This window comes from Micromonospora sp. RL09-050-HVF-A (assembly GCF_019374995.1).
GTDB classification, from domain to species: Bacteria; Actinomycetota; Actinomycetes; order Mycobacteriales; family Micromonosporaceae; genus Micromonospora; species Micromonospora antibiotica.
Map to the genome: position 1 here is coordinate 6516554 of NZ_JAGKQP010000002.1, position 115343 is coordinate 6631896.

The window sequence follows — 115343 nt, forward strand, 5'->3', positions numbered from 1 at the left end:
GTGACCCTTGACGGTCCCGGGAGGGGGGTCTGGGGTCCGACTTAACCGGTTCAGGCTGGTGGTGTCACATCCTGTGGTGGGGATGACTGCCCCCTGTGGCGGCCCATGGTCGGTGTGGGTCGCCACAGGCCCGGCGGGAAACGCGTCAGCAACTTAACCGGTTGCCTTCCCGGCTCCATCGGCATACGCTGATCCGCACGCGGCCAGGGAGTTCCGGCGGCGGCTGTCGGGCTGCAGCCGAGCGCCACCCACCAGCATCGCCACCCCGCCAGGGCAACGGGGTCGACCCTTCCTGAGGAAACCCATGAAGAAGCGACTTTCCGTCGCCGGTGTCGCCCTGCTCACCGTCCTCGCCGCCGTGTTCGCCTTCGGTCAGCCGGCCCAGGCCGCAGCCGGTTTCACGGTCTCCGGTGGCAAGCTCTACGACGCGAACGGCAACGAGTTCATCATGCGTGGTGTCAACCACGCCCACACCTGGTACCCGCAGCAGACCACCTCCTTCGCCAACATCAAGGCGCTCGGTGCGAACACCGTGCGGGTGGTCCTGGCCAGCGGTGACCGCTGGACCAAGAACACCGCCGCCGACGTCAGCAACGTCATCTCGCTCTGCAAGGCCAACAAGCTGATCTGCGTGCTGGAGGTGCACGACACCACCGGCTACGGCGAGCAGGCCGGGGCGATCACCCTGGACCGGGCGGTCGACTACTGGCTGAGCATCGCCAGCGCCCTGCAGGGCCAGGAGCGGTACGTCATCGTCAACATCGGCAACGAGCCGTACGGCAACCAGGGCTACGCCACCTGGGCCACCGACAACGCCAACGCGATCAAGCGGCTGCGGGCCGGCGGCATCACCCACACGATCATGGTGGACGCCCCGAACTGGGGTCAGGACTGGTCGTTCACCATGCGCGACAACGCGGCCGGGGTGTTCGCCGCCGACCCGCAGAAGAACACCGTCTTCTCGATCCACATGTACGGCGTCTTCGACACCGCCGCCGAGATCAGCGACTACCTGGGCCGGTTCCGCACCGCCAAGCTGCCCATCGTGGTCGGCGAGTTCGGTTTCGACCACTCCGACGGCAACCCCGACGAGGACACCATCCTGTCGTACACCCAGGCCAACGGGATCGGTTACCTCGGCTGGTCGTGGAGCGGCAACGGCGGTGGCGTGGAGTACCTCGACATGACCACCAACTTCAACCCGGCCGCCCTGACCACCTGGGGGCAGCGGATCTTCAACGGCGTCAACGGCATCAAGTCGACCGCGAAGGAGGCGTCGGTCTACTCCGGCACCACCCCGACGACGCCGCCCACCACGCCGCCGACCACCCCGCCCACGACCCCGCCGACCAGCCCGCCGCCCACCACCCCGCCGGTCACGACCCCGCCGGCGACCGGTGGCTGCACCGCGACGTACACGATCATCGGTTCGTGGCAGGGCGGGTTCCAGGGTGAGGTCAAGGTGACCGCCGGCAGCGCGGCCATCAACGGCTGGACGACGAAGTGGACCTACGCCAACGGCCAGACCGTCAGCCAGGCCTGGAACGCGACGCTGAGCAGCAGCGGCAGCACGGTGACCGCGCGCAACGTCGACTACAACGGCCGGCTCGGTGCCGGGGCCAGCGCGGCCTTCGGTTTCATCGGCAGTTGGACCGGCAGCAACCCGGCCCCCACGGTGACCTGCACCGCGAGCTGACCGCCTCCGCAGCACCGGTGGCCGGGTCCCCTGGGGCCCGGCCACCACCGTCCTCGCCGGGGTGGCGCCCTGCCTCCGGCGGCCGGTCAGTCGACCGCGTCGACCTCCAGCAGCAGGGCCTGTTCCGGGTGCAGGGCCGGCAGGTGCAGACCCACCGTCGCCAGCACCGCGCCGCCCAGCGTCACGCCGGGCAGCCAGCGGGGTTCGGTGATCTGCATCGCCGCCGGCTGCGGCACCCCATCGGCGGGCCGGACGGCGTAGCGGCGGGTCGGGTCGAGGCCGGGCAGGCGGACCGGGCCGGGGGTCTGCGTGCCGGAGGTGGCCACCCGGGACACCGCGTACACGGCGCGGGAGCGGTCGTGGGCGACCACGCCGTGCGCCTGTACGGCCGGGTCCGGATGATCGAACCGCACCACCCGCCCGGTGTGCAGCAGCGGCCGGAGCCGCTTGTGCAGGGCCACCCAGGCGGTCAGCTCGGCCCGCTCCTCGGCGTCGATCGCGACGATGTCCCATTCGATGCCGTGGTGGCCGAAGAGCGCGGTGACCGCCCGGAAGCCCAGGGTGTGCACCCGGCCGGTGGTGTGCGAACGCCCCGGGCCGATGTGTGTGCCGACCAGTTCCGGGGGCAGCAGCAGGCCGGTCCAGCGTTGGATGGACAGCCGTTCCAGGGCGTCGTTGGTGTCGCTGGCCCAGACCCGGTCGGTGCGCCGCAGGATCTCCAGGTCGACCCGGGCCCCGCCGGACGAGCAGCTCTCGATCTCCAGGTGCGGGTGCCGGGCGCGTAGCTCGTCGAAGAGCCGGTAGGCCGCCAGGGTCTGCGCGTGCACCCCGGGCCGGCCGGCGTGCCCGGCCTCGGTGAGGTCCCGGTTGTGGTCCCACTTGAGGTAACTGATCCCCGGGTTCCCGGTGAGCAGCGCGTCGAGCCGACCGAGCAGGTGCGCGTACGCCGCCGGGTTGGCCAGGTCCAGCACCTGCTGGTGCCGCCACGGCAGGGGTAGCCGGCCGGGGGCGGCGAGCACCCAGTCGGGGTGGGCGCGGTACAGCTCCGAGTCGGGGTTGACCATCTCCGGTTCGACCCAGAGCCCGAACTGCATGCCGTGCCCGCGAACATGCTCGATGAGCGGCCCCAGGCCGGCGGGCCAGACGTCGGCGTCGACCTGCCAGTCGCCCAGGCCGGCCCGGTCGTGCCGGCGGCCGGTGAACCAGCCGTCGTCGAGGACGAACCGCTCGACCCCCACCTCGGCGGCCCGGTCGGCGAGGGTCCGCAACCGGTCCAGGTCGTGGTCGAAGTAGACCGCCTCCCAGACGTTGAGGGTGACCGGGCGCGGCGTGCGGGGGTGGCCGGGTCGGGCCCGCAGGTGGGTGTGCAGCAGGTCGCTGAGCCCGTCCAGCCCGGCGGGGGAGTGCACCGCGTAGAGCAGCGGGGTGGCGTACTCGTCGCCGGGGCCGAGGACGATCTCGCCGGGGGCGAGCAGCTCCCCGCCGCCCAGGGTGGACTCCCCGGTCGGGCGGCGTTCGGCGACGGTCACGTGGTCGCCGCTCCACGCGGTGTGCACCGCCCACACCTCGCCGTGGCCGAAGCCGAACCCGGCGGTGCCGGCGACCAGCAGCAGGGTGGCGTCGTGCCCGGTGCGGCCGTGCCGCCCCTCGCGGACCCACGCGCCCTGCGACCATGTGTGCCGTTGCGGTGCGCGTTCGCGGCACCAGCGCCCGGTGAGGTCGAGCAGTTCGGTGGCGACCGGCGGCACGGGCAGCACCGGCGTCAGCTCGCGTACCTCGTAGGGTTGGTCGGCGTCGTTGCGCAGCCGGTGCCGCACGGTCAGCACCCCGACCGGGTCGAGGGTGATCTCGACGGTCAGGGTCAACCCGACGCCCGGGTCCGTCGCCCGCACGCTCACCCGCGCCGCCCCACCCGGGTCGTCGACGTCGAGGCTGTCGAGCCGGAATGCGGTGGACCAGTCGTGGCCGGCGCGGTGGCCGGCGAGGCCGGGCCGGCCGCTCCAGCCGGCGCTCGCCTCGGGCAGCAGGGACAGCACGGTCGGCGCGTCGAAGCTGCTCGGCACCACCGGCGGCACGGTGGCGTCGACCAGGGCCGGCAGGTCGTCGGCGGGCACCGGACCGAGGTCGGCCCCCAGTGCACGATCCGGGGCAGTCCCGGGCCGCGCGCGTCGAGCACCAGGCTGGTGCGGCCCCGGCGCAGGTGAAGCACGGTGGGAAGGGTCATGGCGCTCATCTCCGGATCCGGGCACGTCGGCGGTACGGGCACGTCGGCGGCGTCGTCACTGTCGTTGCGGCGGCCAGGGGGACATCATTCGCGTGAGAGCGATATGCCTGGCGGTCATATTTATGCCTGACAGGCATATCGCTCTCATGTAAATCCATGTCCCCCCGCGCAGTCGGATACCCCAGCGCCGGGCCAGTGCCGGTGGGGGCGGGACGGTCGGGTCAGCCTTTGGACGCGCCCAGGGTCAGGCCCTTGACGAACTGCTTCTGCAACAGGAAGAAGATCACCAGGGTGGGGATGGCGACCAGCACCGAGCCGGCCGACACCAGGTTGTTGTCGGTGAAGAACTCGCCGCGCAGGTTGTTCAGCGAGCTGGTGACCGGGAACTTGTCGCCGGTGCGCATCAGCACGGTGGCCCAGAAGAACTCGTTGTAGATCCAGGTCACCTCCAGGGTGGCCAGCGCCGCCAGCGCCGGCCGGCACAGCGGCATGGTCACCTGCCAGTACTGCCGCCAGATGCTCGCCCCGTCCACCATGGCCGCCTCGTAGAGGTCGCGGGGCAGCGCCTTCATGTAGTTGCTCAGCACGAAGACGCAGAAGCCGCACTGGAAGGCCACGTTGACCAGGATCAGCCCCCAGTAGCTGTCGTAGAGCAGCTCGGAGTCGCTCATGAACTCCGGCAGCGGCACCTCGGTGAAGATCCGGAACAGCGGGATCAGCAACGCCTGCTGGGGCAGCAGGTTGGCGGCGGTGAACAGACCGAGCAGGACGATGTTGAGTTTCCAGCTGAACCGGGCGATCACGAACGCCACGCACGAGGCGAGGAACAGGGTCAGCAGCACCGCCGGGACGGTGATGTAGACCGAGTTGAGGAAGTGCTTGCCGAACTCGGCGGTCCGCCAGGCGGTGACGTAGTTGTCGAGCGTCCAGCCGCCGAACGAGACGTACCCGTTGGCGGCGGTGTACTCGTAGGAGCGCAGTGAGGTCAGCACCGCCCAGAGGATCGGGAAGAGCCAACCGACGGCGACCGCGCCGAGGAACAGGTGCAGCGCCACCCGGGCGGGGCGCAGCGGCCGACGGCGCGGGGCGGCCTCGGACGCCGGCTCCGAGGTCGGCGGACGGGTCGTGGTCGACGCGCTCATCGCCGGTTCTCCCTCATGACGACGGCCAGGTAGACGGTGATGAAGACCAGCGAGACGGCCAGCATGATCGTCGCCAGGGCGGAGCCGAAGCCGATCCGGCTGGCCTCGCCGACGACGTTCTGGGTGACCAGGGCGGAGATCAGCTCCAGGCCGTTGCGCCCCTTGTTGATCACCCAGACCAGGTCGAACGCGCGCAGCGACTCGATCACCGTCACCACCAGCACGATGATGTTGATGGGCCGCAGCACCGGGAAGATCACCCGGAAGAAGGTGCTGGTCTCCGATGCCCCGTCGACCGAGGCGGCCTCCCGCAGTGACGGGTCGACGCCCTTGAGTCCGGCCAGGTAGAGCAGCATGATGTAGCCGACGTGCCGCCAGCCGGCCGCGACCAGCACCGCCCAGATGTTGACGTTCGGGTCGCCGTACCAGTCGGTCTGGCTGCCCAGGACGGCGTTGAGCAGACCCTGGTCCCGGGAGTAGATGAGCTGCCAGACGAAACCGATCAGCGCCAGCGACAGCACCACCGGCAGGTAGAGCGCGGTCTGGTAGAACCGGCTGCCGCGGATCTCCTTGTCGAGGAGCACGGCGAGGAACATCCCGAACGGGGTGGCGACCACGAACAGTGCGGCCAGCCAGAGCAGGTTGTTCTGCATCGCCGGCACGAACGGCGGGTAGATGTTGACCACGTCGGAGTAGTTCCGGCCACCGACCCAGTCGATCTCGCTCAGCGGGCCGATGCCGTCCCAGTCGGTGCCGGAGAGCGCCACGGTGGCCAGCGCGGGAAACCAGACCAGGGCGACCACCAGCAGCAGCGGTACGAGCACCATCAGCGTGATCACCACGCGGTCGGTGCGGGACAGGAGCCGTAGCCGCCGACCACGACCACCCCGGGTGGGGGTGGCCGGGGTCGGTGCCGGTACGGCGTGATCCGCTTGGATCAGGGGCAGGTCGGACACGACGGTCCTCCCCCTCTCGCCGTCAGCTGGTGAAGATCGACTTTTTCTGGTTCTCGATGCTGTTGACCAGCCCGTCGATGTCCTTGGGGTTCTTGATGAACTGCTGGAGCGCCGGGATGATCACCGTGGAGGCGAAGTCCGGCCGGGTGTCGCGGTCGAGGAACTGGGCGATCTCGGTGGCCGAGCCGACCAGCTCGGCGGCCTTCTTCTGCAGGGCGGTGTAGCCGCTGGTGTCCGCGCCGCTGTTGGCGACGAGGGTGGTCGGGTCGTTCTTCACCGTGATGTCGGCGGCCTCCTTGGAGCCGACGAACTCCAGCAGTTTCTTGGCGTTGGCCTCGGACTTCGGCTTGCGGGCCAGCATGTAGCCGTCGATCGGCGCGTCCAGCGCCTTGGCCCCGATGGCCGGGTCGATCTCGGGGAAGGTGAAGAAGTCGATGTCGTCCTGCTCGTCGTTGCCGAACTGCTGGGCGACGAAGAGACCGAGCAGGTACATGCCGCTCTTCTTCTGCTGCAACGACTGGGCGGCCTCCTGCCAGGTGCGGCCCAGGCTGTCCGGCTGGTGCAGCGGCAGCAGCCCGGCCCAGGTGTCGAAGACCTTCTTGACCTTGTCGGAGGTCCACGCCTCCTTGCCGGCCATCAGGTCGATGTGGAACTGGTAGCCGTTGATGCGCAGGTTGAGGATGTCGAAGGTGCCCATCGCCGGCCAGCCGTCCTTGTCGGCGAAGGCGATCGGGGTGAGCCCGTCCCGCTTCATCTGCGCGCTGAGGGCGGTGAGCTGGTCGAGTGTGGTCGGCACCTGGTAGCCGTGCTGCTTCCAGACCGACTTGCGGTAGAACATCGCCCACGGGTAGTACGACGACGGCACGAAGTACTGCTTGCCGTCGTCCCCGGTGGACGCCTTCTTGAACGCGTCGGAGTAGCCGGAGAGCTTGCCCCACAGGTCGCTGATGTCGCCGGCCAGGCCCTTCGCGGCGAAGAAGCGCATCCGGTAGCCGGCGAACCACATGAACACGTCGTCCGGCTTGCCCTGGAGGTAGTTGTTGATGTTCTCCTGGTAGGTGTTGTGGTCGACGGTGTTGATGCTGGCCGTGATGCCGGACGAGGTCTTGAACCCGTCCATCACCTTGGCGATGACCCCCTTGGGCTGCGGGTCGGACTGGTTGGAGCCGAGCGACACCTCCTTGCTGTCGCTGCCCGACCCGGAGTCGGAGCCACAGCCGGCGAGCAGCCCGGTGCCGAGCAGCGCGCCCGCGCCGACCCCGGTGAGCAGGGAGCGTCGTCCGATGCCGGCGACGGAGGACGGTACGAGCCGGGAGAGGTACTCGGCTTCGGTGCGGGGACGGGACATGGTGCCTCCTGCGGATGAAGAGGTGCGCTGCGCCCGAGGGCCGTCAGTGGTGGGGGAGGGAGTGGGGAATGCCAACATAGATCCACCGAGAATGAACATTGGCCAACACAAACTCCCGGTGGCGCTTGAAGCTACCCGTCCGTGCGGCCCTGTCAAGAGGGCAGCTCCGGATCGGTATCGGAGCGTTGGCAGGTGGCCTGGGAGGTAAACGTTGGAAAATCCGCTCGTGTTGGAAAGTGTTGACTTGATCGACCGCTAGGGGCACGCTCTGCTCTCATGCGGCAACACGGCAGCTGGCAGGGCGACGGGATCTACTTCGGCGCCGACTACAACCCCGAGCAGTGGCCCGAGCAGGTCTGGGCCGACGACGTCGCGCTCATGCGCCGGGCCGGCGTCAACCTCGTCTCGGTCGGAATCTTCTCCTGGGCCCTGCTCGAACCGTCCCCCGGCCGGTACGAGTTCGACTGGCTCGACCGCGCCCTCGACGTCCTGCACGCCGGCGGCATCCACGTCGACCTGGCCACCGCCACCGCCAGTCCGCCCCCGTGGCTGGCGCACCGGCACCCCGAGACGCTGCCGCGTACCGCCGACGGCACCGTGCTGTGGCCCGGCGGCCGGCAGGGCTACTGCCCCAGCTCGCCGATCTTCCGCCAGCGTTCGCTGGCCCTAGTCGAGGCGGTCGCCGACCGGTACGCCGAGCACCCCGCCGTCGTCATGTGGCACGTCTCCAACGAGCTGGGCTGCCACAACGTGCACTGCTATTGCGACGTCAGCGCCGATGCGTTCCGGGAGTGGCTGCGGGAGCGCTACGGCGACCTCGACCGGCTCAACGACGCCTGGGGCACCACCTTCTGGAGCCAGCGCTACCACGACTGGGCCGAGATCAACCCGCCGCGCGCCGCGCTCACCTTCGCCAACCCCACCCAGCAGCTCGACTTCCTGCGCTTCTCCTCCGACGCCCAGCGCGCCCAGCTGCGCGCCGAACGGGAGGTGCTCAAGCGGCGGGTCCGCCAGCCGGTCACCACCAACTTCATGATCGGCATGGGCATCAAACACATGGACTACCACTCCTGGGCGTCCGACGTGGACCTGGTCGCCAACGACCACTACCTGACCGTCACCGACCCGTACGCCCACCTGGGCCTGGCGTTCGCCGCCGACCACACCCGGGGCGTGGCCGGCGGTGACCCGTGGCTGCTCATGGAACACTCCACCAGCGCGGTCAACTGGCAACCCCGCAACGTCGCCAAGACCCCCGGCCAGCTGCGCCGCAACAGCCTCACCCACGTGGCGCGCGGCGCCGACGGGGTGCTGTTCTTCCAGTGGCGGGCCTCCCGGGCCGGCGCGGAGAAGTTCCACTCCGCCCTGGTCCCGCACGCCGGCCCGGACACCAAGGTCTTCGACGAGGTCTGCCGGCTCGGCGCCGACCTCAGGGCCCTGGCCGAGGTACGCGGCAGCCGGGTCGACGCCGAGGTGGCGATCCTGTTCGACTGGGAGGCGTGGTGGGGTGTCGAGCTGGACTCCCACCCCAGCGTCGACGTCACCTACGCCGACCGGATGCGGGCGCTCTACGACGCGCTGTGGCGGGCCGGCGTCACCGCCGACGTGGTGCACCCGTCGACCGACCTGTCCGGCTACCGGCTGGTCCTCGTCCCCACCCTCTACCTGGTGCGCGACGCCGACGCCGAGGCGCTGAGCCGGTACGTCGCCGGGGGCGGCACGGCGCTGGTGACGTACTTCAGTGGGATCGTCGACGAGCACGACCACATCCGGCTCGGCGGCTACCCGGGGGCGTTCCGGGAGCTGCTCGGGGTGCGTACCGAGGAGTTCTTCCCGCTGTTGGCCGGCGACCGGGTCGTCCTCGACGACGGGTCCACCGCCGACGTGTGGACCGAGTGGCTGCACCCGGCCGGCGCCGAGGTGATGGCGTCCTACGAGGACGGTCCGCTGCCGGGTGTGCCCGCGCTGACCCGGCACCGGGTCGGCGACGGCACCGCCTGGTACCTGGCCACCCGGCTCGACGAGGCGGCCACCGACGCCCTGGTGGGCCGGCTGCTCACCGAAGCCGGGGTACGCCCACCGGTCGTCGCCCCGACGGGCGTCGAGGTGGTCCGCCGCCGGGCCGACGACCGGTCCTGGCTGTTCGTGGTCAACCACACCGACGCCGAGGTGACCCTCGACGCGACCGGCACCGACCTGCTCACCGGTCAGCCCTGCGGCGGGACGCTGCGGGTGCCCGCCGGGGAGGTGGCCGTGGTCCGGGAGGAGCAGGCGGTGACGGAGGCGGTCCCAGCGGTTGAACCGCCCCCGGCCGCAGCGGCCTGACCTGCGTACCGTTCCCTCGTCCGCGCGGTTGGGAGGTTCGATGCTCGCTCAGCAACGGCAGAACGCCATCCTGGAGCTGATCCGGCAGCGCGGCGGGGTGCGGGTCAGCCACCTGGTCGCCCGGTTCGGCGTCTCCGACATGACGATCCGCCGCGACCTGGAGGTGTTGGCCGAGCGGGGGCTGGTCGACAAGGTGCACGGCGGGGCGACCCTGGCCGGCCCCGGGTCGGCCGAGGAACCCGGCTTCGCCGCGAAGTCGATCCGCCAGCAGGACGAGAAACGGGCCATCGCCGGCCGGGCCGCCCGGATGGTCGAGCCCGGCATGGCCGTCGCGCTGTCCGCCGGCACCACCACCGCCGCGTTGGCCACCCTGCTCGGCGACGTGCCCGGGCTGACCGTGGTGACCAACTCGATCCCGGTCGCCGATGCGCTCTACCAGAATCCGCGCGTCGACCAGACGGTCGTGTTGACCGGCGGCATGCGTACCCCGTCGGACGCGCTGACCGGGCCGGTGGCCGAGGCGGCGATCCGTACCCTGAATGTGGATCTGCTCTTTCTCGGCGTGCACGGGATGAGCCCGCGCACCGGGTTCACCACCCCCAACCTGCTGGAGGCGGCGGTCAACAAGCGGTTGATCGGGGCGGCCCGGCACCTGGTGGTGCTGGCCGACCACACCAAGTGGGAGACGATCGGCATCGCCACCATCGCCCCGCTGGCCGAGGCCGATCTGTTGATCACCGACGCCGGGCTGCCGGCGGACGGCCGCCAGCAGATCGGCGAACAGGTCGGTGAGCTGGTCGTCGTCGAGGTCGACTGACCGCCGTCGCGTCCCCGCCGACCTCGGTCACCGTTCGGGGTCGCACGGCCCGTCGTGGTCGGCCCGCGCCCGGCAGCGCCGCCGGCCAGCCATGATCCGGTCACAGAACACCCACCGTCGTACGTGCTGGGCGTCCTCGGCGGAGACGGTGGCCCCGGCCACCTCGACCCCCGGCACCAAGGCCAACGACCGCGCCAGCGTGTATGCGAAACGCAACGCCTGCTCCTCGGTCGTGACCCTCACGGGCAGGTGCACCACGTAGCGGTGACCGTCGTCCCGGCGGGTCGTCGGCCCGTGGCTCAGCACGGGGGACGGTTGGCCTGGGCGCTGCGGCGGTCCCGCAGCAGCCGCTTGAGCCTCGTGTTCTCCCCGGTCAGCCGGGTCACCTCCTGATGCAGGCTGGCCAGCTCCAGGGCGAGCCGGATCAGGAACCGGCGCACCTCCCGGGGATCGAGGCCCCGCCGGCCGAAGCCGGCGGTGGGGAACTGGTGGTCGCGGACCAAGACCGGATGCAGCCGGGCCGGCAGGGTGCCGTCGTCGCGGATCATTCGTCGCCTCCTGACGGGTACGGGGTCGCGGGAACCCACGCTGCCGTGATAGGTATTCAGCAAGTCGGTCGGAGCCGGAATTCGGCTTCATGTTGAGACCCGACGAGATCCGGTATGCGGCTGCCACCCGCGAGGCCGTCTCTCGTCACCTTCTCGGCTGTTGGCACAGCCGCGGTTACTGCGCTTGCACCGGGCGTCCCCGGGGGCCGGTGATCACCCTCACCCGAAGGCCACATTTCCAGTGGGCTGGAACTGGAGCAATGGTTCCTTCGCGGGCCTCGTCAACTTTTTCGAGAGGTGGATCATGCCGCACAAGCCGTTCATACGGACCCTGCGCGCGCAGTGGCTCGGCCAACAACTCCGCGCCCTCCGGGAAGAACGCGGAATGACCTTGAAACTCGTCTCGGAGCACCTGCAACGCGACATGTCGGCGCTCGGGCGCTACGAGCGGGCGGACTGGCCGATCCGCAAGGGTGACGTCGTCGCACTGCTCGACCTCTACGGTTTCCACCATGCCGCCGAGCGGGCCCGCCTGCTGGCGCTGGCCGAGGACGTGTGGCGCACCGACCGGTGGGACGAGGACTACGGCGACGTCGTCGACTCGTCCTTCATCGAGTACCCGTGGCTGGAGGGCCGGGCCGACAAGGTGTGCTGCTTTCACATGACCCTCGTGCCGGGGCTGCTCCAGACCCGGGCCTACGCCGAGGCGGTGATCCGGAACGCGGCCGAGCCGGAGGCGTCCGAGTCGATGATCAACCGCTGGGTCGAGCTGCGGCTCTCCCGCCAGGAAGTGCTCTCCAAGGAACGCCCGATCACGATTCATACCGTCATCGACGAATCCGTCATGCGTCGCCGGGTCGGTGGTGCCCAGGTTCTTCGGGACCAGCTCGCACACCTGGTGAAACTCCAGGCCCTACCGCAGGTTCGTATCCAGATCATGCCGTCGTCGGTCGCTCTCCACCAGGGACTCGACGGCACGTTCTGGATCTTCCATCTTCCTGAACCGTACCCTGCGGTTGCTTACGTCGAATCACTCGGCGGCCGGCTCTACATGGAGTCGCCGAAGGCCGAGCGCTTTCTTCGTGCGTACGATCGATTGTCGAAGTCCGCACTCGGCAAGGACGAGTCCACCGCCCTGATGGGGGCCATTGCAGAGGAGTTGGCATGAACGAGGCTTTGCCTGCGGTTGCCTGGCACATCAGCACCAAGAGCGACAGCAACGGCGGGAGTTGTGTGGAGGCGGGGCCGTTGCTTGACGGCTCGGGTCGGGTGGCCGTGCGACACAGCAAGGCGCGTGACGCGGCGACGATCGTCTACACGGCTGACGAGTGGGCGGCCTTCGTCGGTGGAGTCAAGGACGGCGAGTTCGATTTCGCCAACGCCTCCCACTGAACATCGGTTCCGGGAGGATCTTGGTGATTTCGGCCCTCCAGGGGGCCATCTGCCGCCAAGATCCTCCGCGGCCGCGGCATCGCGGTGCGCCTGTCCGTAGTGAGGTTCGCCAGCACCGCGTAGCACATGTGCTACGTTGGTCGTATGCATGAGGTGGGGCTTCGGGAGATGCGGCAGAACGCCAGCGACCTGGTGCGTCGTGCGCAGGCGGGTGAACGTTTGACGATCACCGTCGCCGGCCGTCCGGCAGCCGTGCTCGGCCCGGTCAGCCCCCGGACCTGGCGGGAGTGGGACGACCTCGCCGGCGTGTTCGACCAACCTACGGACCCCGCCTGGGCAGACGATCGGGATCTCCTGGACGGTGTCGTCACCGACCCATGGGCCGAGCGGTGAGTCGGGGCATCCTCGACACCAGCGTCCTCATCGCCAACGACGTAACGCCGATCCCGGGTGAGCTGGCCATCAGCGTTGCCAGCCTTGCCGAACTCCAGTTCGGTGTCCTGGTCGCCAAGACCGCCGAGGCGAGGGCACTCCGGTTGGCGCGGTTGAGCGCCATCCAGCGCCGATTTGATCCACTGCCCATCGACGACGTGATCGCCGACAGCTACGCACGACTGGCTGCCCGCGTCGTCGAGACCGGCCGTCAGCCGCGCGCCAGAGTGATGGATCTGCTCATCGCCGCGACCGCACACGCCCACGACGCCGCCGTCTACACCCGCAACGCCAGCGATCTCGCAGGACTCGAAGACCTGATCACGATCCGCACAATTTGACGTGACCCGTTCCGGGAACTCGTCGTCCTGGGATCTGCCATTCCCGACACCCGCCGGCCATGTCATTGGGGCCGGCCACCACCCGAGCTGCCTGGTCCCGCACCTCGGAGGGCGTCGAAAACCGCCCCTACGGATCGCGCTCCCCTCGCTACGATGACGCCCTCGGCGTCGACAGAGACGCCGCCACGGGGGAGGGTACAAGTCCATATGAGACGCCTCAGAGCGGCCATACCGCTGACGGTTCTTGCGGTTGTGGCAGCCATGGTGACCACCGGTTCTCCAGCCTCGGCCGCCGACTCGTTCGATGTGACGCTGAAGAGCTGGGCCTATCTTGACTCGCAGAACCCGGACGCGAAGGTCGTCGATGCGACGGTGGCGCCGCCGGTCGGAACCTCCCGCGACGAGGCCGACCGTACGCACATCTACCGCTCCTACTTCACCTACGACCTGACCACGCTGAAGGGCACGGTCGTCCACAGCTCATACCTGTGGACGAACGAGAAGTCGGTCGTCGACTGCTCCGCCCCGGCAACCATCGAGGTGTGGCGGACCCGCCCGGTCAAGAGCAACACCACCTGGCTGCGTCCGCCGGCCGAGATCGAGAAGCTGTTGACCGCCAAGCGGGGTGCCGGCGCCGCCTATTGCCCCAGCTACCTGGGCCTCGACATGGTTGCCACGCTCAACGCGGCGCTCAGCCGAGGTGAAAAGAGCATCACCCTGGAGTACCGGGTCGCCGCCGATCAGGAAGGCGTCGGGTGGACCGGTCGTACCTTCGACAAGCCGGTGCTCAGTGCGACGGCGAACCACCCGCCCACGGTCACGAACCTCAAACTGAAGTACCCGGACCGGCCGTGCGGCACGCTGGCCAAGCCGTCGCCGGCGGCGCGGAACACGGTCTTCTCAGCCACCCCCAGTGATGCGGACGAGGGCGACCACCCGACCGTGCTGTACGCGCTCTGGCCGGTCGACCACCCCGACCAGCGTCGCGAATTCCACGACTACTACGGCACCGACCTGAGCCAGTACGCCGACGGTACGGTCCTCGCCTGGCAGGCACAGGCCAGCGACTACTACGACCAGGGCCCATGGAGCAGGATCTGCTACCTGGTCATGGACGTGACCGCACCGGCCGATCCGCCGAAGGTGTCGTCGCGGACCTATCCCGAGGGTGACTCCCCGGGCGGTGGCACCGGCATCGAGGGAACGTTCCGTTTCGACGGGGCTGGCGACCGTGACGTGGTCGCGTTCACCTGGCGTGACTCCATGGGGTATTCCGGCCAGATTCCGGCCCGGCACCCGGGCGGCAGGGCGACCCTGAAGTACACCCCGAAGCTGCGGATCGTCACCGACCTCTATGTCGCGTCCGTGGACGCGGCGGGTAACCGGGGGCCCGAGAAGACCTACCGGTTCCGGGTCGCCGAGACGGCACCCCGCGTCGATGTCGTCGTGCAGGGTGTCGGCCTGCCGAGCACGATCACGTTCATCGCGTCGAAGCCCGAGACCACCGCGTTCGGGTACCAGCTCAAGGACAGCGCGGAGGTCCGCCTCCCGGCGGTCGATGGCAAGGCCACCGGCCCTGTCACGTTCACCGCCACCGGCCTGATCGAGGTGGCTGTCCGGAGCTACGCCAACAACAAGCTGATCGGGCAGGAAACCCTGCAGGTCTGGGTCACCGATGCTCCCGGCATCGAGTCGGCGGAGTTCAACCTGGACACCGACCAGGTCGCGGGCAAGGTGGGCTCGTTCCGGTTCACCCCGCACAGCAACGATGTCGTCGCCTACGAGTACAACCTCGACGACGAGTGGAAGACCATTCCGGCAGCCGACGACGACACCGCCGTACTGCCGTGGACGGCGACGCCGGGCTGGCACTCGATGGTCGTCAGGTCGGTGCGGGCGGACGGTTCCACGTCGATGGAAGCGGACCACCAGTTCAACATCATCGACACCCGCCCGACCGCCTACGCCAACGAGCTGAGCAGCTGGCCGCGCCGGGACGGCGTCGGCGTGCCGCTGAGCGTCGAGTTGCAGAGCCAACTGCCGAACCTGACCGGATTCGTCTACCGGTTCGACGGCGGCAGCGAGCAGACCGTGCTCACCGAGGGCAATCCGTACGCTCTCATCACGGTCACGCCGACGCACGCCGGCGACAACACCGTGGTCGTTCAGGCGCTGCTGTCGGACGGTACGCGCTCGCCCGCCACCACCTACACGTTCGGCATCTGGTCCGGCCCCGTGGTCACGCAGACGCCGGAGGGCGACGGCACCGTCGGTCGGACCGTGACGTTCACTTTCCATCCGGGGCTGCCGGACGTCGGCTCCTACCGCTACTCGTTGAACGGCGCCGACGAGGCGACCGTCGCGGCCGGTCCCGACGGCACCGCGACGGTCACGTACACGCCGGGCTCGTGGGGCTACAACGACGTGCGGGTCACGAGCATCGGCGCGGACGGCACCGAATCGGACCTGCGGATCGCGCCGTTCAGCGTTCGGGACAACAAGGTCGCTGTCTACAGCACCTACGACTGGTCCCGGGCGGGGATCGGCTGGACCGGATACTTCTACTTCAGCACCCAACTGTTCGGCGAGGTGACCGAGTACCACTATCGGGTCAACGACGGCCCGGAGCAGATCCTGCCGGCGAGCGCCGACGGTACGGCGACGCGCGTCGCGGTGCCGTTCGAACGCAACGGTACGAACACGCTGCACGTGCGGAGCCTGACGGCGGGCGGTGAACTCTCGCCCGTGACGGATTACGACTTCACGGTCGGCAATGCGCCCTACGTCGTGAGCGCCCAGTATCCGGACGGCGTCTGGTCTGGCGGTGCCGGTGTCCCCGGCACCTTCGAGTTCAGCGGCGGCACTGCGGGAATCGTGTCCTTCTCCTGGCAGGTCGACGACGGCCCCTCGACCGACGTGCCGGCTGACAGCCAAGGGAGGGCGTCGATCACCTACACGCCGACGCAGAACTTCGAGACGTACACCCTGTCGGTGACCGGCCACAAGGCGGACGGCACGGACACCGACACCACCCGCTACTCCATCCACGTCTCCAACGGCACCTGACGACCGCGATGCGGCACGGCCGGCCCTCCGACAGCAGAGGGTCGGCCGTTGGCCGGACGGGCTTCGTCGGCGGCGTCAAGGACGGCGAGCGCCGAACTTTGCGAGCGCCGGGGCCTGACCGGCCATCCGGCATTCAACCCGGCGACGGGAAGGCCGACTACCTCGTCGTCTACCGCGAAGGCGTAGTCCGCGCCTGGCTCAACCGCAGCGGCAACCTCTGATCCACAGGTAGCGTGGGCTGCCCACTGCCTCAACGGTGGTGGGCAGCTCCGCTGTCGAGACAACCACATCGCCGACGCGGACCTACCCGAGCAGTGCGGCTGCCGTGGCCAGGGTGGCCAGCGACAGTGTCGTGGTCAGCACCACCGCCCGGTTGGCCACCGCCTCACCGACGCCGTACTCCTGGGCGAAAATGAACGTGTTCTGCGCCGTCGGCAGGCCCGCGCACACCACCACGGCCAGCACCTGCGGCGCGGACAGGTGCAGGGCCAGCCCGGCCGCGTACGCGATGACCGGTTGCGCGACGAGCTTCAGCGCGGTGATCACGGCCAGGGCGGCGGGCTCGGCCGGCTCTGCCGGTGAGGGCGCGGTGCGGTGCAGCGACGCGCCGAGCGCGACCAGGGCGGCGGGAACCGCGGCGCCCGACAGCAGGGTGAGCGACGCGCCGGCCGCCGACGGCAGGTGCAGGTCGGCGGCCGAGCACGCGACACCGAGCAGCGACGCCAGGATCACCGGGTTGCGTACCGGCAGGGAGGCGATCCGGCGGACCCGTACCCGCCCGGCCGGGTCGCGGCGCCGGTCCAGGGCGATCAGGATCACGGGTGCCACCACGAGCACCTGCAGCAGCACGACCTGCGCCAGGAACGACACGTCGCCGAGGACCTGCGTGGCGATCGGGATGCCGAGGTTCGCCGAGTTCACGTAGCCGGCGGCCATGCCCCAGACGGGCCGTTCGCCGGGCTCGCGACCGAACAGCCGGCCCGCGCCGACCCACCCGAACCCGACGACCGCGGCCGTGCTCACCCCGAAGGCGAGCAGCGGGCGGCCGGCGAGCCCGGAGAACGGCATCCGGGACAGGGCCAGGAACAGGGCGGCCGGCATCGCCAGATGGAACACGAAGCGGCCGAGCACCGACGCTCCCGCCGCGCCCAGCAGGCCCCCACGACAGGCCGCGTAGCCGATCACGGTGAGGACCCAGATCGGTACGAACGCCGACACCAGGCTCATCCGGGCGTTACCGGCGGGTGGCGTCGCGTCGGCCCGGGGACTGGCGGGGGTCGGTCATTCCGGCGGGGTCTGGTGGAGGGCTCGGCTCTCCTCGATGTGGGGGACGTGTTCGATGGCCCAGCCGGCGAGGGCCAGCGCGGGTGGGATGAGGCTCTTGCCGGTGGGGGTCAGCGCGTACTCCACCCGGGGCGGGACCTCCGCGTACGCCGTGCGGGACACCAGGCCGTCCCGGATGGTCCGGCCGCCGTCGCCCCGGATCATGCAGGTGTGTTCGTACTGCGACATGACCACCCCCTGTGCCTTACGCGCACCCGTGTGCCTTTTGTAAGCCCTCCATCCACGTCTTCAACGGCACCTGACGCCGGTACGAGGACAGATCTCGCAGGCGTAGGCGGCCTGGCGATCATCCACCGGACAGGCCAGGGTGGCCGGTGAACGACCGGCCATCCTGGCGTCCCCCACCGTCATCTGGTCGCCGGGCGAGCGGGCCGACCCGACGGCCGAGCGCCACCGCCACCCCGACGGACACGGCGAGGGCGGCGAGGACGTAGGCGTTGCCGACGACGTGCTCCACCGGGGTCCATTCGTACTCGCGGCGCCAACCCCACGGTGGCCACAGGAACGGGCGGGCCACGAAGACCGCGATCCACGCGAGGCCCGCCCATCGGTTGTGCTGCCACAGCGCCAGCCCGACCGGAACGGCCCACACCCAGTGGTGGGACCATGAGATCGGCGAAGCGAGCAACATGGCCAACGCTCCCAGGCCGGTGCCCAGCACCCGATCGCCGCGTCGCCAACACACGGCGCCGATGACCACGACCGCGGCAGCGAGCGGCCCGGCGACCGCAAGCCACAGCAGGTTCGGCGGCGGAGCGTCGAGTAGCCGGGTGAGCACGCCGAACACCGACTGGTTGTGGGCAAGTTGCGGGGGACCCACCCGGCCCGCCGAGAAGAGATTCTCGGTCCAGTACGCCCTTGCCGAGCCCGGGATGACCGCGACCCCGATCGCCACGGTACCGGCGAAAGCCAGGAGCGCCCGCCCTGCCGTCGTGCGGCGACCGACCATCACCAACAGCACGACGAACACGAGCGGGGTCAGCTTCACCCCGGCTGCGATGCCCACGAGGACGCCGGACCAGCGTCGTTCCGGATGGACCAGATCGATGAGCACCGCCAGCATCAGTAGCAGGTTGATCTGGCCGAACGTGAGGTTCTGCCACACCGGCTCCAGAGCGAGCGCACCCACGGTCGGCAGCGCGACATGCCACCCTGCCACGGGGCGGCCGAGCGCGCGGCCCACCAGCGCGACGGCCCCGGCCAACGCGGCCACCGAGGCCGCAGTCCACAACGCCGTAGCGAGCCAGAACGGCAGCGGACCCAGCGGCACCATCGCCAGGGCCGCGAACGGCGGATAGGTGAACCGCAGGTTGGTCGCCGGGTCACGGGACCCGTAGAGCGGCATACCGTCGAGGACCAGCCGGCCGCCATACTGGTAGACCGAGAGATCCACGAATTCTCCGTGGACGCTCAGCTTGGCAGGTACCGCCGCCCAGGCCGCTGCCCCTGCCAGGGCGGCAGCGGCGACGACCACGGCCAGGACCGGGCCGACCCCTCGCAGCGCGGGAGGCTTCCCGCTGGGGGCGCTTCCCGGCGAGCAGCGGCTGTCTGACATTCGCCGACCATAGCGCCACGCGAACCCCATCCACACTCGACCGCCCTCGCTCGGGTCTCCCACAGAGAACGCCGCGCTCCCGGCAGGAGCCCGTGCTGCGGTCTGTCAGCCTCTCTCTCCACTGTGCAGCCCCGACGACGATGACGTGCAGTAGCTCGTGACGGTCGTGACGAGTGTCTGCGGCGGAGCGCCACCGGCGAGGCGCGCGCCTGCGTCAACTACCAGCGTCACCGGCGGGTGGCGTCGCGTCGGCCCGGGGACTGGCGGGGGTCGGTCATTCCGGCGGGGTCTGGTGGAGGGCCCGGCTCGCCTCGATGTGGGGGACGTGTTCGATGGCCCAGCCGGCGAGGGCCAGCGCGGGCGGGATGAGGCTCTTGCCGGTGGGGGTCAGCGCGTACTCCACCCGGGGCGGGACCTCCGCGTACGCCGTGCGGGACACCAGGCCGTCGTGCTCCAGGTGGCGCAGGGTGAGCGTCAACATGCGCTGGGAGATGCCGGGGATCTGCTGGTGCAGCTCGGTGAAGCGCAGTGCGCCCGCGTCGAGCGTCGCCACGATGAGCAGCGTCCATTTGTTGCAGATCCGGTCCAGGATCGCCCGGATGGTCCGGCCGCCGTCGCCCCGGATCATGCAGGTGTGTTCGTACTGCGACATGACCACCCCCTGTGCCTTACGCACACCCGTGTGCCTTTTGTAAGCCCTCCGATACTGACACATGATGTGGCTAGTTCCTTCTCGTAACCATCGTGTTCAGAGCTGGAGGATCTGTCATGACACTCGCCTACTGGATCATCGCCGCCCTGCTGGCCGTCTTCTATCTCTACGCCGGGGGCAAGAAGGCCACCCAGAGCCGGGAGCAGTTGCAACCGATGATGGGCTGGGTCGACCGCGTACCCATGCCGCTGGTCCGGACCATCGGGGTGCTGGAGGTGCTCGGCGCGGCCGGCCTGGTCCTGCCGCCGCTGACCGGGATCGCACCCTGGCTCGCCGTCGCGGCGGCCGTCGGGTTCATCCTGATCCAGGTCGGCGGCATCGCGGTGCACCTGTCCCGGGGCGAGATCCGCCAGCTCGGGCTCAACGTCGTCCTGCTGGTGACCGCCGCCGTCGCCACCTGGCTGGCCACCACCTGGGTATGAGCCGCACGAGGGTCGTCCGGCTCGCCGACGCACCGCCCGCACCAGGCAGAATGCCGGGATGGCACTCGACAGGTCCGGGAAGTTGTGGCGCGGGGAGAACGTCGACGACCTCGCCGACTACCTCCGCTACTTCGCGGCGGGCGGTTACCCGGTCGCCACGGTGGTGGAGTCCCGGTGCGCCGGGTGCGACGGCCGTGCCTTCCGCGTCGACATCGACGAGGAGGAGGCGACCCGGCGGACCTGCCTCGCCTGCGGTGCGGTCGCCTTCATCGGCGACAGCGCCGACTACTGGGACGAGACCGGTCACGAGTCCTGCTCCTGCCCCTGCGGGGGTGAGGAGTTCGCCGTCGCGGTCGGCTACGCGCTCGGTGCCGACGGCGAGGTGCGCTGGCTCAGCGTCGGCCTGAGGTGCCTCGACGACGGCACGCTCGGCGTCTACGCCGATACGAAGATCGACTACCTGCCGTCACGCCACCTCCTCGATCAGGCGTGAGGCGGGCGGCCGGTCCAGGGCGCGGAGCAGCGCCGGTAGGCCGCTGTGCACGAGGGGAAGCCCGCCCAGCTCGCTGAGCCCGACCCAGGCGAGGTCGTCATGCTCGTCGGGCGCACGGTTGGTGGGCGAGCCGAGCCAGGCTCCGACGTGCCACACACCCACGTGTACGGCGTCCCCGCCGCTGCCGGACCGCAGCTCGCCCAGCCGGGAGCAGGACTCCGCGACGATCTCGACGCCGACCTCCTCGCGCAGCTCACGGGCGAGGGCCTGGCGTTCGGACTCGCCCGCCTCGACGTGACCCCCGGGTAGATCCCACAGATCCGGGTACGCCAGGCGGGCCGGACTGCGGTGTACCAGCAGAGCCGCGTGGTTCACCACGAGTGCGCCGCAGACGACGATGTGCATGCCGGGATTCGAACACAGGGGTGGGACAGTCGGGCCGTGGCCGGGTCCGGTCGGACGAAATTCGGTGTCGTCAGCGTCGTGACGCACGGTATACCCGGCAGATGCGTGAAGAGGTGCTTCCCGGCGGCAACACCACGGGTGCCGTGTTGATCGACGGTGTCGTACACAAGCGGGCGTCGCGGTGGACGACCACCGTGCACGCGGTGCTGCGGCATCTGGAGGACGCCGGGTTCGACGCCGCCCCCCGCGCGCTCGGCTTCGACGACCAGGGCCGCGAGATGCTCAGCTATCTGCCGGGGGAGACGATCGGCGGCCGGGAGCCCTGGCCCGACTGGGCGTCGGCCGACGTGATGCTGGTGCAGGTCGGCCGGTGGCTGCGCCGGGTCCACGACCTGACCGCCGGTTTCACGCCGCCGCCGGACGAGTGCTGGTTCGTCGGCCGCGCGATGGGCCCCGGGCTGGTCGTCGGGCACCAGGACGCGTCCCCCTACAACGCGGTGGTGGACGGTGACCGGCTGGTCGGGTTCTGCGACTGGGACACCGCCGGCCCGTCGTCGCGGGAGTGGGACCTGGCGTTCTCCGCGCTGACCTGGGTGCCGCTGGCATTACCGCGCGACGGCAGCCCGTTGACCGACGGCGACCTGCGCGAGCGGGCCCGCCGGTTGCGTCTGCTGCTCGACGCGTACGGCTACGGGGGCGACCGGGGTGGGTTCGCCGCCGCCGTGCCGCAGCGGGCCCGGCGGCAGGCGGACGTGATCCGTCACCTGGCCGACGCCGGGGATGCTGCGGCGACCGCGCTGCTGCCCATCGCGGCACTGCTCGAACAGTCCGCGACCGACGTCGAAGCCCTCCCGGCGACCTTCTGGACGCATTGACCGCTTCGGGGGCGGGTGTCACCGGCACCGTCAGTCCCGGGGGTGGGCGGCGGCTGCGGCGACGGTGGCCAGCTCTTCGCCGGAGAAGCCGGCGCGGCTCACGACTGTTCTTCGGCTACCAGTTCGCCACGAAGGCCGCCACCCCGACCACCATCCCCGCGTACGCCGTCGACGTCTACGTCGAGGCGATCGTCGCTGACCCGCGCGGGCTGCGGGCCAGCTTCGGCTACTACCGGGCGCTGGACGAGACGATCGCGCAGAACGAACGGCGGGCGAAGACCCGGCTGACGCTGCCGGTGCTCGCCATCGGCGGTGCGCTCTACAGTGGCGCACTGGTCGCCGGGACGATGCGACTGGCCGCCGACGACGTCACCGAGGCGATCATCGACGACTGTGGCCACTACGCCGCCGAGGAGCAGCCGGCGCGGTTCACCGAAGCCCTGGAGGGCTTCCTCGGCGGCGGGTCGGCGTCGGCCGCGTCGCAGGGTTGAGGCCGGCCCGCCGCCGGGTCACGAGTGGGCCCGCTCCGAGGTGACCGGGGTGGTGAAGAAGTCGGCGAGCGCGTCGACCAGGTGTCGCGGGGCGCGGTTGAGCGCGTCGTGGCCGGCGCGGGGCACCGCCAGCGTGCGGGCGTGCGGCATGACCCGGGCCAGTGCCTCGTTGATCGGCCGGTAGTACGGCGGCCCGCTGCCGCCGTAGGCCAGCAGCACCTCGGCGGTGATGCCGGCCCACCGCTGCGGCGAGCTGTCGTGCTGCTGGATCAGCGCGCTCTCGTCCAGGGTGGTCGGCAACAGCTCGCCCATGCCGCGCCCGATCGTCGTATGCAGGAACAGCCGGCAGATGGCCACCTGGACGGCCAGTGGCAGGCGCGACGTGGCCGACTGGGTGTTGAGGCCGGCCCCGGTGAGCGCCAGGGCGCGGGCGATGTCGCCCGCGTGTGCCGCCGCGCGGGCGGCGGGCACCCAGTCGAGGGGGAACAGGCTGTTGACCTGGACCGCCGGGTCGTAGAGGGCGAGGCGGTCGATCGGCAGTCCACGGGCGGCGGCGCGCAGGGCCACGAAGCCGCCGCCGCTGTGGCCGAGCACGTTGCCGACTCCGGTGGCGGTCAGCAGTGCGGCGAGGTCGTCGACGTCCTGCTCGCCGTCGTAGGGCTCGGCGCGGGCCGCCGCGTCGGCCCGGCCGCGACGGTTGTAGAGGTGCACGGTGAACCGGTCGGCCAGCCGCACCGCCAGTCGGCGGTAGACCTCGATGGTGACGCCACCGCCGTGCACCACGATGATGCCCGGCCCGCTGCCGGTGGAGTGGAGCACGATCTCGGCGTCGTCGGCCGCCGGTACCCGTTGCTCGGTCCAGTGCTGTTGCATGTCGTCCTCCCCAACAAAACTGCGAACACCGTTTGCAGTTTTAGAGTGTAGCGGTGACCTCACCCGACGAGCCAGCGCGTACCCCGATCTGGTCCCGGCCGGCCCGTGGGCAGCGCGGGCCCGCGCCGACACACACCCGGGACGAGATCGTCGCCGCCGCGATCGCGACCGCCGACGCCGACGGCATCGGCGCGGTCTCCATGCGGGCGGTCGCCGCCGCGCTGCACACCGGCGCCGGCTCGCTCTACCGCTACCTGTCCTCCCGCGACGACCTGCTCGACCTGATGGTCGACCGGGCGGCGGGGGAGTTGCGCCCCTACCCGGAGGCCGGCGACGACTGGCTCGACACCATGCTGCGCCTCGCCCGGCGGCAACTCGACCTCTACCGCCGGCACCCCTGGCTGGTGGAGGTTCTGCCCCGGCCGACCGCCCCCGGCCCGCAGAGCCTGGCCTGGTTCGACCACTGCCTGGCCGTCCTGCGGCCGGTGCCGGCCGCGACCACCACCAAGTTCGAGGCGATCGCCATGATGACCGGGGTGACGTCGCTGTTCGCCCGGCAGGAGTCCGCCGCCCCGCCGGTCGGCTTCGCCGGCACCGACCTGGCGGCCTACCCGAACCTGGTCGCCGCCGTCACCGACCCGTCACCGTCCGCGCCCCGCGACCTCTTCGCGACGACGGTACGCAGCGTCCTGCGCGGCCTGCTCGTCGACGACGCCGACTGAGTCGGCGGGAGGACCCTCGCCCCAGGACGCCGACAGCCACGCCACCCCGGCGAAGATGGTCGTCAAGGCAATTGACACTCGACAGGCTCCTGGTCGCGAAGCCCGACCCGCACGGTCACCGGCACTCCACCCGTGGCTCGTCTACGGTCCATGGGTGACACCTCCGCCGGTCGAGACGCCGTCCACGTCGTACCGGCCCGACCGGGCGGCGGGCAAGCCCTCCATGATCGCGCTGGTGCTGCTGACCGGGGTGGGACCGTTCGCCACCGACGCGTACATCGCCGCCCTACCCGAACTGCGGCGCTCCCTGGACACCAGCGCCACCATGGCGCAGCTGACCCTGACCGCGTTCATCATCGGCGTGGCCGCCGGTCAGCTCCTGCTCGGCCCGGTCAGCGACGTACGGGGCCGGCGCGGCATCGTCCTGGTGAGCACCGTGAGTTTCGTGCTGCTGTCGCTGCTCTGCGCCGCCGCCCCGACCGCCGGGGTGCTGGTGCTCGCCCGGCTCGGGCAGGGGATCGCGGCCGGCACCGGGGTGGCGCTCGGCCGGGCGATGGTGACCGACGCGTGGCAGGGCGACCAGGCCGCCGCCCGGTTCGGCAGCATCGCCTCGGTGACGTTCCTCGGCCCCGTGCTGGCACCGGCCGTCGGCGGGGTGATCCTCGACCACGGCACCTGGCGTACCGTCTTCGTCGCCCTCACCGGGCTGGGGGCGGCGATGGCGGTGGCCGCGCTGGTCGGCCTGCCGGAGACGCTGCCCGCGCACCGCCGGCACGACGGCGGCCCACGCCCGGCGCTGGCGCGGATGGCCGGCCTGCTGCGCGACCGGACGGTGCTCACCAACCTGATCGTGCTCTGCCTGGCCATCGCCGGGTTCTTCACCTACATCGGCGGCTCGGCGTTCGTCTTCCAGACCGCCTACCGGGTGGACGAGTCCCGATACACCCTCATCTTCGCCACCAACGCCGCCGGCATGGCCGCCGCCGGGCTGCTGTTCCGGGTGCTGGTCAGGCGGGTCGGAGCCGGCCGGTTGCGGGCCGCCGGGCTCGCCGCGTCCACCGTGGCCACCCTCGTGCTGCTCGTCGTCGCCCTGGCCGACCGGGAGGCCGGGTGGCCGCTGGCCGTGCCGTGGACGCTGCTCGCCGTGGTGGTCGCCGGCATGGGTCTGACCCTGCCGGCCAGCACCGCCCTGACGCAGGAGGCCGGCCGGCGTTCCGCCGGCACCACCGCCGCGCTCCAGGGTGGTCTGGGTTTCCTCGCGGGCGCGCTGGTCACACCCCTCACCGGCCTCCTCGGGTACGCGAGCCTGCTGCCGATGGCGGCGGCCATGGCGGTCTTCTTCGTGGCGGCCTGCGTGATGCTGGTGCTGCTGGCCCGCCCCGGTGCGTCCTTTCAGGCACTTCACAGTCCTGGCAATTAGGGTGCGGCGGGTAACCGTGCGTGCTCCACGGTGGAGTACGCGCCGACCGTGAAGCGGGAGTTCCGATGGTCTTCAAAAAGATGCTGAGCGCGTTCGGGGTCGGTGGGCCCAGCGTCGACACCGTCCTGGCCAACCCGAACACCCGGCCCGGCCTGACCCTCGACGGCAACGTGGACCTGGTCGGCGGGGACGCCGCCGCCAACATCGAGCAGGTCGTCATCGGCCTGGTCACCCGGGTCGAGATCGAGGGCGGCGACAGCGAGTACGCCGGCGTCATGGAGTTCCACCGGATGGTGGTCAGCGGCCCGCTCCAGCTCGCGCCGAAGCAGCAGCTCGCCATCCCGTTCCAGCTGCCGGTGCCGTGGGAGACCCCGATCACCGACGTCTACGGTCAGCGCCTGCACGGCATGACCATGGGGCTGCGTACCGAGCTGGCGATCGCCCGCGCGGTCGACAAGAGCGACCTCGACCAGGTCAACGTCCACCCGCTGCCGGTGCACGAGCACATCCTCGGCGCGTTCCAGCAGCTCGGTTTCCGGTTCAAGCACGCCGACCTGGAGCGGGGTCACATCCGGGGCTCCCAGCAGACGTTGCCGTTCTACCAGGAGATCGAGTTCTTCGCCGCACCCCAGTACGCGCAGGCCATCACCGAGCTGGAGCTGACCTTCGTGACCGGCCAGCACGGGGTCGAGGTGGTGCTGGAGTGCGACAAGCGGGGTGGTTTCCTCAGCTCCGGGCACGACGTCTTCGGCCGCTACACCGTCTCCCACACCGACGTCGACCGGGTCGACTGGGTCCAGGTCGTCGACGGCTGGCTGCGCGAGACCACCTCCACGTACGGCAACCTGCGCGCCTCCTCCGGATACGGTGCCCCCACCCACGGCTACCCGATGCACGGCCACGGCCACCACGGCCGGGGCCCGGGGATGGGCGGCGTGGTGGCCGGTGCGGCGCTCGGTGTCGCCGGTGGCCTGGTCGCCGGTGAACTGATCGAGGACGCCTTCGAGGGCGACGACGACGGCGGTGACTTCGGCGGCGACGAGTGAACTGAGGTCACGTCCGGCGGACGGGCCGTCGCCGGGCGGGCCCCTGGTCCGGTGTGGACACAACGGGACGGCCGGACCCTGCTCGGCGGTCCCCCAGAGCAGCGATGGCCCCCGGGAGCAATCCCGGGGGCCATCGTCCCGCGCAGCTCGCGCTGCTCGGGTCAGCTACGGTCAGCGACGACCCTTGCGCTCCGCGCCGGAACGCCGTGCCGAACCCGCCTTCGCCAGGCCCCGGCTCACCAGGTAGGCGCCGGTCAGGGCGGTCAGGAACCACCACGCCTGCGTCGGGTTGTTGATGTTCAGGCCGTTCGTGGCGGTACCACGCCAGAAGGCGGAGATCACCACGACCGCGACTGCGGCGGCGTACACCCAGAACTCGGTCGTCAGGAACGACTGCTTGGTCTCCGTACCCGGAGACGGCATCGCTTCCCGCTGCCCGTCGTGCATCATCGGCATCTGCCGGGTCTGCTCGTTCATCATGGCGTTGCGCTGGGCGGTGTCCATCGGCCGGTTCATGGGCCTGGTGGATGCAGCCTGCGTGCTCATCTGGTCCTCCTCAGGATTTGATGAGTACCTGCGCTCCCTCACCCCGCTACCGCGGTCGGCCACGGCACGGTTCGCCTGCTGTGGCGGGGGCACCCTGGGTCTACCCCCCGACGGCGAGCAGGTAACACCGGCTCCGGCCGAAATTCCGCCGCCGCCGGGCCAGCCCTCCGGTGCCCCGACCGTGGTACGCGGCGACGCTGCGCCGACCCAGCTCCGGTCCGCCCGGGCCGAAGCGGGGTGCGGCCCACGCGTGGTCGGGCCGAGGTGCGGTCTGCCCGGGGTCGGGCCTGGGGTGCGGCCTTTGCGTGGTCGGGGCGGGTGCGGTCCGCCCGAGGGCGGGGCGGGGTGCGGTCGCTGTCTCGACCGCCTGCTGCTGACCTGGTCCCCGGGGCTGGATGCGGTGTTTGGTCGTGCGGGCCACGGGCACGCAGCGGGTTCCGCTGAGACTCTGCGAGGTGATGGACGTGCGCGACGACGACATGATGCGGAACTCCACCCGTAAGGCCGAGGAGCGGCTCACCGCCGGGGTGTACGGCCCCGGGGCGCTCGACGAGGTGACCGTGCCCCGGGTCGACGTGACCAGAGCCCTCCAGGAGGACGACCCGGACGACGTGGCCGACGTGCCGATCGACCCGGAGGTATTGCGCGACGGTGGCCCGACCCGGGGCCAGGGGGCGGTGACCACCACCGGCGGCACCGCCGGCCCGGCCAGTGTTCGGCGGGTGGCCCGGCAGCCCGGACGACACCCGGGCACGGTCGCACCGACGACCACCGGCGACGCCACCACCGGCGGGCTGAGCACTCCGACCGGCGGCCCCGTCAGTGACCAGTCGGCCAGCGCCGTCGAGATCGGCGACTTCTCCGACGACTGACCGCGCTGCTGGAGGGGCACCCGCCCCATGATCACGCTCGAACATGGATGTAGTGGCCTCCTCTCGCCGGGAGGCCACTACATCCATGTTGCAGCACGATCTTGCCGATCACGGGCCCGGTGCGTCGGGGCCGGGGTCGGGCGTCGAAGGGGTCGGGCGTCGAGGGATCGGGCGGACCCCACGGCGGTCGCCCGGTGAACGCGGTGGCCCTCTTCGAGAGGTGGGGGTCAAGGGGTCGGGCGGAGCACCCCCAGGCGTTGGGTGGCGCGGGTCAGCGCGACATAGAGGTCGTTGCGACCCCGGGGGACTCGGCGACGATCCCGTCCGGGTCGACCACCAGCACCGAGTCGAACTCCAACCCCTTGGCCTGGCCGACGGTGAGCAGCACCACCCGGCTCTCCAGCTCGGGCTGCTCGCCGACCGCCGCCTCGGGCAGCGCGGCCAGCAGTACACCCGCCAGCTCGTCGGCCCGCCCGACCGGCACGATCACCCCGAGTCGCCCCTCCCGGTCACCCGGGCGGGCATCCGCACCGCCACCGTCCAGCCCGGCGGCCTCCCGACGGGCCGCCTCGACCAGTTCCACGCCGAGCCGGCCCGGCTCGACGGTCCGGTCCCACGGCGGCACCCCGCTGTGGCGTACCGAGCGGGGTGGGCGCAGCTGCGGGTCGATCCCGGCGAGCACCTCGGCGGCGACCGCCATGACCTCCGCCGGGGTGCGGTAGCTGACGGTCAGCTCCTCCAGCCGCCAGCGCCGCGCCACGTACGGTTCCAACGCCTCGGCCCAGGACGGGGTGCCGGCCAGCGCACCGGTCTGCGCCACGTCCCCCACGATCGTCATCGACCGGCTCGGACAGCGGCGCATCAGCAGCCGCCAGGCCATCGGGGTCAACTCCTGCGCCTCGTCCACGATGATGTGCCCGAACGCCCAGCTCCGGTCGGCGGCGGCCCGCTGCGCGGTGGTCAGCCGGTCGGTCTCCTCCTGCCGTTCCAGCAGCCGGTCGGCGTCGATCAGGTCGGTGACACCGAGGATCTCACCGCCTTCGGCCTCGTCCTCCACGTCGATCGAGCGGGAGCCCCGGGCGATCTCCAGCACACCCTCGGCGTACTCGCGTTGGAAGGAGCGGATGCGTTCCCGGCGGGCGGCTGCGGCCCGCTCGTCCTCGCCGAGCAGTTCGGCGGCCTCGTCCAGCAGCGGCACGTCGGCCGGCGTCCAGCCGTCGCCCGGCGGCCGGTGCAGCAGGGCACGTTCGTCGTCGGTGAGCATCGGCGCGGCGGCGGCGATCCGCTCCGGCGAGGCGTACAGGTCGGCGAGTAGCCGCTGCGGGGTGAGCACCGGCCAGAGCTGGTCCAGCGCGGCGGTGACCTCCGGTTCCTCGCGCAGTTCCCGGCGGATCTCGGCGCGGTCCGCCTCCTCCAGCAGGTTGTCCCCGCCGAGCGGATCGGCCCCGATCCGCTCGGCGACCTGCTCGGCGAGGGCGTGTACGACCTCGATGTCGAACAGGGCACGGGCCAGGTTGTGCGGGCGGTCGGTGCGCCGGACCCGGTCCCGGGCCAGGCGTACCGTCTCCGGGTCCAGCCGCAGCACCTCCCGCTGGGGCAACTCGATCTCCAGCGGCGCGTCGGGCACCCACTGCCTGTCCCGGACGGCGGCGGCGAGCACCTCGGCCAGCACCGACCGACCCTTGAGTGCGGCGGTGCGGGCCGGTTCGGCGCGGCGGGCGCTGACCCCGGGGAAGAGGTCGCCGGGGGTGCTGAGCAGCACCCCCGTCTCGGCCAGGGCCGGCAGCACCTGGGAGATGTAGCGCAGGAAGGTGGCGTTCGGCCCGACCAGCAGCACGCCCCGGGTGGAGAGCTGCTGGCGGTGGGTATAGAGCAGGTACGCGGCGCGGTGCAGCGCGACGGCCGTCTTGCCGGTGCCGGGGCCGCCCTGCACGACCAGCACCCCGGGCAGGTCGGCCCGGATGATGCGGTCCTGCTCGACCTGGATGGTCTCGACGATGTCCCGCATCCGGCCGGTCCGGCCGGCGTTGAGCGCGGCGAGCAGGGACGCCTCACCGGTCAGCTCCTCGTGCCCGGTGGGGGAGGCGGTCTCGATGTCGAGCACCTCGTCGTTGAGGCCGGTGACCTTCCGTTCCCGGGTACGCAGGTGCCGCCGCAACCGGACACCCTGCGGGTTGGCGGCGGTGGCGAGATAGAACGGCCGGGCGGCGGGAGCGCGCCAGTCCATCAGCAGCGGTTCGTAGTCGCCGTCGGTGTCGAAGATGCCGATCCGGCCGACGTAGTGCCGGCTGCCGTCGGCCCCGTCGAGCCGACCGAAGGCCAGCCCCTGTTCGACCGCCGAGAACTGCTCTACCTGGTCGGCGTACATCCGCACGGCGCTGTCACGTTGCGAGCGGTCCTGCAGGGTGCCGCCGCCGGTGCGCAGCTCGTCGGTGAGCCGTCGGGTGGCCTGCTCACGCAGGTCGTCCAGCCGGCCGTAGAGCATCGAGACGTACTCCTGCTCGCGGCCGATCTCGTCGTCGGGTTGCCGCAGCTCGTCCGGGTGCGTTGACAAGCCGTCTCCTCGTCGATTAAAATCGCTTCTGGAATGGCTTTGTGCCATTCCTTTTTGTATTTCGGGAACTGTTCAAGATACCGCCTGCGTCGGCACTCCACCAAGCCTTCACCCGGCCCCGGCCGACGCCACCTTCCCGTGGCACACCGCAGGGCGTCCCACCCGGTGTGTTGCCACCCTCCCGGCAGGCGAGGTCGGCGCTGCCGGGGTCGGACACGCCGACGGGGGCCCGTACCGGCTCGCGCCGGCCCGGACCCCGAGGGTCGTAGCGTGCAGGATTCAGCCCCGCGCGGCCTGGTACAGCCGCTCCGGGGTCACCGCCCCGGCGAGCACCCGCCCGTCGTCGGTGAGTAGCACGCTGAACAGCTTCCCGGCGAACAGCCGGCCGCTGCCCCAGTCCCCGCTGACCTTCGGCAACCCGTTGAGCATGTCGAGGGCCTGCGCCGCGCCGGGTCCGTCGGCCGGTCCCGGCTTCGCCGCGTCACCGACCGGGGTGCGCGCCGCGTCCGCCGCGTCCGTCCGCGCCACCAGCACGGTGGTCCAGCCGGTCCCGACCGTACGCAGACCGGCGTCGTCGCCCGCCCCGGGCTTCGCCGCGGCCCCGGCCTTCCGGTGCGCGTCGGCCTTCGACCCGGCCCTGTCCTTCGACCTGGCCCCGTCCTTCGACCCGGCCTCCGCACCTGGGAGGTCGCCGGTCGCCTCGGTCACCTTCACCCCGGGCGGCGGGTTGAAGGTGAACTGGTCGGCGTCCGGCCGGCGGTAGTCGACCTGGGTGAAGGCCATCTCGAAGGCCGGCTGGTCGGCACCGTTGGCGAGCACCTCGAACCGCAGCGGCACGTGCTCGGTCGCGTCGATGGCGATCCGCACCTGGTGCACCAGGGACGCCTGGTCACGCGGGGTCAGCACCAGCTCGTACGCGTCCCGACCGGCGACGGTGGCCGACCGGCCGGTGGTGACCAGCGTGCTCGGGTCGACGGCGGCCAGCGCCCGCTCGGCGGCCTCCTTCGGGGTGACCGGCAACGCGCCCTCCGCCGCCCGCCCGGTCGACTCCGGCAGGGTCCGGTGGGTCGCGGTGTTGGCCTTGCTGTCCCAGGTCCACACGTCCCGGCCGGAACGGATGACGTCCCGCTCACCGAGGGTGTCGAGCAACGCGACCCGCTGCCGGTCCGGACCCGAATACCAGACCCGCAGGGTGTGCGTGCCGCTGAGCAGCGCGGCATCCCCACCGGCCAGGCCGACCAGTTTCGGCAGCCCGAGATCGGCGCGCTGCACCACCGTGCCGGAGAGCCCGTCCAACCGGGCGGTCTGCAGGTCGACGAGCAACTGGGCGGCGCTGCGCGGCGGCAGCGCGGGTTCGGCGTTCGCGGCGAACGTGCCGATCGCGGCACCTCCGCCCACGACGGTGACCGCGGCGGCCAGTGGCACCAGCCACCGCAGGGTGGAACGGTTCTTCAGTACGGACATGGGGCACCTCCTGGGACCATCCTGCCCGTCGGGTGCTGTGAGCCGGCTGAGGACGGCGTCCCGGTCGGTCGCGTCGGGGTGGCACGCTGGGATGATGCGGGTGCTGGTGGTGGAGGACGAGACGCGGCTGGCGGCGGCGTTGCAGCGCGGCCTGACCGCCGAGGGGTTCGTGGTGGACACGGCGGGCACCGGGCCGGCCGGGCTGGACGCCGCCCGGCACGGCGGATACGACGCCATGATCCTCGACGTGATGCTCCCCGGCCTGTCCGGCTACGAGGTGGTCCGCCGGTTGCGCGCCGACGAGTGTTGGCTGCCGGTGCTGATGCTCTCCGCCAAGGACGGCGAGTACGACCAGGCCGACGGGTTGGACTGCGGGGCCGACGACTACCTGACCAAACCCTTCTCGTACGTGGTGCTGGTGGCCCGGCTGCGGGCGTTACTGCGCCGGGGCGCCCCGGAACGGCCGACCGTCCTCGCCATCGGGGACCTGAGACTGGACCCGGCCCGCCGCCGGGTCACCCGCGCCGACACCGAGGTGGTGCTCACCGCCCGGGAGTTCGCACTGCTGGAGTACCTGATCCGCCGCCCCGGCGAGGTGATCTCCAAGACCGAACTGCTCGACCACGTCTGGGACGCCAGTCTGCGTACCGCACCCAACGCGGTCGAGGTGTACGTCGGCTACCTCCGCCGCAAGATCGGCCGGGACCGGTTGGAGACCGTCCGGGGTGCCGGCTACCGGTTGACCTCGTGAGACGCCCCCGCTGGCCGGTGCTCGGCCTGCGCGCCCGACTGATGGTGCTCGGCGTGGCCGGCCTCTCCGTGGGGCTGGCCCTCGGCGGGGTGGTGCTGCTGGTCGCGCTCGGCTGGACGCTGCAACGCACCGTCGACGAGGAGGCGTTCCGCACCGCCGACGCGGTCGCCCGGCTGGCCGGCGAGAACGCCCTGCCCGACCCGCTGCCGGTGGCCGGCGGGCAGCTCCGGGTACAGGTGGTCGACTCCGCCGGGCGGATCCGGGCCGCCTCCATCGACGCCGACCGGCTGGTGCCGATGGTCCGTCCCGACCAGCTCACCGGCACCGGCCGGCAACGCACCGTGGTGCCCGGCCAACGCCTCGGCTGGGAGGGGCCGGTGCGGGTGGTGGCGGTGCCCGCCCAGTCCGCGGGGGAACCGTTGACCGTCCTGGTGGGCCGCTCCACCGTCGACATCCGACACGCCACCCAGGCCGCCCGGACCGTGCTGCTGGTCGCCTTCCCGCTGCTGGTGGGGCTGCTCGCGGTGGTCGCCTGGCGGGTGGTCGGGGCGACCCTGCGGCCGGTCGAGGCGCTGCGCAGCGGGGCAGCCGAGATCACCGGCCGGGACGCGGCCGACCGGCTGCCGGTGCCCGCCTCCCAGGACGAGATCCACCGGCTGGCGGTCACCCTCAACGACATGCTGGACCGGCTGGAGGCGGCCCGTGCCCGGCAACGGTCGTTCCTCGCCGACGCGGCACACGAGCTGCGCAGCCCGCTGACGAACATGCGTACCGAGCTGGAGGTGGCCCAGCGCCTCGGCGACCGCACCGACTGGCCGGTCGTCGCCACCGACCTGCTCGCCGACACCGAACGGCTGGGTCGGCTCGTCGACGACCTGCTGCTGCTGGCCCGACTCGACGAGCAGCCGACACCGGGGGCCGGTCACGCCCGCGAGGCGGGGCCGGTGGAGCTGGGCGGGTTGCTCGCCGAGGTCGCCGCCCGCTGGCCGGGCCCACCGCCCTCCCCCGCGACGGAGCCACCGGACGGGGACGACCCGTCCACCCCACCCGGGGCCGGCCCTTCGTCTGTCCCGTCGGATGTGGTCAGCCGGTGCGTCCCGGCTGGTGTCGGCGTTCCGCCTGTTCCGTCGGGTGGGGGCAGCTCATCGGTGCTGTCGGGTGGGGGCAGCGCGACCGTCCCGCCGGGTGTCGGGGATCCGTCCGGGCCGCCGGTCGTGCTCGTCGCTGCGGCGTCGGGGCCGGTATGGACGGTTGGCGTCCCCGACGAACTGCGCCGGGTGCTGGGCAACCTGGTCGACAACGCCGTCCGGCACGCGCGTACCCGGGTCGTGCTGGCCGTCGAGTCGACGACGGACGGGGCGTACCACCTGGTGACGGTGACCGACGACGGGCCGGGCATCCCGGTGGCGGACCGGGACCGGGTGTTCCGCCGGTTCACCCGGCTGGACGAGGGCCGGGCCCGGGACGCGGGCGGCGCCGGGCTCGGCCTGGCCATCGTCCGGGAACTGGTCCGCCGGGGTGGCGGCACGGTCGACCTCACCGACGCGAAACCCGGCCTGACAGTCCGGCTCCACCTCCCGACCCTCCCAGACCCCGACTAACCACCCCCACCCACCCCCACCCCCACCCCCACCCCCACCCGAGTTGATCAAGAGGTTTGCGTCAGGATTTTCGTTGTGGGTGACGCAAACCTCTTGATCACCGCCGCGTCCAACCGATTGCCTGGGTGATCAAGAGGTTTGCGTCAAAGATCGAGGGTGGGGTGACGTAAAGCTCTTGATCAACTCCGGCGGGGGCGGGGGCGGGGGCGGGGGCGGGGAGGGGGAGGCGGGAGGGGGGAGGGGGTTAGCGGCGGGTGGTGCAGATGCGTTTGGCTCGGGCCACGACGTCGGTGGACCAGACCACGGCGACGGTGAAGCAGTAGTTGGTGGTGCGGTCCAGGCCGTGTACGACGAAGTTGTCGGTGCCGGGCGGCAGGGTCTGGAACGGGCGGGGATCCTGCCCGGCCTTGGCGGCGGAGAGGATCACCGGCCCCTCGCTCCCGGCCGGGTACGTCCAGGTCAGGGTGATGCCGTCGGGTCGGTCGCGCAGCGTCACCTTGCCTGGTGGGGTCCCCGGTGAGGCGGGTGGGACGGCGTTCGGCGTCGCGGCGGTCGGCGTTGCCCCGCTCGGTGCGACGGGCGGCGGGTCGTCGGAACTGCCCACCTGGGACACCCCGGCGATCACCGCGACCGCGCCCAGCAGCACCACCGCGACCCCGACCGCCACCAGCGGTACGGCACCCGGGCGGCGTGGGGGCGGGGCGTGCCGGCGCGGCACCAGCACGGGCAGCAGCCGGGACGGGTCCACCGGCGGCTCCGCCGGCACCACCCGGCGTACCCCGGCGGCCTCCTGCCCGGGGTGGCCCGGCGGCGGGGCGTAGGGGAATTCCCGCCGGTCGCCGGTCACCCCGGACCCGGCCGTCGTGGTGGCCGACTCGGGCGGCCAGTGACCGTCGTCCCCGCCCCAGCCTGACCTGGCCGAATAGCCAGAGCCAGCCGAATGGTCCGACGTGGCCGAATAGCCCGACCCGGCCGAGGTTTCCGATGTCGCCGGATAGTCGGACGTCGAGGGATGGCCGGATGCCGCCTGATGGTCGGACGTCGTCGGATAGCCCGACGCCGCCGGATAGTCGGACGTCGAGGGATGGCCGGATGCCGCCTGATGGTCGGACGTCGTCGGATAGCCCGACGCCGCCGGATGGTCGGACGTCGAGGGATGGCCGGATGCCGCCGGATAGCCAGGCGTCGTCGGATAACCCGATGCCGCCCGATGGTCCGACGTGGCCGGATAGCCGGTGCCGCCGGGGTGTCCGGTGCCGTCACGGGTGGGGTAGCCGGCGCCGGTCGGCTGGTCGGGGGGGCCGAAGCCCGCCGGGTGACCGAAAGCGGTGGGCCGCCCGGTGCCCTGCGGGTAGCCGGTGTCGTCGGGGGGTAGCCGCTGGCCGGGCACCGTCGGCGGGTACGCCTCGTCGGCGGGCACCACCCCGGCCGACCAGGCCGACAGGTCGGGGGGCCCTTCGGCGGGTGGTGGGGTACGGGCGGCCGGCACCACCGGCGCGTCGCGTTCCGGGGTGGGCTCGTCGTCGCAGACGTGATCCGGGTCGGCAGCCGCCCGGGCCAGCGCGGCGACCTGCCGGGCCAGCGGGTCGTCGGCGGCCAGGTGCTGGCGGGCCAGCTCGCGGGCGAGAGCGAGGTTGTCGTGCGCCTCGTCGAAACGGCCGCAGTCGCGTTGCATCGCACCGAGCCGGGCGAGCATCTTGATCCCGCTGGCGTGCCCGTCGCCGTAGACCTCGCGGTGCAGCTCCCACGCGTCCTGGAGGCGTTCGCGGGCCTGGGCGCACTGGCCCCGGGCGTACTCCACGGTGGCCAGGTCGGCGTGCGCGGCGAGCACCCGCAGCGACTCGGGGCCGTCCCAGGCGGTCAGCTCCAGGATCACCTCGGAATAGAGCCGGGCGGCGCGGGCGTCGCTGCCGACCCGGTGCAGCACCGCCGCCAGGGTGGCCGCCGTGGAGATGGTCCGCTGGTCGGAGATGCCGTACAACCGGCTCGACGCCGCGTACGCGAAGGCGGCCCAGCCGCGTGCCGAGTGTGGTTCGCCGAGGGTGACCAGCAGTCGGGCCTGGAGGCCGGCGGCCTCGGCCAGCTCGGGGGAGGCGTGGTCGGGACGGGGGTCCGCGTCGGTCAGCGCGTCGGCCAGCAGACGCTGGGCGCCGGCCAGGTCGCCGGCGGACACCAGGTGCTGCGCCTGGAGGGTCAGTTCACCGAAGCCGGAAGACACGCCCCATCGTGCTTGGCCGGCAACCGTTAGTACAACCCTTGCCGGTCGGCAACTTGGTCAAGAACCGGTCAGGTGGGCGACCAACGTCTCGCTGATCCGGCGCAGCTGGTCCACCTGGGCGGGGCTGAGCGCGTCGAACAGGTGCCGGCGTACCCCCTCGACGTGGCCGGGCGCGGCGGCGGCGAGGGCCGCGAAACCGTCGTCGGTGAGGACGGCGATCTGGCCGCGCCGGTCGGTGGGGCACTCGTCGCGGCGGACCCAGCCGGCGGTCTCCAACCGGGCGACGGCGTGCGAGAGTCGGCTGCGTGACGAGCCGGTGAGGTCGGCCAGCTCGCTCATCCGCAGCCGTCGGTCGGGCACCTCGGAGAGCCGGACCAGGATCTCGTAGTAGGCGTGCGGCATCCCGGCGTCGCGTTGCAGCTCGCGGTCGAGGGTGTCGCTCAGCGCCCGGGAGGCGGTCAGGAAGGCACGCCAGGTCTGCTGCTCGTCGTGGTCCAGCCAGCGGGTCATGACCGTCATCATAGCCGCAATAGTTGAACGCTCAACCAAAACGCGCTACCGTGGGCGGCATGGGAATCCACCGCCTCAACCACGCCGTGCTCTACGTCTCCGACCTGCGTCGCAGCATCGACTTCTACCGCGACGTGCTGGGCTTCCGCCCGGTGCCGATGACCCCGGACGGGTTCCGGGGCGCGGCCTTCCTCCAGGCCCCCGACTCGACCAACGACCACGACCTCGGCCTGTTCGAGATCGGCGCGAACGCCGGCCGCTCGCAGGCCGGCCGGGCCACCGTCGGCCTCTACCACCTGGCCTGGGAGCTGGACACCCTCGACGAGCTGGCCGCGACCGCGCAGCGGCTGGCCGCCGCCGACGCCCTGGTCGGCACCTCCGACCACGGCACCACCAAGAGCCTCTACGGCCGCGACCCCGACGGGTTGGAGTTCGAGATCGTCTGGATCGTCCCGGCCGACCAGCTCGACGAGGACACCCTCGCCGCCCGCAAGCGGATCGGCCGGCTCGACCTCGACCGCGAACGGGCCCGCTACGGCGGCCAGACCCGGGGCGGGGTGGGGATCTCCGTCCCGGTCTGAACGGCCGTAGGGTAGAACGACAGCATGTCGATCGACGCCGTCCTGCCGGAGCTGCTCGTCCGCCAGCTCGACCACTGGCTGCCGGGGGCGCTGCACCGCTCCCGGCGGGCCACCCTCGCGCTGGCGTACGCCGGTGATCCGGGCAGCGCCGAGGCGGCCCTGCGGGTGGTGGCCGGCCACGCCGACCGGCTCCGGGGCCGGCGGCTCACCGTGCTGGTGCTCGCCGACGGCGGCCCCGAACTGCCCGCCCGGCTCGGCGTCGTCGGGGCCGGCCTGCCCGGTGACGTGGCCGTACACGTGGTGCCCGGCGACCCGGCCCGGCTGCCGGTGGCACTCAAGGCGGCCGGCGCGGCGGGCGCACCGCTGCTCACCCTGGTCGACGGTGTGCCGCCGGACCGGGCGCTGCTGGCCGCCACGACCACCGGCCGACCGGCCGAGGTGCTGCTCACCGCCGCCACGACCACCGCCCTGCGGCCGGCCCTGACCGCCGCCGGGTTTCCGCTGGTCGCCGAGGTCGAGCTGGTGCCCGTCGACGGGTCACCGGCCAGCAGGGTGGCCTTCGGCACCGGGCTGGACAGGAGCCTGGAGGCGTTCAAGGACGCCCTCTGGGCCGCCGCCGGGTCCGGCGCCGCCGACAGGTCCAGGGTCACCCACGGGCCCGGGGCGGGCGACGAGTCCAGGGTCACCGACGGGTCCGGGGCCGCCGACGGGTCCATGGTGACCGGCGGGGGCGCTGCGATCCGCTACCGCGACCCGGCCGGCGGGCTGCTCGACGTCGCCGGGCCACCGGCGGCCGGTCCGTTGTGCGGCGAACTGCTCGCCGAGTTGACCCGGCACGGCCCGCGTACGGTGACCGAGCTGCGGCGGCACGCGCTGACCGCGACGGCGTACCGGGCGGTGGACGCCGGGCGCGCGCTCACCGAGCTGCTCGACACCGGTGCGGTCAGCCGGGACCCGGAGCACGGGCGGCTCGGCGGGGACGTGCTGATCAGCGCGGTCCCCGCCCCGGCCGCCCGGTCAACTGCCTGACCACGATGGACGCCCCGGTGGCGATCACCCCGATGCTGAACACCATCTGCACGCAGACGATCGCCTTGGCGAGCTGCCCCTGGGCGTGTACGTCGCCGTAGCCGACGGTGGTGAGGGTGGTCAGGGCGAAGTAGAGCGCGTCCAGCCGGGTGTGCAGCCCGGAGAACTGGTCCGGCCCGCTGCCCGCCACCACGTAGTCGGCCACCGCGAAGGCGAGCAGCCCGGCGACCAGCGCCACCACCAGGCGGCTCAACGACCGGACCTCGTCCTCGCCGACCGGGGCACCGGCACCGAGTTGACGGCCCACCTGGCGGGTCACCAGAAAGGTGACCACGGCGATCAACAGCAGGGTGCCCACCGCGCGCAGGGTCAGCCGCAGGCCGTTCGGATCAGGCTCCAACGGGATCAGGAAGTAGCTGACCAACAGCAGGGCGCAGGCCGCCAGGGTGTGCCGGCGTGCCCGCGCGTAGCTCCCGTCGTCGCGTGCCATGCGGCGATTCTGCTCCGTAGGGGCGGGGCCGACCCGGCGAATCCGGAACCCGACCGGTGCCCTACCGGGGCACAGACGTCGAACGGGACACCGGTGAACCACCGGTGCCCCGTTCGACGAAGGACGTCACGCCCGGGATTTGTCCTGCTTCCAGGACAGCGGCCCCGGCAGGTCGACGCGGTGCGCCTTGGCCTTGGAGTTCCAGGACCAGCGGCCGATCTTGATGCTCCACGACGAGAAGCCGTTCTCGGTGAAGTTCAGGATGATCGGCCCGTACTTCTTGCGCTTACGAAACATCAGGCCCATCGTGGCGCTCCCTTCGCGTTTCCTGTCGTCGTTGCCGTCTCGACCCGGTAGATGCCCGCATCCACCAAATCCGAAACCTGCTCCGGTCCGAGCTGGACGGACGCGGTGACTCAGCGCGGCTCCCACGCGTCGGGCAGGGTGGTCAGCCGCCGCACGTGCGTCGGGAGCCGGCCGCTGACCACCTCGGCGAGGCTCACCTCGTCGAGCACCTGTCGGACGGCGGCGCGGACGGCCACCCAGAGCCGGGGAAGGTTCTCCGCCGAGCCCTCGTACCGGGTCTCCTCGGGGCGCAGCCCGCGTACCCCGGCCAACGGGCCCTCGACGGCGCGCAGGATCGCCCCGACGGTGACCTCGCGCGGCGGTCGGGCCAGGGTGTAACCGCCCTCGGCGCCGCGCTGCGCGCGGACCACGCCGGCCCGACGCAGGTCGGCCAGGACCGCTTCGAGAAACTTGCGCGGCATGTCCTGCTCGCTGGCGATCGCCTGGGTGGAGAGCAGGGAGGGGTAGGCGGTGGCCAGGCTCAGGGCCGCTCGAACCGCATAGTCGCCGCGCGCGGAGATCTGCACCCTGCCATCATGCCCGTCCGGCGGGGGTGCAGGGGTCGCCGGGTCGACGTGGCGCGACGATCCGCTGCGGTGACCGCCCCCGGGCGGCCCGGAACGCACCCGGGCTCACCCCCACCTCCCGGGTGAAGAACCGGCCGAAGTTCGTCGGCTCGGGGAAGCCGAGCTGGCGACCGATCCGGGCCACCGGCTCGTCGGTGGCGGCGAGCAGCCGGCGGGCCTGGAGCGCGACCCGCTCGTCGACCACCTGCTTGGCGCTGCGCCCGGTCACCGCCAGACAGGCCCTGGTCAGGGTACGCACCGAGCAGCCCAGGCGGGCCGCATAGTCCTCCACCCGGCGGGTGTACGGGTAACCCGCCTCCACCTCCCGGCAGAACCGGCGGAACGTGGCCGCCTCGGTCCGCTGCGGATCGGTGTCGTCGGTTGCCCGTTCGGAGTCGCGGGCACCGGGCAGCAGGGCCAGCCGGATGAGCAGGACGGCGAGCTGGTGCCGGAGCAGGGCGCGGGCGGCCGGGTCGTCCCGGTGCCGCCGGTGGTCCACCACGAGTTGGGAGACCTCGTTGATGACGGCGTCCTCGTCCTCACCGGTCAGCTGGTGGTGGTGCGGCACCGCGGCGGGGTCGACGTCCAGCCCGTGCAGGGCGTCGGCGTGCCAGCGCAGCACGATCGCGTCGAGCCGCGCGGGACAGCGCAACACCTGGCCGGGCGTGGCCCGCAGCAGGGTGCCGGGCCGGCAGGGCAGCGCGTGGAAGTCCAGCTCGACGATGCCGTGCCCACCGGTGACCAGGATGAGCAGATCGTTGTCGAGCAGGACCGGCCGGGGTTGGCCGGCGCCGGGGGTGAGGTCGCCCAGCTCCAAGATGTCGATCTCGGGGCTGGGCAGGTCGGGACGGGTTGCCGGGGGGAGCTGACCGGAAGGGACCATCGTCTTCGACCGTAACCGGGGACGGCCGGGGTCGCATCCCGGCGACGGGACCCGGTCGCGCTCCCGGGTGGCCCGGTCGACCGTCGCGGGGTTGTCCGCCCGCCGGGGCCGGGCTACGTTACCGATCGGTAAGGACCGCGACGTGCGATGGGGTGCTCATGACGGATCTGTTCTCGGTCGACGGCAAGACGGTCCTGGTCACCGGCGGCTCCCGGGGGATCGGGCTGATGATCGCCCGGGGCTTCGTCCGGGCCGGGGCCACCGTGGTCATCTCGTCCCGCAAGGCAGACGTGTGCGAGGCGGTGGCCAAGGAACTGTCCGCCGAGGGGCGCTGCGCGGCGATCCCCGCCGATCTCAGCGACGACGCGGGCGCCGAGGCCCTCGCCACCGCCGTCGGCGAACGGTACGACCGGCTCGACGTGCTGGTCAACAACGCGGGCGCGACCTGGGGTGCGCCGCTGGAGTCGTACCCGGACGCCGCGTTCGACAAGCTCTGGTCGGTCAACGTGAAGGCGGTTTTCCGGCTCACCACCGCACTGCTGCCGCTGCTGCGCGCGGCAGCCGACGACGACGACCCGGCCCGCGTGATCAACATCGGCTCCATCGACGGCCTCCGGGTGCCGGCCATGGAGGTGTACGCGTACTCCGCGACGAAAGCAGCCGTGCACATGCTCACCCGCAGCCTGGCCCACCAGCTCGCCGCTGAGCGGATCACGGTCAACGCGATCGCCCCGGGCCCGTTCGACAGCAAGATGATGGCCTTCGCCCTGGACGACCCGGCGTCGCGGGCGGCAATCGCCCAGCAGGTGCCGCTCGGTCGGATCGGCCGCCCCGAGGACATGGCCGGCACGGCGATCTACCTGTCGTCGCGGGCCGGGGCGTACCTGACCGGCGCGGTGATCCCGGTGGACGGCGGCATCACCACCCACGGCTGACCGGCGTACCCGACGGGTGGCCGGCCGGGCCCGGGGGCCGGCGGTCGGGCCGCGTACCGGCGGGCCAGGTCGCGTACCGGCGGTGGGGGTCGCAATGGTGCGGACTGGAAGTGGACGGCCGGAGCCGCGCGGACTCGGCAGATCCGCGCGGCTCCGGTACGGGTCGGTCAGCGGCCGGCGAGCAGCCGGGTCACCGCCGTGTCGACGTCCAGGTGCTCGGCCTCCCGGCCGCGCGGGACGACGACGTAGGTCCGGCGTAGGAAGCGCACCAGCACGCTGCGCGGGACCTCGAACAGGGCGTTACCGTCGGGCGACGACAGGGCCAGCGCGACGAAGTCGCCGCGCGGGGTGGCCCAGGGCCAGACCCGGACGTCGCCGATGCCGGCCGGCTCGTCGAGGCCGGTGACCAGCAGTTCGCGGGCGAAGGACCAGCTCACCGCCTCGCCCCCGGCCGATTCGGCGTGGAACAGGACATGGACCGCATACGGGTCAGCAGGGTCGTAACGCAGGCTGGCACGCACCGGCAATGCGGTGGCGTCAGGCGCGACGAGCCTTAGCGACGTCTCGACCTCTACGGTCGTCGGTCGGATGACACTCATGGACGTTCTCCCCCCGGCACCGCTGCGGAACGCGCGTGTCCCGCTTTTCCCATACTCAGGTGCTACTGCTGGCTACGCTCCGCCATACGCTGACTTCACCCAGTGGTGGGAAGGGGGTCCGAATCGCCGTGAGAATGTGAGAATTCTTGTAGGATTTCCGGTTCTGCCCAGTCGGGAGCCCGTCCGAAGTCGGGTGGTTCAGTCGTCGACTTACTCCGGTAACGTCCAGTGGTCTGCGCAAGTGACGGTCCAGGACGACACTGAGGGGTGAAATGGCCACGAAACGTTCCTCAGTGGATGCGGTGAGTACGGCCGAGTCGCCGAAAGTAGGGGCCCGAGCAGCCAAAAGGCGGGGTGACAGGGTGCCGATCACACCATCGGACCGGGACGGTCGGACGACCTCCGACACCGGTCGCACCGCCGGTGCCTCCCGCGCCGCCCGAGGCCGGCCCCGACCGGCCGCCAACGGTCGGGCCCGGGGCGGCGCGGGCCGGTCGGGCCGTACCGCCCTGGCCGCCCGTCCCACCGGCTGGCGCTGGCGGCTGCGCACCACCCTTGAGCTGATCCGGGCCAACCCCACCGGCCGGGTCGCCCTCAAGATATTCATCGCCGTCGCCGGGGCGCTCGTGGTGACCGTCGGCATCGCCCTCATCCCGCTGCCCGGCCCCGGCTGGCTGATCGTCATCGCCGGCCTCGCCATCTGGGCCGTCGAGTTCCACTGGGCCCGCCGACTGCTCGGCTTCACCCGCCGCCACGTCCACGCCTGGACCCGCTGGGCCACCACCAGGTCGCTGCCGGTGCGGTTCCTGCTCGGCTCCGTCGGCCTGGTCTTCGTCGCCGTGGTGCTCTGGCTCTCGCTCAAGTACAGCCTCGGCATCGATTTGGTCGCCCAACTGCTCCGCTACCTCGCCACGACCTGAACGGGCACCCCGGGTTTTTGGCTCCGCCCCACGATCGGGTAGAGTCAACGGCGCTGAGGGCGATTAGCTCAGTGGGAGAGCGCTTCGTTCACACCGAAGAGGTCGCTGGTTCGATACCAGCATCGCCCACCCTCGATATGCAAAGCTCAAGGCCCCTCGATCGAGGGGCCTTGAGTCGTTTCTGTCGATCAATACCGGTCGAGAGGCAGCGAGAAGGCAGGTGCCGGCGGCAGGCCGGTGACGCCCTTCTGTGCAACGGCAGTGGCTCAGCTCGCTGTCAGCGGGTCTGAGGCGTACCCCTGCTCCACGCACAGTGTCGCCTCGGGGTAGTGGGCGAGCACCTTCGCGCCGTCGCGCTGCGGGTCGGCCAGGCCCACCGTGACGCACCGGCCGAAGTCGGTGCCGCAGGCGGCGAGCGCGGGGAGTAGCGCGGCCAGGCGGCGGTGCATGGTCGGACCTCCAGTGGTACGGCGGGCTGCGCCCTTCGGGCACGACGGGTACAACGAACCGGCCGGTGGTCGGGGTACCGTCCGACGAGGTGGCGACCGGGTGTCGCCTGGCCCGGTGAGCTTGGAGCGGCGCTATGGTCTCGTCTGCCGACCCGCGCTTCGGTGTAGCTCTGCGTGAGTTTCGGGAGCAGCGTGGTCTGTCGCTTCGTTCCCTGGGGCAGCGTGCTCATCGGAGTAAGAGCCATCTGCACGAGTTGGAGACGGGACTCAAGGCTCCGACAGTCGACACGGCTTGTCACCTGGATCGGGTTCTCGACGCGGGAGGTGCACTCGCGCGGTTGGTGGATGCGCCGACCGACCATGCGGCCGAGGCCGGCGAGCTGAGGGCCAGAGTCGCCGCCAGCGATGTCAGCGCGGACGTGCTCGACCGGATCGAGCAGGGCGTTGACGATCTCGCCAGTGCCTACCCGACGATGACACCGACGGGTCTCCTGCCGTTGGTGCGGCGGCATCTCTCCTACGTCGGGCGGTTGTTGGAGGGGAGGGTGACGCTCGCGCAACGGAGGCGGTTGTTGGTTGCCGGTGGCTGGTTGGCGGTGCTGCGGGCGACGGTTCACATCGACCTGCGGCAACGGACTGCTGCGGTCGCCCACCTGCGAGCCGCTCGTGACCTTGCCGAACATGCTGAGCACGGCGAGATCCAGGCGTGGTGCCTCGAAACCCGGGCCTGGGATGTGCTGACTCAAGGTGACTACCAGGGAGCACTCGATCTCTCCCGTCAAGCGCAGCGGGTCGCTCCGAAGGGGAGTTCCGCCCGCATTCAGGCGACTGCTCAGGAGGCTCGCGCCTGGGCGCGGATCGGCGATGTCGGTGCGACTCGCCGAGCGTTGGACCGGGTGGAGCGGCTGACGGCGAATCTGCCCGTTCCTGAGCGGGCCGAGCACCACTATCGCTATGACCCGGCCAAGGCTGCCGCGTACGCGGCCACGACTTTGGCGTGGGCGGGTGACCCCGGTGCCGAGCAGGTGGCGCGGGCGGTGTTGGCCGAGCTGGACCCGTACGGCGATGGGGGAGCGCGGCCCCGCCGGTCCGCGTCGGCCCGCCTCGACCTCGGTCTTGCCCTGGTCGCCGCCGGTCAGCCGGACGAGGCGGTTGCCCTGGGGGCGCAGGCGGTGGCGTCCGGACGGGTGGTGCCGTCGAACTGGTGGCGTGCTGCGGAACTGCTGGCGAAGGTGGAGCAGTCGGGAGTGCCGGAGGCAGTGACACTGCGCGATGTGTGCACCGAGTTCGCACCGGGACGGCGACTATCAGCGGACAGCACACCCGGTTAGCGGACGCTCACCCTCTGGATCGGTGGCCTGCGGAGCATGAGGCTGGACCTCGCTGAAGCCGGGCACGGAACGAGGAACACCAGTGGGGTGCTGCCCTCCATGCCCTGAAGACGGAGGGCCAGCCACATGGCGGTGAACAGCGGACTCCTGCGGCGAATTGTTGGCCGGTGCTTTCCGTCGTCGCCGGTTGTTTCCGGGGTCGGAGAACGCGTCCAGGCAGTGGAGCAGGACGCCGCCCGGCGACGGTTGTTGGACCTCGCGCGCGGCGTACCACCGCGCCCGGCAACGGGTGGGAATGCCATCTCGTCGAAGCAGCGCGTTCCGTACGACGGGTATCTGTCGGCCACGGCGCTGACCCTCGCGCGCCGGCATCGACCGGTCTGGTGTTGGCGGCGATGGCGGTGGGTCTGTCGGTGCGGGGCCGAGCTGCCCTGCCACGTCCGACACCGGATTCCGATCAGCCGTGGGCACTGGCCGACCGAGGAGGAGCAGTGACCAGTCACGGCCCGGTGCCGCCGGTCTGGAGTTGCGGCGGCTGCGACCGGCCCTGGCCGTGCCCCACCCGGCGGCAGGAACTGCGCGCGGAGTACGCCGACGCGCCGGTGTCGTTGGCCCTCCACCTCGGGGCCTGCTTCGTCCGGGCGGCCGGGGACATGCCCTGGGCACCGGCCGGCCCCCTGTACCGCCGCTTCGTCGGCTGGACCAGGCAGCCGCCGGAGGTGCAGCACCGAAGTGCGGTGACCGTGCCAGCCGCACCCGACCGGCACCAGCGCCACCAGGCCGGATGACACCCGATCCGACGGGCCGGGAGTCCACTGTCTGCTGGCCGGGCAACGGTCCGGCCGGGGACCGTAGTGGCCGTCCGGCCTCGTGACACGTTCACGTCGGTGGCTGCGGGTGCGCCTGCGGGTGCGTAGGGTCGGCGACGTGAACGCCTCCCTCGACACCCTGCCGACGATCGGTGCGCCGGCAACGCGTGCGCTGACCGCAGCCGGCTACCCGACGTTGCGCGACCTCGCGGGTGTGCCGCGCGCCGAGTTGGCCGCACTGCACGGGGTGGGGCCGAAAGCGCTCGGGATCCTTCAGAGCGCACTGGAGCAGCACGATCTCAGTCTCGGGTAGGGGTGCGGCCGGGGAAGTGCGCGACGCTGCCGCCAGCCGGTTCGGTTCGGGAACCTCCGGCCGGGCCGGACCGATCGCCTCGCTTTACGCCCTGCGATGGTCATGGCACGCTTCGTAGGCGTGCGGATGCGTGCGGTTTCAGTATGGTGGGAAGGGTAGGTCGACGGGGTTCGATGGCGAACATATGGCGGCGTAGGGCGGCGTATCCACTACTCCTCTGGCTGGTGTTGGGCGCCGTCATCGCGGGCGCGTGGAAAGTGTTCGGTAGCTCCACCCTGCTGACGGTGCTGACGATCCTGTCCACGGCGGCCGCGCTACTGCCGTTGTTCAAGGAAATCCGGTCTGAACGCGACGTCGTGAGCACCCCGGAGCAGGTCGACCAGGCCGTGCGGGTGCTCGCCATCGAGGTGCGCAAGCAGTGGGACGAGGAGTCTCGTCGGCGTCAGCTCCAGGAGACGCGGCAGATGCCGGTCCGCTGGGAGGTGGCGGAACGGCCGAAAGCCCAGTCACCGCTGCCGTCCACCGGGGAGCTGCCGCGGCTGATCGACGAGTTCGTGGGGCAGCCCCGCGCCATGGTGGTCATCGGCGAACCAGGTTCGGGTAAGACGGGCCTGTGCGTCATTCTTGCCCTCGACCTGCTGAAGGAAGCAGCCGAACGAGTTCCGCTGCTGTTGCAGATCGCCTCCTGGGATCCGGCAGAGAACCTCGACAACTGGATGGTCCGGAGACTGGTGGAGGATTATCCGTTCCTGGGTAGCGAGGCGCGGTTCGGCTCCACCGCCGGCAGTGAGATCGTCACCCAGCGCCTGGTGTTGCCGATCCTGGACGGCCTGGACGAGATGGCACCGGCGCTGCGGTCCGTCGCGCTGCGGGCGCTACACAGCGACTGGTCCGACCAGCCTTTCGTGTTGACCTGCCGTACGGAGGAGTTCCTGACGGCCAACGAACAGAACCTGCTCACGGGTCTGCTGGTCGTCCGTCTTCGGCCGCTGGAACCCCAGGCCGCGGCGAACTTCCTGCTCGACGCCAGCGCCGACGCGCGGTTGGAGGAGTGGGAGCCGGTCCTGGCCGACCTGGTCGCCCATCCGTCGAACGACCTGGCACGGACCCTGACCAATCCGCTGATGCTCGCGCTCGCACGTACCGTCTACGAGGCTGAGGACGTGTCGCCGGGTGAGCTGCTCGACAGGGAGCGGTTTCCCCGGCAGCACGACGTCGAGGAGTATCTCCTGGACCGGTTCGTTCCCACGGTGTTCCGTATCCGCCCGTACCGTGGGGTGCCGAATCCGGCCCGGGTTTCCCGTCGGTGGGATCCTGCGGTCGCCCAGCAGGCGTTGGTCTTCCTGGCCATGCATCTCCAGACCCTGGGGACTCGTGACCTCGCCTGGTGGCAGCTCACCCGTGCGGTGCCCCGTCCGGTCCCGCAGGTCGTACGGGTCACGGTGGGCACGCTGGGGTGCGGTCTGCTGGGTTGGGTGATGTTCGGGTTGTTCGGCCGGCCCTTCCTGGGAGCGGCCTTCGGCCTGGGGGTGGGCTTCCTCGCCGCGCTTCCGTTGGGAAGGTTGCGGGACAAGCGGCCGCGTCGGTTCGTACCTCGGATGCTCCGCCGCGCGGATCTGGCTCCGGAGTTTCTGGTTCGGGACATCGGCTTCGGTGTGGTGGGCGCGCTGGTCGGCGGTCTGATCGTCGGTCTGCTGTTCAGCGCCGGATACGGGGTGTTGATCGGTCTGTTCTTCGGCCTGGTGTTCGGAATGGTGCGACGGTTCACCGAGCCGACCGAGACGAAGGAACCGGCCAGTCCGGGCAACGTGTTGCGCGGCGACCGCAGCACCGTGCTGTACGGGACCGTCCTGGGGGCGACGGCGGGTGGGTTGGTCGGCGGCTTCATGGGGGGCATCGTCGGGGCCGAACAGTACGGGCTGATCTATCACCTGACCCCGGTGATGGAGGGACTCCTCGGCGCCTCGGTGGGGCTGCTGCTCGGGGCTGCCGGCCTCGGGATGATGGTCTACGCCACCAGCGCGTGGGCTCAGCTCGTGTTGGCGCGGATCTGGCTGGCGTGGCGTGGCCGAACGCCGCTACGGCTGATGACGTTTCTTGCCGACGCGCACAAGCTCGGCGTGCTGCGCCAGGTGGGGCCGCTCTACCAGTTCCGGCACGGGCTGCTCCAGGACCGTCTGGGGCGGCCGGTACCGGGGCCGGTGGAAACGCCGGAGGCGGAGCCGGCGGTTCGCGGATGACGGTCGGGTGGGGCGGGGATCACGTCGCCCGCGCCGTGGTGAGTTGCACCGGCCCGCTGAGGGACCAGTGCGCCACCCGGCCGGGCCACCGGTCGCCCGACCCGGTGTCGCCCACGCCCGCGACGTAACGGGCCTGCGGAAACCGGATGCGCGCCCAGGTGATGGGTATGTCCACCGGGCGGATCTGCAGGTCGGCCAGACGTCTCCGCACGCTGTCGCTGCCGCGACCGGCACCGTCGCTGCCCCAGTAGCCGAACTCGATTCGCGCCTGCGGCGAGACGTCGGCACCGAGGTCGGTCTGCTGGTGAAGCAACCAGGCCACGTCGGCGGGGTCGGTCAGATCCACCGTGCGGACGGCGGACCGGGTTTCTTCGACGGTCACCTGTACCCGGAGCGCGACCACCTCGAAGGGGTGTCGCCGTAGCAGCTGTGACAGGGCCTCGAGCCAACTCCGTTCGAAGGCCTGTTGTCGCCGTTCGAAGATCACCAGTGCGACGGCACGCGCGAGCGTGTAGCCGATCATCGCGACAGCGGTCCAGGTCGCCAGAACGTGGTCGACCAGCAGACGATCGGCGATCACGGCGAGCGCGGCGGCCACCAGCCAGCCCAGGGTGACGTTACGGGCGTGGGCGAAGGACGACCGGTGGGAGCCGACGGTGAACCGCCGCACGAGCGCGGCCGGCCAGCCCAGTGGTGCCGGGGGTATCGGGACACCCGGCTGTACGCTGCCCGACTCGGCCAGCATCCCCTCTGCTGTCCTCACCGCCTGCCGCCTCTCGCCGGCACCCCTGCCCGCGCTGCCGTCGTGCTCCTCGGCCGCGATGACCACGCGGGCCGCTCGCCTCCCGGGTCCACCGTCCGGGAGCGATCGGCTCTCTCCGGTTCACTCTACCGGCCGCGACCACGCCCCCACCGAACGTGAAGACAAAAAGCTAAATTGTACCCGCGCGTCAGCCGCTGTCATCGGCATGGGGATTCTCCGCCACGGGACCGATGTTCCCTGCCGGCCAGAAGAGCAACCGGTGGGGCCGGCGATCGGTGGGGTCGGGTTCCGCTGCGGGGAGACGCGGGCGGGCGAGGGTGCCGGCTCGCTGCCGGTGCCGGTCGATCAGGTGATGGACCAGCCCACCCGCCAGCATCATGAACAGCATTCCGAACAGTCGGTCACGGCTGCCCCCGGGGTACCGGTGGCGGAACTCCCGGCGTAGGTGCCCGATTCGTCGGCCGGTCTCGAACAGGGTGATCGATCCCAGCGTCACCTCGGTGGTCACGCCGGTGGCGCGGTCCAGCGCCACATCGTGGTAGTCGTCCAACACCTGGAGGACGTCGCCGAGTTCCACGAGTAGCCGCTGGTCGAGCGGTGGCAGCGCCGGCCGGAGCAGCCCGAAGAGCGCTGTCGTGCCGAGCCCGCCCTTGCCGCGGGTGATGCGCCGCAGGGCCTGCCCCGAGACGACGGACCCACGCTGCTGCCGCGACTGGATCTGGAACCGGTGCATCCGGCGAAGCGCCGCATGGACCGGTGCGGAATCCTCGTGCCGCAGCACCGTCTCGATGGCGCGGTAGAGCCCCAACAGCATCGTCTCGGCATCCGACTGTGGCTGGAAGGAACCGCCGTCGAACAGGACCGTCAACCGCTCGTCCAGGTCAGGGGCGCGGAAGTTGTCGAACAGGTCATCGTACACCCGGGTGAAGGAGCTTCCCAGCACGGCCCGGTCGGCCCGGAAGGCGATGCCCGTGGCCTGCGCGTAGCCGGACATGGCCAGACACACCTTGACACTGGTGCCCAGCAGGATCCGCGAGATCTGCCGTCGTCGGCCCACACCGGTGATGCTCGCGTCGATGATCGGCCCCACCGTCCGGTCGAAGACCTCGATGATCCCGTCGACGTCGCGTCTGACGAACCGATACACGCCCGGCCAACCCAGCGCCAGTGGCGCGAGACGCAGTACCGCGACGACCTCAGTGGACACGGCCGGTGCACTCGGGCCGAGCCGACCGGGACGGCCCTGATGATTCTGGACCCGTCACCGCCGGCCACCGTGCCTGCCGGGCGGCCGGTGCGAGTGCGTTGCGGGGATCGATCGTTGCCTAGGGGCTGTTTCACGACTGTGGGGCATGTGTCGACACTATCGAAGAACATCACCGGGTGTGTTCGGCTGATGACGCGCCGGTTCGCAGTGGTGACCTCGGCGCGGGCCGGAGGGGGTCAGCACACGGCCCGGTCGTGAGCTGGGGGACGCCACGACCACTCTCGGCTTCTCCGTCACCGATTGTGCCGGGTGGTCCGGTGGTGCGGCGTACTGAATCGGGGATTCACTGTCTGTCCACTGGGGCGACCTACCCTGCCTGGCATGACATCGAAGCGTTTCGAGTTCCGTCGTGCGGTGGCGACGGTCGTCGCGTCGGTCGGCGCGGTCGCGCTGGTCGTGGCGCCGACGACGCCCGCCTCGGCCTCCACCATCCGCGACGGGTGGGTGCAGCTCTGCCCCTGGGGCAACTACCGGGTGCACCTCGAATACCTGACCCTCAACAACCAGACCGTGCAGCTGGGCCCGGTCCTCGACCCGGGGGCCGACTGCTGGTGGGGGCCGGTGCCGACCGGCAGCGAGGCCACCCTGATCTCGGTCGTCGGGCACTTCAACACCAGCACCGACACCTTCCTGGTGATCGGCCCGAACCGGAAGTACGAGACGTTCTACAACGGCGTCACCGGGATCGGCATCGCCGCCGAGGGCACGACCGCCTCCGGTGGCCGTAAGGACGCGCACTACTACCGGTACTGACCCGCCCGGAACAGGGGAGACGTTCATGGTCCGCGCTGCCCGCGTACTGCTGGGGCTGTTGCTCATCTCGACGGTCGCAGTGCCCCCGCCGTCGTCGGCGCAGGCAGCGGCCCGGCCGGCGGGGGTGCCGCCGTCGACAGGCGGGGCGGCGTCGCTGGTGGCGGGCGTCGCGGGGGATGCCGAGCTGACCGCCGGCAACCGGATCGGCGGGGTCGCCGGGATGCCCGACTGGTCCCGGGTCGGCTATCTCGGCGGCCAGTCGTTGCCGACCGACGGTGATCTGGCCGGCGGCGCCTGCACGATCGACCCGGCCCGGCTGGCCGGTGAGTTCGGGGTCCGCGCGGACGATTCGGTGGACGACAGCGTGGGCCTCCAGTCGGCCATCGACCGGATCAAGGCCAACTGCTCGCCGTCGGGCAACGCCCGCCGGCTCTCGCTGATCGCGCTGCCGGCCGGGCGGATCGACATCTCCCGGCAGATCTACGTCGACGCGAACTTCCTGGTGCTGCGGGGCCAGGGCGCGGGCAGCGGCGGGACCCGGGTGGTGTTCCGGCCGGACGTCAACACCCGGTACGACACGCTGACCGCCGACGGCAGCCGGTGGAACCAGGACACCATGACGTTCGGCTCGGCACCGGACACCGGCACCGGGGGCTGGATCTGGCCGGGCCGGGCGTTGTTCAAGGTGCAGACCCGCGAGGTCGCCGAACGGTACGCCGACGAGTGGTCCGCCGCCCCCGCCAACCGTAAGGACCTGTTCGAGGGCTCGATCAACCAGCACTGGGCCTCCGGCCAGAAACTGGGATCGGCCTCCACCGACCCGGGGTTCTCGGCCCGCGCCGGGCAGAACGTGATCCGGCTCGACGCCAAGGCGAAGATGGACGGCTTCCGGGTCGGCGGCTACGTCTGGGTCGGGGTGGCCAACAGCCTGCGCTTCTACGAGCAGCAGGGGCTCGCGCCGGACGACCCGGGCACCCGGGAGAACCTGCACATGCGCCAGCAGATGTTCCGGGCGACCGCCGTGAACACGTCGGCGAAGACCGTCACCCTGGACCGCCCGCTGGAGTACGACGCGCCGGTCGACTCCACCTCGGACGGCTCCGCGCCGATCGCCGGCAACGTCTACACCAGCAAGATCACCCCGCTGCGTGCGGTGGAGGGCGTCGGCTTCGAGAACTTCGCGTTCTCCCAGGAGATGTCCGGCCTGCCCAAGCTGCTCGGTGGCGTCTACCAGCCGAGCCCGACCGACGCCGTGCACAACTACGGCAACCTGGCCCCCGAGTACGCCATGCACGGCATCGCCTTCAAGTGGGCCGCGAACAGTTGGGCGCGTGGGCTGGCCGGGTCGATGACCGGCTCGCACCCGATCGTCACCGAGGTCGCCCGCAACCTCCAGATCGAGCACAACACGTTCGACGGGGCGTGGAACAAGGGCAAGGGCGGCAACGGCTACCTGCGCGGCAGCCGGGTCTGGGACTCGCTGTGGGCCTACAACACCAGCCGGAACCTGCGGCACTTCACGTTCCAGTGGTCGGCCAGCGGCAACGTGGCGTTCGGCAACGACCTGGATTCCGACCTCAACCTGCACGGCGGCTGGGAACGCTACAACCTGTTCGAGGGCAACACCGTCCGCGTCCCGTACGAGCACCGGTCCGGCAGTTGCACCGCCAACTGCGGCGGCGAGGGCGGCGAACTGGAGGACGGCACCTGGTTCCCGATCTGGTGGGCGGCGGCGGCGAAGGCGATCAAGTGGTCCGGCGCGTCCGGCCCGCAGAACGTCTTCCACCGCAACACGATGATCAAACAGTCCGTCGCCGGTGGTCCCTACCTGCCCTACGAGCCGTATTCCAGCGACGGCGCCGATGCGGAGGCGATCTACCAGTTCGGGTCCGACCAGGCGAATCCGCGCGCGTTCACCCCGCTGAGCCAGGGCGGTACGGCGATCAAGGACTGGTCCGGCCGGGAGACCGTGAACTACGCCGGCCAGGGTGTCGCGGTACGCACCGGCGAACGGTGGCCGTCGCTGTTCCTGCGCGACGTCGGCCAACTCGAACCACGCGACGGCAACCGCCGGACGGTCGTGACCTGGAACATGCAGGGCGCGGGTTCCAGCGCGGGCGGCACCTACGAGAACAAGTACGCGACCGTGACGGGTTTCCTCAGCGCGGGGGCGCTGGCGGTGGCGCTCCAGGAGGCCGGGTCGCCACCGGCCGGCAGCGCGCACGAGCGGGGCCAGTACACCCAGAACGTGTTCCAGAACAACGGTGTCTTCCCTCCGGTGTACGAGTACTACCTGGGCACCCTGCTCGGTGAACCCACCCGTCACCTGTACTGGTTGAACACGGACACCTCGACGCAGGGCCCGAACCGGGTCAACCTGGCCATCGCCACCGCCCAGCGGGCCGACCAGATCGCCCTGGTCCCCGGTCAGGCGGGCGCCCGGCCGGCACTCGGCGTGCGGATCGGTGAGACGTTCTTCTTCACCGTGCACGGCTGGTCGGGCAACGGCGCCGGCAACGACATCCCGACCACGCTAGCGAACATCCGCACGTACATCCAGAACAACCCCGGCCCGAACGGCCCGTACGAGTGGATCGTGCTCGGTGACTTCAACCGTGAGCCCCAGGATCTGCGCAACGCCCTGCCGGCCAACCAGTACGGCGTGATGGCCCCGGACGGCAACACCCACCCGACCCTCGGGCCGGTACGCACGCTTGACTACGCCGTCACCGCCTTCGGCAACGGTGCGCCGCGGCTCTTCCAGGCCCACACGGAGACGACGATCACCAACTCCGACCACCACCCGGTGACCTACGGCTTCGAGCTGCGCGCCGCCGCGCAGGTGCCGCCGCTGTCCACGCCGACGAGGCCCGGCCAGGCCCTGCTGCGCAACGCCGCCACCACCCGGGTGGCCGACGCCGAACCTAACGGCGGGTCGCTGGTCGTGGACACCGCGTACGACCCGTCGCGGGCGCAACAGTGGCGGCTGGAAGGGGACAACGAGTTCCCCGGTCACCTGCGCCTGCAACGGGTACGGGAGGGCAACTCGACCGACGACCGCTACCTGGGCCTGGCCGACGCCGCCCCGGACGCCCGCGCGGCACTGGGCTGGTCACCGTCGCTGGCCCAGCTGTGGCGGCCGGTGAGCAACGGCGACGGCACGTACACCCTGCTCAACTACCTGACCGGCCAGGCGCTCACCGCGCTGCCGGGCGACTTCCTGCTGGCCGCCCGGGACGCGACCGACTCGCCGTACCAACGGTGGTTCCTCTCCTCCTCGACGGACCTCGAACTGCGCCGCGACATCCTGCCCGTTCCCGCGCCGGTCGGCACGGAGGCCGAGCTGGGGGTGGCCGGCCCGGACGGCGTCGAGGGCCGGCCGGTGCAACTGCTGCCCACCACGACCGGCACCAGGGAGTGGCAGCCGGTGCCGGCCGGGCAGCGCGGTGCCGACCGGTGCTTCTATCTGCTCCACGGCGACGAGTACCTGACGTCCACCCCCGACGGGGGCCTGCCCCGGCCCGGCGCCCACGTCGTGCTCGACGACTACGACCCGCACAGCGAGGGACAGCTCTGGTGCGTCCACCAGGACAGCACCTCGATGAGCATCTACAACAACACGGTCGTGCAGGGCCAACTCGTCCAGACCTACCTGACCGGCCACGGCCTGAACGCGCACCTGAGCGTGGAGTCCGTGCCGGACAACGGGCGCGACGGCTGGCGTTGGTGAGTGACGCCCGGTCAGCCGGCCACCGCCTCGGGCGCGCCCTGCTCTCCGGTCGGCATTGCGGCCTTTCGCGTAAGCTGAAGGCCGTCGATGTCGTCGACGGCCGGGGGTACCGAGGTGTGGCGGGGCTGATGTCGGGACAGGGCGTCGGGGGCGAGCACCGGATCCGGTCGCCAGGCGCACTGCGACTGCAGATCCTCGGCCCGCTCCGGGCCTGGCGGGACGGCGTCGAGCTGGACCCCGGCCCCCGCCAGCGGGCCTACCTGCTCGCCCTGCTCCTGGCCCGCGCCGGTGGGCCGGTCAGCGCCGCCGAGCTGATCGACCTCGTCTGGGGAGACGACGCCCCCGCGACCGCGCTCAACGTCATCCACAAGTATGTCGGTGCGCTGCGCCGCCTGCTGGAGCCCGAGCTACCACCCCGCGCGGTCGGCTCCTACCTGCACCGGCACCCGACCGGCTACCGGCTGTCCGCCACGGCGCAGATGCTCGACCTGATCGCCTTCCGCGAGCACGTCGTGGCCGCCGACGCCCACCGGGTCGGAGGGTGGGGCGGGGCCGCCCTCGACGCATACCTGCGGGCGCTCGCGTTGTGGCGGGGGCCGGCCGGTGACGGGCACGTGCACCGGCCGGGTGCCGTCGCCCTCTTCGCGGCGCTGGACGGGGAGTTCCTCGCCGCCGCCGTCGTCGCCGCCGATCTGGCCGTCTCGCTGGGGCAGCCGCACCACGTGCTGGCCCCCCTGCGCCTGGCGGCGACGATGGCACCTCTGCACGAGCCGGTGCAGGCGAGCCTGGTCACCGCGTTGGCCGCCGCCGGTCAGCAGGAGCAGGCACTGGCCGTGTTCCGGGCCGTCCGCACCGACCTCGCCGAGCAACTGGGGGTCGACCCCGGCCCGGCCCTGGGGCAGGCCTACCACCGGGCGTTCGGCCCGGCGTCGACGCGGTCGGTACCGCCCGTGGCACCCCCGCCGCAGGCCCCGACCGGTGGCGGCCTGGTCGGCCGGGCCGGCGAACTTGCGGCACTGCGCCACGCGACCACGGCGGCCCTCGCCGGGGGCACCGCGCTCGTGGTCGTCCAGGGCGAGCCCGGGGTCGGCAAGACCCGGCTGCTCCGGGAGGCCACCGCAGAGGCGGAGCAGCGCGGCGCGTTCGTCGTCCGGGGGCAGTGCCCCGAGGGCGGCGGCGCCCCCTCGATGTGGCCGTGGGTGCAGGCCATCCGCGCCGTCCTCGACGGGCTGCCCGCCGGGCAACGACACACCTCGGTCGGCCGGGAACTGGGCAGCCTCCTGGAACCGCGCCGGGACGTCCTCGCCGCGCCGGTGCTGCCCGACAACGGCTTCCCGTTCCGGCTCTTCGAGCAGGTCGTCGCGATCATCGCGGCGGCCTCGGCGCAGCGGACGATGGTGCTCGTGCTCGACGACCTGCAATGGGCTGACAGTGCGTCACTCCAACTGGTCAGCCACCTCGCGGCCCGCCTGCCCGACCGCACCACGCTGATCGGTGCGCTACGCGACCGCGCCCCCACCCCTGGCTCCGCACTGTCCCGGATGCTCGCCACGGTCAGCCGGCTCCCCGGCCACCAGCGGATCATCCTCGGCAACCTCAACGAAGCCGAGGTGGCCGAACTCATCCGCCGGGAGACCGGTGCCGTGCCCACCCCCGATGCGACCCGCGGCATCCTCGCCCGCACCGCCGGGAACCCGTTCTTCGTCCGGGAGCTGTCCCGCCTGCTCAACGACCGGCCCCGGGGGCGGGCCGGCGTGCCGGCCACCGTACGGGACGTGGTCATCGACCGGTTGGCCGGGCTGGACGCCGACGCCCGCGACCTGCTCCGGATCGCCGCGTTGATCGGCCGGGACGTGGAACTCGGACTGCTCGCCCGCGCCGCCGGCCTCGACCTCGACGGCTGCCTCGAACGGTTGGAACCGGTGCAGGCGCTCGGCATGCTGGAGAGCCGGCCGGCCGATCCGTTCTCGCTGAGGTTCGCCCACGACCTGGTGCGCGAGGCGGTGGCCGCGACGACCCGACCGGCACAGGTCGGGCAGCTGCACCTGCGCATCGCGGACGCGCTGGAACGGGGCGGGCCGGACGCCGAGACGGTGGCCGAGCGCCTCGCGCACCACCTGTGGTCCGCCGGTCTGCTCGCCGAGCCGGCCCGGACGGCCCGGGCGCTGATCCGCGCGGGCCGGCACGCGGCGGGCAAGTCGGCGCTCGACGTCGCCGAGCGACACCTGCGCGCGGCGGTGCAGGTGGCCCGCGGCGCGGGCCTCGCCGAGTGGGAGCTGGCCGCGCTGGCCCAGCTCACCGCGGTCCTCGGGATGCGGTCGATGTACGGCTTCTCGGTGACCGACCTGCTGGAGCGGGCCGAACACCTGGCCTGTGGCCTCGGCCTGGAACGGGAGGCGGCCAGCTTCCTCTACTCCCGCTGGGCCGCCCTGGTCCAGGCGATCGAGCTCGACCGCAGCGCCCCGTTGGCCCGCCGGCTGCTGCGCCGGGGCGAGGAGTCCGGCGATCCGTGGGTGCTCGCCTGCGGTCTGCACGCCTGGGGCCTGCAACAGTGGGACTACGGGGAGATCGGCGAGGCGATCCGCTGGCTCGACCGGTCCCGGGACATGATCTTCGACATCCCGCGCAGGGACGGGGACCCAGTGCGGCACGACCTCCAGCTGCTGATGGCCGCGATGCTGGCCGAGGTCACCACGTTGCACGGTGCGGTGGCGGACGGGCGGGCCCTGCTCGACGGGCTCGAAGACCTGGCCGGCGAGGACCCGTACATGGTCACGGTGTGGGCGTGCGCCGCCACCCGCATCGCGGTGATCGTCGGCGATCCGGTGCTGGCGCTGCGCGCCTCCGGGCGGGGGATCGCGGTCGATCCCGGGTTCTCCTTCGTCTTCCTCGGCACCTACCAGCGGCTGGCCCGCTACTGGGCGCTGGCGGTCACCGGCCGGGACCCGATCGGCAACGCGGACCGGGCGCGACAGCTCATCGCCTCGCACCTGCTCGACCCGCCCCGCTCGGACGTCGCCGCCTGGCACGGGCTGCTCGGCGAGATGCTCATCGCCGGTGGGGCGGTCGACGCCGCCGCGACGGCGCTCGACCAGGCCGACTTCTATCTGGAGTCCTGCGGTCAGCGCCATCCGGAAGGGCTGCTGCTCCTGCTGCGGGCCCGGCTCCTGCGGGCCCAGGGTGAGCCGGTCGAGGTCGTGATCGCCGCCGCAGAGCAGGCACGGGCGGTGTCCGCCGAGCGGGGTGCGTTCCTGCACACCCGTCGCGCCGAACGGCTCCTCGCCGAACTGGCGACCCTGCCCACGCGATAGCGAGCATCCTGCCGTACGGCCTCTGGCACGTCCTCGGTGACCGCTACGTGCCGTTCGGTTTCGGCACCTGACAGCACCTCGCGGCGTTGCACCGCTTGACAAGCCGCCCCGTCCGGAGTGGACGATGGGACGTGAGAATTCTCGTGGTGGGCGGCAGCGGCCTGATCGGCACCCACGTGGTCGGGGTGCTGCGCGGGCGGGGCCACACGGTCACCACGGTGGCCCGTACCGCCCAGCCGGGCGTCGACCACCTGCTCGATCTGGGGTCCGCCGCGATCGACGACCTCCGGCCGTTGCTCGCCGGCCACGACGGGGTCGTCCTCGCCACCCGGGCGGACGAGCAGCGGGTGCTGCCCCGGCCGATCCACCCGCTCCTGCGTCGGGAACTCGTCGACCCGGTGGTGCGCCTGTTCACCGCCGCCCGCGAGGAGGGGCTCACCCGGGGGGTCGTCATGGGCTCCTACTACACCCACTTCGACCGGTTGCATCCACAGTGGCGTCTCACGACCCGCCACTCGTACATTCGGTGTCGGTGGGAACAGGCCCGGGAGGGCCGGGCCGCCGCCGGCCCGGATCTGCCGGTCACCGTGCTGGAGTTGCCGTTCGTGTTCGGACGGACCGGCGACCGGCTGCCCAACTGGGCCGGTCCGCTCGACCGGTGGGCACGGTCCCGGGCACCGCTGGCGGTTCCCGTCGGTGGAACGGCCGCCGCTTCGGCGCGCAGCGTGGCCGAGGTCGCCGTCGACGCGCTCGAACAGGCCCGGGGCGAGGACGTCCCGGTCGCCGACGAGAATCTCATCTGGGCGGCGATGATGGGCCGCATCGCCGACGCGGTCGGCCGTCCCCGTCGGGTCGGCCGCCTGCCCGCCCCCGTCGTCCGCGCCTCGCTGGGCTGCGGTGGCCTGCTGCACGGTCTCGCGCGCCGGGAGGCGGGCCTCAACCCGACCCACCTCGGCGACCTGCTGCTGGCCGACCTGTTCATCACGCCCACCACCGGCCGGTCGCTGGAACCGGCGCTGCGCGCCACCTTCGCCCCCACCGCCTAGACACGCCGCCGCCCGGCGGCGCCGGGGTCAGGCACGCCACCGCCGGGTGCGCTGCCGGTGGGCATGCCCGCGCATCGGACGTTGCCGCCGCCGCCCAGGCACGCCGCAGGATGGCCCGCGTCGGGCGGGTGGGGTGCTACAGCCACACGCAAGGTTCGCGTTAGGTCCGCCCGCGACGATCGGGCGTATGAGTGAGATCGGTCGCACGCTTCGGGTTCCGGACGCCAACCTGTACTACCAGATCTGTGGTTCCGGGCCGGTGCTGCTGATACTCCAGGGCGGGGACGGGGACGCCGACCGGGCGGCCGGTCTGGTCGAGCAGCTCGCCGACGCGTACACGGTGGTCACCTACGACCGGCGTGGCCTGTCGCGCAGCGTCATCGACCCCGACGACGGCCGTCCGGTGCCCGTGGAGACCCACGCCGACGACGTGCACCGGCTGTTGGCCGAGGTGACCTCGGAGCCGGCGGCGGTGTTCGGTTCGAGCATCGGCGGCCTCACCGGGCTGCACCTGGCCACCCGGCACCCGGAACAGGTCCGGGTGCTGGTCACGCACGAGCCGCCGATCCTCGACCTGCTGGCCGACGACATGTGCCGCACGGTCAACGCCGGTCTGGACGAGGCGGAGGAGCTGCACCGGGGCACCGGTGGCCTGCCGGCCCTGCTACGTCTGGGCGCGCTCAACGGCGTGGACTTCCGCCGGTTGGAGACCGAGCCGGGGGTGACCATGTCCCCACCCGACGAGCGGCGCACCGCGAACATCGAGTTCTTCCTGGCCCGGGACCTGCCCGCGTTCCGGGACTACCGGCTCGACATGGACGATCTCGACGCGATGAAGACTTCGCCGACCCGGGTCGTCCCGGCCGGCGGGCAGGACTCGCACGGCGTGTGGGGCTACGTCGCCGCCGAGCGCCTCGCGGCCCACCTCGGGGTGGCGACCACGGATTTCCCCGGTGGGCACGCCGGCCTGACCACCCACCCCCGCGCCTTCGCCGCCCGGCTGCGCGAGGTGCTCTCCAGTTTCGGCGTCTGACGATCGGGAGGCGAGACCATGACGACGATGGTGCACGACACGACGACGACCGGCGCGGCGACGGGACAGGCTCCGGTCCGGCAGCTCGACCGGGTGGTCATCCGCTTCGCGGGTGACTCGGGCGACGGGATGCAGCTCACCGGGGACCGGTTCACCTCGGAGACCGCCCAACTCGGCAACGACATCGCGACGCTGCCCAACTTCCCGGCCGAGATCCGGGCGCCCGCCGGCACCCTGCCGGGCGTGTCGAGCTTCCAGCTCCACTTCTCCGCCTCCGACGCCCTCACCCCCGGCGACGCACCCGACGTCCTGGTCGCGATGAACCCGGCCGCGCTCCGGGCGAACCTTGCCGACCTGCGGCGCGGCGCGGCGATCATCGTCGACACCGACGAGTTCACCGGACGCCAACTGACGAAGGTCGGTTACCGGGCCAACCCGCTGGAGGACGGTTCGCTCGACGGGTACGAGGTCCATCCGGTGCCGCTGACCACACTGACCATCGGCGCGCTCGCCGACACGGGGGTGTCGAAGCGGGACGCCGAACGGGCCAAGAACATGTTCGCGCTCGGCCTGCTGAGCTGGATCTACGCCCGTCCGTCTTCGTCGACCCTGCGGTTCCTGGAACGCAAGTTCGCCACCCGCCCGGAGTTGGCCGCCGCGAACGTCACCGCCTTCCGGGCCGGCTGGAACTACGGCGAGACCACCGAGGACTTCACCGTCCGGTACGAGGTCGCGCCGGCCCCGATGCCGCCCGGCCGGTACCGCAACATCACCGGCAACGCGGCGTTGGCGCTGGGCCTGGTGGCGGCCGGCGTCCGGTCGGAGCTGCCGGTGTTCCTCGGCGCGTACCCGATCACGCCCGCCTCGGACATCCTGCACGAGCTGTCGAAGCACAAGCGGTTCGGCATCACCACCATGCAGGCCGAGGACGAGATCGCGGCGATCGGCGCAGCTCTGGGCGCCTCCTACGGCGGGGCGCTGGGGGTGACCACCACCTCGGGGCCGGGGGTGGCGCTCAAGGGTGAGACGATCTCCCTGGCGGTCGCGCTGGAGTTGCCGCTGGTCGTCATCGACGTGCAGCGCGCCGGCCCGTCGACCGGGATGCCGACCAAGACCGAACAGGCCGACCTGGACATCGCGCTGTTCGGCCGCCACGGCGAGGCGCCACTGGCGGTGATCGCCCCGGCGACACCGGCGGACTGCTTCGCCGCGGCGATCGAGGCGGCCCGGATCGCGCTGACCTACCGCACCCCCGTCATCCTGCTGTCGGACAACTACGTGGCGAACGGCTCCGAGCCGTGGCTGCTGCCCGACGTGTCCCGGCTGCCCGACCTCCGGGTCAGCTTCGCCCGGGAACCCAACGGCCCGGACGGCCGGTTCCTGCCGTACCTGCGGGACCCGCAGACGATGGCCCGGCCGTGGGCGGTCCCGGGCACCCCGGGGTTGGCGCACCGGATCGGCGGCCTGGAGAAGGCGGACGGCACCGGCGACATCTCGTACGACCCGGCCAACCACGACCTCATGGTCCGCACCCGGGCGGCCCGCATCGCGTCGATCCCGGTGCCCGACCTGGAGGTGGAGGACCCGGACCCGGACACCCGGGTGCTGGTGCTCGGCTGGGGCTCGACGTACGGGCCGATCACGGCGGCTTGCCGGGCGCTGCGCCGACGGGGACTTGCCGTGGCGCAGGTCCACCTGCGGCACCTGAACCCCCTGCCGGCGAACCTCGGCGACGTCCTGGCCCGCTACGACCGGGTGGTCGTCCCCGAGATGAACCTGGGTCAACTCGCCCGGGTGCTGCGCGCCCGGTACCTGGTCGACGTGGTGTCCCACACCAAGGTCGAGGGTTCGCCGTTCACCACCGGCGAACTGGCGAACGTCTTCGAGAGGGTGATCGGTGATGCCTGAGGTCGCCCTGTCGTTGACCGCCCGGGACTTCCGCTCCGACCAGGAGGTCCGCTGGTGCCCCGGGTGCGGTGACTACGCCATCCTCGCCGCGGTGCAGGGGTTCCTGCCCGAGTTGGGCATCCCGCGCGAGAACATCGTCTTCATCTCCGGTATCGGCTGCTCGTCGCGCTTCCCGTACTACCTGGACACCTACGGGATGCACTCGATCCACGGGCGTGCCCCCGCCATCGCCACCGGCCTGTCCGTCAGCCGGCCCGACCTGTCGGTCTGGGTGGTCACCGGTGACGGCGACGCGCTGTCGATCGGGGGCAACCACCTGATCCATGCCCTGCGCCGCAACGTCAACCTCAAGATCCTGATGTTCAACAACCGGATCTACGGCCTGACCAAGGGGCAGTACTCGCCGACGTCCGAGCTGGGCAAGACCACCAAGTCGACGCCGGTCGGCTCGCCCGACACACCCTTCAACCCGCTCTCGCTGGCGCTCGGCGCCGAGGCGAGCTTCGTCGCCCGTACCCTGGACGCCGACCGTCAGCACCTGCAGTCGGTGCTGCGGGCCGCCGCGGCCCACCGCGGCTCGGCGTTCGTCGAGATCTACCAGAACTGCAACATCTTCAACGACGGTGCCTTCGCGCCGCTCAAGGACCCGGACGTCCGCGACGACCACCTGATCCGGCTCACCCACGGCGAGCCGATCCGGTTCGGTGCGGACGGCCGGTTCTGCGTCACGCATCCGCCGGGCGGCTTCGGGCTCGTCGTACGCCGCACCGCGGAGGTGCCGGCCGGCGAGATCGTGGTGCACGACGAGTCGGTCACCGACCCGGCGTACGCGTTCGCGCTGACCCGGCTCTCCGGCTCCGACCTGGGCACCACCCCGGTCGGCGTGTTCCGCGCCATCGACCGGCCCTGCTACGACGACACCGTACGCACGCAGCTCGCGCACGCCACCGCGACCATGCCGCACGATCCGACGGGGATGCTCGCCGAACTGCTCGACAGCGGCGACACCTGGACGATCGGCTGATCGCCGTGCACCGGAGACGAGACGGGCGGGGCCGAGGACGTCCCCGGACCGTGCGGGCCGGGGACCGGCCCGACATCGTCACCGACCGGGACGTCGGCACCGGCGCTTCCCGACCCCACCGTCGGGCACAGCCCGTCGACCGCACAGAGCCGGAGGTATGGCCATGACCACGTCGCAGGTGAAGGTTCGTCTCGAGGGCGGCCCGAACGGTTTTCCCGACGACTTTCGGGCCCGACTGGTGAGCAGCCTGGAGCCGAAGATCAAAGTCCGGTACGGCTGCGGCTACGAGCACTTCGAGCGCACCGAAGAGTCGCTGACGGCAGTCGACGGTGACGTCGTCATCTACCGCTGGACGGCGCAGACCCGCGTCGCCGAGTGACATTTCCCCCCACCCGCGGTGGCCGCCATCATCCCCCCGATGGCGGCCACCGCGCTGTTCGCACCTGATCCTTGCCCGGTAGTCGGGTCGGGCAGGTAGCGGTCGGCGCGGCCGGCGGACCTGTGCAGGGACCGGGCTCCGGGTGGACCGGGCGGGTGTGGACGGCGGTTTCGCTTTCGCGCGGCCCGGGGTTTCGCGCGGCCCGGGGTTTCGCGCGGCCCGGGGTTTCGCGCGGTCCGGGGTTTCGCGGGGACCGGCCCATGTGCGCCGGGGCATCCCGTGGGGCCGGGTCCGGGTATGCCGGAAGGGTGGTGGCGGGCACGGCACTGGCACCGCCGGCGGGACGTGGCCGGCGGTGCCAGTTGGTTCCGCGAACTCAGCTCACCAGGTGACGGGAAGGGAGGTTACGCCACCGGTGAGGGTGAAGTCGCGGAACTCCAGCTCGGCTGGGGGGACAGCGAGCTGGAGGTTGGGGAAGCGGACGAGCAGCGTCGCGAACAGGCACTGCAACTCGGCCCGCGCGAGGCTCGACCCGATGCAGAACCGGGGCCCGTGCCCGAACGCGATGTGCCGGTCCGAGTCGCGGGTGATGTCGAAGCGGTCCGGGTCGACGAAGACGTCCGGGTCCCGGTTGGTCGCGGTGAAGGCCAGCAGGACCAGGTCACCGGCCGGTACGTCGGTGCCGCAGACCGTGATGTCCTGGTGGGCGTAGCGGGGCAGGACGTCCTGGGTGGACGGGGCGACCATGCGCAGCATCTCCTCGACCGCGGACGGCACCAGGCTCAGGTCGTTCTGCAGCTTCTCCCGCTGGTCGGGGTGGGTGAGCAGCAGCAGGGTGCCGAGGTCCAGCCGGGTGACCGTGGTCTCGTGGCCGGCGAAGAGCAGGCCGGCACCCATCCGGGCGATCTCGTCGTCGGTGAGGTTCTCCTGCTCGGCGACCGCGAGCAGGTCGGAGAAGACGTCCTCGCCCGGCTCGGCCCGCTTGATGTCGATCAGCCGGTACATGTAGGCGACGAGCCGTTCCCAGGCGGCCTTCGCCGCGGCGGGGTCGTCGAGCGCGGTGGCGCCGGCCGAGTAGTGCCGGAACTCGGTGCGGTCCTCCGTCGGCACGCCCAGCAGCTGGCAGATGACCAGGACCGGCAGCGGGAAGGAGAGGGCCTCGTGGAAGTCGGCCGGCTGCGGGCTCGCCGCGAGATCGTCAAGCAGCTGGTCGACGATCTCCTGCACCTGCCCGCGCAGCTTCTCCACCCGGCGGGCGGCGAACGACGGCCCGATCAGCCGCCGGAACCGCTGCCGGGCGGCGACCTCCTTGTCCGGGGTGCCCAGCGGCCCGGTCAGCACGGCCGCGTTCGCGACCCGGGCCGCCTTGGCCGGCTCCGGGTGCGATCGGCCCAGACGCGGGTCGTTGAGCAGCGTCTTGACCTCCTCGTACCGGGTGACCAGCCACGCCTCGTCACCGGCCGAGGTGCGCACCCGGACGATCGGTTGGGTGTCCCGCAGCTCGCGGAACAGGGGTGCGATGCCGTTGACGTCGAACTGGTCGCGCTCGAACGGCAGCGCGGGCAGGTCGACGACGGGCAGGTCGCTGGTGATTGTCATGGTGGATGCTCCTTAGTTGAGTGAGATCCGGTCGAGGCGCTGCCGCTGGGCCGCCCGTACGCCCTCGGCGAGTGCGATCGGCGTGGGGTTGGCGAAGATGTCGGCCAGCGCGAGCCGGACCCGCAGCCGGGCCTCGACCTGCTGGACGAGCCGGGCGGCGAGCAACGAGTGCCCCCCGGCGGTGAAGAAGTTGGACGCGGCGTGCACGTCGGCGTGGCCGAGCAGGTCCTGCCACAGGGTGATCAGCTCGTCGACCACCGGGTCGCCGCTGGCCGCCGCCGGGCGTACGGCCTCGCGTGCCCGGCGTTGCCGCTCCTCGGCGAGCCGACCCAGCGCGGGATAGTCGACCTTGTCGTTGCCGGTGGTCGGGAAGCCCGCCACGACGATGAACTCCTGCGGCACCGCGGCGTGCGGCAGCACCCCGATGGCGTGCCGCCAGAGGTCGTCGTGGACGGCGTCGTCCGGGTCGGGGCCGACGACGAACGCGACGAGTGTGCCGTCCGCGCCACCGTGCACCAGCACCGCCGCCGCGTCGACCGCCGGATGCTCACCGAGCACCGACTCGACCTCGCCCAGCTCGATCCGGTTGCCCCGCAGTTTCACCTGGCGGTCCATCCGGCCGAGCACCTCGATGGTGCCGTCCGGCCGCCAGCGGGCCAGGTCCCCGGTGCGGTAGAACCGCCCGTACCGCTCGTGCCCGCCGAACCGTTCGGCGGTCAGTTCCGGGCGGCGGTGGTAGCCGATCGCCACGCCCGCGCCGGCGATGCAGAGTTCCCCGTGCAGGCCCACCGGCAGCTCGCGACCCTCCGGGTCGACGACGAGGACCTGGGTGTTCGCGATCGGCGTACCGACGTGGACGGGCCCGCTGAACGGGGCGTCGAGCAGCGCCGCGGTGGACCAGATGGTCGTCTCCGTGGGGCCGTAGACGTTGTGCAGCTCCCGGCCGGCCCCGGCGAGTTGCCGGGCCAGCCCGGCGGGCAGCGCCTCGCCGCCGCTGAGCAGCTGGACGTCGCGTAGGACGTCCCCCGCCTGTTCGGCCACCAGCCGCCAGGTCGTCGGTGTCGCCTGCACGATGTCGACCGGATGCTGCCGCAGCACGTCCAGCAGCACCGACCCGTCGGTGCGGGCGGCGTCCGGGGCGACCACGGTCGAGCCGCCGGCCGCCAGGGGCAGGAAGAGCTCCAGGGCGGAGATGTCGAAGCTGAACGTGGTCAGCCAGAGGGTCGCGGTGCGCGCGTCGGCGTGGAGCAGGTCGACGAAGTGCTCGATCAGGTTGGCCAGCGCCCGGTGGGTGATCCAGGTGCCCTTCGGGCGTCCGGTCGACCCGGAGGTGTAGATGAGGTAGGCCGGGTCCGCACCGGCGGCGAACTCGTCGGTGGCCGGGTCGACCGGGGTCGGCTCGGCGGTGGTGACCTCCACCGGGTGCAGCACCACCCGGCCGGGCACCTCCGGCACCGGGGTGCCCGGATCGGCGATCACCACCCCCGCGCCCGAGTCGTCGAGCTGGTAGACGATCCGTTGGTACGGGTGGGCCGGGTCGATCGGCAGGTAGGCGGCCCCGGCCAGCCAGGTGCCCAGGACCGCGCCGACCAGTTCCGGACCCCGCCGGCCCAGCACGGCGACCACCCCGCCCGGGCCCACCCCGGCCGCGCGTAGGGCCGTCCGGGTGCGCTCCGCCGCCGCCCAGATCTGGGCGTACGACACCTCGCGGTCGCCGTCGCGGACCGCCACCGCCGTCGGTGCCGCCGCGACCCGGGCGGCGATGGCCGTCAGCACCGAGGGGCTCCGCGCCGGACGGGTGGTCGCGTTCGCCGCGCCGATGGTGGCGAGGTCCGCCGGGGCGTGCAGGGGTAGCGCGTCGACCGGCTCCCCGCTGCGCTGGCCGAGCGTCACCAGCAGCGCGTCGAAGCGCGCCAGCATGGCGGTCACGTCCGCCCGCCCGAGGACCTCGGTGTAGAAGACCGCCCGTACGTCCAGCGCGCCGGCCGTCGAGATGACGAAGAACTCCAGGTCGAACTTGCTGAAACCGTTCTCCACGATGCGTCGTTGGGCCCGCAGCCCACCGAGGTCGTAGCTGGCCTGCCCCTCGTCCGGGACGTAGTTGAACAGGTGCTTGAAGACCGGGTTGCGCCAGGAACCGGTGGCCGGTCGGAACTGCGCCATCAGCGCCTCGACGGGCACCTCGCGGTGGATGATCGAGGCGAGGAACACCCCACGGGCCTCCCCGACCAGGCTGGCGAAGGTGACGCCCGGCGGGATGCGCAGCCGCAGCGGCAGCGTGTTGATGTGGTAGCCGACGGCCCGGCTGCTCTCGGCGGTCCGCAGCGAGGCGGGTGCGCCCACGACGACGTCCCGGCCCGCGCCGTGGCGGGACAGCAGCAGGCTGTACGCCGCGTAGAGGATGACCGCCTCCGGTGCCCGCAGCTGCCGGGCGAGGGTACGCACCGCGTCGTACGCCGCCGCCGACAGGCGGGCGCTGACCCGGTCGCCGGTGAGGGTCGGTTGGGCCACGTCCGGGGCCTCGCACCACAGGGCGAGCCCGGACGGGTCGAACCCGGCCAGCTGGTCCCGCCAGTAGGTGAGGCTGCGTTGGCTCGGTGCCGTCTCCAGGCAGAGCGGGGCCGGCTGCGCCAGTTCGGCGGGCGGCTCGGCGTCCTCCGAGATCGCGGTGTAGTGGGCGACCAGTTCCTCGGTCAGCACCACCGAGGAGAGGGCGTCGAAGTTGAGGTGGTGCACGGCGAGGCAGAGCACGTCCCCCTCGGGGGTGCGGAACCGTCCGGCGCGCAGCAGCGGGCTGCCGTCCATCGCGAACGGGCGACCCACGTAGTCGGTGAGCAGTTCCTCCAGGTCGGCCCGGGTGACCTCGTACTGGTCCAGCGTGATGGTGATCTCGGTCGGGCCGAGGACGTGCCGCAACAGCCCCGCCGGGGTGTCGCGGAAGACCGTACGCAGCGTGGCGTGCCGCTCCAGCAGTCGGGCGAGGGTCTCCTCCAGCTCCCAGTCCCCGAGTTCACCCTCGACGTCGAGGGCCACCGCCAGGTTGTTGACGCCGGAGCCCGGGACGAGTTGGTCGAGCATCCACAGCGCCTCCTCTTTGCGGGTGGCGGCGGCCGGCCCGGTCACGACCGTGCCCCGCCGTGGACCCGTACCCGGCCGAGCAGCTCGCGGGTGGCTGCGGCGACCGCCGGGTCGGCGAGCATCCCGGCGTGCTCGACCGGGAAGGTGATCTCGTTGCCGGCGAGGTTCGTCGGGGCCTGCGGGTTGATCGTCCGGTACCCGTTGAGGCCGCTGGTGGGGCTCGCCGAGGTGAGCACCGTCGCCCGCGACCACGCCGGCAGCGGGTCGAACTGGCCGGCGGCGCAGAGGTAGCTGATGAAGGAGCGGAAGAGGGTGACCACCTCGGCGCCGCTCGTGGCGTCCAGGCCGAGCCGGGGGAAGGCCACCGCGCCGACCTGTCCGAAGATCTCGCTGAGCCGGTCCGCCAGCGGCTCCAGGCCGGCGAGGTCGCGTTGGGCCTGCCGGCCCGCCTCCCGCGCCTCGTCCAGCTCGGTCGGCGTCAGCGAGGAGGTGGCCACCTCGATGATCTTGGCGAACTGCCAGTACATGGTCAGCGGCGTGACGGTCTCGGGGTCGAACAGGATCAGCTGGGGCTCCGGCTGCCACTGACCCACCTGCGCGGCCAGGGCCGGGGCCAGTGCGCCCCCGGCGCAGAATCCCATGACCGCCGTCACCGTACGGCCGCTGTCGCGGACCTCGTCGGCCCAGCGCTTCACGTATCCCTCGCCGCTGGGCCCGACCAACGCGTCCATGCCGAGCGGAACGGTCTCCCACACGCTCGAATCCGGTCCCAGGTGCGGTGCCAGGTCGGCGAACCGCGCCTCCGGGCGGCCGGTGGCGTCGAAGTCGATGGCCAACGCGACCTCGTCGGTGCTGCCTGTCGTCAATGCTCGCCAGGTGGTCGATTCATTCATCGTGTTTCGGTCCCCTCGCTCCACTGTCCGTCTGGGGAACGCTATGGCCGGTCACTGAAACCGTTCTAAAGCCGGACCCCGCGTCGATCGACGCCGATCTTCGCCACTGCGGACGGCAATGGGGGACGCCATCCGACCGACCCCGCTGCCTGTGCGCACCGGGGCCGGTCCGTGTCGATGGGGCTCAGCTCAGCCGCAGATCCGCCTGGATCGCCCGGGCCACCGGGGCCCAGTGCCGCAGCAGGAAGAAATGGTCGCCGGCGAACGGTTGCAGGCGGAATCCGCCGTCGGTGTGGCCCGCCCAGGCCCGCGCGTCGGCGAGCTCGACCCGGGGGTCGGAACTGCCGTGCAGCGCCGTCACCGGGCACCGCAGCCGGGGCACCCCGGCCCGGGGGGCGTACGTCTCGATCGCCCGGTAGTCGGCCCGGATGGCCGGCAACACCATCGCCGTCAGTTCCTCGTCGGCGAAGACGTCGTCGTCGGTGCCGCTGAGTTCCGCGACGTCGGCGAGCAGCCCCCGGTCGTCGCGCAGGTGGACCGTCTCGTGCCGGGACACCCCGGGCGCCCGGCGACCGGAGGCGAACAGCCACAGCGGGGCGACCCCGAGCTGTTCCAGGCGCAACGCCACCTCGAAGCCGAGGATCGCGCCCATGCTGTGCCCGAAGAGCGCCACCGGTCCGGGCACGGCCGCCCGGATCACCTCGGTCAGCAGGTCGGCCAGGGCGTCGATGGTGCCGACCGGCGGCTCATTGCGGCGGTCCTGCCGGCCGGGGTACTGCACGCACGTCACGTCCGCCTCGGCGGCGAGCAGTTCGACGAGCGGCCGGAAGAACGTCGCCGCGCCGCCGGCGTGCGGCAGGCAGATCAGGGTGGGTCCGCCGCTGCTGCGGGTGCCGAACCGGCGTAGCCAGAGGTCGGGCTCGTCGGTGCGGTACGGCGCGTTCGCCGTGGTCGTGGTCACGACGCCGCCGCCAGCGGGCTGACCAGCATCGACGGCCCGAGGTCGCGGTCCTGGAGGATGTCCTGGTGCAGATCGCGCAGGGCCTGGCAGGGCTCGATGCCGATCTCCATGTCGAGCCGCTGGCGGGCGGTGTGGAAGACGGCCAACGCCTCGGCCCGGCGGTCCGAACGGTGCAGGGCGAGCATCAGGTACTGGTAGAGCTTCTCGCGTAGGGGCTGCTCGGTGATGAGGGCGGAGAGCTGGCCGACGATCTCACGGTGGCCGCCGAGGGTCAGCTCGATCTCCATCAGCTGCTCCAGGCACTCGATGCGCAGCTCGTTGAGCAGGGTGGCGTACGCGTACACGACCGGGCTGTCGATCAGTCCGCTGAACGCGGGTCCGCCCCAGAGCAGGAGGGCCCTGCGCAGGGTCTGGGCAGCCGGGAAGAACTGGCCGGCCCGGCGTAGCTGCTGGCCGAGGTGGGCCAGCCGGCGGAACTCGTCGGCGTCCAGGTCGCCCTCGGCGGTCAGGATGGTGTACCCCCGGGGCCGGGTCATGATGGCGGCGTCGTGGCCGCTGGCGCGCAGCACCTTGCGGAGCTGGGAGATGTAGACGTAGAGCGCGTCGTTGGCCCGGCTGGGCGTGTCCTCGCCCCAGATCTCGCTGAGCAACTGGTCGGAGGTGACCATCTGGTTCGTCTTCGCCAGCAGCACCGCCAGCAGGGTCTCGGTCTTGCGGGTACGTGGTGTGACGACACCGCCGACGCCATGGACCCGTATCTCGCCAAGGATCTCGTACTTCACGGATGTTCCCCCCGTCGAGTGGGCCCGCCGGCGCGGTGTCGGCGGTGCGTGGCATCGGGTGGAGTGCCGGCGCTGTCGTGGCGAGTCAGTCCGCCGTCTGGTCAACCCAAGTCACTACGCCACTGTGGCGCAGGTCGATACCGAATCAGTCCCGATCCGTTCCCGCCGGCCGCATCGCCGCAGTTCGCGGTGGGGAGGGCGGGCCGCCGGGATCCGGGAACGACGGCGGCGTGACGCCGGACGGGTGTCGTCGGTCGGTGGCGGAGGCGGCACCCGGGTGCGGCGACGGCGGTCCACGCCGGCACACCATGTCTACCCGATAGACCGAAGTCGCCACAACCGTTGGTTTTGAATGCGTTTTGCGTCATGCGCCCATAAGTGCCGCACTGTCGTCGTCCTCGCCATCTGGGACCGCAATGGTATTCATGGGTAGCGATGTGGGATCGTTCCGGTAGCGACGGTTGTGACAGTGGCATTGTCAAAACGACCGACGAACATCGGGGGAACGTCATGTTCAAGATTCGCATCCTGGGTCGGGCCGCTGTCGTATTGTGCCTGGCCGTTGGGGCCTCCGCGGTTACCGGGCTCGGCGCAGATCGCGGTCAGGTGGCTGCCGGTCAGGAGGGTCACACCGTTGTCACGGTGGTCGCCGACGGGCCGTTGCTCGACAATGGTGGACCACGCTGAGGCGCCCGCCAGCCGAATAACGTCATCGATCCGTAGCGGATTTTACGACGCCCCACCATGGCAGCGCATTGATCGATGTCGTCGGGCGGTGCTGTTTCGAGGTGCGGATGCCGTGCCCCGTGACGGTGGCCGCCCGGCACCGGGCCGGCGGTCAGTGCGCGACGGCCGACCGGGACTGCTCCAGCCGCCCGAGGTGCTGCTCCAGATCGTCGCCGGTGACGCCCATGGCACGGTAGAGGCTCAGCGCGGCCTGCCAGTCCGTCATCGCCTGATCCAGGTCCCCGAGACCCGCGTGGGCGCGTCCCATGCCGTCCAACGCGCGCGCCTGTTCGAGACGCAGACCGATCCGGTCTGCGTTCTCGTGGGCCGTCCGGTGCCGGGTCAGGGCACCGGTGAAGTCGCTGCGTTCCGTGCTGACCCGACCGAGGACGTTCTCCACCTCCGCACGCAGCGCCGGGTTCTCCAGGCCACCCAGCAGGCTCAGCGCGCTCAGTCCGTGCCGTTCGGCCTCGGCGAGCCGACCCAGCCGCATCAGGACCTCGGCGTACCGCGTCTCGAGCATGGCCCGGGCCCGGCGGCTGTTCGTGGTCTGCACCGGAACGGCCGCCAGGGTCAGCGTGGCCAGCGCGGCGGTCCCCTCGCCCAGGCTGCTCTGCGCCGAGGCGAGCCGGGTCAGGGCCGAGGCGAGGTCGGCCGGCTGGTCACGGCCGTCGAGCAGGCGTACCGCCTCACGGGCGCTCGTCACCGCCTCGGCGTGCATGCCGAGGACGTTCTGTAGCTGGCTGATGTTGCTCAGCGCATTGCCCTGCTCGGCCAGGCCGCCCATCGTACGGTGGATGGCCAGCGCCCGTTGCTGGTAGCTGAGCGCCTCCTCGAACCGGCCCATGCTGGCGCAGACGATGCCGATCCGGCCCAGGCAGGTGCCCTCCCCGACGGTGTCGTTGGTGTCCTGGGCGATGGCCAGCGCGTCGGCGTAACACTCCAGCGCCTCGGTGAACTCGCCGAGATACCAGTGCGCGATCGCCACGTTGATCAGATTCAGTCCCTCGTGGACCGGCTCGTCGATGCGGCGGGCGGCGGCTGCGGCGTTGCGGAAGGTGGCGACGTGCTCGTGCATCTCGCCCCGGACGTAGAGGAAGAAGGCCATCGTGCGGGGCAGGTGGCACAGGTGGAAGTCGTGCCCCCGGTCGGTCGCCAGGTCGATCGCGGCGAGCAGGTTGCGTCGTTCGGCCTCGAACCACTCCAGCGCCTCCGCCTGGTCGTCCAGCGGCGGAACGTCCTGCGGCGGATTCCGTACCCGGGCTTCGGTCACGAACCGACCGGGCTGGACCCGGTTCGCCGCGGTCTCCGCCGTGACGACGTAGTAGTCGAGCAACCGGTGCAGGGCGGTGGCGTTCTCGTCGTCGTCCTGGGCGAGGACGGTGCGGACGAAGTTGCGGACCAGGTCGTGCATCTCGTACCGGTCGAGCTGCCGCTGGATGAGCAACTGCGAGTCGAGCAGGTCCTCCAGGATCTGCTCGGCCCGCTCCTGCGGGACGCCCGCGAGCGCCGCGGCGGTGTAGGCGTCGCAGCTCTCCCCGGGGAACATCCCGATCAGGCGGAACATCTGCTGATGGTCGGGACCGACCCCGTGGTAGGACAGGCCGATGCTGGCCGCGACGCTGCGGTCGTCGAGGACCAGCTCCCGCATGAGCCGCCCCTCGCGGCGCAGCCGGCCGATCAGATAGCCGAGCGTCCACTTCGGGCGGTTGTGCAGCCGGGCCACGGCGATGCGCAGGGCCAGCGGCAGCCGTCCGCACGCCTCGACCAGGGCCTGCACCTCGGCCTCGGTCGCCCGGTGCCGGTCACCGAGCAGCCGGTGGACGATCGCGCTGGCCTCGTCGTCGAGCGGGGGGTCGAGGGTGATCGAGTGGGTCCCGTCCAGCCCGTTGAGCCGTGACCGGGTGGTGATCAGCACCAGACTGGTGGCCGAGCTGGGCAGCAACGGGAGGACCTGCTGGGCACTGCTGGCGTTGTCCAGCAGGATCAGCAGCGACCGGTCGGCGGTCTTGGCCCGCCACAGCGCCGACCTGCCGACCTGGTCGGTGGGGAGCTGCTCGCCCGGGGTGCCCACCGCCCGCAGCAGGATGCCCAGCGCCTCGACCGGGTCGACCGGCTCCCGGCCGTAGGTGAAGCCGTGCAGGTCCAGGAAGAGCTGACCGTCAGGGAAGCCCTTGCCCAGGCGGTGTGCGGCGTGGATCGCCAGGGTGGTCTTGCCGACGCCGCCCATTCCGTTGATCGACACGAGGGTCAGCGCCGTGGCGTCCGGTCGGGCGTAACCGACGAGCGACTCCAGGGTGTCGACGTGTCCGGTGAAGTCGACCAGGTCCCGGGGGATCGTCATCGGACGGTTCGACGACGTCACGACCCGGGCCGCGGGTGCCGACGCCCGGGTGGCGGAGCGCGGATCGAGGACCGGGTCGTTGCGCAGGATCTGCTCGTGCCGCCGGTTCAGCTCCGGCCCGGGGTCGATGCCCAACTGGTCGGCGAGCGACTGCCGGGCGTCGGCATAGACCTGGAGGGCCTCGGCCTGCCGACCGGCCTGGTAGAGCGCGGTCATCAGCAGGACCAGCAGCCGCTCCCGCATCGGGTGCTCGGCCGCCAGCGCCCGGAGCTGGCCGACCAGGTCACCCTCCTCGCCGATCTCCAGTTGCAGGGTGATCAGACGTTCGACGGTCATCAGGCGTCGTTCGTCGGCGCGGGCCGCAGCGGTGCGTACGGTGAGGCCGTTCATGCCGCTCAGCGCGTCGCCGCGCCAGAGGGACAGGCCGGTGGACAGGGCGTCGATGGCCTCGTCGGGACGGCCGCCGTCCTCGGCGGCCCGGGCCCGGACGAGTTGTCTCTCGAAGATCTTCAGGTCGACCGCAGTGTCGTGGACGTCCATCCGGTAGCCCGGCCCGTCCGTGACGATCAGCCCGGGGGGCAGCCGCCGACGCAGGTCCGCCACGATCTTCCGGATCTGGTGCGCCGCCGTCGAGGGTGGTTGCGTCTCCCAGACGACCTGCACGAGTTGTTGCAGGGTGACGACGCATCCGGTGGCCAGCAGCAGGGCCGCGAGCACCAGTTCCTGCCGGGTGCCGCCGAGGGGTACGCGGACGCTGTCCACCCACACTTCCAGGGGACCGAGGAGTTTGAAGACAATTGGTTGATCGGCGGTGATCAACGCCTCTCGATCATCCCCGGATGGCAACGTGTCCCTCCCCAAGAGATGTGACGAATCGCAATTAATCATGTTTCGGCGAGAGTGTCAACCTGCTTTATTTCATGCTGTCGATATGGCCGTTAAGACCGTTCCGAGAATTTTGCCGAAGGTGTTTGTGTGGGCGGGCCCGGGCCGGCGGTGTCGGGCGCCGGGAACGACATGCACGGGAGCGTTTCGAATAGAGGTCTCTTGTCGGCGATGCGACTCGCCCGCGCTGTGACTCTCCCTCATGAAAAGCCGCCCCGCAAGCACCGACACCTGCTCGTTCGTCGCGAGCGGGCGAGCTCGGACCGGCGGTCGGGGCGGTGATGGCGGCTGCGCCGACCGGATCCGTCCCGCCGGGTGGGGGCGCCGGACGGGCGGGTGCGCCACCACCGGCCCGTACCAAGATCCTCTTTAGGTCGCCGTTAGGCGGGCCGAGGACCGTTGGGGATGTTGGCCGCACCATTTCCCGAAAGCGGGTGGCAATGAAAGTCCAGAACGTCTTTGTCGCTGGTGTCGGCACGTATCTGCCGGACCGCATCACCACCGAAGAAGCCGTGAAACGCGGTTGGTACGACGAGGCGAACCGCACCCACAGCGATCTTCATTCGATCGCGGTCGCAGCGGACATGCCCGCCCCCGACATGGCGTTCCAGGCCGCCTCGGAGGCGATGAAGCGGTCCGCCCACCGCCCCGAGGACGTGGCGGCGTTGATGCACTGCCCGGTCCACTACCAGGGGCCCGACACCTGGTCCGCCCCGCACTACATCCTGCACGAGACGCTCGGCGGGCGGGGGGTGCCGGCGCTGGAGATCCACCACGGCTGCAACGGGATGCTGTCGGGGCTGCGGCTGGCTGCGGCGCAACTGATGGCCGACCCGGAGTCGACCGCCGTCCTGCTCACCGCCGCCGACAACTTCTCCACCCCGGTCGTCGACCGCTGGCGGATCAGCTCGCACTACGTGCTGGCCGACGGCGCGAGCGCCGCCCTGCTGTCCACCCGGGGCGGCTTCGCCGAACTCCTCGCGGTCGGCTCGGCGTCCAACCCGGCGGCCGAGGTCCTGCACCGGGGCGGCGAACCACTGTTCCCGCCGAGCATCACCACCGGGCAGCGGGTCGACCTCGAGGCGCGCTCCCGCTACTGGGCCGAGCAGTGGGCCAACGGGGTCACCCCACCGGTGTTCCACCTCGGCGACCTGGTCACCGAGACCGTCGACCGGGTGCTCGACGAGGCCGGGGTGACGATGGCCGGCATCGCCCGGGTCGCCCACAGCGGGGTGGCCCTCGACCAACTCCAGAACGGGATCTTCGACCCGCTGGGGATCACCGCCGAGCAGACCGTGTGGGACTTCAGCCGCACGGTCGGGCACTGCGGCGCCAGCGACCAGATTCTCGCCCTGGACCACCTGGTGACCACCGGCGCCGTCGGCCCGGGCGACCACGTCCTGCTGCTCGCGGTCGGCGTCGGCATCGAGGTCGGCTGCGCGGTAGTCAAGATCATCGAAGAGCACCGTTGAGTCGACCGGAAGGACCCAAAGTGCAGCAGGAAACCACGGCAACCACACGTGAGGAGATCCGGCAGGCGATCGCCGTCGTGATCGGCCTCGACGCCGCAGCCATCGGCGACGACGCCAACCTGGTCCAGCTCGGCCTCACCTCCCTGCAACTGATGCGGCTGGTCAACGGCTGGCGTCGCGCCGGGATGCGCGTGCGCTTCGGTGACCTCGCCGCCGCACCCACCGTGACCGCCTGGTCGCAGCAGCTCGCCGACGCCGTCACCGCACCCTGACCCGACCGCCCCGACCCGACCGCCCCGAACCGGTCCGACCCGACCGCCCTGACGGCCAGCGCCCCCGACCACCGGTCGGGGGCGCTGGCCGTGCCACCGGTCACCCGGCCGGCTCACCGAACCACGACTTGAGCGCGCCGGACAACCCCTCGGCATCCGCGACCGGATCCCCGGCCCAGGCGACGTGACCGTCCGGACGTACCAGGACGGCGTCCACCGGGATCTCCCCGGTCGGGTCCGCGTGAACCGCGTCCACCCGGTCACCCAGTGCCGCCAGGGTGCGTCCGGCCGGCTCGGGCGTCCGGCCGGCCAGGTCCAGGTAGACCCCGCGCCCGCCCTGGTGCAGGTCGGCCACGCCGCCCGACGTCGTCGCCCCCGTCGCCGTGGCGGCCAGGGGCCGTACGCCGGTCAGCGGCACATGCGGCAGCCGGCGACCCGCCGGCACCGGACCGGTCGGCTCCACCCCGACGTCGTAGCGGACGTCGAGCCCGGTGGACAGCTCCAACAGGTAGGTGTTGACCTGCGGCAGGCGCAGGAGATCGGCGAAGAGGCCACGCAGCGGGGTCACCCGGTCGATCGGATGGATCAGCGCGAGCTGCGCATCGGTGGCCGCTGCCGCCCGGACCGCCTGCGGATGGCGCTCCTCGTGGTAGGTGTCCAGCAGGTCGGGGCGGCCCCACCCGGACAGCTCCGCGGCGAGCTTCCAGCCCAGGTTCACGGCGTCCTGCAGGCACAGGTTGAGGCGCAGGCCGGCCAACGGATAGAAGGTGTGCGCCGAGTCGCCGGCCAGGAAGACCCGGCCGCTGCGCATCCGGTCCACGGTCCGGGTCTGGCCGCCGTAGCGACGGACCCAGCGCACCGGCGCGTCCGGGAACTCCGCCCCGGTGAGCCGGGCGATCGCCGCACGCAGCTCGGCGGTCGTCGGCGCGGTGTCGGCGGGAGGCGCGACGTCGAACTCCGCCGTGATCACCCGCAGCAGCCCCGGCCCGACCGGCACCGCCGAGTAGACGCCCCGCCGGGGCAGAACTTCGACCCCCGGTGCTCCGGGGGCAGGTCCGCGACCGCTATCTCCACGTCGGCCACCAGGCCGCAGTTCGCCGGGCCGGCCCCCGGGAAGTCGATGCCGGCCGCCGCGCGCACCGTGCTGTCCTCGCCGTCGGCCGCCACCAGGAAGCTGCCGTGCAGGTGGTACTCGCCGCTGGGGGTGGCGACCCGGACCCGTACGCCGTCGTCGTCCTGGTGGAAGGCCGTCACCCGGTGGCCATGGCGCACGTCGGCCCCCCGGGCCACGGCGGCGTCGCCGAGCCGCCGTGCGATGAACTGGTGCCCGAGCAGCATGGCCGGCTGGTGCCGGCCGTCGAGCGGCGACATGTCCAACCACATCAGCGAGAAGTGGGTGCCCTGCACGGGGGAGACGTGCCCGCGCAGGCCGGCGAGCAGACCCCGCTGGTCGAGCAGCTCGGCGGTGGTGGTGTTGATCGCCTGTCCGGGCGACTCGTCGGTCAGGCCGGGGCTGCGCTCCAGCACGACGACGTCGATCCCCCACAGGGTCAGCTCGTGCGCGAGCATGAGCCCGGTCAGGCTCCCCCCGGCGATGATCACTGGTGCGGTCATGTGCGACTCCTTCAGCCGATGCCGAGTTCGTTGTCGATCAGGTCGAAGATCTCGTCGTCGGTCGCCGTCGAGATCGCGGTCACCTCGTCACCGGTCTCCGCCACCACGGCGGACCGCTGCTCCTCCACCCGGTCCTGGAAGCCGGCCAGCCGGGCGGCCAGCCGGCCCATCGCCGCGGCGTTGGGTGCCGCCACCGTCAGGTCGGCGGTCAGCCGGTCCAACTCGGCGAACAACACCGCGAACGGGTCCTGCTCCCGGGGCGTCAACCGTTCACCGAGGTGCCTCGCCAGCTGTGCCGGGCTCGGGTGGTCGAAGATCAGACTGGCCGAGAGCCGCAGCTGGGTCGCCGTGGCGAGCCGGTTGCGCAGCTCCACCGCCGTGAGCGAGTCGATGCCGAGGTCCTTGAACTGCCGCTCCGGGGGGATGCCCGCCGTCCCGGCATGGCCCAGGGTGATCGCCGCGTTCTCGCAGACCAGGGTCAGCAGCAGGGCGTGCCGGTCGCCGTCGGTGAGCCCGGCGAGTCGTTCGGGCAGCGGCCTGAGCGTCGCCGGACCGTCCGGCTCCGACGAGGCTGCGTCGACCGGCCCGGTCAACGCCCGGAAGAGCGGCGCGAGCAGCCCGTCACGCGCACGGGCGGCGAGGGTGGGCAGGTGCAGCCCCATCGCGACGGTCACCGGCTGCCCCAGGTCGACGGCCGCGTCGAGGGCGGTCAGGCCGTCCGCGACGTCCATCGGCCGTACGCCGATCCGGCCGAGCCGCTGGAGATCCTGCTGCTGGAGGCCGGCGCCCATCCCCGACTCGGTGTGCCACAGCCCCCACGCGATCGTGGTGCCGGCGAGCCCCAGGGTGTGGCGGTGGTGGGTCAGGGCGTCCTGGAAGGTGTTGGCCGCGGCGTAGTTGGCCTGACCGGCGTTGCCGAGGGTGCCTGTGGCGCTGCCGAAGACGATGAGATTCACGTCGGGGTGGTGTTGGAGTGCGGTGTGGAGGGTGTGGGTGGTGTCGATTTTGGCGGTGAGGGTGGTGTGGAGGGTGTGGGGGGTTTGGGTGGTGAGGGGGGTGTCGTGGAGGGTGCCGGCGGTGTGGATGACGGTGGTGAGGGGGTGGGTGGTGGGGATGGTGGTGAGGAGTTGGTGGAGTTGGTGGGGTTGGGTGAGGTCGATTTGGGCGGTGTGGGTGGTGGTGCCGTGGGTGTGGAGTTCGGTGGTGAGGGGGGTGAGGGTGTCGGGGTTGCCTCGGGTGGTGAGGAGGAGGTGGTGGTGGGGGTGGGTGGTGGCGAGGTGTCGTGCGGTGTGGGTGGCGAGGGCGCCGGTGGCGCCGGTGATGAGGATGGTGCCCCGCGCGGGCTGCGGTGCGGGGACGACCAGCGCGATCTTGCCGGTGTGCCTGGCCTGACTGAGGTGCCGCAGGGCGTCGGGGGCGTTGGTCACGTGCCAGCCCGTGACGGGCAGGGCGGGCAGGGCGTCGGTGGTGAGCAGGTGGGTGAGGGTGGTGAGGAGTTGGTGGATGCGGGTGGGTCCGGCGTCGAGGAGGTCGTAGGGCTGGTAGGTGAGGTGGGGGTGGGTGGTGGTGACGGTGTGCGGGTCGCGGATGTCGGTCTTGCCGATCTCGAGGAAGGTGCCCCCCTCGGCCAGCAGCGCGAGGCTGGTGTCGACGTGCGCGTGGGTCAGGGTGTTCAGCACGACGTCGACACCGGCGGGATCGGTCTCGCGGATGCGCTCGCCGTACGCCGTCGTCCGGGAGTCGTGGATGTGGGTGGCGGGGACCCCGAGGGCCGCCAGGGTGGCCTGCTTGGGTGCGCTCGCGGTGGTGTGCACGGTGGCCCCGAGGTGCCGGGCGTAGTGCAGGGCGGCCATCCCGACCCCGCCGGTGGCGGTGTGCAGGAGGAGCCGCTGACCGACCCGCAGGTCGGCCAGGTCGGTCAGGCCGTACATGGCGGTCAGGTAGACGATCGGCAGGACCGCCGCCTCGACGTCGCTGAGCCGGGCCGGGGTCCGCACCAGATGACGGTGGTCGGAGACCGCCACCGGGCCGGCACAGCCCTCGGGGAACAACCCCATCACCCGGTCCCCGACCGCCAGCCCGGTGACCTCGGAGCCGACCTCGACCACGACGCCGGCGCCCTCGCCACCGATCTGCGCGTCGTCGCCCGGGTAGAGCCCCAACGCGATCATGACGTCCCGGAAGTTCAGACCCGCCGCGCGCATCGAGACCCGTACCTCGCCGGCGGCCAACGGGCGGTCCCCCGCAGGCGACGGCACCAGCGCCAGGTTCGCCAACGTGCCGCGGCTCGTCACGTCCAGCCGCCAGTTCCCGCCGCCGGTCGGGGGCCGTAGCACGGCCGCGGAGTCGGCGACCGGGACCAGCCGGGGGACCAGTGTGGTGTCGTCCCGCACCGCCGCCTCCGGCTCCGGCCCGGCCAACGCCGACGACAACGTCGCATCGGCCGGACCCGGCAGGTCCAGCAGCGCGAACCGGTCGGGGAACTCGGCGCGCGCCGACCGGATCAACCCCCACACCGTGGACGCCGGCAGATCCTGGATCTCCGGCCCGGTCCGGGTGGCGACCGCCCCCCGGGTGACCGTCACCAGCCGGTGGTCACCGAAGGCGGGTTCGCCGATCCACCGCTGCGCCAACCCCAGCGCCCGTTCGGCGACCTCGTGGGCGAGGGCGACGACCTCGTCGCAAGGGCGCGCGGCGGCCCGGTCGATCGCCGGCCCGGGCCACCGTCGGTCACGCAGGTCACCAGGGTGTCGGCGGCGACCGCCGTGCCGGCGTCGATCGCCGCCGCGAGAGCGTCCAGGTCGGCGTGGACGGCGACGTCGCGGCCGGCTGAGCGGAGCGCGTCGGCCAACTTCAGCGGGTCCACGCCGACCACGTGCACGGCGGTCGACCCGGCGGCCGGATCGGCCTCCTGCGGCACCCACTCGACCCGCAGCGGCGTGACCGGGGCCGACGGGGCGGCCAACTGGTCTACCGCGAGCGGCCTCGTGGTCAGCTCCTCCACGGTGATCACCTCGGCGTCGTCGAGGTCGGTGGCGACCAGCCGTACCGCGTGCTCGGAGAGCCGGGTCAACCGCACCCGCAGGGCGGCGGTGCTGCGGCCGGTCGCGCGCACCCCACCCCAGGAGAACGGCACCCGCAGCGGACCGTCGAGGTCGGCCGGCGTCGCGATCAGCGCGTGCAGCGCCGCGTCCAGCAACGCCGGGTGTACGACGTGCCCGTCGATCTCGGTCCCGTCGGGGAGGCTGACCTCCGCGTACAGCTCGTCGCCGTGCCGCCAGAGCGCCCGCAGGTTACGGAAGGTCGGGCCGTAGGCGTAGCCGTGGTCGGTCAGTCGCGCGTACAGGCCGGAGAGGTCGACGGGCTGCGCCCCCGGCGGCGGCCAGACGCCGGGCGCCGCGGGCGTGGAGTCGGGTGCCGGTTCGGGGCTGAGTGTGGCGGTGGCGTGGGTGGTCCAGGTGGTGGTGGTGCGGGTGTGGATGGTGAGGGTTTGGTGGCCGGTGGGGGTGGGGGTGGTGAGGTGGAGGTGGAGGTGGGTGGGGGTGGTGGGGTGGAGGGTGATGGGGGTGTGGAGGGTGAGGTCGGTGATGGTGGGGGTGTGGGGGGTGGTGGTGTGGAGGGTGAGGTCGAGTAGGGCGGTGGCGGGCAGGAGGGTGGTGGTGTTGATGGTGTGGTGGTGGAGCCAGGGGTGGGTGGTGGTGGTGAGGGTGCCGGTGTGGTGGGTGGTGTGGTCGGGGGTGGTGATGGTGGTGGTGAGGAGGGGGTGGGGGTGGGTGGTGTGGGTGTGGGGTTGGGGGTGGAGCCAGTAGTGGTGGTGTTGGAAGGCGTGGGTGGGGAGGGTGGTGTGGGTGGGGTTGGTGGTGGTGGGTGTGGGTGGGGTGGTGTGGGTGGTGTGGTGGGTGGCGATGGCGGTGGTGAGGGTGTGGTGTTCGGGGTGTTTGGGGTGGAGGGTGGGGGTGAAGGTGTGGCCGGTGGTGTGGGTGTGGGGTGCGGTGGTGGTGAGGGTGGTGTCGGGGCCGAGTTCGATGTGGTGGGTGGGGGTGTTGGTGAGGTGGGTGAGGGCGTGGTGGTAGCGGACGGGTTGGCGGATGTGTTGGGTCCAGTATTCGGGGGTGGTGATGTGGTGGGGGTCGGCGGGTTGGCCGGTGAGGGTGGAGAGGATGGGGGTGTGGGGTTGGTGGTAGGTGAGGGTGGTGGCGGTGGTGTGGAAGGGGGTGAGGATGGGGTCCATGTGGTGGGAGTGGAAGGCGTGGCTGACGTTGAGGCGGGTGGTTTTGTGGTGGTGGGTGTTGAGTTGGTGGGTGAGGTGTTCGATGGCGTCGTGGTCGCCGGAGATGACGAGGTGGTGGGGGCTGTTGATGGCGGCGATGGTGAGTTGGTGGGGGTATTGGGTGAGCCATTGGGTGGCTTGGGTTTCGGTGAGGTTGGTGGCGATCATGGCGCCGCCGGGGGTGGCGTTTTGCATGTGGTGGCCGCGGGCGGCGACGAGGGTGCAGGCGTCGGGGAGGGTGAGGATGCCGGCGGCGTGGGCGGCGGCGATTTCGCCGACGGAGTGGCCGATGAGGTAGTCGGGGTGGATGTTGTGGTGGGTGAGGAGGGCGTGGAGGGCGGTTTGGAGGGCGAAGAGGGCGGGTTGGGCGTATTGGGTTTGGTGGAGTGCGGGGTGGTTGGTGAAGACGAGGTCGTGTAGGGGGATGTCGAGGTGGGGGTTGAGGTGGGTGGCGCAGGCGTCGAAGGTTTCGGCGAAGGCGGGGTGTCGGGTGTGGAGTTCGGCGCCCATGTGGGGGCGTTGGGAGCCTTGGCCGGTGAATTGGAAGAGGGTTTTGGTGGTGGTGGCGTGGCCGGTGGTGGTGCCGGGGTGGGGGGTGTTGGTGGTGATGGCGTTGAGGCCGGTGAGGAGGTCGTGGAGGGTGTGGCCGGTGATGGTGGCGCGGTGGGGGTGGCGGGTGCGGGTGGTGGCGAGGGCGTGGCTGACGTGGTGGGGTGGTTGGGGGTGGTGGGTGAGGTGGTCGTGGAGGCGTTGGGCTTGGTCGTGGAGGGCGTCGGGGGTGTGGGCGGTGATGGTCCAGGTGAGGAGGGTGTTGGTGGGGGTGGGTTCGTCGGGGTGGTGGGTTGGGGTTCGGGTTGTTCGAGGATGAGGTGGGCGTTGGTGCCGCTGATGCCGAAGGAGGAGATGGCGGTGCGGCGGGGGCGGTCGTGGTGGGGCCAGGGTTGGGTAGTGGTGAGGAGGGCGACGTTGCCGGTGGTCCAGTCGACGTGGGGGGTGGGTTCGTCGATGTGGAGGGTGGCGGGGAGGAGTCCGTGGTGCATGGCGTGGGTCATTTTGATGACGCTGGCGATGCCGGCGGCGGCTTGGGTGTGGCCGATGTTGGATTTGATGGAGCCGAGCCAGAGTGGGGTGTCGGGGTGGTGTTCCTGGCCGTAGGTGGCTAGGAGGGCGTGGGCTTCGATGGGGTCGCCGAGGGTGGTGCCGGTGCCGTGGGCGTCGACGGCGTCGATGTCGGCGGCGGTGAGGCGGGCGTTGGCCAGGGCGGCGCGGATGACGCGTTCCTGGGCGGGTCCGTTGGGTGCGGTCAGTCCGTTGGACGCGCCGTCCTGGTTGACCGCGCTGCCCCGGATGACCGCGAGGACGGGTCGTCCGGCCCGGCGGGCGTCGGACAACCGCTGCACCACCACCACACCCACACCCTCGCCCCAACCGGTGCCGTCCGCGGACGAGGAGAACGCCTTGCACCGGCCGTCGGGCGCCAGGCCACGCTGGCGGCTGAACTCCACGAAGGTGGTCGGGGTGGCCATCACCGCGACCCCACCCACGAGCGCCGTCGAGCACTCCCGCTTACGCAGCGACTGGGCGGCCAGGTGCAACGCGACCAGCGACGACGAGCAGGCGGTGTCCACCGACAGGGCCGGCCCCTCCAGGCCGAGCGTGTAGGCGATCCGGCCCGAGGCGAGGCTCGCGAGGCTGCCGTTGGCGACGTAACCCTCGAAGCTCTTCGGCGCCGGTCGTAACCGGGAGCCGTAGTCGTTGTACATCACCCCGACGAAGACGCCGGTGTCGGTGCCGCGCAACGCGTCCGGCGCGATACCCGCCCGCTCCACCGCCTCCCACGACGTCTCCAACAACAACCGCTGCTGCGGATCCATCGCCAACGCCTCACGCGGCGAGATCCCGAAGAACTCCGCGTCGAACCCACCCGCCTCGTGCAGGAAACCACCCTGCCGCGTGTACGACCGACCCACCGCGTCCGGATCAGGATCGTAGAGACCCTCCAGATCCCAACCCCGACCCTGCGGAAAATCACCCACCGCGTCGCGACCCTCGACCACCAGATCCCACAACTGCTCCGGCGAGACCACCCCACCAGGAAAACGACACGCCATACCCACGATCGCGATCGGCTCCCGATCCTGCTCCTCCACCTCGGCGAGGCGGGCGCGGGTCTGCCGCAGATCGACGGTGGCGCGCTTGAGGTACTCACGGAACTTGTCTTCGGAGTTCGACACGGGACAGGCCTTTCCGGGTGCCAGGGATGCGGGAACCCGGCCCACGCGCCCGGTGGGCGGGCTGTCGAGCGAAGCGGGAATCAGTCCCGCTCGTGCACGGAGATGGCGTTGCTCGGGCAGTGCCGGGCGGCGGTCCGGGCCTCCTCGTACCGGTCCGCCGTCGGCTCGACGACCAGCACCACGGCGATGCCGTCCTCCTCGCGCTGGTCGAACAGGTCGGGGGCGGCGAGCACACACTGGCCCGAGCAGCAGCACTGCTCCTCGTCCACGGTCAGGCGCAGGAAACTCACCAGGTCACCTCCAGGGAGTGCAGGCCGTAGACGGTGGCCTCCTTGAACGGCTGCTCCTCGGGGGAGGTCAGCAGCTTCATGGCGGGCAGCCGGGCCAGCACCGTGTCGTAGACGATCTCGAGTTCGGCGCGGGCCAGGTTCTGCCCGAGGCACTGGTGCACGCCGTAACCGAAGGCGACGTGGCCGCGGACGCCGCGCCGGAAGTCGATGGTGCCCGGGTCGGCGAAGACGTCGCCGTCGTGGTTGGCAGCGGCGGCGGAGGCGACGAAGCCCTCACCGGCGCGCACCCGGTCCGCGCCGAGGTCGATGTCGGCCAGCGCGACCCGGGCGGTGGGGTAGTCGACGATGCTGAAGTAACGCAGCAGCTCCTCGACGGCGTTCGGGGTCAGGGTGGGATCGTCGGTCAGCTGCGTCGCGAGCCGCTCGTCCCGCAGCAGCGCGAGCAGGCCGAGCGAGATCATGCTCGCGGTGGTCTCGTGCCCGGCGAGCAGCAGCAGCATCGCGAACCCGGTGAGCAGCTCGTGGTCGTAGCAGTCCGCCGCCCGGTACTTCACCGACAGGCGACCCAGCAGGTCGTCGTCCGGATTGCCGTCCTTGCTGCTGACCAGGTCCCCGAGGAAGGCGCGGAGCGCACCGAACGACTCCTGCCGCTGCTGCGGGGTGCTGGCCCGGGCCAGCAACACCTCCGTGTGCCCCTGGAAGACCTCGCGGGAGCCGTACGGGACGCCGAGCAGCTCGCAGATGACCAGGGAGGGGACCGGCAGGGCCAGCTCCCGTACCAGGTCCACCGGGCGGGTCCCGATCGCCAGCAGCGCGTCGATCCGGTCGTCGACGATCTGCTGGATGCGCGGCCGCAGCTGCCGGATCCGGTGCACGGTGAACTCCGCGGCCACCATCCGCCGGTGCAGCGAGTGCTCCGGCTGGTCCATCGAGAGCAGGAAGCCCTTCTGCGCGAAGGCCTGCACGTTGGCGACGGTCGCCGGGAAGCCGGGGTGGGCCCGGTTGGCACTGGTGGCGGGGTGGCCGAGCAGCGTGCGGACGTACTCGTGGCTGGTGGCCAGCCACGCCGTGTTGCCGTCCTGGAGGGTCACCCGGGACAGCGGCCGGGCGGCCCGCAGCTCGGCGTACTCGCGTGGTGGGGAGAACGGGCAGGTACGGGGCATGGGGAATGCCGGTGCGCCCGGAACGCCGTCTTCGGTCATGCCGGGAACCTAGGGACGGACTCTAAATTCACCCTTACCCGCGCCCGTCAGCCCCCGGTTTCCCCGCTCCGAGCAGGCGATTTAGAGCCCTGATAGGGCGATCTAAGTACGTACGCGGACAGTCCTGTGTAGTCCGATGGGTCTGCTCTCTTCAGACCCGCGACCCCCAGGGGGATGGCCCGCGATGGCAAACGAAGACAAGCTCCGTGAGTACCTCAGGCGGGTCACCACCGACCTGCAGCAGACCCGACGCCGACTGGCCGAGGTCGAGGGTGCCGACCGGGAGCCGATCGCGATCGTGGGTATGGCGTGTCGTTTTCCTGGTGGGGTGGTCTCGCCGGAGCAGTTGTGGGATCTGGTGGTCGAGGGTCGCGACGCGGTGGGTGATTTTCCGCAGGGTCGGGGGTGGGATCTGGAGGGTCTCTACGATCCTGATCCGGACGCGGTGGGTCGGTCGTACACGCGGCAGGGTGGTTTCCTGCACGAGGCGGGTGGGTTCGACGCGGAGTTCTTCGGGATCTCGCCGCGTGAGGCGTTGGCGATGGATCCGCAGCAGCGGTTGTTGTTGGAGACGTCGTGGGAGGCGGTGGAGCGGGCGGGTATCGCGCCGGACGCGTTGCGCGGCACCGACACCGGCGTCTTCGTCGGCGCGATCCCGCAGGACTACGCGCCCGACGTCCGTGCCGTGCCGGCCGAGGCCGAGGGGTACGTCGGCTCCGGCGTGCTGACCAGCGTGGCCTCCGGCCGGATCTCCTACACCCTCGGATTGGAGGGGCCGGCGTTGTCGGTGGACACCGCCTGCTCGTCGTCGCTGGTGGCGTTGCACCTGGCGGTCCAGTCCCTGCGCCGGGGGGAGTGCTCGATGGCACTGGCCGCCGGCGTGACGGTGATGTCCGCGCCGCGGTTGTTCATCGAGTTCAGCCGGCAGCGCGGGCTGTCCCGCGACGGCCGCTGCCGGGCCTTCGCCGCCGGGGCCGACGGGACCGGGTTCTCCGAGGGTGTGGGTGTGGTGGTGGTGCAGCGGTTGTCCGACGCCCGCCGGGCCGGACGACCCGTCCTCGCGGTCATCCGGGGCAGCGCGGTCAACCAGGACGGCGCGTCCAACGGACTGACCGCACCCAACGGACCCGCCCAGGAACGCGTCATCCGCGCCGCCCTGGCCAACGCCCGCCTCACCGCCGCCGACATCGACGCCGTCGACGCCCACGGCACCGGCACCACCCTCGGCGACCCCATCGAAGCCCACGCCCTCCTAGCCACCTACGGCCAGGAACACCACCCCGACACCCCACTCTGGCTCGGCTCCATCAAATCCAACATCGGCCACACCCAAGCCGCCGCCGGCATCGCCAGCGTCATCAAAATGACCCACGCCATGCACCACGGACTCCTCCCCGCCACCCTCCACATCGACGAACCCACCCCCCACGTCGACTGGACCACCGGCAACGTCGCCCTCCTCACCACCACCCAACCCTGGCCCCACCACGACCGCCCCCGCCGCACCGCCATCTCCTCCTTCGGCATCAGCGGCACCAACGCCCACCTCATCCTCGAACAACCCGAACCCCAACCCACCACCCCCGACGAACCCACCCCCACCAACACCCTCCTCACCTGGACCATCACCGCCCACACCCCCGACGCCCTCCACGACCAAGCCCAACGCCTCCACGACCACCTCACCCACCACCCCCAACCACCCCACCACGTCAGCCACGCCCTCGCCACCACCCGCACCCGCCACCCCCACCGCGCCACCATCACCGGCCACACCCTCCACGACCTCCTCACCGGCCTCAACGCCATCACCACCAACACCCCCCACCCCGGCACCACCACCGGCCACGCCACCACCACCAAAACCCTCTTCCAATTCACCGGCCAAGGCTCCCAACGCCCCCACATGGGCGCCGAACTCCACACCCGACACCCCGCCTTCGCCGAAACCTTCGACGCCTGCGCCACCCACCTCAACCCCCACCTCGACATCCCCCTACACGACCTCGTCTTCACCAACCACCCCGCACTCCACCAAACCCAATACGCCCAACCCGCCCTCTTCGCCCTCCAAACCGCCCTCCACGCCCTCCTCACCCACCACAACATCCACCCCGACTACCTCATCGGCCACTCCGTCGGCGAAATCGCCGCCGCCCACGCCGCCGGCATCCTCACCCTCCCCGACGCCTGCACCCTCGTCGCCGCCCGCGGCCACCACATGCAAAACGCCACCCCCGGCGGCGCCATGATCGCCACCAACCTCACCGAAACCCAAGCCACCCAATGGCTCACCCAATACCCCCACCAACTCACCATCGCCGCCATCAACAGCCCCCACCACCTCGTCATCTCCGGCGACCACGACGCCATCGAACACCTCACCCACCAACTCAACACCCACCACCACAAAACCACCCGCCTCAACGTCAGCCACGCCTTCCACTCCCACCACATGGACCCCATCCTCACCCCCTTCCACACCACCGCCACCACCCTCACCTACCACCAACCCCACACCCCCATCCTCTCCACCCTCACCGGCCAACCCGCCGACCCCCACCACATCACCACCCCCGAATACTGGACCCAACACATCCGCCAACCCGTCCGCTACCACCACGCCCTCACCCACCTCACCAACACCCCCACCCACCACATCGAACTCGGCCCCGACACCACCCTCACCACCACCGCACCCCACACCCACACCACCGGCCACACCTTCACCCCCACCCTCCACCCCAAACACCCCGAACACCACACCCTCACCACCGCCATCGCCACCCACCACACCACCCACACCACCCCACCCACACCCACCACCACCAACCCCACCCACACCACCCTCCCCACCCACGCCTTCCAACACCACCACTACTGGCTCCACCCCCAACCCCACACCCACACCACCCACCCCCACCCCCTCCTCACCACCACCATCACCACCCCCGACCACACCACCCACCACACCGGCACCCTCACCACCACCACCCACCCCTGGCTCCACCACCACACCATCAACACCACCACCCTCCTGCCCGCCACCGCCCTACTCGACCTCACCCTCCACACCACCACCCCCACACCCCCACCATCACCGACCTCACCCTCCACACCCCCATCACCCTCCACCCCACCACCCCCACCCACCTCCACCTCCACCTCACCACCCCCACCCCCACCGGCCACCAAACCCTCACCATCCACACCCGCACCACCACCACCTGGACCACCCACGCCACCGCCACACTCAGCCCCGACGAGCCCACCGTCCCGGCAGAGATCGGCGTCTGGCCCCCGGCCGGTGAACCGGTCGACATCGACGCGCTCTACCCGCTGCTCGCCGCGAAGGGCTACCACTACGGGCCCTCGTTCCAGAACCTGCGCCGTGCCTGGCGTGCCGGTTCCGACGTCTACGCCGAGGTCGAGCTGCCCGACGACCTGCGCCCCGACGGTCACGCCGTGCACCCGGCGCTCGCCGACGCGGCCCTGCACGCGCTGATCGCCGTCGCCGTCGACGACCTCGGCACCGCGCCCCGCGTGCCGTACAGCTTCTCCGGCGTCGCCGTGCACGCCAACCTGGCCACGTCGGTGCGGGCCCGGCTCACCGCGATCGGCGACGGTGCGTACCAGGTGCTGCTGGCGGACCCGGCCGGGCACCCCGTGCTCTCCATCGACCGCCTCGACCTGCGCGACCTGGACCCCGCCACGCTGCCCGTCGCCGCCGCGCCCGGCACCGAGCTGCTGCACCGCCTCGACTGGCAGGAACTACGCGCGGACGCCGCGCCGCCGGCCGACCCGGCGGGCTGGGCCGTCCTCGGTACGCCCGGACCGGCGCTGCACGGCGCGCTGCCCGGCCTGCGCCAGGTGCCGGACCTCGCCGCCCTGCTCGCCGGTGAGCTGCCCGACGTGGTCTTCCTGCCCTGCCGCACCCCACGCCCGGACGAGACGCCCGCCGACGCCCCGGCCGCCACCACCGACGATCCGGTCGCCGCCGCACACGAGTTGACCGAGGCGCTGCTGCACAGCCTCCAGCAGTGGCTCGCCGAGGAACGGTTGGCCGGCACCCGACTGGTGGTCACCACCGAAGGTGGGGTCGCCGCGCACCTCGCCGACCAGATCGCCGACCTGGCCGCCGCCGCGTGCTGGGGCCTCACCCGCTCCGCGCAGGCCGAACACCCCGACCGGTTCGTGCTGCTCGACCTGGACGGACGCCCGACCGACCCGTCGGTGCTGGCCGCCGCGCTCGCAGCCGCCGAACCGCACCTCGCGGTGCGCTTCGGCGTGGCGTACGTCGACCGGCTGGTCCGCTGCGCCGACGACCCGGCGCGGCTGACGCCCCCGGACGAGAACTGGCGGTTCGGCACCACCTCCGCCGGCACCCTGGCCAACGTCGCCATGGTCCCGGCACCCGAGGCGCTGCGCCCGCTACGCGACGGCGAGGTGCGGGTACGCACCCACGCCACCGGCCTGAACTTCCGCGACGTGCTCATCGCGCTGGGCAGCTACCCCGGTGAGGCGCCACTGGGCAGCGAGGGCGCGGGCGTGGTCGTGGAGACCGGTCCCGGCGTGACCGGACTCGACCCGGGCGACCGGGTGATGGGCCTCTTCTCCGAGGGCACCGGCCCGCTCGCGGTCTGCGACCACCACCTGCTCACCCGTACCCCCGACCACCTCAGCGACAGCCAGGCCGCGGTGCTGCCGATCGCCTACCTCACCGCCATGTACGGCCTCGGCGACCTCGCCGGCCTGCGGGCCGGGCAGTCCGTCCTGATCCACACCGCCACCGGCGGGGTCGGGATGGCCGCCCTGCACTACGCCCGGCACCTCGGGGCCACCGTGCACACCACGGCCAGCATCGGCAAGCAACCCACCCTCAGCGCGCTCGGTGTGCCCGACTCCCACATCCACGACTCCCGCACCACCGCGTACCGGGAGGGGATAGCGGCGGTGGCCCCGCAGGGGGTCGACGTCGTGCTCAACAGCCTGACCCAGGCGCACGTCGACGCGGGACTGGCACTGCTGGCCGAGGGGGGCACCTTCCTGGAGATCGGCAAGACCGACATCCGCGACCCGCACACCGTCACCACCACCCACCCCCACCTCACCTACCAGCCCTACGACCTCCTCGACGCCGGACCCACCCGCATCCACCAACTCCTCACCACCCTCACCCACCTGCTCACCACCGACGCCCTGCCCGCCCTGCCGGTGGCCGTCTGGCCCGCCAGCGACCTTCCCGACGTGCTCCGGCACCTCAGCCTCGGCCGGCACACCGGCAAACTGGCCGTCACGGTGCCCGCCCCCAGACCCGCCCAGGGCACCATCCTCATCACCGGCGCCACCGGCGCCCTCGCCACCCACACCGCACGACACCTCGCCACCACCCACCCCACCACCACCTCCTCCTCACCACCCGAGGCAACCCCGACACCCTCACCCCCCTCACCACCGAACTCCACACCCACGGCACCACCACCCACACCGCCCAAATCGACCTCACCCAACCCCACCAACTCCACCAACTCCTCACCACCATCCCCACCACCCACCCCCTCACCACCGTCATCCACACCGCCGGCACCCTCCACGACACCCCCTCACCACCCAAACCCCCCACACCCTCCACACCACCCTCACCGCCAAAATCGACACCACCCACACCCTCCACACCGCACTCCAACACCACCCCGACGTCACCCTCGTCACCTACAGCAGCGCCGCCGCGACCATGGGGAACCCGGGCCAGGCCAACTACGGCGCGGCCAACGCCTTCCAGGACGCCCTCGCCCACCACCGCCACCGCAACGGCCTGCGCGCCACCGCCATCGGGTGGGGGCTCTGGGACACCACCAGCGGAATGGCCGGCGGTCTCGGGCGGGCCGAACTCGATCGGATCGCCGCTGCCGGCGTCCTGCCGATCGAGGTGGAGCAGGGACTCGCCGCCCTCGACGCCGCCCTCGACATCGACCGCCCGACGGTCCTGCCGGTACGACTGAACCTGGGCGCGTTCGCCGCCCGGGACGCCGTACCGCCGATGCTGAGCAGGCTGGTCCGGCCCGCCCGGCGGCGGGCGGCGGCGGCGACCGACGCCACCGGCCACCTGGCCCAGCGGCTGGCCGGGCAGACCCCGCAGGAGCAGACCGCGTTCCTGTCCGACCTGGTACGTGCCGAGGTGGACGTGGTCCTCGGTCGCACCGACGGTGAACCGGTCGACCCGCAGCGGCCCTTCCGGGAGCTGGGTGTGGACTCGCTGACGGCCGTCGAACTGCGCAACCGGCTCGTCGCCGCGACCGGCATCACGCTCGCCGCGACCGCGGTCTTCGACCACCCCACCCCGGCCGCGCTGGCGGAACACCTGCGTACCGTCGTCGCCGGGCCGGACGGCGCGGCACCGGTGACGCCGACGACCCGCACCGCCGTCGCGGTAGCCGACGACCCGGTCGCCATCATCGCCATGTCCTGCCGGTTCCCGGGCGGCGTCGCCAGCCCGGAACACCTGTGGCGGGTGGTCGCCGACGGCGTCGACACCATCGGCGACTTCCCCACCGACCGGGGCTGGAACGTGGACGACCTCTACGACCCCGACCCGGCCGCCGTCGGCCGGACCTACACCCGGCAGGGCGGGTTCCTGCGCGACGCCGACACGTTCGACGCGGACTTCTTCGAGATCAGCCCCCGTGAGGCGGCGGCGATGGACCCGCAGCAGCGGCTGCTGCTGGAGACCTCGTGGGAGGCCATCGAGGCGGCTGGCGTCGACCCGGCGGAACTGCGCGGCAGCGACACCGGCGTATTCGTCGGCGTCATCACCAGCGACTACGTCACCCGGCTGGGCCACACCCCGGCCGGCGTCGAAGGGCACGTCTCCACCGGCACCACCACGAGCGTCGCCTCCGGCCGCATCGCCTACACCCTCGGCCTGGAGGGGCCGGCCATCACGGTCGACACCGCCTGCTCGTCGTCGCTGGTCGCCCTGCACCTCGCCGCCGGGTCACTGCGTACCGGCGAGTGCTCGCTGGCCCTGGTCGGCGGGGCCACCGTGATGGCCGGGCCGGTCAACTTCGTCGAGTTCAGCCGGCAGCGGGCGCTGTCGGTGGACGGCCGCTGCAAGGCGTTCTCATCCTCCGCCGACGGCACGGGCTGGGGCGAGGGCGTCGGCGTGATCATGTTGGAGCGGTTGTCGGACGCCCGGCGGAACGGGCACCCCGTCCTGGCTCTGGTGCGGGGTAGTGCGGTGAATCAGGACGGTGCGTCGAATGGTCTGACGGCTCCGCATGGTCCGTCGCAGGAGCGGGTGATTCGTCAGGCGTTGGCGAGTGCGGGGTTGTCGGCGGGTGAGGTGGATGTGGTGGAGGCGCATGGTACGGGGACGAGGTTGGGTGATCCGATCGAGGCGCAGGCGTTGTTGGCGACGTATGGTCGGGAGCATTCGGCGGAGCGTCCGCTGTTCCTCGGCTCCCTGAAGTCGAACGTCGGCCACACCCTCGCCGCCGCCGGAGTGGCCGGCGTGATCAAGATGGTGCTGGCGATGCGGGCCGGGGTGATGCCGAAGACGCTGCACGTCGACGAGCCGACCACGCACGTGGACTGGTCGTCGGGTGCGGTGGAGCTGCTCACCGAGGCGCGGCCGTGGGAGGGCGGGCGTCCCCGCCGGTCGGCCGTCTCCTCGTTCGGTATGAGCGGCACCAACGCGCACGTGATCCTGGAGTCGGTGCCGGAGCCGGTCGTGGTTACGGGCGACGAGCCGGTGGGGCCGGTGCCGTTGGTGTTGTCGGCGCGGTCGGTGGAGTCGTTGCGGGCGCAGGCGGTGCGGTTGGCGGGTTTTCTGGGTGGTGTTGGTGGTGGGGTGTCGTTGTCGGATGTGGCGTGGACGTTGGCGGGTCGTGCTGGGTTTGCGCATCGTGCGGTGGTGGTGGGTAATTCTCGGGCGGAGTTGGTTGCGGGTTTGACGGCGTTGGGTTCTGGTGCGGATTACGTGTCGTCTCCGATTCCGACTTCGACCACGTCTCCGGTTCCGACTGCGAATGCGACTGCGTCTCCGTCTCCGAATGCGGCTCCGACTGCAACTTTGGCTTCGACTGCGGATTCGGTTCCTGCTTCGGTATCGGTTCCTGCTTCGGTTTCGGGTTCGTCTTTGGTTCCGGTTCCGGTTTCTGTTCCGGGTTCGGGTTTGGTTCCGGGTTCGGGTGTGGTGTCGTCGGGTGTGGTGTCGGGTGGTGTGGTGTCGGGTGGGACGGTGTTTGTGTTTCCGGGTCAGGGGTCTCAGTGGTGGGGTATGGGTCGGGAGTTGTGGGAGTGTGATGCTGTTTTTCGGGGTCGGTTTGAGGAGTGTGTGGGGGTGTTGGGTGGGTTGGTGGATTGGGATGTTCGTGGGGTGTTGTTGGAGGGTGGGGAGGAGTGGTTGGGGCGGGTTGATGTGGTGCAGCCGGCGTTGTTTGTGTTGATGGTGTGTTTGGCGGAGGTGTGGCGGGCTGCGGGTGTGGTGCCGGATGCGGTGGTGGGGCATTCGCAGGGTGAGTTGGCGGCGGCGTGTGTGGCGGGGGTGTTGTCGTTGGAGGTGGCGTTGGGTGTGGTGGTGGGTCGGTCGCGGTTGGTGGGGGAGCGGTTGGCGGGGTTGGGGGGGATGGTGTCGGTGGGGTTGTCGGTGGGGGAGGTGGGTTCGTGGTTGGTGGGTTTTGGTGGTGAGTTGGTGGTGTGTGTGGTGAATGGGCCGGGGTCGTGTGTGGTGGGTGGTCCGGTGGGTTTGTTGGGTGAGTTGGTGGGGTTGTTGGAGGGTGGGGGTGTGTGGTGTCGGTGGGTGCCGGTGGATTATGCGTCGCATCATCCGGTGGTGGATGTGGTGCGGGATGAGTTGTTGGGTTTGGTGGGTGGTGTGGTTGGTGGTGTGGGGGATGTGGTGGTGTATTCGTCGGTGCGGGGTGGTGTGGTGTCGGGGGTGGAGTTGGGGGGTGGTTATTGGTTTGAGAATTTGCGGTCGGTGGTGCGGTTTGATGAGGTGGTTGGGGTGTTGTTGGGGGATGGGTTTACGCGGTTTGTGGAGTGTTCTCCGCATCCGGTGTTGTCGGTGGGTTTGCGGGAGTCGTTGGGTGTGGTGGGTTCGGGTGGTGTGGTGGTGCCGACGTTGCGTCGGGGTGAGGGTGGTGTGGGTCGGGTGTTGTTGTCGTTGGGTGAGGCGTTTGTTGCGGGGGTGGAGGTTGATTGGCGTCGGGTGGTGGGTGCGGGTCGGTTGGTGGATGTGCCGACGTATGCGTTCCAGGGGGAGCGGTACTGGTTGGAGGCACCCCGCAACACCGGCGACCTGAGCGCCGCCGGTCTGGACCAGGCCGGCCACCCGATGCTCGGCGCCGCGGTCGTGCTCGCCGGTGACGCCGGGACCCTCTTCACCGGCCGGGTCTCGCTCACCACCCACCCGTGGCTCGCCGACCACCTGGTCGGCGGCACCGTCCTCCTGCCCGGCGCGGCCTTCGTCGACCTGGCCCTGCACTGCGCCGCGTACGCCGGACTGGCCATGGTCGACGACCTGACCCTGCACGCGCCGCTCGCACTGCCCGCGCACGGCGTCGTGGACCTCCAGGTCGTCGCGTCCGCCCCGGACGACACCGGCCGCCGCCGGGTGACGATCCACGGCCGGTCGGCCGACACCGACTCCGGTCAGGACTGGACCCTGCACGCCAGCGGGGTGCTGACCCCGGTTGCCGACCCGGCCGGCACGGCGCTGACCAGTTGGCCGCCCGCCGACGTGGTGCCCGTCGACCTCACCGGCCTGTACGACCGGCTCGCCGAGCACGGCTACGGCTACGGCACCGCCTTCCGGGGCCTGACCGGGCTGTGGCGGGACCCGGACCACTGCTACGCCGAGATCACCCTGCCGGAGGGGACCGACCCCACCGGCCACCGGCTGCATCCGGCGCTGCTCGACGCGGCCCTGCACCCCCTGCTGGCGCTCGCGCTCGCCGACAACGACGGCCCGCTGCCGCTGCGGATCCCGTTCTCCTGGCAGGGGGTGACGGCCGCCGACGTGACGCCCGCCCGACTGCGGGTGCGGTGGGACGCCTCCGGCGGCGAGACCGTCCGGATGGACATCGCCGACGACACCGGCACCCCGGTCGGATCGGTACGCGCGCTGACCCTCCGCGAGATCGACCCGGCCCGGCTCGCCGCGCTGCGTACCGACCGGCTGCCGCTCTACGAGATCCGCTGGAACCCCGTCGAGACCCCGGCCGGGGCGGACGCCACCCAGGACCATGTCCTCGTCGGTGCGGACGGCCACCACCTGCGTGACCTGCCGGGTGTCGATCCGGCGGACTACCCGGACGTCGAGTCGCTGCGGGCGGCGGTCGCCGACGGCCGGCCGGCACCGTCCACCGTGCTGGTCTCCTGCGTGGGCTCGGCACCCGGTGCCGGGGTCGATCCGACCGCCACCGGGCTGCCCACCCGGCAGGTGCTCGACACGGTGCAGGGCTGGCTCGCCTGCGGTGAACTGGCGCAGTCGAAGCTGGTCGTCGTGACCAGCGGCGCGTTGCCGCTGCCCGGTGACACCGACGTCGACCTGGCCATGGCACCGGTCGCCGGCCTGCTGCGTACCGCGCGGGCGGAGAACCCCGGCGCGGTGGTGCACATCGACGTCGACGCCGATTCGGGCCCGGCCCTGCCCGGCGCGTTGGCCACCGGGGAGTCGGAGATCGCGCTGCGAAACGGCGTCGGCCTCGTACCACGGTTGGTGGTACGCCGCTCGGCGGAGCCTGCCGCGCCGCCGAGGCTCGACCCGGACGGCACCGTTTTGATCACCGGGGCCACCGGGGCGCTCGGCGCACTCGTCGCCCGGCACCTGGTGGCGACCTACGGCGTGCGGCACCTGCTGTTGCTGAGCCGGCGCGGCGCGGACGCCCCCGGCGCCGGTGACCTGCTCGCCGACCTCACCGCGCAGGGGGCGACGGCCCGGCTGGTCGCCTGCGACGTCGGGGACCGCGAATCCGTCGCCGCGGCGCTCGCCACGGTGCCGGCCGACCACCCGCTCACCGCGGTCGTGCACGCCGCCGGGGTCATCGACGACGGGGTGCTGCCCAGCCTCACCCCGCACCGCCTCGACGTCGTCTGGCGGCCGAAGGTGCAGGCCGCTCTGCACCTGCACGAGCTGACCGCGGACGCCGACCTGGCCGCGTTCGTGCTGTTCTCCTCGGTGGCGGGTCAACTCGGCAACCTCGGTCAGGGCAACTATGCGGCGGCCAACGTCGCCCTCGACGCGCTCGCCGAACACCGCCGGGCCGCCGGCCTGGCCGGCACCTCCCTGGTCTGGGGGTTGTGGGGCGAGACCGACGGCACCGGGGCCGGCGCGGCGGCGAAACTCGACCGGGCGGCGCTGGACCGGGTCAGCCGGGGCGGCCTGCTGCCGCTGTCGCTCGACGAGGGGCTAGCCCTCTTCGACGACGCGCTGGCCGCCGGCCCGGCGGTGCTGGTCACCGCCCGCTTCGACATCGCCGGCCTCAGCGCCCGCACCGAGACCGACAACGTGCCACCCCGGCTGTCCGGGCTGACCCGCACGGCCCGCCGCCCCGCCGGTGGCCAACAGGCGTCCCGACCGCTGGTCACCCGGCTCGCCGGGCTGCCGGTCGGCGAACAACAGAAGATCGTGCTGGACCTGGTACGCAGGAACGTCGTCGCCGTCCTCGGCGGCGACCGGGTGGCGCGCGTCGACGACGACCGGTCCTTCAAGGAACTCGGCTTCGAGTCGCTGTCCGCGGTCGAGTTGCGCAACCGGCTCAGCGCCGCCACCGGTCTGCAACTGCCCGCCACGATGGTCTTCGACCATCCACGGCCCACCTCGCTGGCCGAGTTCATCCGGGAGACCGCCGCGCCGGCCGACGCCGAGGGCCCGGTCCTCGCCGAACTCGACCGGCTGTCCGCCGCCATGGCGGCGGCCTCCTCCGACCGGGGCTGCGCCGGCTGGTCGCCGCCCGGCTGGAGAGCATGCTCGCCGACTGGAAGACCACCCCGGCGGACCGGTCGGCCGGCCCGGAAGCCAACGCGCGCATCGAGTCCGCGTCCGTGGACGAGATCTTCGACCTGATCGACCAGGAGTTCGGCACGGTGCCGCAGTGAGCGGCCACCGGCCGCAGGAGTCAACGAGAGCGGGTGTCCAGCGCATGTCAGGTGACGAGGCGAAGCTCCTCAACTACCTCAAGCGGATGACCATTGAGCTGCGCGACGCCCAGGAACGCATCCGGGATCTCGAAGAGAGCCGCCACGAGCCGATCGCGCTCGTCGGGATGAGCTGCCAGTACCCCGGCGGGGTGCAGACCCCGGACGAGTTGTGGGACCTGGTCGCCGGTGAGGTCGACGCCGTGGCCGGGTTCCCCACCGACCGGGGGTGGGACCTCGACGGGCTCTACGACCCGGACCCGGACACCGTCGGCACCAGCTACGCCCGCGAGGGTGGTTTCCTCTACGACGCGGCCGAGTTCGACGCCGGGCTGTTCGCCATCACCCCCCGCGAGGCGCTGTCCATCGACCCCCAGCAGCGCCTACTGCTCGAACACGCCTGGCAGTCGATCGAGCGGGGCGGCGTCGACCCCCGGTCGCTGCGCGGCAGCGACACCGGCGTGTTCGTCGGGGTGATGTACAACGACTACGGGTCGCGGCTGATGCCGGCACCGGAGGGCTTCGAGGGGTACGTCGGCAACGGCAGCGCGGCGAGCATCGCCTCCGGCCGGATCGCCTACTCGTTGGGCTTCGAAGGGCCGGCGATCACCGTCGACACCGCCTGCTCGTCGTCGCTGGTGGCGATCCACCTGGCCTGCCAGTCGCTGCGCTGGGGCGAGTGCTCCCTGGCCCTGGCCGGAGGCGTCACGGTGATGGCGACACCGGGGGTGTTCATCGAGTTCTCCCGGCAGCGCGGCCTGTCGCCCGGCGGCCGGTGCCGGTCCTTCTCCGCCGGGGCCGACGGCGCCGGCTGGGCCGAGGGCGTCGGAGTGGTCATGTTGGAGCGGTACTCCGACGCGCTGCGCAACGGGCACCCGGTGCTCGGTCTGATCCGGGGCAGCGCGGTCAACCAGGACGGCGCCAGCAACGGCCTCACCGCCCCGAGCGGGCCCGCCCAGGAACGTGTCATCTTCAACGCCCTCGCCGACGCCCGGCTCACCCCCGCCGACCTCGACGCGGTGGAGGGGCACGGCACCGGCACCACCCTCGGCGACCCGATCGAGGTACGCGCCCTGCAAGCCGTGTACGGCGCCGGCCGGGACGCGCAACGCCCCCTCTGGCTGGGCTCGCTCAAGTCCAACATCGGGCACAGCCAGGCCGCGGCCGGAGTCGGCGGCCTGATCAAGATGGTGCAGGCGATGCGGAACGAGGTGCTGCCCCGGTCCCTGCACGCCGACCCACCGACCCCCCACGTGGACTGGTCGTCGGGCGCGGTACGCCTGCTGCGTGAGGCCGTGGCCTGGCCGGTCGCCGATCGGCCACGTCGCGTCGGCATCTCCTCCTTCGGGATCAGCGGCACGAACGCCCACCTGATCCTGGAGGAGTCGCCACCCCCGCCCGCCGGGGAACACGGGTCCGCGCCGGTGGTGACACCCGACCGCCCGACCGCCTGGCCACTGTCGGGTAACTCGCCCAAGGCACTGCGGGACCAGGCACGACGGCTCGCCGCCCACCTGCGGCGTCGACCGCTGCGGCCGGTCGACGTGGCGTACACCCTGAATCGTCGTCCGCTGTTCGCCCACCGTGCCGTTCTGCTCGGCACCGACCCGGCCGAGCTGCTCACCGGTCTGGACCGGTTGGCCGGCGGCTCGGGCTCCGCCCAGGTGGTGCGGGGCCGCCCCGCCCCGCCCGGCGGTCGTACCCTCGCCATGATCTTCTCGGGTCAGGGTTCGCAGCACGCGGGCATGGGCCGCGACCTCTACCCGGCGTTCCCGGCCTTCGCCGCGGCCCTCGACGCGGCGTGCGCGGCCCTCGACGCGCACCTGCCGGTGGTGCTGCGCGACGTGCTCTTCGCCCCGGCGGGTACCGACCTCGCCGCGCTGCTCGACCAGACCCGGTTCGCCCAACCTGCCATCTTCGCCGTGGAGGTGGCGCTGTTCCGGCTCCTCGAACGGTTCGGCATCCGGCCCCAACGGCTCGTCGGGCACTCGGTCGGCGAGTTCGCCGCCGCCCACGTCGCCGGAGTGCTCACGCTGGCCGACGCGGCGACCCTGGTCACCGCACGCGGACGACTCATGCAGGAACTGCCGGCCGGCGGCGCGATGGTGGCGGTGCAGGCCACCGAGGCCGAGGTGACACCGATGCTGGTGGACCGGGCCGCCGAGGTCGCCGTCGCCGCCGTGAACGGACCGTCCTCCGTCGTGGTCGCCGGTGACGAGCCGGCGGTCGCCGAGATCGAGGCGGCCTGGGCCGCCCAGGGCCGGCGGACCAGCCGACTGCGGGTCAGCCACGCCTTCCACTCCCCCCGGATGGAGCCCATGCTCGACGAGTTCCGGCGGGTGGCGGCGGGCCTGACCTACCGGCCGCCGACCGTCGAGCTGGTGTCCACCGTGACCGGTCGACCGGTCGGCCCGGGTGAACTGGAGGACCCGGAATACTGGGTGGCGCACGCCCGCCGGCCGGTCCGCTTCGCCGACGCCGTCCGGGCGCTGGCCGCCGCCGAGGTCACCGAGTACCTCGAAGTCGGCCCGGACAGTGTGCTGAGCGCGGTGGTCACCGAGAACCTCGGCGTCGCCGGCACGACCGGTGCGGTGCTGCCGCTGCTGCGCCGCGACGTCGACGAGCCGGTGGCGTTCCTGACCGGGGTCGCGAACTGGTACTGCCGGGGTGGCGGCGTCGACTGGGACGCGCTGACCGACGGGCTGGCCCCGACCACCGTCGACCTGCCCACCTACGCGTTTCAGCGCAAGCACTACTGGCTGGACGCGGTCGCACCGATGGTGGCCACCCGCCGGGCACCCACGCCGCCCGACTCGCTCACCGACGGCAGTGACGAGGCGGAGCCGTCGCTGGCCGTCACCCTGCTGCGGCTACCGGCCGCCGAACGCCGGGCGACCCTGCTGATGGCCCTGCGCGGGCTGGCCGCCGAGGTGATGCGGCTCGACCGGGCCGACGACGTCGCCGCCGACGTCCCCCTGCTCGAACTCGGGTTCACCTCGCTGATGGCGATCGACCTGCGCAACCGGGCCGCCGCCGCCACCGGAGTGGACCTGCCCGCCGCGCTGGTCTACGAGCACCCGACGTTCGAGGCGATCGTCGACTACGTCGACACCCTGATCACCGTCTAGACCCTCCGCCCCACCCCCTGATGGCCCGCGATCGACGCAGAATGAGGTCAGTTGTCATGCCGCAGACCCGTGACTTTTCCGAGGACGCGATCGCTGTCGTCGGCATGTCCTGCCGCCTGCCCGGCGCGGCGAACCCGGCCGCGTTCTGGGCCCTGCTCGCCAGCGGGGGCAACGCGATCGGCGCGGCACCCACCGACCGGTCGGGGCCGACCGCCCCACCCGGCGGCTTCCTCGACGACGTCGCCGGGTTCGACGCCGCCTTCTTCGGCATCTCCCCGCGCGAGGCCACCGCGATGGACCCGCAGCAGCGGCTGATGCTGGAGCTGGCGTGGGAGGCGTTCGAGGACGCCCGGCTGGCACCCGACCAGCTGGCCGGGCGGCCTGCGGCGGTCTACGTCGGCGCCATCCAGGACGACTACGCCCAACTGGCCGGCCGGGTGCCCGCCACCGTCCACACCCTCACCGGGCTGCACCGCAGCGTCGTGGCCAACCGGATCTCCTACACACTCGGCCTGACCGGGCCCAGCGTGGTCGTCGACTCCGGGCAGTCGTCGGCGCTGGTCGCCGTGCACCAGGCCTGCGAGAGCCTGCGCGCCGGGACCGTCTCGCTGGCCCTGGCCGGCGGCGTGAACCTCATCCTGGAACCGGGGAGCACCGCCCGGGTCGGCGAGTTCGGCGGTCTCTCCCCGGACGGCACGGCCTGGGTCTTCGACGCGCGCGCCAACGGCTACGTACGCGGTGAGGGCGGCGGCCTGGTCGTGCTCAAGCGGCTCGCCGACGCGGTGGCCGACGGCGACGACATCTCCTGCGTGATCCTCGGCGGGGCCGTCAACAACGACGGTGGCGGTGCCGGCCTGACCGTCCCGGACGGCGACGGGCAGGCCGACGTGATCCGGCGGGCGCACCGGCAGGCGGGCACCGACCCGGCCCACGTCGGCTACGTCGAGCTGCACGGCACGGGCACGCCCGTCGGCGACCCGGTCGAGGCAGGCGCGCTGGGTGCGACGATCGGCGTGCACCGGCCGGCGGACGCTCCGCTGGCCGTCGGTTCGGCCAAGACCAACGTCGGGCACCTCGAAGGGGCCGCCGGTCTGGTCGGTCTGCTCAAGCTCGCGTTGAGCGCCCGGCACGGGCAGATCCCGGCGAGTCTGAACTTCAGCACCGTCAACCCGCGCATCGACCTGGCCGCGCTGAACCTGCAGGTGCAGTGCGCGCTCGGGCCGTGGCCGGCGGACGCCGCCGGTGACGGCGACGCCCTGGCCGGCATCTCGTCGTTCGGAATGGGCGGCACCAACGCCCACCTCGTCGTCGGGCGGGCGCCCCGGCCCACCGGCGACCGGACCGACGCGCCGACGCCCCCGCACACCGCCCCCTGGGTGGTGTCCGCTCAGAACCCCGCCGCACTGCGCGCCCAGGCGGCCACGCTGCACCGGTTCCTCACCACCGGTGGCGACGTCGCGGGCGTCGACCTCGGCTACTCGCTCGCGACGACCCGGGCCGCCCTGCGGCACCGGGCGGCGATCCGCGCCGGTGACCGCGCCGACATGCTCGCCGCGCTCGCCGCGCTCGCCGCCGGTGACGACCGACCCGACCTGGTCGTCGGCCGCGCCCAGCCCGGCCGGGTGGTCTTCGTCTTCCCCGGCCAGGGCTCGCAGTGGGAGGCGATGGCCCGTGGCCTGTACGCCGACTCCGCGGTGTTCCGCGACCGCCTCGACGAATGTGCCGACGCGCTGGCCGCGTACACCGACTGGGACCTGCGCGACGTCCTGCTCGGCGGGGACGCCGACCAGTTGGCGCGGGTCGACGTGGTCCAGCCGGTGTTGTTCGCCGTGATGGTGTCGTTGGCGGCACTGTGGCGGGCGCACGGGGTGGAACCCGACGCGGTGGTGGGGCACTCCCAGGGTGAGATCGCCGCCGCGTGCGTGGCCGGCGCGCTGACCCTGCCGGACGCGGCCCGGGTGGTGGCCCTGCGCAGTCGGGCGATCCGGGCCCTGGCCGGCACGGGCGCGATGGCGTCGGTGGCGGCGTCGGCCGAGCGGCTGCTGCCGGTGCTGGAGCAGTGGAGCGACCAGGTGGCGATCGGGGCGATCAACGGCCCCGACTCGACCGTCCTGTCCGGAGCGGTGGACGTGCTGCCGCAGGTGCTCGCCGAGCTGACCGCGCAGGGGGTGCGGTGCCGGGCCATCCCGGTGGACTACGCGTCCCACTCCCCGCAGGTCGAGACGGTCCGCGACGAGGTGCTCGCCCAGCTCACCCCGATCACGCCCACCAGTGCCCCGGTCACCTTCTACTCGTCGGTGACCGGAACGCCCGTCGACACGGCCGGTCTGGACGCCGCCTACTGGTACCGCAACCTACGGCAGACCGTCCGGTTCGAGCCGGCCGCCACGGCGTTGCTCGACGACGGGTACACCACGTTCATCGAGTGCAGCCCGCACCCGGTGCTGGCCGTCGGCCTGCGGGAGACCTTCGCCGCAGCCGGGCAGCCGGCGTCCGTCGTGCCCACCCTGCGGCGCGACGAGGGCGGCCTCGACCGCTTCCGGCAGGCCGTCGGCCATGCGTACGTCGTGGGTGTCCCGGTCGACTGGACCACGTCCTTCCCGGGCGCACAGCGGATCTCCCTGCCCACCTACGCGTTCCAGCGCAGGCCCTTCTGGATCGACGCGCCCGCAACGGACCCGGGCACGACGACCGTACGGCCCGACGCCGACGCGCCGGTGGCCGAGGAGCCCGTCGGCGACGGGGCCTGGGCGACTGACCTGCGGGAGCTGCCGGCGGAGCGTCGCCTCGACGTCGCCCTGGAGTTGGTCCGGCGGCGGGCCGCCGGCATCCTCGGTCATTCGAACGCCACCGACGTGGACCCGGAGACGACGTTCAAGGAACTCGGCTTCTCCTCGCTCACCGTCGTGGAACTACGCGACCGGCTGGTCGCCGACACCGCCCTGCCGCTGCCGTCCTCGCTCGCCTACGACTTTCCGACTCCGGTGTTGGTGGCGGAGCGGTTGGTGGGTTTGGTGGTGGGTGGGGTTTCGGGTGTGGGTGTTGCGGGTGTGGGTGTGGGTGTGGGTGAGGCGGTGGCGATTGTGGGGATGGGGTGTCGTTTTGGTGGTGGGGTGGGTTCGCCGGGGGATTTGTGGGATGTGGTGTTGGGTGGGGTTGATGTGGTGGGTGGGTGGCCGGTGGATCGTGGGTGGGATGTGGAGGGTTTGGTGGGTGGTGGGGTGCCGGGGTGGGGTGGGTTTTTGGAGGGTGCGGGGGTTTTTGATGCGGAGTTTTTTGGGGTGTCTCCGCGTGAGGCTGTGGTGATGGATCCGCAGCAGCGGTTGGTGTTGGAGGTGGTGTGGGAGGCGTTGGAGGGTGCGGGTTTGGGTGTTGGTTTGGATGGTGTTGGGGTGGGGGTGTTTTTGGGGGTGATGGGTTTGGAGTATGGGCCGCGGTTGTGGGAGGCGGGGGAGGGTGTTGGTGGGTATGTGTTGACGGGTTCGGCGGGGAGTGTGGTGTCGGGTCGGGTGGCGTATGTGTTGGGTTTGGGTGGTCCGGCGGTGTCGGTGGATACGGCGTGTTCGTCGTCGTTGGTGGCGGTGCATCAGGCGGTGGGGGCGTTGCGGTCGGGTGAGGTGTCGTTGGCGGTGGCGGGTGGGGTTGCGGTGATGGGGTCGCCGGGGATGTTTGTGGAGTTTGCGCGTCAGGGTGGGTTGTCGGGGGATGGTCGGTGTAAGGCGTTTTCGTCGTCGGCGGATGGTACGGGGTGGGGTGAGGGTGTTGGTGTGGTGGTGTTGGAGCGGTTGTCGGATGCGCGGCGTAATGGGCATCGGGTGTTGGCGGTGGTGCGGGGTAGTGCGGTTAATTCGGATGGTGCGTCGAATGGTTTGACGGCTCCGCATGGTCCGTCGCAGGAGCGGGTGATTCGTCAGGCGTTGGCGAATGGGGGGTTGTCGGCGGGTGAGGTGGATGTGGTGGAGGCGCATGGTACGGGGACGAGGTTGGGTGATCCGATTGAGGCGCAGGCGTTGTTGGCGACGTATGGTCGGGAGCATTCGGCGGAGCGTCCGTTGTTTTTGGGTTCGTTGAAGTCGAATGTTGGTCATACGATGGCGGCGGCGGGTGTTGCTGGTGTGATCAAGATGGTGTTGGCGATGCGTGCTGGGGTGATGCCGAAGACGTTGCATGTTGATGAGCCGACTCCGCATGTTGATTGGTCGTCGGGTGCGGTGGAGTTGTTGACTGAGGCGCGGGTGTGGGGGGGTGTGGGGCCGCGTCGGGCGGGGGTGTCGTCGTTTGGGATCAGTGGGACGAATGCGCATGTGGTTCTGGAGTATGCGCCGGAATTCGAGCCGGAGCCGGTGGCGGTGTCGGGTGACGATGAGCCGGTGGGGCCGGTGCCGTTGGTGTTGTCGGCGCGGTCGGTGGAGGCCCTGCGGGCGCAGGCGTCGCGACTGGTCCCGGTCGTCGAGCGCGGCGAGTCGCTGGCCGGAATCGCGTCGGTGCTGGTACGTGAGCGTGCCGTGTGGGAACACCGGGCGGTGGTCGTGGGCAATTCCCGCGCTGAGTTGGTCGCCGGTTTGACGGCATTGGCTTCCGGTTCGGACCACGTGTCGACGCTGGCTTCGTCTTCGTCTTCGTCTTCGTCTTTGGTTCCGGTTCCGGTTCCGGTTTCTGTTCCGGGTTCGGGTTCGGGTTCTGTTCCCGGTTCGGGTGTGGTGTTGTCGTCGGGTGTGGTGTCGTCGGGTGTGGTGTCGGGTGGTGTGGTGTCGGGTGGGACGGTGTTTGTGTTTCCGGGTCAGGGGTCTCAGTGGTGGGGTATGGGTCGGGAGTTGTGGGAGTGTGATGCTGTTTTTCGGGGTCGGTTTGAGGAGTGTGTGGGGGTGTTGGGTGGGTTGGTGGATTGGGATGTTCGTGGGGTGTTGTTGGAGGGTGGGGAGGAGTGGTTGGGGCGGGTTGATGTGGTGCAGCCGGCGTTGTTTGTGTTGATGGTGTGTTTGGCGGAGGTGTGGCGGGCTGCGGGTGTGGTGCCGGATGCGGTGGTGGGGCATTCGCAGGGTGAGTTGGCGGCGGCGTGTGTAGCGGGGGTGTTGTCGTTGGAGGTGGCGTTGGGTGTGGTGGTGGGTCGGTCGCGGTTGGTGGGGGAGCGGTTGGCGGGGTTGGGGGGGATGGTGTCGGTGGGGTTGTCGGTGGGGGAGGTGGGTTCGTGGTTGGTGGGTTTTGGTGGTGAGTTGGTGGTGTGTGTGGTGAATGGGCCGGGGTCGTGTGTGGTGGGTGGTCCGGTGGGTTTGTTGGGTGAGTTGGTGGGGTTGTTGGAGGGTGGGGGTGTGTGGTGTCGGTGGGTGCCGGTGGATTATGCGTCGCATCATCCGGTGGTGGATGTGGTGCGGGATGAGTTGTTGGGTTTGGTGGGTGGTGTGGTTGGTGGTGTGGGGGATGTGGTGGTGTATTCGTCGGTGCGGGGTGGTGTGGTGTCGGGGGTGGAGTTGGGGGGTGGTTATTGGTTTGAGAATTTGCGGTCGGTGGTGCGGTTTGATGAGGTGGTTGGGGTGTTGTTGGGGGATGGGTTTACGCGGTTTGTGGAGTGTTCTCCGCATCCGGTGTTGTCGGTGGGTTTGCGGGAGTCGTTGGGTGTGGTGGGTTCGGGTGGTGTGGTGGTGCCGACGCTGCGTCGGGGTGAGGGTGGTGTGGGTCGGGTGTTGTTGTCGTTGGGTGAGGCGTTCGTTGCGGGGGTGGAGGTTGATTGGGGTCGGGTCGTTCCGGAGGCTGTCCGGGTCGACCTGCCCACCTACCCCTTCCAGGGCCGCCACTACTGGCTGAACCCGACCGCACCCGGCGGGGCCGACGTCTCGCACGCCGGTCTGACCGCCGTCACCCACCCGCTGCTCGGCGCGGTCGTCGAGCTGGCCGGCAGCGCCGTCACCGGGCTCACCGGCACCCTCTCCCTCGCCGCCCAGCCCTGGCTGGCCGAGCACGCCGTCGGCGACACCGTGCTGCTGCCCGGCACCGCGTTCGTCGAGATGGCGCTGCGTGCGGGCGACGAGGTCGGCTGCGACCACGTCGACGAGCTGACCCTCCAGGCGCCCCTGGTGCTGACCGACCGCACGCCGGTGCACGTCCGGGTGGAGATCGACGAGCCGGCCGGGGACGGTCGCCGCGAGATGAGCATCCACTCCCGGGCCGCCGACGTCGATCTTGGTACCGCCTGGACCTGCCACGCCACCGGCACGCTGGCCCCCGAATCCCCCGACCCCGACGCCCCGGCGCACCCTGCGGTGTGGCCGCCCCAGGGAGCCACCGCCGTGGACGTGCGCGACGCGTACGACGAACTGGCCGACGGCGGCTACCGCTACGGTCCCACCTTCCAGGGGCTGACCGCGATGTGGCAGCGCGGTGACGAGGTGTTCGCCGACGTGCTGCTCCCGGAGGCGGCCCACGCCGACGCCGCCTGCTTCGGCCTGCACCCGGCGCTGCTGGACGCGGCGCTGCACGCGGTGCTCATCCGTGACCGGCTGGCCGGCAGGGACGACCTGCGGTTGCCGTTCGCCTGGCAGGGCGTCACGCTCGCCGCCGCCGGGGCCTCGATGCTGCGGCTGTCGCTGCGTCCCACCGCGACCGGGGCGATCACCCTGACCGCCGCCGACGGCGCCGGCCAGCCGGTGCTCACCGTCGAGTCGTTGACCTTCCGCGAGGTCGACCCGGCCCGACTCGGCACGGCCGCCCGGCCCGACGCGCCCCCGTTGTACGGCCTCGACTGGGTCACCGAGCCCACCGGTGGCACCGTCGACCCGTCGCCGCTGCGGTGCGCCCTGCTCGGGCCGGACCCGTTCGGTCTGGGCGCGGTGCTGACCGACGCCGACCACTACGCCGATCTGCCCGCCCTGGTGGCCGCCGGACGGCAGGTCGACGTCGTCGTGGTGACCCGGCCCGACGCCCCGCAGGGCCCGGCCGTCGACGCGGCGCACGGTGCCGCCAGCTGGGCGCTCACCCTGGCCCAGGAGTGGCTCGCCACCGAGGACCTGGCCGACGCCCGGCTCGCCGTGGTGAGCCGGTACGCGGTCACCACCGACGCGGGCACGACCGCGTCCCCGCCGGCCCAGGCCACCGCCTGGGGGCTGCTGCGCTCGGCGCGGACCGAGAACCCGGGCCGGTTCCTCCTGCTCGACCTGGACGACGACCCCCGTTCGCTGGCCGCGCTGCCGGCCGCCCTCGCCACCGACCGGTCCGAACTGGCCGTCCGCGGCGGGGAGCTGCGGGTGCCCCGGCTGGCCCCGGTGCGCCCCGGCGTGCTGCCGGTGTCCGGGGGCGACTGGCGACTGGACGGCACCGGGTCGGGCAGCGTGGACGGTCTCACCATCGTGGCGGGGCAGACCCCGGTCACCGGGTCGGCCGCCCTCGCCCCGCACGAGGTCCGGATCGCGGTACGGGCCGCCGGCCTGAACTTCCGTGACGTCCTGATCACCCTCGGCGTCTACCCCGGCGAGGCCCGGATGGGCATCGAGGGTGCCGGTGTGGTGACCGAGACCGGCACGGCGGTCACCGACCTGCGGCCCGGGGACCGGGTGATGGGCATGGTGGCGGAGTCGTTCGCCGGCACCGCCACCGTGGACCACCGGCTGCTCGTGCCGATCCCGGCCGGTTGGTCGTACGCCCAGGCCGCCGCGGTACCGATCGTCTTCGCGACCGCCTACTACGGACTCGTCCACCTGGGCGGCCTAAGCGCCGGGGAGTCGGTGCTGATCCACGCCGCAGCCGGTGGCGTCGGGATGGCCGCCGTGCAGTTGGCCCACCAGCTCGGCGCAACGGTGTACGCCACGGCCAGCCCCGCCAAATGGGCGGCGGTACGGGCCCTCGGCGTCCCCGCCGACCGGATCGCCTCGTCGCGTACCGACGGGTTCGAGGCGACCTTCCGGGCCGCTGCCCCGGGTGGCGTCGACGTCGTGTTGAACAGCCTGGCCGGCGACCTGCTCGACGCGTCGTTGCGCCTGCTCGCCGACGGCGGCCGGTTCGTCGAGATGGGCAAGACCGACCTGCGTGACCCGGACCGGGTCGCCGTGGACCACCCCGGCCGCCGTTACCAGGCGTTCGACCTGATCGAGGTCGGTCGCCAGGACCCGGACCTGATCCAGCACATCCTGACCGAGATCGTCGACCGCTTCGCCCGGGGGACGCTGACCCACCTGCCGTCGAGGTGCTGGGACGTCCGGTCGGCCGCCGACGCGTTCCGCCAGCTCAGCCAGGCCCGCCAGATCGGCAAGGCGGTGCTGACCGTACCGGCCGCCTGGGACCCCGACGGCACCGTCCTGATCACCGGGGGCACCGGTACGCTCGGCGGCCTGCTCGCCCGCCACCTGGTCACCCGCCACGGCATGCGGCACCTGCTGCTGGCCAGCCGCCGTGGCCCGGCGGCCCCCGGTGCCGCCGAGCTGGTCGGCGAACTCACCGGACTCGGGGCGACGGTCGAGGTCGCCGCCGTCGACGTGGCCGACCGGGACGCCCTGGACGCCCTGCTGGCCGGTGTCCCGGCGGCGCACCCGTTGACGGCCGTGGTGCACACCGCCGGGGTGCTCGACGACGCCCTGGTCCCCGCGTTGACCGACGAGCGGGTCGCGGCGGTGCTGCGTGCCAAGGCCGACGCCGCGTGGCACCTGCACGAGGCCACCCGCCACCGTGACCTTGCCGGGTTCGTCCTCTTCTCCTCCATCATGGGTCTGCTCGGCAACGCCAGCCAGGCCAACTACGCCGCGGCGAACGTGTTCCTGGACGAGCTGGCCCACGCCCGCCGTGCCGAGGGCCTCCCGGCGATGGCCCTGGCCTGGGGCTTCTGGGACCAGCGCAGTGAGATGACCGGGCAGCTCGGTGACATCGACGTGGCCCGGATCGCCCGCCTCGGCCTGGCCCCGCTGACCGTCGAGGACGGCCTGGCCCTGTTCGACGCCGCGCTCACCGCCGACCGGCCGACGGCCGTCCCGGCCCGGCTCGCCCTCGACGCCCTGCGCTCGCCGGCGGCCGGTGCCGTCCCGGAGCTGCTCACCAGCCTGGTGGGTCGGCGTGAGCGTCGGGTCGCGGCGGCCCGGGTGACGGGCAACGCCCTGGCCGAACAGCTCATCGCGCTGCCCACCGCGGAAGGCGACCAGTTGCTGGTCGAGCTGGTCCGGCAGACCGCCGCCGCGGTGCTCGGTCACGCCTCCGCCGCCCAGGTCCCGGCCCCGGCGAAGTTCAAGGACCTCGGCTTCGACTCGCTCTCCTCGGTGGAGCTGCGTAACCGGCTGAGCGCGGCCACCGGCAGCCGGCTCTCCGCAACCATGGTGTTCGACCACCCCACCCCGACCGCAGTGGCGGCGTACCTCAGGGACGAACTGCTGGGCGGCCGGCCGGCGGTGACGGACGCGCCGCTGCCCACCCGGACCGCGACCGACGACGACCACGTCGCGATCGTCGGCATGGCCTGCCGGCTGCCCGGCGGCGTGGGTTCACCGGACGAGCTGTGGGAGTTGCTGACCAGCGGCGGCGACGCGATCGGCGAACCGCCCAACGACCGCGGCTGGGACCTCGTCGACCTCTTCGACGCCGACCCGGACCGCCCTGGCAAGACCTACGTGCTCGACGGCGGGTTCCTGCCGGAGGCGGGGGAGTTCGACGCCGGCTTCTTCGGCATCTCGCCCCGCGAGGCGCTGGCGATGGACCCGCAGCAGCGGCTGCTGCTGGAGACCTCGTGGGAGGCGCTCGAGCGGGCCGGGATCGTGCCGGAGGCCCTGAGTGGCTCGGCCACGGGGGTCTTCGTCGGCGCGCTCGCCCAGGACTACGGCTCACCGCTGCACGAGGTGTCCGAGGGCCTGGACGGGCTGCGGCTCACCGGGAGGTCCACGAGCGTCATCTCCGGGCGCGTCGCCTACGCGCTGGGCCTGCAGGGCCCGGCGGTGACTGTGGACACGGCGTGTTCGTCGTCGTTGGTGGCGTTGCACCAGGCGGTGGGGGCGTTGCGGTCGGGTGAGGTGTCGTTGGCGCTGGCCGGTGGGGTGTCGGTGATGGCGACCCCCGGCATGTTCGTCGAGTTCTCGCGGCAGCGCGGTCTGTCGGTGGACGGCCGCTGCAAGGCGTTCTCGTCGTCGGCGGACGGCACGGGCTGGGGTGAGGGTGTCGGGGTCGTCGTGTTGGAGCGGTTGTCGGACGCGCGTCGGAACGGGCACCGGGTGTTGGCTCTGGTGCGGGGTAGTGCGGTGAATCAGGACGGTGCGTCGAATGGTCTGACGGCTCCGCATGGTCCGTCGCAGGAGCGGGTGATTCGTCAGGCGTTGGCGAGTGCGGGGTTGTCGGCGGGTGAGGTGGATGTGGTGGAGGCGCATGGTACGGGGACGAGGTTGGGTGATCCGATCGAGGCGCAGGCGTTGTTGGCGACGTATGGTCGGGAGCATTCCGCGGAGCGTCCGCTGTTCCTCGGCTCCCTGAAGTCGAACATCGGTCACACGATGGCGGCGGCGGGGATCACCGGCGTCATCAAGACCGTCCTGGCGATGCGGGCCGGGGTGATGCCGAAGACGCTGCACGTCGACGAGCCGACCACGCACGTGGACTGGTCGTCGGGTGCGGTGGAGCTGCTCACCGAGGCGCGGATGTGGGACGGTGACGGGCCGCGTCGGGCGGGCGTGTCGTCGTTCGGGATCAGCGGCACCAACGCGCACGTGATCCTGGAGTCGGTGCCGGAGCCGGTCGTGGTTACGGGCGACGAGCCGGTGGGGCCGGTGCCGTTGGTGTTGTCGGCGCGGTCGGCGGAGGCGTTGCGGGCACAGGCGGTGCGGTTGGCCGGGCTCGTCGAGCGCGGCGAGTCGCTGGCCGGAATTGCTTCCGGACTGGTGCGGGAACGTTCCCGGTGGGAGCACCGAGCAGTGGTCGTCGGCAATTCGCGCGCCGAGTTGGTCTCCGGTCTGGCGGCCGTGGGATCGGGTTCCGGCGCGGCGTTGGCCGCTGCGGGGAGTTCCGTTTCCGGTCGGGTGGTGTCGGGTGGGACGGTGTTTGTGTTTCCGGGTCAGGGGTCTCAGTGGTGGGGTATGGGTCGGGAGTTGTGGGAGTGTGATGCTGTTTTTCGGGGTCGGTTTGAGGAGTGTGTGGGGGTGTTGGGTGGGTTGGTGGATTGGGATGTTCGTGGGGTGTTGTTGGAGGGTGGGGAGGAGTGGTTGGGGCGGGTTGATGTGGTGCAGCCGGCGTTGTTTGTGTTGATGGTGTGTTTGGCGGAGGTGTGGCGGGCTGCGGGTGTGGTGCCGGATGCGGTGGTGGGGCATTCGCAGGGTGAGTTGGCGGCGGCGTGTGTGGCGGGGGTGTTGTCGTTGGAGGTGGCGTTGGGTGTGGTGGTGGGTCGGTCGCGGTTGGTGGGGGAGCGGTTGGCGGGGTTGGGGGGGATGGTGTCGGTGGGGTTGTCGGTGGGGGAGGTGGGTTCGTGGTTGGTGGGTTTTGGTGGTGAGTTGGTGGTGTGTGTGGTGAATGGGCCGGGGTCGTGTGTGGTGGGTGGTCCGGTGGGTTTGTTGGGTGAGTTGGTGGGGTTGTTGGAGGGTGGGGGTGTGTGGTGTCGGTGGGTGCCGGTGGATTATGCGTCGCATCATCCGGTGGTGGATGTGGTGCGGGATGAGTTGTTGGGTTTGGTGGGTGGTGTGGTTGGTGGTGTGGGGGATGTGGTGGTGTATTCGTCGGTGCGGGGTGGTGTGGTGTCGGGGGTGGAGTTGGGGGGTGGTTATTGGTTTGAGAATTTGCGGTCGGTGGTGCGGTTTGATGAGGTGGTTGGGGTGTTGTTGGGGGATGGGTTTACGCGGTTTGTGGAGTGTTCTCCGCATCCGGTGTTGTCGGTGGGTTTGCGGGAGTCGTTGGGTGTGGTGGGTTCGGGTGGTGTGGTGGTGCCGACGTTGCGTCGGGGTGAGGGTGGTGTGGGTCGGGTGTTGTTGTCGTTGGGTGAGGCGTTCGTTGCGGGGGTGGAGGTTGATTGGGGTCGGGTCGTTCCGGAGGCTGTCCGGGTCGACCTGCCCACCTACCCCTTCCAGCACGAGCACTACTGGCTCAAGACCACCCCGTCCGGCGTCACCACCGATCGTGGCGACCATGCGCTGCTCGGCGCCCCGGTGGAGTTGCCCGGCTCCGGCGGGGTGGTGCTGACCGGCACCGTCTCCCTGGCCGGCCTGCCCTGGCTGGCCGCCCACACCGTCGGGGACACCGTCGTACTGCCCGGCACCGCCCTGCTCGACCTGGCGCTGAAGGCCGGCGACGACGTCGGGCTCGACCACGTCGACGCCCTGACCCTGCACGAGCCGTTGACCGTGCCGGCCCGGGCGGCTGTCCACCTGCGGGTGGAGATCGGCGCACCGGGGGACGACGCCCGCCGGCCGCTGAGCATCCACGCCCGACGGGCGGACACCCCGGCCGGAGCGCCCTGGCGCTGCCACGCCTCCGGCACGCTCGCCGCCGGCGTACCGTCGCCGGGTGTCGACCTGACGGTGTGGCCGCCGCCGGCCGCGACCGGAGAGCCCGCCGCCGACGGTGTCGCGCGCTGGCGGCGCGACGGTGAGGTCTTCGCCGAGGTCCGGCTGCCCGACCGGCAGCGCGCCGAGGCGGACCAATTCGGACTGCACCCGGTCCTGCTGGACGCCGCACTGCGGGCCGTCGACGACCCGGCCGACGCGCCGTCCCGGCTGGCCGAGTTGCGCGGCGTGACCCTGCGGGCGGTGGGCGCGACCGTGCTGCGGGTGCACCGTGCCGCGTCGGGGCAGGTCACCGTCGCCGACACGACCGGTTCCCCGGTGGCGACGATCGCCGCCGTCACCACCCGCCCCTGCCCGACCGGTGAGGTCCGGACCGCGAGCGCCGCCGCCCAGGACGGCCTGTTCCGGGTGGAGTGGGTCCCGGTGTCCACGCCGGCCACCCCGCCGTCGCCGCCGACGATGGTCGTCGTCGGCGCCGATCCCCTGCGGGCCCGCGCCGGGCTGATGTCGGCGGACACCTACGCCGAGGCGTACCCCGACCTGGCCGCGCTCACCGCCGCGGTCGAAGCCGGCGCGGCCCGTCCGGACGTCATCCTGCTCAGCGACACCGACCCCGCGCCGTCGGCCGACAGCCCCTGGGAGACCAGTCGCCTCGTCACCCTGCGCCCGGACCCGACCGCCGCGGCCCCCGCCGCCGTGGCCGGGCGGGCACCACCGGAACCGCCGCGGTGCCGGCCACCGCGGTGCCGGCCACCGCGGTGCCGGCCACCGCGGTGCCGGCCACCGCCGTGCCGGCCACCGCCGTGCCGGCCGGTGCCGTGCCGGCCGGTGCGACGCCCGCCCATGGCGACACCGTCGTGGTGGACGGCGTCAAGGCGTCCTGGCGGGCACTGACGACGGCGCTCGCCCTGGCCGAACCGCACCTGGTCGTCCGTCGCGGGACGGTGCTGACGCCCCGCCTGGCCCGGGTCACCGTCCCGGTGGACGACGCGACGCCGCCCGACGTCACCGGGCCGGTGCTGGTCACCGGCGGCGCGTCGGCGGCGCGCGGGGCGACCGTGGCCTTCCTGCGCGGGTGCGGGATCGAGGCCGGCGACGGCAGCGGGGACGCAGCCACCACCGTGGTCCGGCTGGACCACCC

At 71.7% G+C, this 115343-nt stretch carries 75 protein-coding genes, 1 tRNA gene and 6 pseudogenes (1 of these 82 cut by a window edge); 44 read left to right on the forward strand and 38 right to left on the reverse strand.

What is annotated here, in order from left to right; all coding sequences use genetic code 11:
- Positions 1-304: 304 nt before the first annotated feature.
- Positions 305-1696 carry a cellulase family glycosylhydrolase gene (locus J7462_RS28910; RefSeq protein WP_219468868.1) on the forward strand — a complete coding sequence of 464 codons (1392 nt, stop codon included), beginning with the start codon at positions 305-307 and terminating at the stop codon, positions 1694-1696.
- An 86-nt stretch (positions 1697-1782) separates the two neighbouring features.
- Here the strand turns inward: J7462_RS28910 and J7462_RS28915 are convergent, their stop codons facing one another.
- From J7462_RS28915 to J7462_RS28930, 4 genes are all read right to left on the reverse strand, one after another.
- Complete coding sequence (locus J7462_RS28915) at positions 1783-3810, reverse strand: alpha-galactosidase (RefSeq protein WP_308291066.1); 2028 nt, start codon at positions 3808-3810, stop codon at positions 1783-1785.
- A gap of 331 nt (positions 3811-4141) precedes the next feature.
- Entirely contained in the window at positions 4142-5062 is a 921-nt protein-coding gene (locus J7462_RS28920; RefSeq protein ID WP_219468871.1) for a carbohydrate ABC transporter permease, read from the reverse strand.
- Positions 5059-6018: a carbohydrate ABC transporter permease gene (locus tag J7462_RS28925; RefSeq protein WP_208569901.1), complete on the reverse strand. Its 960-nt coding sequence runs from the start codon at positions 6016-6018 to the stop codon at positions 5059-5061. The genes J7462_RS28920 and J7462_RS28925 overlap by 4 nt, the downstream gene beginning before the upstream one ends.
- Before the next feature lie 22 nt (positions 6019-6040).
- The gene (locus J7462_RS28930; protein WP_219468873.1) at positions 6041-7366 is read right to left on the reverse strand and encodes an ABC transporter substrate-binding protein; all 1326 of its coding nucleotides are present in this window, start codon (positions 7364-7366) and stop codon (positions 6041-6043) included.
- A 276-nt stretch (positions 7367-7642) separates the two neighbouring features.
- Between J7462_RS28930 and J7462_RS28935 the strand changes: the two genes are divergently transcribed.
- Together J7462_RS28935 and J7462_RS28940 are read left to right on the forward strand one after the other, a co-directional pair.
- Positions 7643-9691, forward strand: coding sequence for a beta-galactosidase (locus tag J7462_RS28935; RefSeq protein WP_219468876.1), 2049 nt, complete (start codon positions 7643-7645; stop codon positions 9689-9691).
- Positions 9692-9731: 40 nt separating this feature from the next.
- Positions 9732-10508, forward strand: a complete 777-nt coding sequence (locus tag J7462_RS28940; protein WP_219468880.1) for a DeoR/GlpR family DNA-binding transcription regulator — start codon at positions 9732-9734, stop codon at positions 10506-10508.
- A 27-nt stretch (positions 10509-10535) separates the two neighbouring features.
- On the opposite strand, the gene J7462_RS28945 is transcribed toward J7462_RS28940, so the two are convergent.
- Together J7462_RS28945 and J7462_RS28950 are read right to left on the reverse strand one after the other, a co-directional pair.
- Entirely contained in the window at positions 10536-10766 is a 231-nt protein-coding gene (locus tag J7462_RS28945) for a hypothetical protein (protein ID WP_219470814.1), read from the reverse strand.
- Between the two features lie 41 nt (positions 10767-10807).
- Positions 10808-11056, reverse strand: a complete 249-nt coding sequence (locus tag J7462_RS28950) for a DivIVA domain-containing protein (protein WP_204957155.1) — start codon at positions 11054-11056, stop codon at positions 10808-10810.
- 304 nt (positions 11057-11360) lie between these two features.
- Between J7462_RS28950 and J7462_RS28955 the strand changes: the two genes are divergently transcribed.
- From J7462_RS28955 to J7462_RS28975, 5 genes are all read left to right on the forward strand, one after another.
- On the forward strand, positions 11361-12224 hold the full coding sequence (locus J7462_RS28955) for a helix-turn-helix transcriptional regulator (protein WP_219468882.1): 864 nt from the start codon (positions 11361-11363) through the stop codon (positions 12222-12224).
- On the forward strand, positions 12221-12448 hold the full coding sequence (locus tag J7462_RS28960) for a DUF397 domain-containing protein (protein WP_219468885.1): 228 nt from the start codon (positions 12221-12223) through the stop codon (positions 12446-12448). Before J7462_RS28955 ends, J7462_RS28960 begins: the two co-directional genes overlap by 4 nt.
- Before the next feature lie 144 nt (positions 12449-12592).
- On the forward strand, positions 12593-12841 hold the full coding sequence (locus tag J7462_RS28965; protein WP_204957158.1) for a type II toxin-antitoxin system Phd/YefM family antitoxin: 249 nt from the start codon (positions 12593-12595) through the stop codon (positions 12839-12841).
- Positions 12838-13221, forward strand: a complete 384-nt coding sequence (locus tag J7462_RS28970) for a PIN domain-containing protein (protein WP_208569894.1) — start codon at positions 12838-12840, stop codon at positions 13219-13221. Before J7462_RS28965 ends, J7462_RS28970 begins: the two co-directional genes overlap by 4 nt.
- Before the next feature lie 261 nt (positions 13222-13482).
- The gene (locus tag J7462_RS28975; protein ID WP_219468887.1) at positions 13483-16287 is read left to right on the forward strand and encodes a hypothetical protein; all 2805 of its coding nucleotides are present in this window, start codon (positions 13483-13485) and stop codon (positions 16285-16287) included.
- A gap of 303 nt (positions 16288-16590) precedes the next feature.
- On the opposite strand, the gene J7462_RS28980 is transcribed toward J7462_RS28975, so the two are convergent.
- From J7462_RS28980 to J7462_RS28995, 4 genes are all read right to left on the reverse strand, one after another.
- Positions 16591-17514, reverse strand: coding sequence for an AEC family transporter (locus J7462_RS28980; RefSeq protein WP_219468890.1), 924 nt, complete (start codon positions 17512-17514; stop codon positions 16591-16593).
- A gap of 54 nt (positions 17515-17568) precedes the next feature.
- Complete coding sequence (locus J7462_RS28985) at positions 17569-17799, reverse strand: helix-turn-helix domain-containing protein (RefSeq protein ID WP_219468893.1); 231 nt, start codon at positions 17797-17799, stop codon at positions 17569-17571.
- Between the two features lie 118 nt (positions 17800-17917).
- Positions 17918-19024 (reverse strand): glycosyltransferase 87 family protein, encoded by a 1107-nt coding sequence (locus tag J7462_RS28990; protein ID WP_219468896.1) that lies wholly within the window; start codon positions 19022-19024, stop codon positions 17918-17920.
- A gap of 436 nt (positions 19025-19460) precedes the next feature.
- On the reverse strand, positions 19461-19838 hold the full coding sequence (locus tag J7462_RS28995; protein ID WP_255597939.1) for a helix-turn-helix domain-containing protein: 378 nt from the start codon (positions 19836-19838) through the stop codon (positions 19461-19463).
- Between the two features lie 116 nt (positions 19839-19954).
- Here J7462_RS28995 and J7462_RS29000 point away from each other — a divergent pair, with 116 nt between their 5' ends.
- Together J7462_RS29000 and J7462_RS29005 are read left to right on the forward strand one after the other, a co-directional pair.
- Positions 19955-20320: a DoxX family protein gene (locus J7462_RS29000; protein WP_219468898.1), complete on the forward strand. Its 366-nt coding sequence runs from the start codon at positions 19955-19957 to the stop codon at positions 20318-20320.
- A gap of 58 nt (positions 20321-20378) precedes the next feature.
- Positions 20379-20813 (forward strand): hypothetical protein, encoded by a 435-nt coding sequence (locus J7462_RS29005; RefSeq protein WP_219468901.1) that lies wholly within the window; start codon positions 20379-20381, stop codon positions 20811-20813.
- Here the strand turns inward: J7462_RS29005 and J7462_RS29010 are convergent.
- On the reverse strand, positions 20787-21218 hold the full coding sequence (locus J7462_RS29010; RefSeq protein WP_219468906.1) for an NUDIX domain-containing protein: 432 nt from the start codon (positions 21216-21218) through the stop codon (positions 20787-20789). The genes J7462_RS29005 and J7462_RS29010 overlap by 27 nt on opposite strands.
- 101 nt (positions 21219-21319) lie before the next feature.
- Between J7462_RS29010 and J7462_RS29015 the strand changes: the two genes are divergently transcribed.
- The gene (locus tag J7462_RS29015) at positions 21320-22093 is read left to right on the forward strand and encodes a phosphotransferase (protein WP_219468911.1); all 774 of its coding nucleotides are present in this window, start codon (positions 21320-21322) and stop codon (positions 22091-22093) included.
- Positions 22090-22584: an alpha/beta fold hydrolase gene (locus J7462_RS29020; RefSeq protein WP_219468914.1), complete on the forward strand. Its 495-nt coding sequence runs from the start codon at positions 22090-22092 to the stop codon at positions 22582-22584. Before J7462_RS29015 ends, J7462_RS29020 begins: the two co-directional genes overlap by 4 nt.
- 18 nt (positions 22585-22602) lie before the next feature.
- Here the strand turns inward: J7462_RS29020 and J7462_RS29025 are convergent, their stop codons facing one another.
- Positions 22603-23457, reverse strand: a complete 855-nt coding sequence (locus J7462_RS29025) for an alpha/beta fold hydrolase (protein WP_219468917.1) — start codon at positions 23455-23457, stop codon at positions 22603-22605.
- A gap of 53 nt (positions 23458-23510) precedes the next feature.
- On the opposite strand from J7462_RS29025, the gene J7462_RS32710 reads away from it, so the two are divergent.
- The 3 genes from J7462_RS32710 to J7462_RS29040 all read left to right on the forward strand — a co-directional run bounded on the left by J7462_RS32710 (position 23511) and on the right by J7462_RS29040 (position 26645).
- On the forward strand, positions 23511-24179 hold the full coding sequence (locus tag J7462_RS32710) for a TetR/AcrR family transcriptional regulator (RefSeq protein ID WP_219468921.1): 669 nt from the start codon (positions 23511-23513) through the stop codon (positions 24177-24179).
- Positions 24180-24333: 154 nt separating this feature from the next.
- A complete protein-coding gene (locus tag J7462_RS29035; protein ID WP_219468924.1) occupies positions 24334-25599 on the forward strand; it encodes a multidrug effflux MFS transporter in 1266 nt (421 codons plus the stop codon).
- A gap of 65 nt (positions 25600-25664) precedes the next feature.
- Positions 25665-26645 (forward strand): sporulation protein, encoded by a 981-nt coding sequence (locus tag J7462_RS29040; protein ID WP_219468927.1) that lies wholly within the window; start codon positions 25665-25667, stop codon positions 26643-26645.
- A 171-nt stretch (positions 26646-26816) separates the two neighbouring features.
- On the opposite strand, the gene J7462_RS29045 is transcribed toward J7462_RS29040, so the two are convergent.
- The gene (locus tag J7462_RS29045; RefSeq protein ID WP_255597940.1) at positions 26817-27191 is read right to left on the reverse strand and encodes a hypothetical protein; all 375 of its coding nucleotides are present in this window, start codon (positions 27189-27191) and stop codon (positions 26817-26819) included.
- Positions 27192-27655: 464 nt separating this feature from the next.
- On the opposite strand from J7462_RS29045, the gene J7462_RS29050 reads away from it, so the two are divergent.
- A complete protein-coding gene (locus J7462_RS29050; RefSeq protein WP_374197556.1) occupies positions 27656-28063 on the forward strand; it encodes a hypothetical protein in 408 nt (135 codons plus the stop codon).
- 227 nt (positions 28064-28290) lie between these two features.
- Here the strand turns inward: J7462_RS29050 and J7462_RS29055 are convergent.
- Both J7462_RS29055 and J7462_RS29060 read right to left on the reverse strand, forming a co-directional pair.
- Positions 28291-30548: pseudogene (locus J7462_RS29055) on the reverse strand (ATP-binding domain-containing protein).
- Between the two features lie 348 nt (positions 30549-30896).
- Entirely contained in the window at positions 30897-32081 is a 1185-nt protein-coding gene (locus J7462_RS29060) for a sigma-E factor regulatory protein RseB domain-containing protein (RefSeq protein WP_219468930.1), read from the reverse strand.
- Between the two features lie 94 nt (positions 32082-32175).
- Between J7462_RS29060 and J7462_RS29065 the strand changes: the two genes are divergently transcribed.
- Positions 32176-32832 carry a response regulator transcription factor gene (locus J7462_RS29065; RefSeq protein ID WP_219468934.1) on the forward strand — a complete coding sequence of 219 codons (657 nt, stop codon included), beginning with the start codon at positions 32176-32178 and terminating at the stop codon, positions 32830-32832.
- Positions 32833-32873: 41 nt separating this feature from the next.
- Positions 32874-34433, forward strand: coding sequence for an ATP-binding protein (locus tag J7462_RS32715; RefSeq protein WP_255599173.1), 1560 nt, complete (start codon positions 32874-32876; stop codon positions 34431-34433).
- 244 nt (positions 34434-34677) lie between these two features.
- Here J7462_RS32715 and J7462_RS29080 read toward each other — a convergent pair whose 3' ends face one another.
- Entirely contained in the window at positions 34678-36651 is a 1974-nt protein-coding gene (locus tag J7462_RS29080) for a tetratricopeptide repeat protein (RefSeq protein ID WP_219468937.1), read from the reverse strand.
- A gap of 57 nt (positions 36652-36708) precedes the next feature.
- The gene (locus J7462_RS29085) at positions 36709-37170 is read right to left on the reverse strand and encodes a MarR family winged helix-turn-helix transcriptional regulator (protein ID WP_208569877.1); all 462 of its coding nucleotides are present in this window, start codon (positions 37168-37170) and stop codon (positions 36709-36711) included.
- Positions 37171-37220: 50 nt separating this feature from the next.
- On the opposite strand from J7462_RS29085, the gene J7462_RS29090 reads away from it, so the two are divergent.
- Complete coding sequence (locus J7462_RS29090; protein WP_208569876.1) at positions 37221-37742, forward strand: VOC family protein; 522 nt, start codon at positions 37221-37223, stop codon at positions 37740-37742.
- Positions 37743-37766: 24 nt separating this feature from the next.
- The gene (locus tag J7462_RS29095) at positions 37767-38771 is read left to right on the forward strand and encodes a hypothetical protein (RefSeq protein WP_219468940.1); all 1005 of its coding nucleotides are present in this window, start codon (positions 37767-37769) and stop codon (positions 38769-38771) included.
- Here the strand turns inward: J7462_RS29095 and J7462_RS29100 are convergent.
- The 4 genes from J7462_RS29100 to J7462_RS29115 form a co-directional block, all read right to left on the reverse strand.
- The gene (locus J7462_RS29100) at positions 38731-39261 is read right to left on the reverse strand and encodes a potassium channel family protein (protein ID WP_219468943.1); all 531 of its coding nucleotides are present in this window, start codon (positions 39259-39261) and stop codon (positions 38731-38733) included. The genes J7462_RS29095 and J7462_RS29100 overlap by 41 nt on opposite strands.
- A 126-nt stretch (positions 39262-39387) precedes the next feature.
- On the reverse strand, positions 39388-39567 hold the full coding sequence (locus tag J7462_RS29105; RefSeq protein ID WP_208569874.1) for a DUF4236 domain-containing protein: 180 nt from the start codon (positions 39565-39567) through the stop codon (positions 39388-39390).
- 110 nt (positions 39568-39677) lie between these two features.
- Positions 39678-40133 carry an Rrf2 family transcriptional regulator gene (locus J7462_RS29110; RefSeq protein WP_208569873.1) on the reverse strand — a complete coding sequence of 152 codons (456 nt, stop codon included), beginning with the start codon at positions 40131-40133 and terminating at the stop codon, positions 39678-39680.
- Positions 40134-40140: 7 nt separating this feature from the next.
- Positions 40141-41055 carry an AraC family transcriptional regulator gene (locus tag J7462_RS29115; RefSeq protein ID WP_219468946.1) on the reverse strand — a complete coding sequence of 305 codons (915 nt, stop codon included), beginning with the start codon at positions 41053-41055 and terminating at the stop codon, positions 40141-40143.
- 158 nt (positions 41056-41213) lie between these two features.
- On the opposite strand from J7462_RS29115, the gene J7462_RS29120 reads away from it, so the two are divergent.
- Positions 41214-41990 carry a glucose 1-dehydrogenase gene (locus J7462_RS29120; RefSeq protein WP_219468949.1) on the forward strand — a complete coding sequence of 259 codons (777 nt, stop codon included), beginning with the start codon at positions 41214-41216 and terminating at the stop codon, positions 41988-41990.
- A 167-nt stretch (positions 41991-42157) separates the two neighbouring features.
- On the opposite strand, the gene J7462_RS29125 is transcribed toward J7462_RS29120, so the two are convergent.
- The gene (locus J7462_RS29125; protein WP_053653619.1) at positions 42158-42589 is read right to left on the reverse strand and encodes an SsgA family sporulation/cell division regulator; all 432 of its coding nucleotides are present in this window, start codon (positions 42587-42589) and stop codon (positions 42158-42160) included.
- Positions 42590-42882: 293 nt separating this feature from the next.
- Here J7462_RS29125 and J7462_RS29130 point away from each other — a divergent pair, with 293 nt between their 5' ends.
- Positions 42883-43509 (forward strand): TIGR02611 family protein, encoded by a 627-nt coding sequence (locus J7462_RS29130; protein WP_374197557.1) that lies wholly within the window; start codon positions 42883-42885, stop codon positions 43507-43509.
- Positions 43510-43566: 57 nt separating this feature from the next.
- Positions 43567-43638, forward strand: a tRNA-Val gene (locus tag J7462_RS29135).
- A gap of 137 nt (positions 43639-43775) precedes the next feature.
- On the opposite strand, the gene J7462_RS29140 is transcribed toward J7462_RS29135, so the two are convergent.
- Complete coding sequence (locus tag J7462_RS29140) at positions 43776-43958, reverse strand: hypothetical protein (protein WP_219468953.1); 183 nt, start codon at positions 43956-43958, stop codon at positions 43776-43778.
- A 134-nt stretch (positions 43959-44092) separates the two neighbouring features.
- On the opposite strand from J7462_RS29140, the gene J7462_RS29145 reads away from it, so the two are divergent.
- The 4 genes from J7462_RS29145 to J7462_RS29160 all read left to right on the forward strand — a co-directional run bounded on the left by J7462_RS29145 (position 44093) and on the right by J7462_RS29160 (position 48651).
- Complete coding sequence (locus tag J7462_RS29145) at positions 44093-45289, forward strand: helix-turn-helix transcriptional regulator (RefSeq protein WP_219468956.1); 1197 nt, start codon at positions 44093-44095, stop codon at positions 45287-45289.
- A gap of 491 nt (positions 45290-45780) precedes the next feature.
- Complete coding sequence (locus J7462_RS29150) at positions 45781-46077, forward strand: hypothetical protein (RefSeq protein WP_219468959.1); 297 nt, start codon at positions 45781-45783, stop codon at positions 46075-46077.
- A 139-nt stretch (positions 46078-46216) separates the two neighbouring features.
- A complete protein-coding gene (locus J7462_RS29155; protein ID WP_219468962.1) occupies positions 46217-46411 on the forward strand; it encodes a helix-hairpin-helix domain-containing protein in 195 nt (64 codons plus the stop codon).
- Positions 46412-46584: 173 nt separating this feature from the next.
- Positions 46585-48651, forward strand: coding sequence for an NACHT domain-containing NTPase (locus J7462_RS29160; RefSeq protein ID WP_219468965.1), 2067 nt, complete (start codon positions 46585-46587; stop codon positions 48649-48651).
- A gap of 19 nt (positions 48652-48670) precedes the next feature.
- Here the strand turns inward: J7462_RS29160 and J7462_RS29165 are convergent, their stop codons facing one another.
- Together J7462_RS29165 and J7462_RS29170 are read right to left on the reverse strand one after the other, a co-directional pair.
- Positions 48671-49249, reverse strand: a complete 579-nt coding sequence (locus J7462_RS29165; RefSeq protein WP_219468968.1) for a hypothetical protein — start codon at positions 49247-49249, stop codon at positions 48671-48673.
- 352 nt (positions 49250-49601) lie between these two features.
- The gene (locus J7462_RS29170) at positions 49602-50621 is read right to left on the reverse strand and encodes a class 1 isoprenoid biosynthesis enzyme (RefSeq protein ID WP_219468970.1); all 1020 of its coding nucleotides are present in this window, start codon (positions 50619-50621) and stop codon (positions 49602-49604) included.
- A 381-nt stretch (positions 50622-51002) separates the two neighbouring features.
- On the opposite strand from J7462_RS29170, the gene J7462_RS29175 reads away from it, so the two are divergent.
- The 8 genes from J7462_RS29175 to J7462_RS29210 all read left to right on the forward strand — a co-directional run bounded on the left by J7462_RS29175 (position 51003) and on the right by J7462_RS29210 (position 63865).
- Positions 51003-51434, forward strand: coding sequence for a hypothetical protein (locus J7462_RS29175; RefSeq protein ID WP_219468973.1), 432 nt, complete (start codon positions 51003-51005; stop codon positions 51432-51434).
- A 25-nt stretch (positions 51435-51459) separates the two neighbouring features.
- Complete coding sequence (locus J7462_RS29180; RefSeq protein ID WP_219468977.1) at positions 51460-55164, forward strand: hypothetical protein; 3705 nt, start codon at positions 51460-51462, stop codon at positions 55162-55164.
- 128 nt (positions 55165-55292) lie between these two features.
- Entirely contained in the window at positions 55293-58475 is a 3183-nt protein-coding gene (locus tag J7462_RS29185) for an AAA family ATPase (protein ID WP_219468979.1), read from the forward strand.
- A gap of 131 nt (positions 58476-58606) precedes the next feature.
- Complete coding sequence (locus J7462_RS29190) at positions 58607-59521, forward strand: NAD(P)-dependent oxidoreductase (RefSeq protein ID WP_219468982.1); 915 nt, start codon at positions 58607-58609, stop codon at positions 59519-59521.
- A gap of 187 nt (positions 59522-59708) precedes the next feature.
- Positions 59709-60554 (forward strand): alpha/beta fold hydrolase, encoded by an 846-nt coding sequence (locus J7462_RS29195; protein WP_219468984.1) that lies wholly within the window; start codon positions 59709-59711, stop codon positions 60552-60554.
- Positions 60555-60581: 27 nt separating this feature from the next.
- The gene (locus J7462_RS29200; protein ID WP_219470823.1) at positions 60582-62462 is read left to right on the forward strand and encodes a 2-oxoacid:acceptor oxidoreductase subunit alpha; all 1881 of its coding nucleotides are present in this window, start codon (positions 60582-60584) and stop codon (positions 62460-62462) included.
- Positions 62452-63486 (forward strand): 2-oxoacid:ferredoxin oxidoreductase subunit beta, encoded by a 1035-nt coding sequence (locus tag J7462_RS29205; protein ID WP_208569860.1) that lies wholly within the window; start codon positions 62452-62454, stop codon positions 63484-63486. The genes J7462_RS29200 and J7462_RS29205 overlap by 11 nt, the downstream gene beginning before the upstream one ends.
- A 163-nt stretch (positions 63487-63649) precedes the next feature.
- The gene (locus J7462_RS29210) at positions 63650-63865 is read left to right on the forward strand and encodes a DUF5988 family protein (RefSeq protein WP_244253270.1); all 216 of its coding nucleotides are present in this window, start codon (positions 63650-63652) and stop codon (positions 63863-63865) included.
- Between the two features lie 381 nt (positions 63866-64246).
- Here J7462_RS29210 and J7462_RS29215 read toward each other — a convergent pair whose 3' ends face one another.
- From J7462_RS29215 to J7462_RS29245, 7 genes are all read right to left on the reverse strand, one after another.
- Positions 64247-65464 carry a cytochrome P450 gene (locus tag J7462_RS29215; RefSeq protein WP_208569858.1) on the reverse strand — a complete coding sequence of 406 codons (1218 nt, stop codon included), beginning with the start codon at positions 65462-65464 and terminating at the stop codon, positions 64247-64249.
- 12 nt (positions 65465-65476) lie between these two features.
- On the reverse strand, positions 65477-68587 hold the full coding sequence (locus J7462_RS29220) for a non-ribosomal peptide synthetase (protein WP_219468987.1): 3111 nt from the start codon (positions 68585-68587) through the stop codon (positions 65477-65479).
- Positions 68584-69435 carry a hypothetical protein gene (locus J7462_RS29225; RefSeq protein WP_219468992.1) on the reverse strand — a complete coding sequence of 284 codons (852 nt, stop codon included), beginning with the start codon at positions 69433-69435 and terminating at the stop codon, positions 68584-68586. The genes J7462_RS29220 and J7462_RS29225 overlap by 4 nt, the downstream gene beginning before the upstream one ends.
- A gap of 184 nt (positions 69436-69619) precedes the next feature.
- Complete coding sequence (locus tag J7462_RS29230) at positions 69620-70396, reverse strand: thioesterase II family protein (RefSeq protein WP_219468994.1); 777 nt, start codon at positions 70394-70396, stop codon at positions 69620-69622.
- Positions 70393-71178 (reverse strand): AfsR/SARP family transcriptional regulator, encoded by a 786-nt coding sequence (locus tag J7462_RS29235; protein WP_219468996.1) that lies wholly within the window; start codon positions 71176-71178, stop codon positions 70393-70395. Before J7462_RS29235 ends, J7462_RS29230 begins: the two co-directional genes overlap by 4 nt.
- 423 nt (positions 71179-71601) lie before the next feature.
- Positions 71602-71808 carry a hypothetical protein gene (locus J7462_RS29240; protein WP_219468999.1) on the reverse strand — a complete coding sequence of 69 codons (207 nt, stop codon included), beginning with the start codon at positions 71806-71808 and terminating at the stop codon, positions 71602-71604.
- 208 nt (positions 71809-72016) lie between these two features.
- Positions 72017-75010, reverse strand: a complete 2994-nt coding sequence (locus J7462_RS29245) for a BTAD domain-containing putative transcriptional regulator (RefSeq protein ID WP_219469002.1) — start codon at positions 75008-75010, stop codon at positions 72017-72019.
- A 563-nt stretch (positions 75011-75573) separates the two neighbouring features.
- On the opposite strand from J7462_RS29245, the gene J7462_RS29250 reads away from it, so the two are divergent.
- Complete coding sequence (locus tag J7462_RS29250) at positions 75574-76605, forward strand: ketoacyl-ACP synthase III family protein (protein ID WP_255599180.1); 1032 nt, start codon at positions 75574-75576, stop codon at positions 76603-76605.
- Positions 76606-76625: 20 nt separating this feature from the next.
- Positions 76626-76877: a phosphopantetheine-binding protein gene (locus J7462_RS29255; protein WP_208569850.1), complete on the forward strand. Its 252-nt coding sequence runs from the start codon at positions 76626-76628 to the stop codon at positions 76875-76877.
- 100 nt (positions 76878-76977) lie between these two features.
- Here the strand turns inward: J7462_RS29255 and J7462_RS33055 are convergent, their stop codons facing one another.
- The 6 genes and pseudogenes from J7462_RS33055 to J7462_RS29290 form a co-directional block, all read right to left on the reverse strand.
- On the reverse strand, positions 76978-77847 hold the full coding sequence (locus J7462_RS33055) for an FAD-dependent monooxygenase (RefSeq protein WP_308291067.1): 870 nt from the start codon (positions 77845-77847) through the stop codon (positions 76978-76980).
- Complete coding sequence (locus J7462_RS32725; RefSeq protein WP_255597944.1) at positions 77844-78491, reverse strand: FAD-dependent monooxygenase; 648 nt, start codon at positions 78489-78491, stop codon at positions 77844-77846. The genes J7462_RS33055 and J7462_RS32725 overlap by 4 nt, the downstream gene beginning before the upstream one ends.
- 11 nt (positions 78492-78502) lie before the next feature.
- Positions 78503-81124 (reverse strand): SDR family NAD(P)-dependent oxidoreductase, encoded by a 2622-nt coding sequence (locus J7462_RS29265; RefSeq protein ID WP_219469007.1) that lies wholly within the window; start codon positions 81122-81124, stop codon positions 78503-78505.
- Positions 81073-84968: pseudogene (locus J7462_RS33765) on the reverse strand (type I polyketide synthase); the annotation flags it as partial. The gene J7462_RS29265 and the pseudogene J7462_RS33765, both read right to left, overlap by 52 nt.
- Before the next feature lie 107 nt (positions 84969-85075).
- Positions 85076-85285, reverse strand: coding sequence for a ferredoxin (locus tag J7462_RS29285; protein ID WP_308291068.1), 210 nt, complete (start codon positions 85283-85285; stop codon positions 85076-85078).
- The gene (locus J7462_RS29290; protein ID WP_219469013.1) at positions 85282-86487 is read right to left on the reverse strand and encodes a cytochrome P450; all 1206 of its coding nucleotides are present in this window, start codon (positions 86485-86487) and stop codon (positions 85282-85284) included. Before J7462_RS29290 ends, J7462_RS29285 begins: the two co-directional genes overlap by 4 nt.
- Before the next feature lie 184 nt (positions 86488-86671).
- On the opposite strand from J7462_RS29290, the pseudogene J7462_RS29295 reads away from it, so the two are divergent.
- From J7462_RS29295 to J7462_RS33470, 7 genes and pseudogenes are all read left to right on the forward strand, one after another.
- Positions 86672-89551: pseudogene (locus J7462_RS29295) on the forward strand (type I polyketide synthase); the annotation flags it as partial.
- 275 nt (positions 89552-89826) lie between these two features.
- Positions 89827-91770, forward strand: a pseudogene (locus J7462_RS32735) (polyketide synthase dehydratase domain-containing protein); the annotation flags it as partial.
- A pseudogene (locus J7462_RS33770) lies at positions 91710-92026 on the forward strand (hypothetical protein); the annotation flags it as partial. The pseudogenes J7462_RS32735 and J7462_RS33770, both read left to right, overlap by 61 nt.
- A 111-nt stretch (positions 92027-92137) precedes the next feature.
- A complete protein-coding gene (locus tag J7462_RS29310) occupies positions 92138-98557 on the forward strand; it encodes an SDR family NAD(P)-dependent oxidoreductase (RefSeq protein WP_308291135.1) in 6420 nt (2139 codons plus the stop codon).
- A gap of 76 nt (positions 98558-98633) precedes the next feature.
- Positions 98634-101756, forward strand: a pseudogene (locus J7462_RS29315) (type I polyketide synthase); the annotation flags it as partial.
- Positions 101757-101812: 56 nt separating this feature from the next.
- Positions 101813-115096 (forward strand): type I polyketide synthase, encoded by a 13284-nt coding sequence (locus J7462_RS33065; protein WP_219469027.1) that lies wholly within the window; start codon positions 101813-101815, stop codon positions 115094-115096.
- Positions 115063-115343: the start of an acyl carrier protein gene (locus tag J7462_RS33470; RefSeq protein ID WP_219469029.1), read on the forward strand. 523 nt of this gene lie beyond the right edge of the window; the window shows 281 of its 804 coding nt (coding positions 1-281); it begins with the start codon at positions 115063-115065; its stop codon lies beyond the right edge, outside the window. The genes J7462_RS33065 and J7462_RS33470 overlap by 34 nt, the downstream gene beginning before the upstream one ends.

Bases quoted from the DNA above. Each gene is read 5' to 3' on its own strand.
- J7462_RS28910 (WP_219468868.1), top strand. From the start codon at position 305: ATGAAGAAGCGACTTTCCGTCGCCGGTGTCGCCCTGCTCACCGTCCTC.
- J7462_RS28920 (WP_219468871.1), bottom strand. From the start codon at position 5,062: ATGAGCGCGTCGACCACGACCCGTCCGCCGACCTCGGAGCCGGCGTCC.
- J7462_RS28930 (WP_219468873.1), bottom strand. From the start codon at position 7,366: ATGTCCCGTCCCCGCACCGAAGCCGAGTACCTCTCCCGGCTCGTACCG.
- J7462_RS28935 (WP_219468876.1), top strand. From the start codon at position 7,643: ATGCGGCAACACGGCAGCTGGCAGGGCGACGGGATCTACTTCGGCGCC.
- J7462_RS28940 (WP_219468880.1), top strand. From the start codon at position 9,732: ATGCTCGCTCAGCAACGGCAGAACGCCATCCTGGAGCTGATCCGGCAG.
- J7462_RS28950 (WP_204957155.1), bottom strand. From the start codon at position 11,056: ATGATCCGCGACGACGGCACCCTGCCGGCCCGGCTGCATCCGGTCTTG.
- J7462_RS28955 (WP_219468882.1), top strand. From the start codon at position 11,361: ATGCCGCACAAGCCGTTCATACGGACCCTGCGCGCGCAGTGGCTCGGC.
- J7462_RS28960 (WP_219468885.1), top strand. From the start codon at position 12,221: ATGAACGAGGCTTTGCCTGCGGTTGCCTGGCACATCAGCACCAAGAGC.
- J7462_RS28965 (WP_204957158.1), top strand. From the start codon at position 12,593: ATGCATGAGGTGGGGCTTCGGGAGATGCGGCAGAACGCCAGCGACCTG.
- J7462_RS28975 (WP_219468887.1), top strand. From the start codon at position 13,483: ATGGTGACCACCGGTTCTCCAGCCTCGGCCGCCGACTCGTTCGATGTG.
- J7462_RS28980 (WP_219468890.1), bottom strand. From the start codon at position 17,514: ATGAGCCTGGTGTCGGCGTTCGTACCGATCTGGGTCCTCACCGTGATC.
- J7462_RS28985 (WP_219468893.1), bottom strand. From the start codon at position 17,799: ATGTCGCAGTACGAACACACCTGCATGATCCGGGGCGACGGCGGCCGG.
- J7462_RS28995 (WP_255597939.1), bottom strand. From the start codon at position 19,838: ATGTCGCAGTACGAACACACCTGCATGATCCGGGGCGACGGCGGCCGG.
- J7462_RS29000 (WP_219468898.1), top strand. From the start codon at position 19,955: ATGACACTCGCCTACTGGATCATCGCCGCCCTGCTGGCCGTCTTCTAT.
- J7462_RS29005 (WP_219468901.1), top strand. From the start codon at position 20,379: ATGGCACTCGACAGGTCCGGGAAGTTGTGGCGCGGGGAGAACGTCGAC.
- J7462_RS29010 (WP_219468906.1), bottom strand. From the start codon at position 21,218: ATGCACATCGTCGTCTGCGGCGCACTCGTGGTGAACCACGCGGCTCTG.
- J7462_RS29015 (WP_219468911.1), top strand. From the start codon at position 21,320: ATGCGTGAAGAGGTGCTTCCCGGCGGCAACACCACGGGTGCCGTGTTG.
- J7462_RS29025 (WP_219468917.1), bottom strand. From the start codon at position 23,457: ATGCAACAGCACTGGACCGAGCAACGGGTACCGGCGGCCGACGACGCC.
- J7462_RS29040 (WP_219468927.1), top strand. From the start codon at position 25,665: ATGGTCTTCAAAAAGATGCTGAGCGCGTTCGGGGTCGGTGGGCCCAGC.
- J7462_RS29045 (WP_255597940.1), bottom strand. From the start codon at position 27,191: ATGAGCACGCAGGCTGCATCCACCAGGCCCATGAACCGGCCGATGGAC.
- J7462_RS29060 (WP_219468930.1), bottom strand. From the start codon at position 32,081: ATGTCCGTACTGAAGAACCGTTCCACCCTGCGGTGGCTGGTGCCACTG.
- J7462_RS29065 (WP_219468934.1), top strand. From the start codon at position 32,176: ATGCGGGTGCTGGTGGTGGAGGACGAGACGCGGCTGGCGGCGGCGTTG.
- J7462_RS32715 (WP_255599173.1), top strand. From the start codon at position 32,874: ATGGTGCTCGGCGTGGCCGGCCTCTCCGTGGGGCTGGCCCTCGGCGGG.
- J7462_RS29085 (WP_208569877.1), bottom strand. From the start codon at position 37,170: ATGACGGTCATGACCCGCTGGCTGGACCACGACGAGCAGCAGACCTGG.
- J7462_RS29090 (WP_208569876.1), top strand. From the start codon at position 37,221: ATGGGAATCCACCGCCTCAACCACGCCGTGCTCTACGTCTCCGACCTG.
- J7462_RS29095 (WP_219468940.1), top strand. From the start codon at position 37,767: ATGTCGATCGACGCCGTCCTGCCGGAGCTGCTCGTCCGCCAGCTCGAC.
- J7462_RS29100 (WP_219468943.1), bottom strand. From the start codon at position 39,261: ATGGCACGCGACGACGGGAGCTACGCGCGGGCACGCCGGCACACCCTG.
- J7462_RS29105 (WP_208569874.1), bottom strand. From the start codon at position 39,567: ATGGGCCTGATGTTTCGTAAGCGCAAGAAGTACGGGCCGATCATCCTG.
- J7462_RS29115 (WP_219468946.1), bottom strand. From the start codon at position 41,055: ATGGTCCCTTCCGGTCAGCTCCCCCCGGCAACCCGTCCCGACCTGCCC.
- J7462_RS29120 (WP_219468949.1), top strand. From the start codon at position 41,214: ATGACGGATCTGTTCTCGGTCGACGGCAAGACGGTCCTGGTCACCGGC.
- J7462_RS29125 (WP_053653619.1), bottom strand. From the start codon at position 42,589: ATGAGTGTCATCCGACCGACGACCGTAGAGGTCGAGACGTCGCTAAGG.
- J7462_RS29140 (WP_219468953.1), bottom strand. From the start codon at position 43,958: ATGCACCGCCGCCTGGCCGCGCTACTCCCCGCGCTCGCCGCCTGCGGC.
- J7462_RS29145 (WP_219468956.1), top strand. From the start codon at position 44,093: ATGGTCTCGTCTGCCGACCCGCGCTTCGGTGTAGCTCTGCGTGAGTTT.
- J7462_RS29160 (WP_219468965.1), top strand. From the start codon at position 46,585: ATGGCGAACATATGGCGGCGTAGGGCGGCGTATCCACTACTCCTCTGG.
- J7462_RS29175 (WP_219468973.1), top strand. From the start codon at position 51,003: ATGACATCGAAGCGTTTCGAGTTCCGTCGTGCGGTGGCGACGGTCGTC.
- J7462_RS29180 (WP_219468977.1), top strand. From the start codon at position 51,460: ATGGTCCGCGCTGCCCGCGTACTGCTGGGGCTGTTGCTCATCTCGACG.
- J7462_RS29185 (WP_219468979.1), top strand. From the start codon at position 55,293: ATGTCGGGACAGGGCGTCGGGGGCGAGCACCGGATCCGGTCGCCAGGC.
- J7462_RS29195 (WP_219468984.1), top strand. From the start codon at position 59,709: ATGAGTGAGATCGGTCGCACGCTTCGGGTTCCGGACGCCAACCTGTAC.
- J7462_RS29200 (WP_219470823.1), top strand. From the start codon at position 60,582: ATGGTGCACGACACGACGACGACCGGCGCGGCGACGGGACAGGCTCCG.
- J7462_RS29210 (WP_244253270.1), top strand. From the start codon at position 63,650: ATGACCACGTCGCAGGTGAAGGTTCGTCTCGAGGGCGGCCCGAACGGT.
- J7462_RS29215 (WP_208569858.1), bottom strand. From the start codon at position 65,464: ATGACAATCACCAGCGACCTGCCCGTCGTCGACCTGCCCGCGCTGCCG.
- J7462_RS29225 (WP_219468992.1), bottom strand. From the start codon at position 69,435: ATGAATGAATCGACCACCTGGCGAGCATTGACGACAGGCAGCACCGAC.
- J7462_RS29250 (WP_255599180.1), top strand. From the start codon at position 75,574: ATGAAAGTCCAGAACGTCTTTGTCGCTGGTGTCGGCACGTATCTGCCG.
- J7462_RS32725 (WP_255597944.1), bottom strand. From the start codon at position 78,491: ATGACCGCACCAGTGATCATCGCCGGGGGGAGCCTGACCGGGCTCATG.
- J7462_RS29290 (WP_219469013.1), bottom strand. From the start codon at position 86,487: ATGACCGAAGACGGCGTTCCGGGCGCACCGGCATTCCCCATGCCCCGT.
- J7462_RS33065 (WP_219469027.1), top strand. From the start codon at position 101,813: ATGCCGCAGACCCGTGACTTTTCCGAGGACGCGATCGCTGTCGTCGGC.